We start from the raw sequence: 107,611 nt of genomic DNA on the forward strand, positions 1-107,611 counted from the left end.
GTAAACTTTTCCCCAGGACTCTACCACTATACTGGTAAATATTCCGCAAGAACTATCACACCATACCGGTAGTTTCCGCTCCCAAGAACCCTGCTTCAGCGGGCGCCAGAATTGGGAAGTAATGAAGGAAAAGGGCCTCAGCCCTTCAGAATCTCGACTATCTGCTCCGCGACCTGGACTCCAGCGCGCATCTGGGCCTCCTCTGTCGAGGCTCCGATGTGGGGCGTTAGGACCACGTTGTCGAGCTTAGTTAGTGGGTGGTCCTTCGGGAGAGGCTCCTCCTCGAAGACGTCGAGACCCGCTCCGTAAATCCAGCCCTCCTGAAGGGCCCTGACGAGGGCGTTGGTGTCAACGACGGCCCCGCGGGCGGCGTTTATGAGTATCGCGGTTTTCTTCATGAGCTTAAGGCGCTCCTCGTTTATGAGGTGGTAGGTGGCATCGATGAGCGGGACGTGGAGCGTTACGACGTCGCTCTCCCTGAGGAGCTCTTCAAGCTCGACGAACTTTCCGCCTACTTCCCTCGCGCGCTCCTCGTTTGGCTTGGGGTCGTAGAGGAGGACGTTCATTCCGAAGGCGTTCGCGATTTTCGCGACCTCGTAGCCTATCCTTCCGAAGCCGATTATACCTATCGTCTTGCCCTCGAGCTCGATTCCCATGCACTGCTTCTTGGCCCAAACGCCTTCCCTCATCTTCCTGTCGGCGAAGGCCACCTTTCTGGCAACTGCAAAGAGCAGGCCGAAGACGAGCTCGGCGACGCTCCTTGAGCTCGCTCCGGGGCTGTTAACGACCTTAACCCCCCTCTCCTTCGCGGCCTCAAGGTCTATGTTGTCCAGGCCGACGCCGGCCCTTCCGATGACCTTGAGTTTGGGAGCGTTTTCGATGACCTTTCTCGTCACCTTCGGCTTGCTCCTAACGATAATCGCGTCAACATCGCGGACGAGCTCTACTAACCTCTCCTCGTCCGGATACTCCTCGTAAAGAACCTCAAAACCGGCGTTCTTCAAAACCTCCAAGGCTTTCTCGTGCAGTGGCGCCGCAACGAGAACCTTCATGCTTTCACCCCCTCCTTTTTATAGCCATCAGCATTACCTGGTCGGAAGCGTCTTCCGCGCGGTCGGCTATGTCGCCGACCTTCGTGATTGCCTGGTTCCATATTAGCTTTGCGTATGTTGTTATCGTCTCGCTCTCAAACACCATCGCCTTGAGCTTGTACTCGACCTTGTCAGCGTTCTCCTCGAGGTCTTCTGTCTCCTTTGCGAGCTCCAAAGCCCTGTCAACGTCCTCGTTAAGGGCCTTTACCGCTTCCATGAGCTTCTCGTAGGTTTTTACCGCCTCCCTCACGAGGGCCATTATCTCCTCTCTGAGCTCCTCTGGAACCTTCGGCTTTGCCAGAATAAGGGTGTGGGCCGCGCTCTCTGCCGCGTCCGCCACCTGGTCTATTAGCTCGCTCAGCCTCACGTAGTCTCCCCTGCTGGCGGGCAGAAAGGCCCCTTCGTAGAGCATGAGCTCGATGCTCCTCCTCAGCTTGTCGGCCTCGCTCTCGAGCAGGGTTACCCTCTCCTCAAGCTCCTTTGCGCCCTCAAAATCACCGTTCAGGTACGCCTCGATGAGCTTCTCAAAGGCCTTGACGGTTTCGTAAACGACGTTGAGGTGCCTGTCTATGGCGTCAAAAACGTTGCTCTCCTTACCCCCAAAGAGCGGCATCTTCACACCCCGCTCAACGATTGGTTGAACCCCTATTTAGGTTTTCCTTCCCCTTGATGAGTGCCCACAGAAGTTCGTTCCTCGGGGCTTCGAGGCCGACGGAGTGGGCATATTCCACGATTTTGCCGTGAATATAGTCCACCTCCGTCCTTCTTCCGCGCATTATGTCCTGGAGCGTCGAGTTGTAGTTCTCCCGCGTTCTCTCTATCGTGTCCCAGAGCAGTTCGAGGGGATGAATTTCGAACTCGATGCCGAGCTGCTGTGCAACCATACAGCCCTCCCGCGCTATCTCCACCGAGATTCCCTCCAGCTCTGGGATGTCACGCAGGGCCCCGTTCTTGACCTCCAGAACCGTTCCAAGCCCGTTTATGACTGAGTTCACTATGGCTTTTGCCCACTTCCAGCCGACTGCGTTTTCAGTGACCCTCGTCTCTATCCCGGCCTCGTTGAAGACCTTCGCGACCTCCTCGACGAACTCAGCCCTTCCCGTTGGATACTTCCCGATGACGGTTATCCCCTTTCCCGTCCACCTGACGACGCCCCAGTCAACGAGCATTGCGCCGTTTGTGGTTATTCCCCCGATGACGTTGGGCGTCAGCTTCAAGGCTAACTCCTCGTTTCCGAGGCCGTTCTGGACGCTCAGAACCCACGTCTCCGGCCCTATGCAGTTCCTCGCGCACTCTAAGGCGGTCTTCGTTGAGTAGGACTTCGTTGTCAGGAGGAGCAGGTCCGGAGGCTCGTCCGGCGCGTGGAGGGAAGCCTTGACCTTCACCTTGAACTCCTCTATTCCGGTAATCTTCAGTCCGTTCTCGTTTACCGCCTTAACCTGCTCCTCTCGCCCTATGAGCAGGACGTCGTTTCCGGCCCTCGCCAGGAGCGCGCCGAGAAGGGAGCCTATGCTTCCAGCTCCGAGCACGTAAATCCTCATCCTCTCACCTCAGGAGCTTTCTAAGGTGGTTGAGCGAGTAAACGTAAACCAGCGCGAAGAGGGCCAGCTTAACCCTCTCGGGAACCTGGTAAGCCCCGATTAGGTAGAGCGCCGACGCCGGGAGGAGCCCGAAGGAAGAGAGAACCCGGTTCCTCAGTAGGAGGAACGGAACGGCAACCCCGAGAACTGCCCCTGTGCTCCCGAGGTTGTAGAGGCCGAGCGCTATGGCAAGACCAGTCCCCCCGATTACCGCGTTGATGAAGCGCTCCCAGAACTTCACCGGCTGTTTCTCGTAGGGATAGCCAAGGGCAAGAATGAGGGCCGAGAGAGCTATTAGCGCGTACCTCGCCTCTTCCCCGAGCGGGTAGGTCAGCGCGAAGGCGAGAACTGCGCCGGCCGAGAAGGGTCTGGCCTTTTTCTTCACCGCCGGAACGATGAGCGGGATATATAGGTAAGGAATCCACTCCATGCTCCCACCGCAAGCGTTTAAAGAGTCCTCCTTAAATGCATACCGATGCTCTCGGTCGTTCTCGTTGAACCTGAGGGGCCGGCGAACATAGGCATGGTTGCGCGGACGATGAAGAACTTCGGCTTCTCGCGGTTAGTCCTCGTGAACCCGAACCTGACCGAGGAGAGCTACAGCTACGCGGTCCACGCTACCGACGTCCTTGAAAACGCGGTCATAGTGGATACCTTTGACGAAGCCTTAGAGCTGTTCGATTTGACCGTCGGAACCACTGGAAAGCCGGGAAAGAGGTTCATACCCTACCGCGCACCGCTCTATCCCTGGGAGCTGAGGGAAACCCTGAAGGACTACCCCGGTGAGGCCGGTCTGTTCTTCGGTCGGGAGAGCATAGGGCTTAAGAACGATGAGCTTGAGAGGCTCGACCTAATCGTCACTATTCCGACGAGCGACGCTTACCCGGTTATGAACTTAGCTCAGGCGGTCGCGGTTATACTCTACGAGCTCTCGAAGGCTAAACCGGAACCTTCCGTCGAAGCCCTAAAACCTGCGACGATGGAGGAGAAGGAGGCGCTAGTAAGAGTATGGGCCGAACTTTTAAACGTCCTCAACTACCCCAAGGACGAGGAGAGGCGGGCTGTCTTCGTCAAGGTCTTCAGGAAGGCAATCGGTAAGGCCTTCCTCTATGGTCGAGAAGTGCACACCCTCATAGGTCCGCTGAGAAGGGCCGTTAAGAGGCTGGAGGAATGCTGAATGCTCGCGGTGGAGAGGTTTAGGGTCAGCGGCCGGGACGTATGGATTGGGGTAATCTTTCACGGCAGGATTCAGGGAATCAGCTTCGCCTTCACGAGGGGCGAGCTTTTGGGGAGAATCAGAAACCTCGCCGAGTTCCTGCGGGGGAGAAACGTTGCCGTTTCCCTCGACGTCCAGCCGAGCAATTACACAGAGCTCGTTTATCGCGTTATGGTTGGGGAGCTTGACAACGGGAAAGCCCTTTCCGAGCTCTCCTTCGAGGGTGTAACGCCCTTTGAGAGGCGCGTTTACGAGTGGCTCACGAAAAACGTTAAAAGAGGCACCGTTATAACCTACGGTAGCCTTGCGAAAGCCCTTGGAACGTCGCCGAGAGCCATCGGCGGGGCGATGAAGAGGAACCCGTATCCGATAATCGTCCCCTGCCACAGGGTCGTGGCGAGCGACGGCATAGGCTACTACAGCTCCGGGATTGAAGAAAAGAAGTTCCTGCTCGAACTTGAGGGGGTGAAAGAATGGACAAGCTGAAGGCATATATAATCGGCTTCCTCGTTGTCCTCCTTGCGGTGGCCGGTTTCATAGTCTACAACTGGGGCTTCTGGAAGCTGGTGCAGGTAATCCTTGCGATAGGCTTCGTCGGATTCACGCTCGCACTGCTGTTCTTCACGGCTCTGACACTCTACGCCGAGAGCTGGAAGTACGGGGCAGTTCTGGCGGTTCTGACGGCGATAGCGGGCTATGGCTCCTACCTCGTGCTCACCTGGCAGAAGCTGGAAATCGTTGGAGGAATCATAGCGTTCTTCGTCTTCCTGCTGGCCTTTGGAATATGGTACATAAGCGAGCCCGATTTGAGCATAGCGGACCGCTTCCGCTCGGCTGAAAAGCTTGAGAGGATGGGACGCTACAAGCAGGCCGCGAGGAAGTACGAGAAGGCCGGAAACTATGAGAAGGCGGCTGAGATGTACCTGAAGCTCGGCTGGCTTGAGAGCGCGGCGTGGGCCTACGAGAAGGCCGGGAAGTATGAGAAAGCTGCCGAGCTCTACGAAAAGCTCTACGAGAAGGAGAAGGACACCTACTACCTGAAGGAGGCCCACGAGTACTGGAAGAAAGCTGGAAACATGGAGAGGGCCGCTAAGGCGCTTGAAAAGTACGCCGAGGAGGAGCCTTGGTTCTGGGAAGATGTTGCCAAGCTCTACGAGGAGCTCGGAAACGAGGAGAAGGCCAGGGAAGCCTGGGAGAAGGCCCTTGAGTACTACACCAAGGAGGCTCAGGAGGAGGGCGTCTTCTGGGAGGACGTTGGCAACATAGCGAGGAAGCTCGGTAGAGAGGAGCTGGCCCGCGAGGCTTACCAGAAGTTCCTCGAGTACTGCCTCAAGGAGGCGGAGGAGGACCCGATGTGGTGGAAGCACGTTGCAGAGGCCTACGAGTACCTGGGCGAGGCGGAGAAGGCTGAAGAAGCCAGGAAGAAGTACGAGGAGTACAGGCAGAGAATCCTTAAGGCCAACGAGGAGACCTCGCACTTCCCTGAGAATTAACCTTTTAAGCTCTCCCTCCCTACCTTTTCTTCGGGGATTGCCTTGGACGAGGAAAAGCCGAAGCTGAACGTTATCAAGCTCTCCAAGATGCCGATAAGGCTCGCGATGGAGGAGAAGTTCCTCCGCCTGAGCCCGGACGACAGGGTCGAGGACCTAATCAAGGGCCTCGAGCACAGAACCTGCGCCGTCGTAACCGACGAGTCCGGAAAACTGCTCGGCTTCATCTCCGTTGACGAGATAATAAACCTCCTCCTTCCGCCGTCCGATTACGTTCTCGTTGGCCTCGACGCCCTCAGGGAGGCCCATTTCGACTGGGACAGGCCGGTAAAGGAGATAATGAACCCCCGGCCGATAACGCTCTCCCCGGACGATAAGCTCGGCTACGCACTCAGCATGATGCTCGAAACCGGCGTGAGGCAGTTCCCGGTGGTCGAGAAGAAGAAAGTCGTCGGAACCTTCTCGGCTCAGAGCGTCATACGCTTGCTCAGGGTCTTCGCGCGGTGAGGGAAGTTGATTGAGCTAATCCTCTACCTCGCGCTCATGCTCTTAACGGCAGAAACCTTCGGCTGGCTGTTCTCGAGGATTGGACAGCCCGTGGTTCTCGGCCAGATAGTCAGTGGAATCCTCCTCGGGTTGGCGTTCCCGCCGACTGAGGAAGTGAAGGACATATCCATGATAGGCGTCCTCATGCTCCTCTTTCTGGCGGGCCTTGAGAGTAGCGTTGAAGAGCTCAAGAGCGCCGGCAAGAGCGGTTTTTCCGTCGCTTTCGTCGGTGTCGTTGTGGCCTTCGCAATGGGCTTTGGGATAGCCTACCCCTTCAAGGGCTTCGACCAGGCCCTCCTCTACGGCGCGCTGACCACTCCGACGAGCGTCAGCTTAACCGTCAGGGTTCTAATGGAGATGGACCGGCTGAAGAGCCGTGAGGGGACTACAATCCTCACCGCGGCGATAGTTGACGACATACTCGGTATAATCGTCCTGACGGTCGTCATATCGTCTCTCGTCTCCGGGGGCGTCAGCGTCGTCAGTCTCGTTGAAATCCTCGCCAAGGTTGGCATCTTCATAGCCCTGATGCTCTTCGCGATGCCGAGGGTTCTCGACTACGCCCTCAGGAAGGTCGTGAGGATAGGATTCGCCGATTCGACGGTTACCCTTTCAATGGCCGCCCTCTTCGCTTTCGCATACCTTGCCGAGCACATGAACCTTGCCTCTATCCTGGGTGCCTACCTGCTCGGCCTCGCGCTGAGCGAAACCGAGTTCAGGAAGCCGATTTTCGAGCACTCAAGGATAATAGCTCATTCGGTCTTCGTCCCACTGTTCTTCGTCGACGTCGGTATGAACATACCTGTTAAAGACCTCAAGAGTGCTGGACTCTTCGCGGTGCTCTTCAGCCTCGTGGCGATAGTGAGCAAGGTAATCGGCTGTGGAATCGGGGCGCTAATCGGCGGTATGAGCCCGAGGGAAGCCCTCCGCGTCGGCGTTGGAATGGTTCCGAGAATGGGCGTCGAGCTCGCGATGCTGGCGATAGCGATGAAGGCCGGCATAGTCGGGAGCGACGCCTACCTCGTGATAGTCCTGATGATATTCCTGAGCACCCTCGTTACCCCACCGCTCCTCAAGCTTGCCTTCAAGGGTCAGTAGACGTCTCCAGAGTCTTCGAGCTCCCTCAATTCCTCCTCAATTTCCCTCTCTTTCCGTTCGGCGTAGCGCTTGAGGTAGTCCGCGAGAACGTAGAGCGCAACTCCGCCAAGGGCCGTGAGAAGAAACGCCGCCGCGAGGGTTCCGAGGGTTACGTCGCCTCCGGACGGCAGGGGCATCGTCACCACCGGAGACCTTTCGAAGAAGGCCGTTAAAATCTTCCGCCAACCTTTTAAGAGCCCCGGCGAACCTTAGCCGGTGGTTGAGATGATGGGAATGAACCCAAGGCAGATGAAGAAGCTCATGCGCCAGCTCGGCATAAAGATGGAGGAGATGGAAGGCGTTAAGGAGGTCGTTCTTAAGCTTGAGGGCAAGGAAATAGTCCTCAAGAACCCCGTTGTCACTGTTATGGTCGTCCAGGGCGAGAAGACCTACCAGATTGTCCCCGGGAGCGAGGAGGTGAGGGAGGTCATAGAGATTCCCGAAGAGGACATCGAGCTCGTCATGGAGCAGGCCGGCGTTGACAGGGAAACCGCGCTCAAGGCCTTGAAAGAAACGAAAGGGGACATAGCGGAGGCAATCCTCAAGCTCAGCGGGGAGTAATCACTCCTTCTTGAACTTCTCTATTGCCTTCATGAGCGGTATGAGGTGCATTAACGCCGGGCCTCCGGCCATAAGAACTGCGACCAAACCGGCCTCTATGAGCTCCTCCGGCTTCGCTCCCGCCTCCAAAGCTTTCTGGGTGTGGAGGTAGATGCACCACTCACAGCCCTGGGCAATGCCGAGGGCGAGCGCTATAAGCTCCTTCTCCCTGGTTGTAAGGGCCTTGTTGTCGAGGGTCTCGCGGAGGAACCTTGAGAACGCGGCAATCTCCTTCGGGTGCTCCTTCCCGAGCCTGTCAAGGAGCTCCTCAATCTCCTTAAGCTTGACCTCAACCTCGGCGTACTCCATAGAAACCACCGAGGTAAGTTGGGAAAAAAGAATCTTAAGGCTTTCCTGAACGAAACGTTCTCAACCACTCGTTGGAACTATTCCCTGCCTGCGCATCTTCAGGATGTCGTCTATAACGTCTACCAGCCCCGCTATTATCTGGTCGTACTTGCCCCCGTCCTTTCCGTAGATTTCCTTCAGCTTGTCCTCAAGTGCGAAGAGGTCTTCGGTGTCGAGGTCAAGGAGCTTCTGGGCTTCCCTTGCAATCACGCGGAGCGTGACCCCCCTGGTTCTGTCGTCGTCGAGCAGTTTCAGAACGAGCTTGAGCATGCCTGAGAGCATTTCCCTTGAAGGAAGCCTGTCCGAGAGCCGGGCCATGAGCTCAAGGGCTCCTTCAACGTCCCTCTCCTTACCGGACTTGAGGAGCGTGTCTAGTAAACTGCTGAAGAACTTGGAGGTTCCCGGGTAGAGGGCGTAGATATCAGCTAAAACCCTCGCGGCGGTTTCCCTTGCCCAGGGGTTCTTGCTCTTCAGGAAGTCCCCGAGAACCGGGAGAATTCTGTAGGCGTCGCTCGGGGTTAGATGACTCGTCAGCCTCGCCACAATCCAGAGCGCGTCCATTCTCCTGCTGTAGTCGTCGCTCTCCAGCATGCCGAGAACCCTGTCCATGACCTCCGGGTCGAGCTTTGCCATCTCCGCCACTATCTCCGTTTTTCCGGCGTCCAAGAGCCTCTCGATGTCGTCTATGCTGTACTGGCTTATTTCGAGCCTCTTCTTGGCTTCGGTCTCGCTCACGAGCTCTTCGCTCGTTACCGCGCTTTTCTCGAGCTTCTCAAGAACCTGCGACGCCTTGACACCGAGCTTGACGTCTCCCTTGAGCTCCTTTATCCTCGTTATCGCCTTCAGCTTGTTCCTCGTGCTTATATCCTTCTCGCGGGAGAGCATCCTCTCGATAGAGTACAGTGCCCTCTCAACGACGTAGGGGTCGGGATGGGCAAGTAAATCGGCTATCCCGTCGAAAACTTCGTTCAGGACCTTTCTATCGTCGGTCTTCATCGCCATCTCTGTAAGGGCCGTTATAGCCGCGCTCTGAACTTCCCTCTTCTTGCTCGACCCTATGAGCGAGAACAGCCAGCGGATAATCTTGTACGCTATCTTCGCGACCTTTGCGCCGAGCTTTCCAAGTCCCTCTGCCGCGTACTCGCCGAGGACAGGCATTCCGGACTTCACCACGTCCTTCAGGGCCTCGGTGACCCTCTCGTACTCCTCGTCGGTGAGCTCGCCGGTTTCGAGGAGTGCGTTTATGAACTCCAGCGCCTTCAGCGCCACCCGCTCATCGTCGTCCTTCACGAGCCCAAGAACCGCGTCCAGCGCGAGCTTCTTCCTCTCACCGTCAAGCTTTCCCTCGGAGAGCATGTCTATAAGCACTTGAACCACGTTGGCACGCACGTGGGGGTTCTCGTCGTTCAACAGTTCGAGCAGAACCTTGAAGACCTTGTCGTACTCCTCGGCCAGCGCCCGAACCTCCTTGAGGCGCCAGGCGAGCAAATCTTTTCTAAGGCCCTCCTTGTCAACTATGATATCGCCACCTTTTAGCACGGCGAGAAGCGTCAAACCCAGCATAGTCTCCCCCCACTATATTACGGTGCGTTAGGATTTAAGCTTAGCCCAAAGGTTATTAAGGGCCCCTCCGATGGGTGGACGATGAGGGCAGTAGGCGTCATAAGGTACTCGCGAAGGGAGAGGCTCAGCAGGGAGGAGTTCGAGGAGCTCTTGAGGAGCGCCGGTTACGAGGTTCTGGCCGTTCTTGAGCAGAACAGGGAGGAGCATCCGCGCTACAACATCGGAAAGGGGAAGCTGGAGGAGCTTAAGGAACTCGTCAGGGAGCTTAAACCGGACAAGGTGGTTTTTGCGAACCGGTTAACGCCTTCCCAGGCCTACAACCTCTGGAAGGAGCTTCGCGTTGAGGTCATCGACCGCTGGCAGCTCGTCCTTGAGATTTTCGAAAAGCGGGCCCACTCAAAGGAGGCCAAACTTCAGGTGGAACTCGCGAGCCTCCAGTACGAGGTTCCGCTCGTGAAGGAAGCGATAAGGCGGATAAAGCTCGGCGACAGGGCCGGTTTCAAGGGAATGGGTGAGTACCAGACCCAGCAGTACCTCAAGCACATCAGGTACAGAATGGGCAAGATAAGGAAGGAACTTGAGAGGGTCAAGGCCGAGCGGGAAATCAGGAGGAAGAAGCGCGAGGAAGTCGGCTTTATCCTCGTCTCCCTTGCTGGATACACGAACGCCGGCAAATCAACGCTCCTCAACGCCTTAGCTGGAGAGAGCGTCGAGGCAAGGAACCAGATGTTCACGACCCTCGACACAACTACCAGGCGCTTCAAGCTCGGGAGCAAGAGGGTTCTCGTCACAGACACTGTCGGCTTCATAGATGGACTGCCACCTTTCATAGTTGAAGCCTTTCACTCGACGCTTGAGGAGATTGTCAAGGCCGACATAGTTCTCCTCGTCCTCGATTCGAGCGAGCCCTGGCGCGAGATAGCGAGGAAGTTCCGGGCGTCGGTAAACGTTCTCCGCGAGCTCAAGGCCCTCGACAAACCATTGGTCGTTGTCCTCAACAAGGTTGACCTGATTGAGAGAGAAGATGCCGAGGAGAAGGCGAGGCTTTTGACTGAGCTGAGCGAGAACCTCGGGGTCTCGATTGAGGGAGTGGCGAAAGTTTCGGCCAAGGAGAGGCAGCTTGACGAGCTCTACTCGCTCCTCGAACGGGTTCTCCTCAAGCTTCCCAAGTACGGGGCCTTTGAGATAGTTGTTGAAGACCCCTCAAGGGTTCCGGCGGTGATGGCCTTCCTGAGCTCGGTTGGTGAGGTTCTGTCGGTTGAGTATGGCGACGTAACGAGGATTAGGGCCTACGTCCAGACCGGTATGCTGAAGGAACTCACGAGAATGGGGGTAAAGATAGAGAGGCTAAAGCATCCCGGCGATGCTGAAGAGCTTGACGAGGACGAAGGAAATCACGATGGCCGTTAAAGGCGTCGCGACCCAGCCGAAGAGTATGTCCCTGATTACCCTCCTGTCAACGCCCTGACCGACGACGAGGCCGACCCCGACGACGCCTCCGACGATTGACTGGCTTGAGCTGACGGGCAGTCCGAGGAAGTTGGCGAGGCTGACCGATATCGCCGAGCCGAACTGGGCCGCGAAGGCTGAAATCGGGCCGAGGGCGGTTATCTTCTTTCCAACGGTGTGCATCACCGCGTAGCTGAAGGTAAGAGAACCGATGGCTAGGCTTATCGCGACGAGAACGCCCGCCGTCTTGGGCTCCATGAATCCCGCCCCGACTATCGGGCCCGAAGCGTTCGCGACCTCGTTGGTTCCGAAGTTGAAAGCCATGTACGAGCCACCGAGAATCGCGAGGGCCTTGTAGAGGGCTTCAATCGTCGAGACGCTCTTGATTTCTGAAATCACCCGGGAGTAGAACTTGTAGAGAATCATCGCAAGGATTCCCGAGAGTATCGGTGAGATAACCCACGCGGCCGCTATTTTCCCGAGGGTGGACCAGTTCACTGGGGCGTTCATCGCCAGACCAACGCCTATAACGCCGCCGACTATGGCCTGGGTGGTTGATACCGGAAGGCCTTTGACAGTTGCCACCGTGACCCAGATTCCGGCGGCGAGGAGAGCTATCAGGGCCATCTCCATCGTGAGAAAGCCCTCCGGGACTATGCCCTCTCCGACGGTCTTCATGACCTTGTAACCCTTCAGGTAAGCCCCGAGAACGACGAATATCGCTATCGTGAGAGTCGCCTGCCGAAAGCTCAGTATTCCCGAACCGACGGCGGTTCCCATAGCGTTCGCCGAATCATTTGAGCCTATGTTCCAGGCTATGTAGAAGGCCACTGCGATTATAGCAACCGCAAGTCCCTCCATCGCTCACCACTGGCTATATAGTCTATATAGTCAATTAAAAAAGTTTTCGAGAAACGATGAGCGGAAAAAACCATCGGAGGAATTTAAAGTTCACCCTTACCCAGAAAATCCCGTTTAGGGTTCCTTAACACGATACCGAAACCTAAATAAATGTTTCGGACTAACTACCGGTGAAAAACCCACAGGAGGCAGGGAAGATGATTGAGATACGTTTTCACGGTAGGGGTGGACAGGGTGCCGTTACGGCCGCCAACATCTTAGCCTCTGCAGCGTTCAAGCAGGGAAAGTACGTCCAGGCGTTCCCCTTCTTCGGTGTTGAGAGGCGTGGAGCACCGGTTACCGCATTCACCAGAATTGACGACAAGCCGATAAGGATTAAGACCCAGATTTACGAGCCCGACATCGTCGTCGTCCTCGACCCGAGCCTTCTCGACACCGTTGACGTTACTGCCGGTCTCAAGGACGGCGGAATCGTTATCGTCAACACCGAGAAGAGCAAGGAGGAGGTTCTTGAGAAGCTCAAGAAGAAGCCGGCCAAGCTGGCCCTCGTCGACGCCACCACCATCGCCCTCGACATACTCGGCCTTCCGATTACCAACACGGCCATCCTCGGTGCCGTTGCCAAGGCCACCGGCGTCGTCGAGCTCAAGTACGTCCAGGAGGCCATCAAGGAGACCTTCTCAGGAACCCTCGGCGAGAAGAACGCCAAGGCCGCTGAAGAGGCCTTCAACAAGACCGTTGTCTACGAGCTCTAATCTTCTCTTCCCTTCCTTAACCGAGGCGGGTGGTGGTAAAGTTGAACACCTTGTTTGGAGAAAAGAAAGCCCAGGCTGAGAAACTCGTCTTCACGTCAGTGGAGCAGTACCCCGAGGCGCCGATAACCCTTGGAACGACCCTCAGCAACTTCACGGGTGACTGGAGAACCTTCATACCCGTTGTGGACGACGACAAGTGCGTCAAGTGCTACATCTGCTGGAAGTTCTGCCCCGAGCCTGCAATCTACATCCGCGAGGACGGTTACGTCGGGATAGACTACGACTACTGTAAGGGTTGTGGAATCTGCGCGAACGAGTGCCCGACCAACGCCATAACGATGGAGAAGGAGGAGAAGTGATATGGCGGAGTACAAGCCGATTAGGAAGGTTGTGAGCGGTAACTATGCAGCTGCCTACGCGGCCAAGCACGCCCGCGTCCAGGTCGTTGCCGCTTACCCAATCACCCCGCAGACGAGCATCATCGAGAAAATAGCCGAGTTCATAGCCAACGGAGAGGCAGACATCCAGTACGTCCCCGTCGAGAGCGAGCACTCTGCCATGGCGGCCTGCATAGGTGCTTCCGCCGCTGGAGCGAGAGCTTTCACCGCAACCTCCGCCCAGGGTCTCGCTCTCATGCATGAGATGCTCCACTGGGCGAGCGGTGCGAGGCTCCCGGTTGTGATGGTCGACGTCAACAGGGCCATGGCTCCCCCGTGGAGCGTCTGGGACGACCAGACCGACAGTCTCGCTCAGCGCGACACCGGCTGGATGCAGTTCTACGCCGAGAACAACCAAGAAGTCTACGACGGCGTGCTCATGGCCTTCAAGATAGCCGAGACCGTCAACCTTCCCGCGATGGTGGTCGAGAGCGCCTTCATACTGAGCCACACCTACGACGTCGTCGAGATGATTCCGCAGGAGCTCGTTGACGAGTTCCTTCCGCCAAGGAAGCCCCTCTACGACTTAGCGGACTTCAGCCAGCCGTTCTCGGTTGGAGCCCTCGGTGGGCCGAACGACTACTACGAGTTCAGGTACAAGATAGCCAAGGCCATGGAGGACGCAGTCAAGGTCATCAAGGACGTCGGTAAGGAGTTCGGCGAGCGCTTCGGCAGGGACTACAGCGAGATGATTGAGAAGGGCTACGTTGACGATGCCGACTTCGTCTTCATGGGTATGGGCTCGCTCATGGGAACCGTCAAGGAAGCGGTGGACCTGCTCAGGAAGGAGGGCTACAAGGTCGGCTACGCGAAGGTTAGATGGTTCAGGCCGTTCCCGAAGGAAGAGCTAAGGGAGATAGCCGAGAGCGTCAAGGGCATAGCCGTCCTCGACAGGAACTACTCCTTCGGCCAGGAGGGCATACTCTTCAACGAGTCCAAGGGCGTTCTCTACAACACCGACGCCAGGCCGATAATCAAGAACTACATCGTCGGACTCGGTGGCAGGGACTTCACGGTTGGAGACGTCAGGGCCATAGCGGAGAACATGAAGAAGGTTATCGAGGCAGGAAAGCTCGATAGAGAGGTTGAGTGGTACCACCTCAAGAGGTGAGAACGATGGAGATTCCCGAGAACGTTAGAAAAAGGCTGAGCATTCCCGCTGAGGAGCACTTCTTTGCCGGCCACACGGCCTGCCAGGGCTGTGGCGCCTCGCTCGGAATAAGGTACGTCCTCAAGGCCTACGGCAGGAAAACCATCTTCGTCATCCCCGCGTGCTGTTCGACCATCATAGCCGGTCCCTGGCCCTACACCGCGCTTGACGCTAACCTCTTCCACACCGCCTTCGAGACCACCGGTGCTGTCATAAGCGGTATCGAGGCGGCACTCAAGGCGAGGGGAATAAAGGTCAAGGGCGACGACGGGGTTATGGTCGTCGGCTGGGCCGGCGACGGTGGTACAGCGGACATAGGCCTTCAGGCCTTGAGCGGCTTCCTCGAGAGAGGCCACGACGCTGTTTACATAATGTACGACAACGAGGCTTACATGAACACCGGAATCCAGAGGAGTTCCTCAACCCCCTACGGAGCCTGGACCACCAACACACCGGGAGGAAAGAGGCACTTCCTTGAGAAGAGGCACAAGAAGAAGGTCATTGACATTGTCATCGCCCATGAGGTTCCCTACGCGGCCACGGCAAGCGTCGCCTTCCCGGAGGACTTCATAAGGAAGCTCAAGAAGGCCAGGAAGGTTGAGGGTCCGGCTTTCATACAGCTCTTCGCCCCCTGTCCGACGGGCTGGCGCTCACCAACCGATAAGAGCATCGAGCTCGCCCGCCTGGCAGTTCAGACCGCCTACTTCCCGCTCTTTGAGTACGAGAACGGAAAGTACAAGATAAACATGCCCTCGCCCAAGAAGGAGCCGAAGCCGATAGAGGAGTACCTCAAGCTCCAGGGCAGGTTCAAGTACATGACCAAGGAGGACATTGAGTACCTCCAGAGCTGGGTGCTTCGCGAGTGGGAGAAGCTCAAGAAGCTCGCCGAGGTCTTCGGCTGACCTTTCCTTTTCCAACTTTGGGTTTCCATAAGGTTTAAGTTTCCATCTGACAACTCACCAGGGGTGATACATATGGCTGAGAGCCCGTTTAAGGCCGACATAGAGAGGGTTCAGAAGGAGTATAGCGAAAAGATGACGCCGGGAGCGATTGCCTACATCCCGGGGAGTAGCGTAATAAACAAGACCGGTTCCTGGCGTGTCTTCATGCCGGAGTTCAACAGGGACAAGTGCGTTAGGTGCTACCTCTGCTACATCTACTGCCCGGAGCCGGCCATCTACCTCGACGAGGAGAACTACCCGGTCTTCGACTACGACTACTGTAAGGGTTGTGGAATCTGTGCGAACGAGTGCCCGACCGACGCGATAATAATGGTTAGGGAGACCAAGTGAGGTGGTGAAAGATGCCGATTAGGACGGTTATGAAAGCCAACGAGGCGGCCGCCTGGGCCGCGAAGCTTGCCAAGCCGAAGGTCATAGCGGCCTTCCCGATTACGCCGTCAACCCTCGTTCCCGAGAAAATCAGCGAGTTCGTCGCCAACGGCGAGCTCGATGCGGAGTTCATCAAGGTCGAGAGCGAGCACTCGGCCATTTCAGCCTGTGTCGGTGCCTCAGCGGCCGGTGTTAGGACCTTCACCGCGACCGCTTCTCAGGGTCTCGCTTTGATGCACGAGATACTCTTCATCGCCGCTGGAATGCGCCTTCCGATAGTCATAGCCGTTGGAAACAGGGCTCTCTCAGCTCCGATTAACATCTGGAACGACTGGCAGGACACCATCAGCGAGCGCGACACCGGCTGGCTCCAGTTCTACGCCGAGAACAACCAAGAAGCTTTAGACCTTATCCTGATAGCCTACAAGGTCGCCGAGGACGAGCGCGTTCTCCTCCCGGCGATGGTCGGCTTCGACGCGTTCATCCTCACCCACACCGTCGAGCCCGTTGAGATACCTGACCAGGAGCTCGTTGACGAGTTCCTCGGCGAGTACGAGCCGAAGCACGCTTACCTTGACCCGAAGAGGCCGATAACCCAGGGTACCCTTGCCTTCCCGGCCCACTACATGGAGGCCCGCTACAAGGTCTGGGAGGCCAACGAGAACGCGAGGAAGGTCATCGACGAGGTCTTTGCCGAGTTCGAGAAGAAGTTCGGCAGGAAGTACCAGAAGATTGAGGAGTACAGGACTGATGACGCCGAGATAATCTTCGTCACCATGGGTTCACTCGCCGGAACCGTCAAGGAATACGTTGACCACCTCCGCGAGAAGGGCATCAAGGTCGGAGCCGCGAAGATGACCGTTTACAGGCCGTTCCCGATTGAAGAGGTTCGCGAGCTGGCCAAGAAGGCTAAGGTTCTCGCTCTCCTTGAGAAGAACGTCACCTTCAGCGTCGGCGGAGCCCTCTTCCAGGACTTCAGCAGGACCCTCGTGAACGAGAAGGAGAAGCCGGTCATAGTTGACTTCATCCTCGGACTCGGTGGCAGGGACGTCACCTTCAAGGACCTTGACGAGGCCCTCGCGATTGCGCAGAAGGCCCTCAACGGAGAGGAGTTTGACGAGGTCAACTGGATAGGCCTTAGGAAGGAGATTCTGTGAGGTGATGAAGATGGCCGTTAGGAAGCCCCCCGTTACCACTCGCGAGTACTGGGCACCGGGCCACGCCGCCTGTGCCGGCTGTGGCTGTGCCACCGCTCTCAGGCTTGCCACCAAGGCCTTTAGCGAGGCTATGGAGGAGAAGTACGGCGACCCCGATGCCTTCGCCATAGCCCAGGCCACCGGATGTATGGAAGTTGTTAGCGCCGTCTTCCCGTACACCGCCTGGAAGGCCCCGTGGGTCCACGTGGCTTTTGAGAACGCCGCGGCAGTGGCGAGCGGTGTCGAGGCTGCCTGGAAGAAGCTCGGAAGGAAGGGCAAGATTCTTGCCATAGGCGGTGACGGTGGAACTGCCGATATCGGTATGCAAGCTTTGAGCGGTATGCTCGAGCGCTGGCACAACGTCGTTTACCTGATGTACGACAACGAGGCTTACATGAACACTGGAATTCAGCGCTCAAGCTCAACCCCCTACGGAGCTTGGACGACCACCTCACCGCCCGGCAAGTACTCCATCGGTGAGGACAAGCCCAAGAAGTGGGTCGCTCTCATAGCTGCAGCCCACCAGATACCCTACGTCGCCACCGCGAGCATAGGCAACCCCTTCGACTTCGTCAGGAAGATGAAGAAGGCCGCCAAGGTTGACGGCCCGGCATTCGTCCAGGTCCACTGTACCTGTCCGACCGGCTGGAAGAGCCCGCTCGAGAAGGGCGTCGAGATAGCGAGGCTCGCCATCGAGACCGGCGTCTGGCCACTCTTCGAGATTGAGAACGGCGACTTCCACAACATCAAGATACAGAGCCCAGGAGGAGGCGCGAAGGTCAAGCGCGAGGGAGGCAGAGTAGTTGCCATCGAGTTCAAGAAGCCCATCGAGGAGTACCTCAAGCTCCAGGGCAGGTTCAAGCACCTCTTCAAGCAGCCAGAGGCAATTGACCAGCTCCGCGAGCAGATAAAGGCCATGTGGAAGGTCCTCGGCGTCGAGGTCACCCTCCCGAAGCCGGAGGAGTGAGCCTTCTTCCCCTTTCCTTCTAACGTCTTTTTGAGTGAAACTTCTGGGTACTTCTATGGGCTCTGAGAGTACCCGCGCTCCTGACTTTTAGTACCCACTTCTGACCAATCTTACCCTTTTTGGGACAAAGGTTTTTAAGTTCACCGAACTATTCTCGTCGGTGGTGTAAGATGACGATTAAGGCTCCGACCCTCAACATAGGCGGTCTGGGCGCTGACCCACTCACGGAGAGGATAAAGGAGAAGCAGAAGAAGTGGAAGTACAAGATAGCGGTTCTCAGCGGTAAGGGTGGCGTTGGAAAGAGCACCGTTGCGGTGAACCTCGCGGCCGCGCTTGCGAAGAAGGGCTACTACGTCGGCCTGCTCGACGCGGACATACACGGGCCGAACGTTGCAAAGATGCTCGGCGTTGACAAAGCCGACGTTCTGGCGGAGAGGCTGGAAGACGGTCGCTTCGAGATGCTCCCGCCGATGGCCGACTTCATGGGTCAGATAACGCCCATCAAGGTCATGAGCATGGGCTTCCTCGTTCCGGAGGACCAGCCGATAATCTGGCGCGGTGCCCTCGTCACCAAGGCCATCAAACAGCTCCTCGGCGACGTCAAGTGGGGCGAGCTCGACTTCATGATAATCGACTTCCCGCCCGGAACGGGCGACGAAATCCTGACGGTGGTTCAGAACGTCCAGCTCGACGCCGCTGTCATCGTCACGACCCCCCAGGAGGTTGCCCTTCTCGACACCGGCAAGGCCGTCAACATGATGAAGAAGATGGAGGTTCCCTACATAGCCGTCGTTGAGAACATGAGCTACCTCATCTGCCCGCACTGTGGCAACGAGATTGACCTCTTCGGCAAGGGTGGGGGCAAGAAGCTGGCCGAGAAGGAGGGCGTTGACTTCCTCGGTGAGGTTCCGATAGACCTCAAGGCGAGGGAGGCAAGCGACGCCGGCATTCCAATAGTCCTCTATGGAGATACCCCCGCCGCGAGGGCCTTCATGGAGCTCGCCGATAAGCTCGTGAAGAAGCTCGAGGAGCTCAAGGGTGAGGAGAGCAAAGAGAAAACCGAGTGATTTTTAACTCCTTCTACTCATTCTTTCCCGGGCGCGGCTCAGGCCGGCGGGAGCCGCTGCGATGGGGCCGCGCTGGACCAGGCTACGTTAAGCTTTTTAACCCCTTCCCCTACCTATCCCGGGGAGAGGATGAGAAGGGCTTTGGCTTTGATTTTGCTCCTCCTGCTCGTTTCACCGCTCGTTTCGGCCGGTGGGGTTAGCTATTATCCGGATAAAGAAAGCTTCGAGCACTTTTTGCACTCCAGCACCACTTATCGCGTCGTTCCGGGCAGGGATTACTGGGCAAAGGGCTGGGCCCGCTACGTTGACGCCAAACTCGGTGAAGTCCTTGAGCACGGGAACGGCACGCTAGTTCTCGTCGGAAACGTCTACGAGAACCCCGAGATGAAGAGGCTTTGGAACCTAACGGGCCTTCCCGAGAGTGCCTCTCTTTCCCCCATGGTAATCGTCGTCAACAACACCCTCTTCGTCACCGGAAGCGAGGACAACATTTACCTCACCCACGACGCCTTCTCGGAGATTTGGGTTCCCTCCCGAAGTGCCCTCGGTGTCTTTGCGGTTCTGGCGTTTGTTATAGTTCTCCTGTTTGGATTGAGTTTAAGGAAGGACCGGAGCTACTCCGCTAGGTTCTTCCTTCTCGGTGCGTCCCTCATCTTCGTCTGGTTCACCCTCTCGGAAACGCCCGTTCTGCCAAGCAACTTCCTTGAGTTCTTCTCACGGGCCCTGTCCGTTTCCGCGGGTGCAGTTCCATCCTCCCCGTTACTGGCCCTCGTTGGGCACCTCCTCTCCATAGTCTCCCCCACGGACGAGAACCTTTGGCTGGCCCACTGGCTTTTCCTTCTAACCCTGGCTGGACTCTTCTTCTACGTCGCCCCCAGGCGTGAGAGGGCGCTCGGCTTCATAGCCTTCGGGCTCGTTTTCTCGGCACCGCTCTTCCGCTCCCAGGTTGCTACGGTTGGAACTGCCCTGCCCGGACTCGTTTTGACGTTACTCTCGATTGCGATAGCCACAAACTCCTCTTTCGTCCCCGGTTCGCGGAGAACCCTGGGGATACTGGCCCTGGCCGGCGCCACGCTCCTCGCGTCCATCTTCAACCCGTACCTTCTGCTCTTCCCTCTGTTCTTCGCCCTGACGTACCCCGGCAGGAAGCTCAGGAACTCCTCCTACCTCGTCCTCGTGTGGGCAGGCTTCTGGGCCCTGTGCAGGGTTTACGGCTTCGACTGGCTGTCGAAGTGGACGAGCTTTCAGCCCCATCCCGGCTTCGTCGAGAACTTCATCCTTCAGTCTCTCCTGGGGCTCGTCATAGTGGTCTACGCCCTGTTAACAGGGCTGAGAAGAATAAGGTGGAGGGGCCCGACGGCTTTCATAACCCTGTCGACGCTGGCGTTCCTTCTGATTGCCCCCTTCGTGGGCGGTTTCTTCCCCTACGTGCTGACTCTCGTTTCGATACTCGCCGTCAGGCTCGTTCATTCGGTCATTCAAACTTGATTGCGCCGAAGACGGCCCCCTTAAGGTGCGGGCCGATTGCCTTGATGATTCCCGGGGCCTGGGTTCCCTTCTTGAGGACGAGTAGGGTTTCCATTAAGCCGAGCTCCTCCATTCTCCTGACGTCCCTGCCGTGGCCCGTCTTGATAAGCGCCTCCTCGACCTTCTCGCTTATCGTTCCCGCTATGAATAGCTTGTCGTAACCGTCGCTCAGCCACTCCTTAATCCTCTTCAGCTGGGCGTCGCTGAAGGCCAACTCAACTTCCCTGGCGCCGAACTCGACGTCCGTCACTTCAACCTCGACGGGCAGGTTGTCCACCCAGCCGAACTCCCGAATCATCTGCCTTACCGGCATGTCCCCGAAGGTTTTCTTGAGGTAGTAGAGCGGAATCAGCGCGTCCTTGGGCTTCGGCTTGAAGATTCCAATGTCAACGTAGGCGCCGTAGCCGACTTTGCCGAGGTCTATGAAGCGTCCCCTATAGGTCTTTCCGACTTCGACGTTCTTGAGGCTGTAGGGAACCTCACCGAACTCTTCTCTAACGAGGTTCGCGCTGATTTCCTCGTCCTCACCGCTGAGGCTGACCTTGACCCAGTTCTTGGTCGTTGCTGAGAGCTTCCACTCGACCTCCAAATCCCCCAGAAGGGAGCGGAGCTTCCTGTGGAGTTTGTCAAAACCGCTCCTGTCCCCGTAAACCTTCTCAAGAATAACCACTTCTTCCATCTTCACCATCCCCGAAGTTCATTAAGAGGCCATTCCGTTTATTTAACCGCTCTTTTTCTTCCTCGGCTTCTTCCTGAGGCCGAGCTCGATTTCGAGTTCCTCTATGCGCTTCTTGAGCTCCTCGACAATTCGACTGTTGTCGTACTGCATGAGCATCTTACCGCATATCGGGCACTGGAACTCGTACTCCATCGCTTCGTCGAAGGTGAGCCTCGGATGGCCCTCCTCGCCGCACCAGTAGTAAATCTCGCTGGTTTCTTCCTCAAGCATCTCCTTGAGCCTCTTCAGCTCGGCCATCTTTCGGGCCTTTATTATCTCGGGCAGTCTCTTGGTCTCAAGGCGCCAGTAGTAGTAATACCATCCCGTCTCGGGGTCGCGGATTCTCTTGAAATCTGCCAGTCCCTGGTCGTTGAGCTGGTAAAGGATTCTCCTGACGGTATTAACTCTTATCCCCGTTTTCTCGGCGAGTTCCTCATCTGTGGCTTCCTTCATCTTTTCGAGGGCTTTGACTACCTCAACGGCCTCCTCACCGCCTATGTCCATTGCGATTTCGATGAGCTCCTTGTTCTTCCGTCTTGCCACTGGGACGACCTCCACACGATTTGATTAACGGTCACCTAAACGGATAGACCCCAATAGAAATATTGGGTGCGGGGATATATATAAGTTTCCTGTCAAAACGACAACTATAATGAACAGAAAAGGACGTCAGTCGTTGAAGTACTCGTTGAGGAGTTCCTTCGCGGACGGCTTGTAGAGTTCGAGAACCTCAATATCCTCGATGACGTTTCCCTCACGGAGCTTGAGCTTCACCTTACCCCCGTAAACCTGAAGGTCGTCGAGCATGCCGTAGATGGCGTCTTCCGCCTCAAGGGGGCTCTTGAACTTCATTATGTACTCCTCTCCCTCGGGAAGGATGAGCTTGACCCAGTACTCGTTCTTCCTCTTGAAGGGCCTTGTTATCTTTGGCTTGAAGTTGTCAATCACTATTTCCAAAGGGCTCACCTCCGCTCTTCCGGCTCCCTAACCTTTTTTGAAACCCGAATTTTTAAGGTTTTCCAACTCGAGAACTTTCGTTACCAAGGCAAATCGAGGCCCAGCTCCTTTGACAGTTTGATGACTTCATCGAGCGGAACTATTGCACTCCTCGCGCCTACCTTCTGGACGGTGAGATACGCCAGGAGCATGCCGAGCTTTGCCGAATCCCTGAGCGACCATCCCTTCAGGATTCCGTAGATTACGCCCGCGTCGAAGGAGTCTCCAGCCCCAGTGCTGTCAACAACCTTCGCGCTCAGCCCGCGAACCTCAAAGGTTTCATCCCCCTCGCGAACTATCGCCCCGCCCCCGTTGAGCGTTATTATCAGGTTCTTGGCGTTGCTGAGGGAGGTGTCGAGCGAGCCGTACTTCCTCCTGTACTCGTCCTCGTTCATGAGGAGGTAGTCAACCATGCCCTCCACTTCCCTTGGTAGAGTGGCCTCTCCGATATCGACCGAGATGGGAATTCCGCTGGCGTTGGCGAAGCGGACTGCTTCCTCGATGAGCTCTGGGGGATTTGAGGAGAGGTGCAGGAATCTGGCTTTCTTTGCGTACTCGGGCTTGAACTTCCTGAGCGAGTTGGCTCCAAGGTGCTTGACTATCCTCTTGTCGTCGCCGTGAACCATCGCAACGGCAACTCCTGATGGAACGTCAACGACGTCTATTCCCGAGGTGTCGACGCCGAGCCTTTCGAAGTACTTCAGGTGGGCTTCTCCTATCTCGTCCCTTCCAACAGCCCCGATGAAGCCTGCCTTCAGTCCAAAGGTTGCGAGCCAGCTTATCGTGTTCCCGGCCGCACCGCCGAGGCCGAAGTGAGCCTCCCTGGAGACGACCTTCTCGTGGAATTCGGGAAAGCGGTCGAGCAGGAAGATTATGTCGTAGTTGAGGTTCCCCATGCCGATTACGTCGAGCATTCCACCACCTCCGGAATCCCCAATACGGTGTTGGACGTTATAACCTTTGTCCGGGGAAAGATTTAAATATCCATTTCTACCCAGGTATGAGTAAGAGGTGAACAAAGATGATGCTCATACTTGAGGCCTACTTCAAGAACTATCCCGCCAGGAGGAAGGTCGCCGAGTTCCTCTTCGAGAACGGCCTGAGCGTGCGGAACGGTAAAATCTACCTCAAGAACGTTGAGGTCCCGATAAGCGAGCTCGCCAGGGCAATAGGCGTCAACAGGAAGATAATCTACCACACAATCGAGTACATCGAGAAGACCTACCCGCTGAAACTCATCTTCGAGCGTCTCAACCCACTCCCCAGCTTGATAGACGTCGCCCCGCTGATGGGCTGGGAAGTGCTCGAGATTGACGTTGAAAAGGGGGACTACCAGGGGGCCTTTGCCGAAGTTATGAGGATTCTCGCGGAGAGCAACGTCCCGGTTATGGAGGTCTTCGGCAGGAACCTGAGGGAGGAAACGAGCAAGATATTCATCGTCATCGACGGAACGCTTCCTGTCGAGACCTTCGCGAGAATAAAGGACATCCACGGCTTCCAGAGGCTCATACTCCACACGCCGGAGAAGGAGAAGGAAAAACTGGTCTGCAACTACTGTGAGGTCAAGTACTGCCCCAAGAGGGTTCTCCTTGAGGCAATCAACCAACGACCTTGAAGCCCTCCAGCCCCTCCGGTTCTTCCCATTTAACCTCGACGCGCGTTACCCTCGCCAGCGGCGGTCCCTGGTGGGCCCATCCAATCAGCGCCTCGACCCTCTCTTCCTCGCCCTCGACGACTGCCTCAACGCTACCGTCCGGCAGGTTCCTGACCCAGCCGGAAACCCCGAGCTTCTTCGCTTCCCTCTGCATGCTCCAGCGGAAGCCGACCCCCTGAACGCGCCCGTATATCCTAAGGTGCGCCCTAACCTTCCTCATACACCATCCCGTTTCGATTTCTCCACAAGGGATTTAAGCTTTACTTGCCCTACTCTCCTTGGGGTGCCCTATGGAGGCGATATTCGTTTACACGACCTTCCCGGACTGGGAGAGCGCCAGGAAAGTCGTCAGAGAGCTCCTTGAGAGGAAGCTCATAGTCTGCGCCAACATGCGGGAGCACGAGGCGATGTACTGGTGGGAGGGCAAGATAGAGGAGGGCAAAGAGATTGGAGTGCTCCTAAAGACCGAGGTGAGCAGGTGGAAGGCTTTGAGGGACGCGCTGAGGGAGCTCCACCCCTACGAGGTCCCGCTGATAGCGAGAATTGACCTCGACAAACTCAACAGGGAGTACTCGGAGTGGATGGCAAGGGTGCTGTTCGGATGATTCGCAAGGTGAAGCCCGAGATAAGGGTCGTTGGCTTCGACGACGGGACGTTCTCCTTTTCTTCCAAGCTCGAAAGGAGAAAGACGGTTCTCTTCGGTGTCGTCATGAAGGGCTCGAAGGAGGTTGTTGGTGCGGTATCGAGGTGGATAACCGTCGACGGAACCGACGCCACCGAGAAGCTGATTGATGCCGTAAACCGGTCCCGCTTCAGGGATTTGAGGGTTGTTATGCTCAAGGGGATAACCTACGGGGGCTTCAACGTCGTTGACATTGAGAGGCTTCACCACAAGACCGGCCTCCCGGTAATCGTCGTCGTGAGGAAGAGGCCCGATTTAAACGCCATGGAGCTCGCGCTTAAGAAGCACTTCCCGGACTGGAGGGAGAGGGTTGAGCTCCTGAGGAGGGCTCCCCCGCTCTTGGAGATGATTCCCGGAAAGCTCTACGTCCAGGCACTCGGCATTTCTCCGGAGGTCGCCTTTGAGGTCGTCAGGGTAACCACGAAGACCGGCCTGATTCCGGAACCGCTGAGGCTCGCCCACATAATGGCGAGCGCCTTCATGACAGGAGAAAGCACGAAGGAGTAGCTTTATAAGGCCGGAAAAATAGGGAAGGACAGCCGATGATGGCAACAGGGTAGCTACCGAGTTGATGAGGAAGCCGTTCCAGTCTGAGGCTATTCGCACGGGACGAGGAGGACCGGGAGCTTCGAGTCCCGCATGACCCTCTCCGCCGTGCTACCGAGTATCAAATCCTTGAGAATGCTCCTGCCCTTCTTGCCGATGACTATGAGCGTTGCATTTTTCGCCAGTGCCGTCCCTATTATCGCCTGGCTGGCGGTTCCGACCATGACCTCAAGCTCGAAGTCGGCTTTGACCCCCTTGGCCGTCTTCTCGAGGTTCGCCTTCGCCACCTCAATGTTGTGCTCCAGCTCGTCAACCTTGCCGTAGTCAACCGAGTGCAGAAGTATTCCCCGCTCTATGAGCTCCTCGAACTTCCGGACGGTCTTTACTATCTTGATTGAGCACTTTGAGAAGTCCACTGCAACCAGAGGCTTCTTGAAGAGCTCGGAGCAGTCAACGGCCAGCTCGTAGGAGTCGTCCTTCTTGACGTACTTGAGCAGGAGGACCGGCCTCTTGGTGGCCCTCGCGAGGTTTGAGGCGGTGCTCCCCATGAACATCTGCCTCCATATGTTCTCGCCGACGCTCGGAGTCACGACGAGGTCAACCCCGGCTTCCTCGCTCGCCTCCGCTATCTCGAGCGATGGGATTCCCACCCTCACGTCGGCCTTGGCGTTGATTCCCCTCTCTCGCATCTCCTCGGCGAGCTTCTCAAGCTTCTCGCGGTAGATTTCTTCAAGCTCGAACGCCTCAAGCTCCGCAACGGTTATGTCGATGACGTGGAGGAGGTGGAGCTCCCTGGCACCGAGCTCGAAGAGTTTGGGGATGCAGTGCCTGAGGGCGTGGAGCGATACGTCTGAGAAGTCGGTCGGGTAGAGGATTCTCTCAAACATTTTGGTTCACCCAAGTATAATTCTGTTCGTCAATGTTTATTATCGTTGCGATGGGCCCTTTGGAAAGTGTTATAACGTTCAGGTCCAAGTTTGAGCGGTGATTGCCATGGTCAAAAGGGTGCACCTCTTCGACTGGCATAAGGAGCACGCCAAGAAAATCGAGGAGTTCGCGGGCTGGGAGATGCCAATCTGGTACTCGAGCATAAAGGATGAACACCTCGCCGTCAGGAACGCGGTCGGCGTTTTTGACACCTCCCACATGGGCGAGATAGTCTTCCGCGGGAAGGATGCCCTCAAGTTCCTCCAGTACGTCACGACCAACGACATAAGCAAGCCTCCTGCCATAAGCGGAACCTACACGCTCGTCCTCAACGAGAGGGGAGCCATTAAAGACGAGACCCTCGTCTTCAACATGGGGAACGACGAGTACCTGATGATATGCGACAGCGACGCCTTCGAGAAGCTCTACGCATGGTTCACCTACCTCAAGGGCACGGTTGAGCAGTTTACCAAGCTCGACCTTGAGATTGAGCTCAAAACGTACGATATAGCCATGTTCGCCGTCCAGGGGCCGAAGGCGAGGGATTTAGCGAAGGACCTCTTTGGGGTAGACATCAACGAGATGTGGTGGTTCCAGGCCAGGTGGGTCGAGCTCGACGGAATCAAGATGCTCCTCTCAAGGAGCGGCTACACCGGCGAGAACGGATTCGAGGTCTACATCGAAGATGCGAACCCCTACCACCCCGACCCCGAGAAGAGGGGTAAACCGGAGAAGGCCCTTCACGTCTGGGAGAGAATCCTTGAGGAGGGCGAGAAGTACGGCATAAGGCCGGCCGGACTCGGAGCAAGGGACACGCTCAGGCTTGAGGCCGGCTACACGCTCTACGGCAACGAGACGAAAGAGTTACAGCTCCTCAGCACGGACATCGACGAAGTCACCCCGCTCCAGGCCAACCTCGACTTCGCGATATTCTGGGACAAGGAGTTCATAGGTAAAGACGCCCTCCTCAAGCAGAAGGAGCGCGGTTTGGGAAGGAAGCTCGTCCACTTCAAGATGGTCGAAAAGGGAATCCCGAGGGAGGGCTACAGGGTTCTGGCCAACGGCGAGGTCATCGGCGAGGTCACGAGCGGAACGCTCTCGCCGCTCCTTGGCATAGGAATCGGAATAGCCTTCGTGAAGGAGGAGTACGCCAAACCCGGCCTCGAAATCGAGGTGGAAATCAGGGGCAAGCCCAAGAAGGCCGTAACAGTTGCACCGCCGTTCTACGACCCCAAGAAGTACGGCCTCTTCAGGGAGGAGTGATTCTTTCCTTTTTCTCCAAACCCTTATTAGGTAACGGTACCGTTACCTGGTCCTGGGGGCAGAACCAAATTTTATTAGGGGACTAAAATCGCTGAATTTATATTCCCCAAATAATGAGTTAATGCCATGTCCAAAAAACACGCCGTCGGTGCCGTTCTCCTCTGGTCAACGGTTGCAAGTGCTTTCAAGCTCTCACTCCGCTACATGAGCCCGCTCCAGCTCCTCTTCTGGGCCTTTCTGACGTCGCTCGTTCTCTACGGTGCCCTCTACTTCCGGAGCTTCAGGCCCTCCAGAGAAAACCTGCGCTCCGCTTACCTTGGCCTCGTACTCCTCCTCTACTACACCGTCCTCTTCTCAGCCTATGACCTTCTTCCCGCCCAGGAGGCGCAGGCGCTCAACTACACTTGGCCCCTGGCGCTCGTTCTGCTTTCCGTCCCCCTGCTTAAGAGAAAACTTGCCCTGAAGACATTATTTGGCCTCTTTCTTGGCTTTCTCGGTGCCCTCATTGTTGCAACCAGGGGCAACGTCCTATCCCTCGGCTTCTCGAATCCAATCGGGGATGCCCTCGGTCTCGGAAGCGCCCTAATCTGGGCCGCCTACTGGCTCCTGAACGTTCGGGACGGCAGGAGGCTTGAGGAGAAGATGTTCTGGAACTTCGCCTTTGCCCTCTTCTACGCCTCCCTGCTGATGCCCTTCGCGGGCTTTTCACCCCCTCCCCTGAAGGGCATTGCCGGCGCGGTTTACGTTGGCCTGTTCGAGATGGGCGTTACTTACCTCCTCTGGTACCGCGCGGTTGAGAGCGACGTTGCCTTTGCCTCGAACCTGGCTTACTTAGTGCCGTTTCTTAGTCTGCTCTTCATCTCCCTCATCCTTGGTGAGAGGATAGAACCGACAACCGTTCTGGGCTTGATTCTGATAGTGGTGGGAATCCTCCTTGGAAGGGAGGAGTAGGCGCTTAACTGGCTTTATCTTTCGCTATCAGTCGGGGACGTTTGAACGAGTGAGAACGGCCTGAAGCTTTTGGCAGCCTTTAAGAAAGGCTGGCGAAGAAGCTTTTGGAAAAAGCTTGACCAAGGAAACTTTGCTTTCGCAAAGTTTCATCAAAGTTTGTGATTCCTCTAACAGGGTGTTTTGAGGGGTTTGCACTTTTAACGGCTTTTGTAGATTGTGAATTCCCTAATTTTGGAAGCTCTCTCGTGCGGGTTTACCTTTTCTCGCGCTCCAAAGGGGCGCTTTTAGAGAAAACCCCCTCTTGAGGGCCTTTTAAAGGGAGTTCTCTCAAGAAAATGGCCGTTTAAAAGCGCAAACCTCTTAGAATTTATTTTGAATGAAGAATCACGAACCTTGGTCAAACTCTGCGGGACTGTCGTCCCTTGCGTCGAGCAGAGCTCGACGTCGCGCAGGCGAGCAAGCTTTAAGAAAGCTTGACCAAAAAAGTGCCCTATCTCGCCAACGGGCAAAAAGACAGTTGTGCACTAATTAAGGCGCGATTTTAAAACGAGTTTAACTTCAAAGATACCTTGAGGATTAGTTTCAACTTAGTTTTGGCGTCCGAAGGACGCCGTTTGGAGAGTGAAACACTCAACAAAGGGCAAGTTAATAAGAAACTCCACTTTACAATTGTTAAATCTTAGAACATGCACTCGCTCTTCCGCCAGCGCTGAAGCTTTTGGAAAAAGCTTCACCCAAAGCTCGTGATTCCTATTTTGGACTCCTCTGAAATGGAATTTCAAAATCGAGACAGCAGTTGAAAGTTTGAATTCACACTCCAAGGACTCCTTCACGCGGGTTCCATCTACTCGCGCTCCGAAGGAGCGCAAAAGACGTGAACCCCTTATCAGAAGGGCCTTTTAAAGAAATTCACCTCTCCAAAAGAGCAACTCGATAGAGAAATCCACCCGAAGAATGGCCCCTTCAAAAGGGAATCACAAACTTTGATGAAACTTTGCCCAGCAAAGTTTCAATGGTGGGGGCGCGGGGATTTGAACCCCGGTCCGCGGGTTTCTCCGGGTCAGAGCTCCAAAGGCTCATCCCCAATCAGCAAACCCGCAAGTCCTCATACCTCTGGAGCCCGCGATGATGGACCAGGCTACACCACGCCCCCGTCCGTCTCAACCTTAGCGATGGGAGGTTTATAAACTTTGCTCCCGGAAGTTTTATTAACCTTGACACACAAAAATCTACCGAGGTGGTGGCGATGGAGGAGCCTATAGTCATCGGAAAGGACAAGTTCAGGATTGGGGAGGACGAGACTGCTAGGAGGGAGCTCAGGGTTGTCAAAGTCCACGACGACGTTATACAGCTCCAGGAGGAGGTTCACGGCATCATTGCCCTCGTCGGCGCGAGCTCGAGCGTCAACATCAAGAAGGACGAGCTCAAGAACCTCATCAAGGTCGTCAAGGAGCAGTTCGGCTGGACCGACATCTGCGAGTGACCTTTCTCCTTTTAGGCCCACCGTATCATTTATGGTGATATTAACGTTTTATAAGTATAAAACTCTCTATTCTCGTCGGGTGGTTTGCCATGGCCGTTGGAGAAAAGATAACGATTAGCGTAATCAAGGCAGACATAGGTGGCTGGCCGGGGCACTCCAGGGTGCACCCACAGCTGATAGAAACCGCGGAGGAAGTCCTTGCCAAGGCCAAGGAGGAAGGCACGATAATCGACTTCTACGTGGCCTACGCGGGCGACGACCTCCAGCTGATAATGACCCACAAGAAGGGCGTTGACAGCCCCGACGTTCACGGGCTCGCCTGGAAGGCCTTCGAGGAGGCAACCAAGGTCGCCAAGGAGCTCGGCCTCTACGGCGCCGGACAGGACCTTCTCAAGGACGCCTTCAGCGGAAACGTCCGCGGAATGGGCCCGGGCGTTGCCGAGATGGAGATTACCCTCAGGAAGAGCGAGCCGATAGTGACCTTCCACATGGACAAGACCGAGCCTGGCGCGTTTAACCTGCCGATATTCAGGATGTTCGCTGACCCGTTCAACACCGCGGGCCTCGTCATCGACCCCAAGATGCACATGGGCTTCCGCTTCGAGGTCTGGGACATCCTCAAGCACAAGAGGGTAATACTCAACACCCCTGAGGAGGTCTACGACCTTCTCGCCCTCATCGGCGCCAAGAGCCGCTACGTCATCAAGCGCGTTTACCCGAAGGAGGGTCACCCGATTCCGAAGGACGAGCCGGTAGCTGTTGTCAGCACCGAGAAGCTCTACGAGATTGCCGGAGAATACGTCGGTAAGGACGACCCGGTCGCTATAGTCAGGGCCCAGAGCGGACTTCCGGCCCTTGGAGAGGTCCTCGAGCCCTTCGCCTTCCCGCACCTCGTGAGCGGATGGATGAGGGGAAGCCACAACGGCCCGATAATGCCCGTTCCGATGAACTACGCCAACCCGACCAGGTTCGACGGCCCACCGAGGGTTGTCGCGCTCGGCTGGCAGATAAGCCCCGAAGGAAAGCTCGTCGGCCCGGTTGACCTCTTCGACGACCCGGCTTACGACTACGCCAGGCAGAAGGCCCTTGAGATTACCGAGTACATGCGCAGGCACGGCCCGTTCGAACCCCACAGGCTCCCGCTCGAGGACATGGAGTACACCACCCTGCCGGGCGTGCTGAAGAGGCTTGAGGAGCGCTTCGAGGACATCGAGTGATTCCTCCCTTTTCTATTAACATTTCCGTTTAACTTTTCTCGATTGGGTTAGTTCTTATGTTTTTGGAAAACCTTATTAACTTTTGGCGAGACCTAACACTTAGAGTGATACAAAGGGGTGGTGGCCGTGAAGTTCACTGTCATACATATAAAGCTCAACGAGAACAAAGTTGAAAGCGAGGAAATCGAGAAAGATGGCATTTACGGCGTCATAGATTACGGTCTTGAGCTCCACGAGACCCTTGAGACTCATAGCATTGACCCGTACGACCCGAGGAACGTCGTTATAATGGGAATGGGTCCCTTCGCCGGCTCGGTTCTTCCTGGAGCACACAGGCTCATGTTCTTCTTCCGCTCACCCCTCTACGGCACGCTGTTCCCCTCGGCGATGGGCGGTGCCGCCTACGCCTTCAAGAACGTCGGCGTTGACTTCGTGACCTTCGAGGGCAAGGCCGAGAAGCCCGTCGTGGTTCTCCTCTACAACGACGGCGAGAACGTTAGGGTCGAGCTCCACGAGATTGAGCTTGAAAAAGTCATCGAGATATGGAGGGGCTACAAGGGTGAGGAGGGTGTCTATGCCCTCACCCAGTACCTAATAGACACGTTCGGGGGGCGCTTTGACTTCGAGTACCGCATAGCTGTCGTCGGTCCTTCTGCCCTCAACACCAACTACGGCGCTATATTCTCCCAGGCATTGAGGAAGGGCCAGCGCCTCGTCGGTAGCGAGGACTGGGCCGCTAGAGGTGGCTCTGGAAGCGTTCTGCTGAAGGCTCACAATGTCATCGGAATAATCTTCGGCGGAAAGCCGAGGAAGAGGAAATTCCCGGGCGAGGACATCTCGAACTTCAGGACGGCGAAGGAGATAGTTGAGGGCGTGCACAAAAAGCCCTACAACGAGATTATTGCTGAGAAAACCACCAAGTACCGCTTCAACCCCAAGCTCAACACCGGCGGAACCTTCGGCGGAAACTATCCGGCTGAGGGAGACTTCGTTCCGATACTCAACTGGCAGATGCCTTACATTCCGAAGGAGGAGCGCATAAAAATCCACGAGAACATAATGAAGCACTACTGGGAGCCCTTCAACGAGGAAGCAATAAAGCCCAAGAACTGGACGACCTGTGGCGAGCCCTGTCCTGTGGTCTGTAAGAAGTACCGCAACGGCCACCACGTCGAGTACGAGCCCTACGAGGCCAACGGTCCGCTCAGCGGAAGCATAAGCCTCCGCGCCAGCGACATAAGCGTGAAAGCCGTTGACTCCATGGGCTTCGACGCGATAGAGTTCGGAGGAACCGCCGCCTGGGTTCTTGAGCTTATCCACCGCGGGCTCCTCAAGCCGGAGGAGGTCGGCCTAAGCGGAAAGCCGGAGTTCACGAAGGAGGCCTTAATCGAGCGTCCTGTCGAGGCGAGCGAAATCAACGCCAGGCTCGTTGCTGAACTGGCCCACCGCGTAGCCTTCGGCGAGAACGAGATAGCGAGGATAATCGGCCTCGGCAAGAGGAAAGCGAGCGTAATCTTTGACGAGCGCTTCAAGGACAGGCTCAAGTACGGCGAGAGCTTCAAGGACTACGCGGTCTTCACTCCGCTCGGCGAGGACGGCGAGATGACACCCACGATGTACTGGGCGATAGGCAACTACATACCGCTCCCGATTCAGGGTCGCTACTGGACCTTCTACCAGTTCGGCGTCTTCCTTGAGCCCGAGGAGCTCGCCCAAAAGATAATCGCCTCGGCTCTCTGGGAGTTCTGGTACGACAACGTCGGCTGGTGTCGCTTCCACAGGGGCTGGATGAAGCCCGTGCTTAAGGCGCTCTTCATGGACGCCTACGGCCAGAACATCGACATGGAGGAGCACGCGAAAAAGCAAATCAGGAGGCTCATCGAGTACGCAAGGAAGGCCGGCTACACCCCGGTCTTCTGGGACAGCATGCGCGTCATAGACCTCGTTTCGGCTGGCAGTGAGGAGTTCGGAAACGAAAAGTGGGCCGAGAAGTTCAAGGCCGACAAGGTCGGCACTGCGAAGGAGTACCTGAGCAAAGTGCTGGAAGCCTACAGCGAGATTCTTGGGGTTGAGTGGAGGCTCTGACGACACCCTTTTATATTCCCCCTCTCTTCTCTTCCCGGTGGTAGAATGAGGGCTGTGGTAATAGGCTCGGGCATCGGCGGACTTTTAACCGCTTCATTTCTCGCCAAGAACGGCTATGAGGTTACCGTTCTCGAAAAGTCCCCGAGAATCGGCGGCAGGTTCGCGAACCTTCCGTACAGGGGCTTTGGCCTCTCCACCGGTGCCTTCCACATGCTCCCCCACGGCGAGGACGGGCCTCTGGCTCATCTCCTGAAACTGCTCGGCGCGAAAGTCCAGATAGTCAACTCCAACCCGAAGGGCATGATTTTCTACGAAGGTAGAACCTTCCACTACCGCGAGGGCTGGAGGTATTTGAGCTTCACTGAGAAAGCCAAAGCGACGAAGTTGCTCCTCGACGTGAAGAGGAACAAACTCCCAGAGGGAGAAGAGGCCGAGATGAGCGGGCGCGAGTGGATTCGGGAAAAGATAGGCGACAACGAGTTCGTTGACCTCTTCATCAAGAGCTTCCTCGGCTGGGCCGACAGCGTCTTGGACGTTCCCGCGGGAGAGCTGGCGAGGGAAATTAAAGCGGCACTTAAGTGGGGCGGACCCGGACTTATCAAGGACGGTTGCAGTGCAGTAACCGATGAACTCGCGGGAATCGTCGAGCGGAACGGGGGCAGAGTGCTCACGAGAAAGCGGGTCGTTGAAGTTGATGTTGAGGAAAAGAAGGTCATCACCGCCGAAGGCGAGGAGTTTCCCTACGACGTCCTCATCTCAAACGCAGGAATCAAAGAAACTGTTGAGTTGATAGGCCGTGACAGTTTTGACCGCGATTACCTGAAGCGCGTTGATTCGCTGAAGCCGAGCGAGGGCATTAAATACAACGTGGCTTTGAAGGGGAAGCCGAGGATAGGCAACACCGTCATGTTTACCCTTGACACAGAGAGGATAAACGGCTACAACGAGCCCTCCTCGCTCAGCCCGGAGCTGGCTAAAGAGGGCTACACCCTGATAATGCTCCACCACGCTTTGCAGAGTAAAAACGTCAAGGCCGAGCGGAGAAAGGGCATCGAGGACGTTTACAAAATCTTCCCGAACCTCGATAGCGAGGGCGAAATCCTTCTGATACAGACATACCTTGACGGAAACCCCGTGAACAGAGTCGCCAGCGGTCAGGTCGTGGAAGACTTTCCTATAAAAGACGTCTACGTCGTCGGCGACGCCTACAAGCCCCCCGGTGGGATAGAGGTCGAGGGGATAGCGCTGGGCGTGATGAGGACGCTTGAGAGGCTCGGTCTCGGAAGCTTTTCGGAATGGTATTTGTGAAGGAAAGGCCTTCCGCGATTTTTCTTTACGTTTGAAAATTAAGTTCACCGCTCACCGAACCTTTTTCAAATGAACACCGTTGGGGCCTAACGAACGTTTTTATGCCCAGGCACAGAATCCTTCATCCCAGGAGGTGATGCTCATGAAGAGAGTCGTCATAGCCCTTGGCGGTAACGCAATCCTCCAGCGAGGTCAGAAGGGAACCTACGAGGAGCAGATGGAGAACGTGAGAAAAACCGCCAGACAGATAGCGGATATAATTGAAAAGGGCTACGAGGTCGTTATAACACACGGAAACGGCCCGCAGGTCGGTGCTCTGCTCCTCCACATGGACGCGGGCCAGCAGGTTTACGGCATACCGGCACAGCCGATGGACGTGGCTGGCGCGATGACGCAGGGGCAGATTGGCTACATGATACAGCAGGCCCTAATCAACGAGCTCCGCGCGCGCGGTATAGACAGGCCAGTCGCGACGATAGTGACCCAGACGCTTGTGGATAAAAACGACCCTGCCTTCCAGAACCCGAGCAAGCCCGTCGGGCCCTTCTACGACGAGGAGACGGCAAAGAAGCTCGCGAAGGAGAAGGGCTGGGTTGTCGTTGAGGACGCTGGAAGGGGCTGGAGAAGGGTAGTGCCGAGCCCTGACCCCAAGGGGCACGTCGAGGCCCCCGTAATCCAGGACCTGGTGGAAAAGGGCTTCATAGTCATCGCGAGCGGCGGCGGTGGCGTCCCCGTTGTGGAGGAGGACGGAAGGCTGAAGGGCGTCGAGGCGGTTATAGACAAGGATTTGGCCGGGGAGAAGCTGGCGGAGGAAGTCAAGGCTGATATCTTCATGATTCTCACCGACGTCAACGGCGCGGCAATAAACTTCGGAAAGCCGAACGAGAAGTGGCTTGAGAGGGTTACCGTCGGGGAGCTGAGGAAGTACTACGAGGAAGGCCACTTCAAGAAGGGAAGCATGGGGCCGAAGGTTTTAGCCGTTATCAGGTTCGTCGAGTGGGGCGGCGAGAGGGGAATCATAGCCTCGCTCGATAGGGCCGTCGAGGCTCTCGAGGGGAAGACCGGAACCCAGGTTGTAAAGGGCTGAACCAAAGCCTATAAATACCTCTCCATCTTTTTCTATTGGGTGATTGCATGACGGATGCCGCAGGCGCCGCGAGCGGGTTCTTTGGCTCGCTTATATGGTGGTTGTTCTTCCTGTACCTGCTCCTCTGGCCTCAGATGCAGTACAGGAGCCTTCAAATGGCCAGAGCGAAGATACTTCAGCAACTCTCTCGCAAGAGGGGCTCGACGGTAATAACGATGATTCACAGGCAGGAGAGCATAGGGCTCTTCGGCATACCCTTCTACCGCTTCATCAGCATGGAAGACAGTGAGGAAATCCTCAGGGCTATCAGAATGGCCCCCAAGGACAAGCCCATTGACCTGATAATCCACACTCCAGGGGGACTCGTCCTCGCGGCGACCCAGATAGCCAAGGCCCTCAAGGACCACCCTGCCGAGACTCGCGTAATAGTCCCGCACTATGCCATGAGTGGTGGAACGCTTATAGCCCTCGCGGCGGACAAGATAATAATGGACCCCCACGCGGTTCTCGGCCCTGTTGACCCACAGCTCGGCCAGTACCCGGGACCGAGCATAGTCAGGGCCGTTGAGAAGAAGGGCGTTGAAAAGGTCGACGACCAGACGCTAATCCTTGCCGACGTGGCTGAGAAGGCCATAAAGCAGGTTCGCGACTTCGTCTACAACCTCCTCAGGGACAGGTACGGCGAGGAGAAGGCAAGGGAGCTTGCCCAGATTCTGACGGAGGGCAGGTGGACGCACGACTACCCGATTACCTACGAGCACGCCAAGGAGCTCGGCCTCCACGTGAGCACCGACGTTCCCGAGGAAGTTTACGCCCTCATGGAGCTCTACAAGCAACCGATGAGGCAGAGGGGAACGGTGGAGTTCATGCCCTATCCCCAGAAGGCCGAGAACTCGAAGTGAGTTACTTCCCTTTTACTCCTTTTCGATTTCGGCCAAAAAGTTTTTATTTGCTTTCTCATTTTTCAGTCCAGATGTTTGGAGTGAACAGAGCTGTTCTAAAAATGGGAGAGGGGTAAGAGAGATGCCAACGGTTAAAGTGGACCCAGAGGAGATTAAGAGAATCAAGAGAGAATTGGAGGCCCTTGAAAAGGAGAGAAACGAGATAAGGGCCAAACTTGATGAGCTCGAGAAGGAGCTCCAGACCTGGATTCAGAAGAGGGACGAGAAGAACAAGGAAGTCCAGCAGTTGAGGCAGAAGGGCAGGGAGTACAAGGCGAAGAGGGACGAGATAAACCAGAAGATAAAGGAGCTCAAGAAGAACAGGGAGGAAATCAACGCCAAGCTCGACCTCCTCTACCAGGAAATCCTGGAGTACAGGACGAAGAGGGACGAGTACAACCAGCTCAGAAGGCTCAAGATGAGTCCCGAGAAGATACAGGAGAGGATAGAGAAGCTCGAGTGGGAGCTCCAGACCAACCCGAACATCACCCCCGAGAGGGAGAAGCAGATAGTCGACCAGATACAGGTTCTCGCGACCGAGCTTGAGATAATCCAGCAGGCCGACAGGTTCCACAAGAAGCTCGTCGAGACGAGGAAGAAGGTTGACCAGCTCAAGAAGGCCAGAAAGGCCATAAGCCTCGAGATACAGAAGCTCGCCAACCAGAGCCAGCAGTACCACGAGCAGATGATTCAGGCCTTCAACAAGGCCGACGAGGTCAAGAAGGAGGCCGACGAGTACCACGCCAAGGTCGTCGAGCTCCGCGAGAAGGTCAGGGAAGTCAGAAGGGAGCTCAGGGAAATCGAGAGGAAGATTCGCGAGTACGACGAGAAGCACAAGGAGCTCATAGCTTACAGGCTCGTCGCGAGAATGCGCGCCAAGAAGGACGCCAGCTTCGAGAGGGCAGTTGAGGCCCTTGAGAAGTTCAAGCGCGGTGAGAAGCTCACCCTCGACGAGCTGCTGCTCCTCCAGCGCTACAACCTCGTGTGATGCCCATGGAAGTCATCAAACACGAAGGGCCTGGAAGGTTGGGGTTAGTTCGCTTAGGAGACTACTCCTTCAGGACCCCCGCCTTGGCAGGGGTAGACTTCACGCTCTCCCCCTTCAATTCCTTCTTCCACCCCAGCGAGCCCGGCGACTACGACTTCAACTTAGCTCCTTCAATCCCGCTCGGCTTCTACACACCGGCGGAAGTCATTGAGAAGGCTCTTGGAAGGCTGTGGAGCGTTAACTATGACGGCTTCAACGCCTTCTATTTGCCAGCCCTGAGGAGAACCGAGTACCTCGAGGAGTTCTTCAAGATAATCGAGCGCTACAACTTTGAGGCAGTTTACCTCGGCAACTCCAAAATCCTCGTCAAGGAGTACCGTTACTTCGTTAAAATCCTCCGCGAACTACGCGAGAGGTTCCCCAACCTGATGATTATAGCGGATTTGGAGCCGTTCTTTTATCCGCTCGCCGTTTACCTCGGCGTTGATGCCTTCGACACGCGCTCGCTCAAGCTCTACGACTTCGAGGGCAAGGGTTTCACCCAGTACAGCCCGTTCCTCTGGGGAAAGGAGCCGAACTCCCTCGACTTCGCGAGAGAAACTATCCTTCTCGTGAGGAATGCCCTTGAGAGCGGTAAGCTCCGCTACCTCGTGGAGAACCTGTTCTACACCCAGTACCACGCGGGAATTCTCCGCATAGCGGATTTGGAGCACGCCGATTACCTTGAGAAGTACACGCCGATTCAGAAGGAGACGGTTTACTTCATCAGCGACGCCTCCATCAGGAGGCCTGAAGTTAAGCGCTGGCACTCTCGCGTCCTCGAGCGCTTCACCCCCCCAAAGAACACCGAGCTGGTCCTCCTCTTCCCCTGTTCGGCCAAGAAGCCCTACTCCTTCTCCCGCTCGCACACCCTCTACAGGCGTGCCGTGAAGGAAGCTTTAGGCTCCGGAACGGCCAGGGTTCACGAGCTAATCCTCACTTCCCCCTTCGGTGTCGTTCCGAGGGAGTGGGAGTGGCTGGCGAAGTACGACATAGTCGTCACCGGCCACTGGAGCGAGGAGGAAATCAAACCTGCGGCAGAGCTACTCGCGAAGACCCTCGAGAAGTACCCGAAGGACGTTCCGATAGTAGCGCACCTCGACGAGGCCTACGTCGAGATAGCGAGGCTCGCGGGCGAGCTCTCGGGCAGGGAGATAATCTTCACCCGCGTTGAGAACGGAACGACGAGCAAGGAAAGCCTGAACTCTCTCACCGAGACTCTGAGGGAGTTCCACCTTGAGGGAACTAAGGAGGACAGAACCTACCGCTACTTCGAGAACATAAGGAAGGTCTTCGACTTCTACTTTGGCATCGGTGCCGGAGAGGCCGTCCTTCCCGATAACGGCCACGTCAAGGGCTCAAAGATGCTCCGCCTCTTCGTTGAAAACCAGCAGACGGGAACCTTCAGGGATGGCGTCATAAGCGTCACGCCCTTCGGAATGCAGAGGATTTACGACTCTCTCAAAGCCTACTGGGTGAAGATTGACTTCGACCTGCGCGGTGACGTCTTCGCGGTCGGCGTCAACGAGGCCGACGAGAGAATTCGTCCTGACGACATAGTCGGCGTCGTGAGGGACGAGACGGTCGTCGGCGTCGGCAAGGCCGTTCTCGCTGGAGAGGAGATGATTAGGGCGAAGAAGGGCGTCGCCGTCAAGGTGAGGAAGCGGGCATAACTTCTTCAAGTCTTTTCACGGGGGAGTAGAAGCCCGTTTCAATCATTTTCTCCAGCAATTCATTGCCTTCTTCCAACGTTAAAATGCCTTTCTTGACTCCAAGCACGAGAAGGCCTGTCGTCCCCGATACTTTGACCCCGAGCAGTCTCGCCTTCTTTCGCGCGTCGTAGTCATCGCTGAGCAAAATTAACCCCCTGTGTTTTGCGACGGCTATGCAAGATGATTCTCCCTTTCCCAGCTTCGCGCGAAGGAGTCTGTACAATCTTTCTTCCTCGGGAGTTAGCTCCGTAATGGGCATGGGGATTTTAACTGGAGGATACCTGCCTCTATTAACTCCCACCATAAATTCCTCAATAACGTGGGGAGTTGTTAGCGCTGTTCACCGAGAATTTTCCCGAGAACGTCCATCGAATTCGTCTTTGCAAAGTTGGACAACACCGTTGTGTCAACTACAAACACGTTATAACCTCCACCTCTGAGAGAACGTCTTCTCTGTCGGAGGTTCTGATGGGGATTCCCCGTTTTTTAAACTCCTCCATAAGCTCCTCTCTCGTTACCCCGAGGACTTCTGCGGCTTTCCCGAGACTTATGATTTCATCAAGATACGCTGAGATTACTATCTCCTTTAAAAGGTCGGGGTCTTTCTTTATAAGGCTGAGGGCTTTCTCTGGCATTAACTCCGCTACTTTTTCAAACTCTTTAACAATCCACAGGTCCTCCATTCTCCCACCGATTTAGTTTGACATCGAGGATAACTTAAGCCTTGCGCAAGAGCTAAAAGTCCCGGGTTGAATCTATGCCCATGCCCAAGTACTTCCGCAAAGGCGTCAAGAGGGAGCACCACTTCCTCAAGGGCCTTGAGAAACCTCTCGAGGAGATAGCCTCGATTCCCGGCGTCAAGAAGGTAATCCCGGGCAGGATTTACGCAAGCGATTCCCGGGGATTTGAGATTAAGGTGACGCGGGAAACGCAGACCGGCCTTAAGCTCGTCGCCAAGAGCGACGGGAGCGTTCAGGAGGTGTTTCTCGTCGTTGACAAGGCCGACCGGGCCAGGGTTCGCGAAGAGATAAAGCATCTTGCTGATGAGTGGGCGAAATAATTTTAAGTTCGGTTTTTAACTATTCATGATGGTGAACCTCAAATTTAAAACCCGGTTATCAGCTTACGACATTACTGCGGTTCTCATAGCCCTATTCTATTCGCTCGTTATGATTCATCTTAGCCTCCTTAAGTTCAAATACTTCCGCTACACCAGCTTTGACCTTGGAATCTTTACGCAGTCCTTCGCGGGCTTCCTCCACGGTCGTCCGTGGTTCAACACTGTGGAGTGGCAGGTTCACGGCGTTACCAGCCACTTCGGTGTTCACTTCCAGCCGATAATGTACGCCCTTATTCCCCTTTTCAAGCTATTCCCATCCGCGAAGACCTTTCTCGTGGTTCAGAGTCTTGCACTCGGCACGTCAGTTTTTCTCGCTTACCTCCTCGCCAAGAAGGTTCTGAACGAGAGGCTAGCGCTCGCGCTGACGGGGCTCTACGCCTTCAACTCCTCCCTCATTGGAATCAACCTCTTTGAGTTTCACCCCGTTTCCCTCGCGGTTCCGCTCTTCCTTCTCGCGGCAGTTCTCCTCGTTGACGGCAGGGAACGTGAGTTTTTCGCAACCTCGGCCATCTTGCTCTCAGTGAAGGAAGACACGTTTCTCGGCGTGGCTTCGCTTTCGCTGTGGTGGGCCTTTCGCGATGGCTTTTCCATCGAGGAACTGAAGAAAAACCGCCGCTTTCTTGTTTTTGCGGCCCTATCCGTGCTCTACGGCGTAATCGTCATCAAGCTTATAATCCCCCACTTCGGGAAGGGCTACATCTACGGTAGTCTTTACAAACACGTCCATCTAACCGGCAGAAAGCTTGCCTACTTCTTACTCTTTAATCTAAGCTTTGGTCTCCTTCCACTCTTCCTCCCGAGAAACTGGGCCCTTCTTACCCTTCCTTGGCTTGAGAACCTCCTTGCCTCAAGGGCCAGTCAGTACTCCTTCGGCTTCCATTATCCTTACATGCTCGTCCCGCTTTCCTTCCTGGGCACAGTCTACGCCCTGAAAGAGCTTGAATTCAGGCATCTCAAAAGGATTCTATCAGTGCTCCTCGTGCTTGGGTTTATAACATCGTGGGCTACTATGCCTATCGCGGAGACTCCACCCAAAGAGCCGTTCTCTCTTGTCTACTATTCAATTCTTGAGCCGCTCCCCGGATACAAAACTGCTTGGGAAGTTATAGACGTTCTTCTGAAGACAAACCTCTCAATTTACACCCAGCCTGCTTTTTATCCAGCCCTGGCGGTTAAGGAGAATGTCTATGTTTATCCAGCAGGGATTAAGCCGGATTTGGTGTTCGTGGACGTGAGGACGTATCACGGGAGGCTCTACCTGAAGAGACTTAGGGAGATGGTGAGGAATAACTACGTTCTCGTTTATTCAAAAAATGGAATTGAACTGTACGCAAGGTCGGGTTTAAAGCTCCCGCTTCCCCTCAAAGAACTCAATTAGCTCCTCATCGCTTATTTCCTCGTCCGCTTCGGTGTAGCCGAGCTCCCTCTTCTGCAACTCAATGAGGCCCGGCGTGAGCAAAAGCCTCCCGTCCAGCTTCGGAACCGCGTAGTGGAGCGTTATCTCGCTGAACTCGTCGAGCCTTATCGTCGGGTTCTCCTCGTACTCAATCTCCTCCAGCCTCTTGCCGTCCGCGATTAGCCTGGCCACTATGCTTGCCCCGTCAATCGAGAACTGGGGTTTTCCGATGTGCCTGACCTTAACGCCTTCCATCTTCGACGTTATGAACTCCCTGGTTCTTCCCCTCGGAACGGCATCGCCGAGGATTCCGCCGACGACTATTATCGTATCATCATTGATGTCCTCCGGCTTCAGCTCTTCCTCGGCCTGGAGGTCGAGGACTATGATTTTTGAGCGGTCAAAGGGGAACTTCGTGACACTTTCATCTATGACGCTCCCGAGCTTCGCGAGTTTTTCCCTCTCCTCCGGCAGGACGTTGGTGAAAATCAGCTTATCCTTCCACCACTCGCTCGCGTGCTTGTACTCCAGCCACAGCCAGTCGCTTATCTCCTCGAGGTGCTCTATGACGAGGTACGGCATGCTCTCACCGCCCGGCTTTGGGTTCAACTTTTTAAAAGCTCTTCCCAAGTTAGGCCATGTCGTTCAGGGAGAAGTACTCGCGCATTGCCCGGCACTACGAGACCCTTGAGAAACCCCTCGACAGGTTTTTCTGTCCGCTGAGGAAGAAGGCGGTTTCCTTTGCCGAGGGGAGAACCCTGGAAGTCGGTGTTGGCGTCGGGAAAACGTTGCGCCATTACCCGAAGGACGTTGAGCTCTGCGCCGTCGATGCCGTTCCCGAGGCCATTGAAATCGCCCGGGAAAAGGCCAGAAGGCTTAACCTGAACGCCTGTTTCGAGGTTGCCGACGTTGAGAAACTTCCTTTCCCGGATAACAGTTTTGACACCGTTCTGAGCTCCTTCATCTTCTGCACCGTTCCGAACCCCGAGAGGGGAATGAGGGAAATCCTCCGCGTTTTAAAGCCTGGGGGAAGGGCGATTTTCCTCGAGCACACGAAGAGCGACTCGATTTTGCTCGACTACCTCTTTCTCCTTCCCCTGAAGTTGCCGTTGAGGCTGCTCCTCGATGACGACCCGCTCAGGGAGACGCATAAACTGGTCTCGAAGCACTTTGAAATCGAGCGCGAGGAGCGCTATTACCGCGGAATCGTCCGTTTAATCGTCGCGCGGAAGCCCGCTGAGAGTAAAACTTTTAAAGCTCCCTCCCCTTAAGAATAACGGGCGTGCGGTGGTAGTCTAGCCTGGTCCAGGACACCGGCCTCCCAAGCCGGTGACCCGGGTTCAAATCCCGGCCACCGCACCACACAAACTTCGCCTGTGCGAAGTTTGACCAAGGCTCGTAGCTCCTGTTGGAGGGCTAAATTTCGAGTCATTTCTTATCAACTGGCCCTTTTTGAGTTGGAGAACCTATCGAATTGCTCTTTTACCGTGGGTTTACCTTTAAATCAACGCCCGAAGGGCGTCAAGGGAGAGTAAACCCCTTTGAGAGGCTTTCTGAGAGAGTTCTCCTTTTGAAAGTGCGATTTATGAGCAAAATCTGCTCTACTTGAGCCCTCGATCAGGAGCTACTAACTTTTGGTGAAGCTTTTTTCAAAAGCTTCCTGCGCAAGCGCTGGCGGGAGATGAGGTGCCTTTTTAAGAGTGCAGGTTTTAGAGTGGGTTTCTACTAGAGTTGCTCCTTTTGTGAGTGTTTCTCCCTTTGAAGGCGCCCAAAGGGCGCCGATATGAAGTTGAAACTATCCCCAAGGAGTTTTGTTGTAGTGTTAAACCTGTATGAACTTGCTTTTTCATTAGTGCTCGACTGTTTTTCTGCTCTTTGGCGAGAAGGGCACTCATTTCGCCAGCCTTTCTCAAAGGCTGTGGGCAAAGTTTCTTTGGCGAAGCTTGCCTAAAAACCAGAACGGGGTTTCAGCAATTGCCGAAAGGCTTATAATCTATTACGAGTAGTAACGGGCATGCTGGAGAAAGAGAAGGAAGCGCTCGCTAAGAGGATTGCAGGTGAGATAACGCTCTCCTCTGACCCCGGGAAAACAATGAGAAAATGGCGTGAAATCTTTGGAATCAGCCAGACCGAGCTTGCTGAATACCTCGGCGTCTCTTCCTCGGTCATCAGCGATTACGAGGGCGGAAGGAGAAAGAGTCCCGGCGCCTCAACTATAAGGAAGTTTGTGGAAGCCCTTCTTGAAATCGACGAGAGGCGCGGTGGCAACGTCATAAGGGCCTTCAGCAAGACCATCGAAGGGGAGCTCCCCACGAGTGCGATACTCGACATAAGGGAGTTCGCGGTTCCGGTGAAGATTTCTGACGTCGTTGAGGCCGTCCGCGGCGAGGTTGTGGCGAATCCACACCTCATCGAGCGGAGAATCTACGGCTACACCGTCGTTGACAGCATAAGGGCGATACTTGAGATGAGCAGTGAGGAGTTCCTCAAGCTCTACGGCTGGACTACCGAGAGGGCCCTAGTTTTCACGAAGGTGACCACAGGGAGGAGCCCCATGATAGCCGTCCGCGTCCAGGGGTTGAAGCCGGCCGTCATAGTCCTTCACGGGGTCAAGAGGCTCGATGAGCTCGCTGTTAAACTGGCCGAGCGCGAAAGGGTTCCCCTGGTAGTTTCGAAGGCATCGAGTGAGATGGAGCTCATAACCAACCTCAGAAAACTCGTTGAAAAAACGGAGAAGGAACTTTAAAGCTCCTTCCTTCTCCAGATTCCTTCTTCGGCGAGCTCAGTTAGTCTGTTCCTTATGTGCACCAGAACGTCGCTCAGCGTTTTCCCGTTGTCGTAGGACTCAACTATCTTCTTGAGCTCTTCCCTTGGAAGGTTCTGCATTTCCTTTGCCAGCTCAACCATTCTCGGGTATGCACGGACTATGTTGTCAACTATCGTTATATCAGCCATCCTCGCGCTCCTTGAGAGGGGGTTCAGGTCAACGGTAACCACGAACTTGCCCATCTTCACGAGCGCCTCCGTCCTGTCGCCGTCCTCAAGCGGGACGAGAACGACGTCTGCCCTCCAGATGCCGTTTTCGTCAACCTTCCCGCGCTCGTGCTCAAGGCCCGGAATCCTCTTCGTCGGGTTTATGCCGAGTATCTCCATCTCCGGGTCGTACTTCCGGAGCTCCCGCTCTATGGCTCTAACGCGCTCTTCCGTCCGGTAGAAGAGGTTTATCTCGAGCTTCGCGCCGAGGGCCTTCGCCAGTTCAATCGTCTCCTTCGGAACGAGCGCCGCGACGTTGCCGTTCACCGAGATTACGGGCCATTCCGCGAGCAGAAACTTGGCAACCGCTGCCCTCATGGCTCTTTCGGCGGGTTCTATCGTTTTCTCACCGATGAGGTAGTCAAAAGCCTCCCCGCGCCCGTGGGCGATTAGACCGGCTTTGGCCGTCATTCCCTTCTCCATACCCGCGATAATTTTCTCGCGGTAGTAGAGGCTCCAGTAGCGCGGATGGCTCTTTGGAATCTTCACCATTCCAACCACCGGAGACTTTTCTCCCCATCCCTAATAAACCTGTCTTAGTGGTCCCCTTCGAAAAAGCAAGCTCGTTCCTTCTTTTGGCTGAAAAAGGGTTCTAAACCTTTGGTTCAAGAAAATCGTATAAACTCAAGGTTCAGAACTTTTGGTGAACAAAAATGTTCCCGTGAGCGGGGGTGTTCATCGTGGGATACAAGATTACCGCAAAGGAGGATTTGAGTCCAATTGACTATTTTGTAGAAGTGGAGGCACCGCACGTTGCAAAGGCCTGGAAACCCGGACAGTTCGTCGTCTTCATCCTCCACGAGAGGGGAGAGAGAATACCCATGTCTGTCTACAAAGCCGAAGATGGAAAGGTTGGGATGTTTATCAGGAAGCTCGGAAAGACAAGCCTTCAGCTCTACCACGAGTACAAGCCTGGTGACGAGCTCTGGAGCTTCGTCGGGCCCCTCGGAAAGCCGATTAAGGTCAAGAACTACGGTAGAGTCGCCTTCGTCTCCGATGCCGTCTGCGGCCACGCCGAGAACCGGGCAACACTTAAAGTCATGCGTGAGGCCGGCAATTACACGATTTCCGTTCAGACCTTCGAGGACAGGGAGAAGGTTTACCCAACCCGCTTTTTGGCTAGGGAAGTCGCTGACGAGTACTACCTAACGACCCTTGACGGGTCGGTCGGCATAAAGGGCCACTACCTCGACGTTGTGCGAGAGCTCATCGAGAAAGACCGGGTTGATGTCATATTCGCGGGAGGAAGTCTAAGAAACCTCGCAAAACTCGCCGAGCTCACGAGGCCCTACGGAATCCCAACCTACGCAACGGTGAGGCAGATTATGGTGGATGGAACCGGCATGTGCGGTTCGTGCAGGGTTCTATACGACGGGGAAGTAAAGTTCGCCTGCAGGGACGGGCCGGTCTTTGACGCCCACAAGATTGACTGGGAGGACGCGATAAGGAGAAACTACGAGCGCTTCTCGGAACAGGAGAGGCTTGCCAAGGAGCGCTATCTTGAATATCTCCGCGCCAAGGGGGTGATTTGAATGCCGAAGCTCATCAAGGAGAGGGTTCCAACCCCTGAGAGACCCGTTGAGGAGAGGGTTAAGGACTTCGGTGAGGTCAACCTCGGCTACACCTTCGAGCTTGCCGTTAAGGAAGCTGAGCGCTGCCTCCAGTGTCCGGCAAACTACGCGCCCTGTATAAAGGGCTGTCCCGTCCACATCAACATTCCTGCCTTCATAGCCAAGATTAAGGAGGGCGACATCAAGGGCGCCCTGAGGATAATCTGGAACGACAACACGCTCCCTGCCATAACAGGCCGTGTCTGCCCGCAGGAGGACCAGTGTGAGGGTGCATGTGTCGTCGGAAAAGTCGGCCAGGCTGTAAACATCGGCAAGCTTGAGCGCTTCGTTGCCGACTACGCGAGGAAGCACGGCATAGAGGAGGAGCTCCTCTGCGAGTTCGAGGAGAAATGCACCGGAGAGCTTGGAAAGGTGGCCGTCGTGGGAGCTGGTCCAGCGGGCCTGACCTGCGCCGGTGAGCTCGCGAAGATGGGCTACAAGGTGACCGTCTTCGAGGCCCTTCACAAGCCCGGTGGAGTTCTCATCTATGGAATCCCCGAGTTCAGGCTTCCCAAGGAGATACTCGACCACGAGCTGGCCAAGCTCAAGCGCCTTGGAGTCGAGATAAAGACAGACCACGTCGTTGGAAAGACGGTCACCCTTGAAGAGCTTCTCCAGGAGTACGACGCCGTCTTCATAGGAACCGGGGCAGGAACGCCGAAGCTCCTCAACATCCCGGGAATCCTGCTCGACAGGATTTACTCAGCCAACGAGTTCCTCACGAGGATTAACCTGATGAAGGCCTACGAGTTCCCCGAGTACGACACGCCGATAGCCGTCGGGAAGAAGGTAATCGTCATCGGAGCCGGAAACACGGCAATGGACGCGGCGCGCTCCGCGCTGAGGCTTGGTTGCGACGTGACGATAGCCTACAGGCGTGGTGAGGAGGACGTGACGGCGAGGATTGAGGAGGTCGAGCACGCGAAGGAGGAGGGCGTGAAGTTCCTCTACTTCGTCCAGCCGGTTGAGTTCATCGGCGACGAGAAGGGCAAGGTCAAGGCGGTGAAGTTTGAGAAGATGGAGCCGTTGGAGGAGAGGGACTCAAGGGGGAAGAGGAAGATACGGCCAACCGGCGAGTATGTCACCGTCGAGGCTGACACGGTGATAATAGCAATCGGCCTTGAGCCCAACAGGATTATCAGCGAGGAAGCCGGGATAAAGACCAACCCCAACGGGACGCTCGTCGTCGATGAGAACCTTATGACGAGCGTTCCCGGAGTCTTCGCAGGTGGAGACGCGATAAGGGGCGAGGCAACGGTTATCCTCGCAATGGGCGACGGAAAGAAGGCGGCGAAGGCGATAGACGAGTACATCAGGGCGAAGAAGGCCAGCGCATGAGTTCCCTTTACCATTCCCTTTTTCTGGAACCCAAGAACAGGCCCTTTCTCAGATAGTCCATGAACTCGCTGTTGAGAAACGTCTTTGTGAACTCAAGGGTCTCCTCCGGCGAGAGCCACTCGACCTCCTCGGGAACTCCCTCGACCCAGAGGTAGACGAGCTCGTTCTCCTTCCTCGCTATGAGAAGGGTGAAGATTTTAACGCCGAGCTCCTGCGCGAGCTTAACTTCCCTCCCGACGAGGGACGTGAACTTCCCGAGGGGAGCAACCGCGACGAGGTACTCGGCTTCCTTAATCCTGTCGCTCGTGTCCCTCATGCCGTACTTCGAGGGCACGAGGATGTTGTTGGAGTTCAGTTTTTCTTCGATAATCTCAACGATTGCCCTCTCGGTTCGGGTGTGGTAGAGGAAGGTGGGCTCCGTCAGGTAAACGAAGGGCCCGTAGGTTTTCTTCCTCCTCAAAAAGCCCAGCATTGGACCACCTCAGGTGGGGATAATGTCATCATCTTGGCATCAGGAGGGATGACACTCCTCATCGGTTCGCAACCTAAATCTTCCCTCTCAAGCCTCCTTTCGGCCAAAGGAGTATTTTCAGCGGAGCGGGCGTCATCGGTTAAAGAGGCCCTGTCATCCAACCCCGTGAGAGTTGTGAAGGAAAATAGTGTTAATTAAGCTTTTGTTTTTGAATGGGTAAGGTTCCCACCTCATGACAACTGGATGGGGGAATCCTCGTGAAAATCTCGTAATCCGATGGTGCTTTAAACTCTTATTCAACATCCCGTGGGGGAGAAAACGTGACTCAAGTGTTCGTGGACGAGAGCGGGGACCTCGGTGGCAGTAGGAGTAACAAGCGATACTTTGTAATTGCAGCTGTGCTCTGCGAGGAGGCTGCAATAAAAACCACGATACAAGACATATCTAAGAAATTTGGACTACCGGAACTTAAGTTCAGCGAGCTATCTTACGACGAGAAGGTTGAAGCCGTGAAAATGCTCTCCCCTTTGGAATTCAAAGTTGCATACGTGGTCCTTTCAAAGAACGATAGGAAACTGAGGGATTGGCTGGACAAGAGCAAACGCAACAAGAGCTTAGCGGCCATGAAGCTACACGGGGCGTTGGTTCAAGGTCTGCAATCATATGGTGCTCCGCAAATTATCGTTGTGGATAGGAGTCAATACTCAAAGGATATCTCGGGATTTCTCTCAAGAAGGTACTCCCTAGCTGTTGCCCCGGGCGATTCTCAGAAAAGGGCTGGTCTCCAGCTCGCCGATGCAATGGCTAATGTCATCTACCTCCACTATCAGTACAAAAACGGTGAGCTAATCGATGAAATACGGGATAAAATCATCTTCGGAAGGTTCATCAACGAGAGAGAACTCAGAAGGTTATGAGGAGTCGGGTGGCTAGTCCCCTTCCGGGCGACCCCCACCCTCATACCTCTGAGAGACACTTTGATGGCAGATTTTATTAAACTTTCGGCAGATTTTTGAGTGGTAGGTGATATCCATGCGACTCATTCCGCTCGCCTCTGAAAGCCTCGGCGTTAGGAGCCTGGCGACGTTCGTGGAAGCTGCTGGCTTAAAAATCCTCATCGACCCCGGCGTCGCCCTCGGGCCGAAGCGCTACGGTCTCCCGCCGGCAAAAATCGAGCTCGAGACCCTTCAAAAGATGAGGGGGAAGGTACAGGGCTACGCGAGGAAAGCGGACCTCGTGACGATTTCCCACTACCACTACGACCACCACACTCCTTTCTTCGAGGGTCTCTACGAGAGCTCCAGCGAAGCCTTTGCGAGGGAAATCTACGAAGGAAAGCTGATATTCACCAAACACCCCACCGAGAACATCAACTTCAGCCAGAGGAAACGGGCCTGGGCCTTCCTCAAGAAGGCGGAGCCAATAGCTAAGAGGGTGGAGTTCTCGGACGGGAGGAGCTTCGACCTCGGTGGCGTTACACTGGAGTTCTCGCCGGCGGTTCCGCACGGTAGCGAGGGCTCAAGGCTTGGCTTCGTGGTCATGGCCCTCATAGACGACGGAACCAGGCTAATCCACGCCAGCGACATCCAGCTCCTCAACAGGAAGGCCGTCGAGTGGATAATCGAGAAGAACCCCGACGTCCTCATAACGGGTGGACCGCCAACTTACCTTGGAAAGCGCGCCGAGGGGAGCTGGGAAACGGGAATTAAAAACCTCAACGAGATAATCCGCGAAACGAACGCCCAAATAATCCTCGACCACCACATCGTCAGGGACAGGAACTACCCGCGCTTCTTCGACGAGCTTGAGAAGAGACCGAAGACCTTCGCTGGATTTCTGAAGGTCGAGGACAGACCGCTGGAGGCCTACAGGAGGGAGCTCCACAAAATCGAGAGGGGCGAGAAAGCGAAGGTCCCGTTCAGGTTAGGTTGAGAGGAAGCCGCCGTCGACTGGAATCACCGCCCCGTTCACGTAGCTTGCCAAATCACTAGCCAGGAAGAGAATAACCCTCGCCACCTCGTCAGGCTCGCCGAAGCGCCCCATGGGAAGCCGGGCGTTGAAGTGGAAGGATATTCCTATCTTTTCCATGTCGAACTTCATTATCGCCTCCTTCTTAAGTTTCTTCACGCCCTCGGTCTCTATCCCGCCGGGAACTATGACGTTCGCCCGTATTCTCTTCCCGTACTCCCTCGCGATGGCCCTCGTGAGGGCTACCACGCCGAGCTTCGCGGTGTCGTAGTGGGCCAGGCCCCTCGCAAAGGGGAGGAACGCCTCTATGGAGCTCACGTTGATTATCACGCCGCCCCGTTCTTTCCTCGTCCTGACGAAGTGCTGGCACATCCAGAACACCGAGTGGAGGTTTATCGCCATGACCCTCTCGTAGAACCCCTCGTCCACCTCCTCGAAGTCCCTGAACCAGTAAACTCCCGCGTTGTTCACCAGTATATCCGGCTCCCTGCCCTTCAGGGCCTCCCACAGCGCGTCTATCTCCACCTTCCGCGAAAGGTCCACACGGTGGACGTTCACCTCGACGCCGAACTCCCCGGCGAGTTCCCCCGTCGCCTTCAGGCCGAACTCGTCAACGTCCACAAGCTCGAGGTCCGCCCCGGCCTCGGCGAAGCGAAGCGCCGTTGCGCGGCCTATTCCCGAAGCGGCGCCCGTAATCAGGGCCCTCCTTCCCGAGAGGGAAATCAGCTCAGATAGAGGAGCGGCCATTGGAATCCCCTAATGTAATACGGCACAGGGGCTCTAAACACTATCGGCACAGCACCATCCTGAGGGTCTCCCTCTTCGCCTCCTCCACGGAGACGTTTCCGTCGAGGAAAAGGTAGTCGAAGGCGAAGCCGTCTATGAGTGAGACGAGAAGGAAGGCCCTTACCCGCGGGTTTTCTACGCCGGCATCGCGGAGGAGGCCTTCAATCATCTCAAGGTACCTCTCGGCCATCTCGCGCCACTCCTCCTCCCACTCGCCCCGCTTCAGGCTCTCCTCGTAGAACTCAAGGAAGAACCGGTAGAGCTTCTGGTTCTGGCTCACGAAGTCGAACATCGCTCCGACCAGCACCCGGAGCCTCTCCTCGGGGCCATCGGCTTTTTCCATGACCTCCCCGAGCTCCCGCTCCCACTGGGTGAGGTAGTGGAAGAAAACGGCCTTAGCGAGCTCGTACTTGCTCGGGAAGTGGTGGAAGAGCCCTCCCTTTGAGACGCCGGCTTTTCTGGCTATCTCCTCGACCGATACCTCATGGTATGAGCGTTCGCTGAAGAGCTCAAGGGCAGCTTCGATTATCCTCGTCCGCGTGTCCCTCGCCATGCCATCCCCCGGCCTTCCTTGGTGGGCCACCTAAAAATACTTTGTGAAAAAATGAAATCACCGGAGGAGCCTCACCATGGCCGGCAGGAGAACCACGGCCCCGAGGAAGCTGTAGACGAGGCCGAACAGCACGGTCGCCGCGAACTGGGTCACTACAGGTATGGGGATTGTGACGAGGACTCCAAAGGCTATCAGCGTCGTCAGCGCCGAGTAGAGCACCTCCCTGCCCGCGGTTGAGACCGCAGTCGAGTAGGCCTCCCGGAACCCTTTTCCTGTCCTTCTCTCGATGACCCAGCGGTTGGCGACGTGGATTGGGTAGTCTATGCCTATTCCGACTATTATCGCACCTACCATGGCCGTCATCGCGTTGAGCGGGATGTTGAGGAGCTTCATCGTGGCGAAGAGCCAGCCGAGGACCGCGAGGGGGACGAGCGCCGCGAGGAGCCCTTCCAGGGGGGCGCGGTGCGCAACGGCGAACGAAACGGGCAGTACGGTTAGGGTAAAGGCCAGACACAGGAGGATTGAGAGAATCATGGCGTTCCTCATGTCGTCGAGCCCCTTGGCCCATATTATCGGGTCGCCGGTTATCGTGGCGTTCAGCCCCCTGAAGTCCTCCCTCAGCTCCCTCAGGAGCTCCTTCCCGTGGTAGCCGAAGTCCGTCCTTGAGGGGACGACGAGGAGAAGGCCGTCAAAGTGTCCGTTGCTCTCGTGAAGGTAAAAGCGCCCTGTTCTTGTCTCGTATGCCTCCTTCAGAAACTCCTCGAGCTCGCGGGGTGTCACGTTTGAGTCAATCCAGCCGTCCCCGTTCCTATCAACGAGGGCGTAGGCTTTACTGACCCCCGGGTTCTCGGCGGCAATTATGGGTAGCGCACTCAGGAGCCACTCAACGGCCGGTTTTCCGCCGGATTTGACCACGTACCTGTCGTCGGCCATTCTCTGCACGGCAATCTGGAGCCTCCTCCAGAGGGCTGGGTCCGTCAGGTTCCCATCAACGCGGACGTAGACCCTCTCGGTCCCGATGTCGAATTTGCTGTTCAGGAGCTCGTAGGCCTTTGTAACGCGCAGGTCCTTCGCGAGCTCACCTGTGGGGTTGTACGAGGCCTTCATTCCGAGGCCGAGGGACCAGCCAACCGCCGCCACAAGGAAAGCAGAGATGACGAGCAGGCCCGCGAACCGTTTGTCCGAGAGCGCCCCGATGGCAAGGCGGGCCCGTCCCTTCCTTCGCGCGGGGGGAGCGGAAGGGCGGAGGACCTTAAGGGCCGGAACGAACGTCACGTTGAGAACGAAGACCGAGAGGATTGCAAAGGCCGAGAGGAACCCGAAGCGCCTCATGCTCGGGAGGCTTGAGATGGCGTTTGAGGAGAAGCCGACGACGGTCGTGACCATAGCAAGGAGGAGAGCCACGCCGACGGTCGAGAGCACGGCCTTCATGGCATCCTTCGGTCCGAGGTTCAGCTTCTCGCGGTAGCCCATGAGGACGTGGAAGGAGAAGTCTATGCCGAGGCCGAGGACGAGAATCGGCACCATGCCTGCCATGAGGTCCAGCTTCCAGCCGAGCGCGCCCGCGAGGCCGAACGTCCACACCACCGCGAGGAACAGCGTGATGAGCGATATGGCAACGTCCCCGAGGCTCCTGAAGTTCAGGTACATGAGGGCGAGGATTAGGACAAGGGCGAGCAGGAAGGCGGGCGCGAGGCGCTCCTCGGTCTTGACGTAGTAGTAGTTCATCAGGTGGAACCCGTAGGTGAGGGAGTCGTTGTCAACCGAGAGGGCGTCGCCCTCTATCTCGAGCTCGGCCTTTTCAAGCTCGTCCTCCGGGTAGCTCGCGTTGAGGAGGACGTAGATTGCCATTGAGGGGCTCTCCATCCTTTCCCGGTTGAAGTCCCTGGGGAGGAGCGAGAGGGCGTAATCCTTCATCTGCTCCGGGACAGAGGGGTCGCTCAGGAACTCCCTCAGCGTCTCGCGGATTTCGGCGGCCGTTTTGAAGGAGCGCATCTCCTCGAGAACCCGGTCCGGGGTGGGGCTTACTCCCTCCTTCGCGAGCCTGTAAGATGCGAGAACCGCGGGAAGGGACGTCACGGCGTTTTCCTTCGGCTCAATGAGGAATTCCCCCGCACTGCCGTCCATTATTTTCTCCGTCAGTTCGGCCGTTTTGGAGAAGTACTCAGGTGTCAGCACGTTGCTCCCCCTGAAAACGACCACAACTGGCTCCACATTGCCGAAGTCCCTTTGAATCTTCTCAAGGGCCTTCACCTCCGGGTAGTTGGGAAATAAAGCGTTCAGGCTCGTTTCCTCCTTGAGCTGCGAGGCGAAGGCCATGAAGACCAGCGTGACGAGCAGAATTACTGCAATCGTTCTCTTCGGCTTCTCAACCACGAGGTCTGCAAAGCCCATCCGGTTCACCCCCTTTACCTACCGACCGGTCGGTTTGCAACCTTATAAGCTTTTCTCTGGAAACCCTTAAATCGGTTCGTGAGAAGTCCATTTCAGGTGAGACCGATGAGGAACTTCTACATCGCCCACGAGGAGGATATAAAGGCTGGAAAGACGACGGACGTTTACTTCATTCGAACGAAGAAGATACTGACCGAGAAGGGAATCCACAGGAAGGTTTTCGCCGACGTCACCACGACTTCCCTCCCCAAGGGATGGAAGTGGGGCGTTCTCGCGGGAATTGAGGAGGTCGCGAAGCTCCTCGAAGGTCTGCCGGTGAACGTCTACGCGATGAGAGAGGGCACTATATTCCACCCCTACGAGCCGGTTCTCCAAATTGAAGGCTACTACGAGGAGTTCGGAGTCTATGAAACGGCCCTACTCGGAATGCTCAGCCAGGCGAGCGGGATAGCGACGGCCGCCCTGAGAATCAAGATAGCGGCCAACTTCAAGCCGGTTTACTCATTCGGAATAAGGCACATGCACCCGGCCATAGCGCCGATGATTGACAGAGCGGCCTTCATAGGCGGCTGCGACGGCGTTAGCGGCGTCCTAGGAGCGGAGATGATAGGGGAGAAGCCCGTTGGAACTATGCCCCACGCGTTAATACTCACAGTCGGTGACCAGGTGAAGGCCTGGAAGTACTTCGACGAGGTCGTCGAGCCCGAAGTACCGAGGACAGCCCTCGTTGACACGCTCTGCGACGAGAAGTTCGAGGCGCTGATGGCGGCCGAGGCTCTGGGCGAGAGATTAACTGCGGTTAGGCTTGACACTCCGGGCTCGAGGAGGGGCAACTTCAGAAAGATAATCGAGGAGGTCCGCTGGGAGCTCAACTTAAGGGGCTACGACTGGGTGAAGATTTTCGTGAGCGGTGGGCTGAACGAGGAGAGCATAAAGGAAATTGTTGACGTGGCAGACGCCTTCGGCGTCGGTTCTGCCATAGCGAGCGCAAAGCCGGTAGACTTCTCGCTCGACATCGTTGAGGTTGAAGGGAAGCCGATAACGAAGCGCGGGAAGCTGAGCGGGAGGAAACAGGTCTATCGCTGTGAGAACGGCCACTACCACCGCGTTCCGGCCGATAAAAAGCTCGAACGCTGTCCAGTCTGCGGCGCCAAGGTTGAGCCGCTTCTCCAGCCCCTCATCGAGAACGGTGAGATAGTGGCCGAGCTCCCGAAGGCAAGGGAGATAAGGGAGTACGTCCTCGAGCAGGCCGAGAAGTTCAAACTGAGCCTTGAATGAGCTCCTCTCCAATATCTTGTTTTTCAGATAGCTCGCAGAAAAGTCCGACAAGGAATAGGAAAGAGAGGCCTTCAGGCCTCCTCAATGCTGATAGCGCTAACAGGGCAGGCCTCCATGGCCTCCTTGGCGCAGTTGTAGAGGTTCTCGTCCTCGATAACCTCGACAACCGGAACAGCCTTGCCCTCGTCGTTCATCTCGAAAACGTCCGGGCAGAGGCTGGCACAGATGGCGTCACCAATGCAGGTGTCCTGGTCGACGGTAACCTTCCACGCCATGGCACATCACCGGGCTTAAGTGCGCTCGGACGAATATAAACTTTTCGTTCCTAAAACCGACGGTTTGAAACGATAGTCTGTGGAAAGGGAAGCGAAAGAAAGCGACGATGAACAGGAAAAGGCAGGATGGGTCAGTAAAGGCCCAGCCTCTTCTTGTACTCCGGGCTGATTCTGTCCGGCGTCCACGGCGGGTCGAAGGTAAGTTCAATCTCGGCATCCTTAACGCCCGGAATCTCAAGGATTTTGTCCTCAACTGCCCTGAGAATCCACATTGTCAGCGGACAGCCGGGGGTCGTCATCGTCATTTTGACGTAAACGGTGTTGTCGGGGTTAACCTTCACCTCGTAGATGAGGCCGAGGTTGACGACGTCTATTCCAATCTCGGGGTCTATGACCTCCTTGAGCTTCTCAAGTATCATCTCCTCGGTTATCTTGACGTCGCCCGCTTCCTTCACTTCCCTCTCGCGGTTGATGGTTATCAAGCCGACCCCCTCGAGCTTTCCGAGCTCGGAGTGGAGCTTTATGAGAACGTTGTCTATATCGGGGGTGTCCTTTGCAAGAGTAACCGTGACGTTGCCCTTATCGTCAACTTCGATTGAGCGGATGAACTTCTCGTCAACGACCGATTTCACGACCTTCTCAACCTCTTCCTTCGTGACCATACTCACCACCGCTCCAACTTAAGAACTACACATTTAAACCTTTTGGGCCAAAGTTGTGAACTAACGGAGGAGGACGTCCCTCATCAGCTCGACGGCCATTTCGGGGCTCAACGCCCTCGCCCGCGTCTCCCTCAGAATCCTCTGGATGGCCAAACGCTTGGTCGAAGGCGCCCTCCTAAACAGCTCCCAGAGAAGGGGACAGCCGAAGCTCAGCCTGTAAGGCCCGATTATCTCGATAATCTCTCCCTTGTCGAGGGCGAGAAAGGCGGGAAAGTTAAGGATAACGATGCCGTTCTTTTCGTAAATCGAAATCAAACCTGAACTCAGCATGTCGCCCGTCGCAAGGATTCTCACGCCAAGCTCCCTCGCCTTCCGCTCAACCGCTTCCATGACCATTGAGTGACAGCGGCCGCAGATTGGTGCCCCTTTCTCAATCAGCTCCCGCATCGTCTCCTCGTAACCCGGCACCTCGACGAGTACTGCGTTCTCGGAACGAACCTTTTGGAGGGTTTTTTCGCCCATCTGGGGCAGTTTCGCGGTTACTGGAACGACGTCAAAGCCTGCCCAGCGGAGGATTTTCAGCGTTGCCGTGCTGTCGGAGCCAGCGGAGAAGGCCACAGCGACCTTGGCATCAGTGGGAGTCCTTTCGAAGTCTCTTCCTTCGAGGCGGAAGAGGACGAGCTCCCTCAGCCTGGAATACGCGCTCTCGCCTATCGCTTCCCTCACGCGCTCGAGGGCTTCAAGGTTGTAGCAGAGGCGGTAGCGCTTGACAGGGTCTTGGGTGGGGGTGAGCATTTAAACCTCCTCCAGCCGTATTTTCCCGAGCAGTTCTTCGTAGGTGTAAGTTGCTTCTCTCGTGATATTCCCAAACCCGTAACTCCAGAATTTGATATCGGGCTCTTCCTCGATGTTCTTCTTGAAGGATTTGACAATCAGCACTCCCCCCACAGTCTCGGGGCCGCTTTCCTTTATGTACGCCTTCAGCTGTTTCAAGTCTTCTTTTCCGGCGCTTCCGAGCTTTACTTCCACAAGAATCCTCGGAGCCCTGCCGAGGGGGTGTTTGGGCTTTATCAGGAGGTCCACATGCCCGGAGGGGAGAGCCTTTTCGCCGAGAACCTCAAAATCCTCCGGGTTCCCGTCTATTTTAAACGTCTCCAAAAGCCCATCCAGAAAATTCCGCTCAATGGCCTTTCGAAGGAGGGACTGGAGGAGGACTTCCCTCATCGGGAAAACCCTCGGTGGGTCTATGAGTTCCCGTGAAAAGGTGATTTTTGGCATGAACGCTTTCCATTTTGAGGTTTCATGTTGAAATTCTTCGCTCACTGGGATTCCCATTCCCGAAACGTTGTAGAGTGTTACCTCATCGGCCTGGAAATGAGTCTTTCTATACCCTCCTCTCAACAGAAGGTTTTCAGCTACGTAAGAAAACTCCGGTCTTATCATTGACTCGGAAAGCTCACGGAGGGGCGTCAGCAGGAGCCTGAAGGGGAAAGAATACACCCTCCCAGAGGGCAGTTTTATCGGCTCCCAGGGGCCGACTTCGTCGGGGTTCTCAATTGCGACTTTCTTTTTCACGCGATAGAGGTTGTAAACCTTCGCTCCGTGCAGGAACGAGACGTAGTCCCCAACATCAATATCGACAAAGGCCCAGTACCCGTTTACGCTACTTGTGAACCCTGCAACGTTCATCTGAGTGCATTTTTCAAGGTTCTCCATCGTCGCGACCGAGATGAGGAAGTATGACATCCTCTCACCAAACATGAAGGCGAGGGTATTGGTTAAAACTTTCACGTTCACGGGAAAACCTTAAAAGAGGCCCTTACTAACCCCGTTCACGAACCAAAAATCCTTCTGGAGGGATTCAAAATGAGGGAGATAGTTGAGAGGGTTAAGGCCAGAACGAGCATCCCCGTTTACGAGAGGACGATAGAGAACGTCCTTTCGGCGATTCAGGCCAGCAGTGACGTGTGGCGCATCGTGGACCTCAGCGAGGAACCGCTCCCGCTCGTCGTGGCGGTTCTTGAGGCGCTCCACGAGCTCGGCCACATAGCCTTTGACGGCCCGAACGTCATTCTCACCGAGAGCGGTAAACAGCTTGTCGAGAAGTACGGAATCGGGCCGAGGAGGGACTACACCTGCTCCCACTGCGAGGGCAAGACCGTCGAGCTTTCAGCGTTCAGCGACCTGCTCGAGCAGTTCAAGGAGATAGTCAAGGACAGGCCCCAGCCGAAGCACGACTTCGACCAGGCCTACGTCACCCCGGAGACGACCGTCGCGAGAGTCGCTCTGATGCACAGCAGGGGTGACCTTGAGAACAAGGAGGTCTTTGTTCTGGGCGACGACGACCTCACGAGCGTTGCTCTGATGCTCTCGGGCCTCCCCAAGAGGATAGCGGTCCTCGACATTGACGAGAGGCTCATGAAGTTCATCGAGAAGACTGCTGACGAGCTCGGCTATTCCGACATCGAAATATTCACCTTCGACCTTCGCGAGCCACTTCCCGACTACGCGCTCCACAAGTTCGACACCTTCATCACCGACCCGCCCGAAACCGTTGACGCAATAAGGGCCTTCGTCGGAAGGGGAATCGCGACCCTCAAGGGCCCCGGTTGCGCCGGCTACTTCGGCATAACGAGGCGCGAGAGCTCCCTCGACAAGTGGCGCGAGATTCAGCGCTTGCTCCTCAACGAGTTCAACGTCGTCATAACTGACATCATCAGGAACTTCAACGAGTACGTCAACTGGGGCTACGAGGAGGAAACGCGCGCCTGGAAGCTCCTCCCCGTCAAGGTCAAGCCGTCCTACAACTGGTACAAGAGCTACATGTTCAGGATTCAGACCCTTGAGGGCTCGAAGGGCTTCGAGGAGAGGATTACCGTCGGCGACGAGCTCTACAACGACGAAGAGGCTTCTACAACCTGATTTTCCTTTAATTCTCTTTTCTGGAAGTTGCTTTTATGCAGAATCAACAAATTGGAAACGAAAGGCAAAAACTCAGCGCTTCTTCCAGACCGCTATCGCGACCAGGAGGAGTGCACCTGCGAGGGCAATGTAAACGTAGTTAATGCTTCTCCCGTTTTCCCTGGCAACTGCTTTGAAGCCGTTTACCTCCCTGGCCATTACTGTGAGAGGGCTTTTTGAGGGATAAATCACGACGTAGCCGTCCAGACCGTTTGTGCATACCCTTCCCGTGGTGTTGCCGAGGTAGGTCGAGTTCTTAATGAGCAGGAACGTTGCGTTCGCAAGAACGACCGCCGTTCCGTTGGTTTCGGGCTCTGGAATATCGGCGTAGAGAAGCGACCTTAGGAACGCGGTGCCCCTCTCGTATATCTCAGTTTCGGTTAGGTCTGCCTCCTGGAGGGCCCAGAGAACCTTGGCCGTGGAGGTTATACCTGCTATCGAGCCCTGGGTGTATGGAAAGGCCCCGTTGGGATACTGTCTATCCTTCAGGATTTTGAGGGTCTCGTTCAGCTCTCTTTCCATTCCGAACTCTTTGAAGACAATCACCGCGTAGGCGAAGTAGTAGGTGGGCACGTTGTAGTAAACCGGGTTCCCGGTCTTCGCCTCGGTGGTTTCGAGCATCCATGTAAGGTTCTCGCTGAGGTAGCGGAGCGAGGAGCTGTAGTTGTAGCTCACGTTTAACCCTTTGAAAACCCAGACGACGTACTCGGTGTTGTAGAAGTCCCTCCACACCCCGTCTCTCTCGGTTGAGAGGAGGTAGCTGACCTCTTCACTGTAATCCTCGCCGAGAAGGGATTTGACCCTCGCGAGCTCGGCCACCTGCCAGGGAAGCAGACCGGAGAGGTTTGAGGGCAGTGAAGGAGTTCTGTTGCAGGTTAAGTAGTAGTCCGCGAGTACAACCTCCTCCCAGTTGCTTCCGGGCGTGATTTTCTGAAGGTAGGGGCACGCGATTGTTCTCATCTCCGAAAAACCGTTGACCTTTGAAACGCTCAGGAGGTCGAGAACGCGGTAGTGCAGGGTTCCCCAGAAGCCAAAGTGCTCCCTTTCGATGAGCTCCTTCCGGTATTTCTCGTTTCCAGTTGCGTAGAGGGCCATTGCAATTGAGAGCGTGTCGTTGAAGTCGTCATCCAGTTCCACCCTTTTACCCAAGTAGGCCAGAGCAAAGGCCCGATAGGCTTTCAGCCTTCCCTCGACCTTCATCTTTTCGAGGTCCTCCGTGTCCCCTAGGGCGAGGTAACCAAAAATCCTTTCAACGTCGTTCTCTGGCTTTGCCGAGAGGAGGTAGCCCTCGCCCCTGCTTATCGCTTCCTGTACCTGCTTCTTGAAACCGATGAGTTTGTCGTTGATGTAGTTTCCCTTCAGGAACTCCTTGAGGGCCAGAACCGCCAGTGACGTTCCTAGGTAGTCCTCCCATGAGCCGTCGGGGTTCTGCTTGTAGATAAGCCAGTAGGCGGCGCTGTTTATCGTTGAGTTGTACCTGCCCCTCGCTATCCTCTCTCCCCTCATCAGCGCCATCATGGCCATGGCCGTGTACTTGGCCTCGTGCTCTTCCCCGTACTTGTATCCCCAGGAGTCAAAGGGAGTTCTCAGCGCCATGAGCCACTCGCATCCCTCAAGAACGCGCGCATAATCGGCGGTTTCATAGAGGGCCAGAACGGCAAAGGCGGTCTCGGGAACCGTTGGGGTGTAAACGTAGGGCTGGATTTTAGCGCTCGCGGGAACGGATGACGCCATGAGCGCGAGGATGAAAACCACTGCCAGAACCTTCTTCCTCATGGAACCACCCCAGAAAAAGAGGGAGAATGGAGTTAAAAATCAACCGTAGTAGACCTTAACGTCGAGCTGGTAGCTGGCGGTCCAGTAGTAGGTGTTGTAGGCATAGACGAGGAAGTACCAGGTTCCCGGAGCGGGGTTGCTGTACTCAACGTGCTCGCTTGAGCCGTAGTTCTCGGAGCGGTCAACGAGGTTCTTGTTCGGGTCGTAGAGATAGAGGTCGAGGTCGTCGTAGCTGCTTCCGCTGAGGTCGCCGGTTATCTTGGTGGCACCGCTGTTAACGGTCATCTGGTGGACGTTGTAGTCGTGGTAGCTGACGCTTCCGGTGAAGGTCTTCTCATCGACGGTTGGCTGCGGCTCGGGCTGTGGCGCGGGCTCGGTTCCTCCGTTGTCACCGCTGCTCGGCTGGCCAAGGCTACCGTCGCTGACGACGTCAACCTGGTAGTTGGCGCTTCCGGAGTAGCTGACGACCTTGAGCGTCCAGGTTCCAGCGCTCGGGTTGTAGTAGCCGACCTTTTCGAAGCCGTAGTAGGCGGTGTAGGAGTAGTCCACCTGGTTGCCGTTCGGGTCGTAGAGATAGAGGTCGAGGTCGCTCTTGGAGTTGTCCCAGTAGAGGGTCGCGGTGACGAAGGAGGCTCCGCTTATGGTGAACTGGTGGGTTGCGCTTCCCTTGTCTGCAACGTAGCCGGTGAAGGTGAGCTTGGCGTAGCTGTCGTAGTGGGCAGCCTTGTAGGCGTTGACCCTACCGGCACCGTATGCGATGTCGGCAATCTCGTCGGGCTTGACTATGTCTGCGGTCTCAATGAGGGCCTTCTTGACTTGGTCAGGAGTCCAGCTCGGGTGGGCCTGGAGGATGAGGGCGGAGATTCCAGCGACGTGCGGGGTGGCCATCGAAGTTCCCGGAGCGGCAACGTAGTAGTCGCCTATGGTGACGTCGGTGAGCTGGGTTCCGCTGGCACGCGCGGCGATAATCCAGTTGCCCGGAGCGACGACCTCGGGCTTGAGCCTTCCATCGGCGGTGGGACCCCTGCTGGAGAAGTCGGTTATAACGTCGTTCTTGTCAACGGCGCCGACTGTGATAACCTTGCTGGCCGCGGCAGGGGAACCAACGGTGTACTTGTCAGGCCCGCTGTTTCCGGCGGCAACACAGACGACTATTCCCGCATCCCAGGCGTTGTTGACGGCCTGGCTGAGGGAGTCGGTACCGTCGGAACTCTGGCTTGAGCCGAGTGAGAGGTTGATGACCTTGATTCCGTACTTGTCCTTGTTCTCGACGGCCCAGTCAACACCTGCTATTATGTCGGATATGCTTCCCGAGCCGTCGGCACCGAGAACCTTAATGCCGACGAGCTTCGCTCCAGGGGCCATTCCCTTGTACTTTCCGTTGCTTGCGGCACCGGTTCCGGCCGCTATGCTGGCGACGTGGGTTCCGTGGCCCTGGTCGTCATAGGGGGTAGTTTTTCCGTTGACGAAGTCCTTCCAGCCGATGACCTTGCCCTGAAGGTCGGGGTGGGAGGCGTCGATACCGGTGTCTATGATGGCTATGGTTATTCCTGAGCCATCGTAGCCGAGGTTCCACATGTTGGTGGCCATAACCTGGGCGGCGGATTCGTCAAGACCCTCTGTATCAACGGCTACCTGAACCTTGTAGTCCTCCTGGATGAACTTGATTCCAGACATCTGGCTGTTGCCGAAGAAGCCCGTATCAATCATGCCCGCGATGAGAAGAAGGTCATGAACCTTGAGCTTGACCGCTACTGCGGGTATGACGTTGTACTTGTACTTTATTTTAGTGCCCATAAGCTTGAGAACCTGAACCGCCTTCCTCTGGTCGTAGCTGTTGTCGAACATTATGACTACGTTGACCTCCTTGTTCCAGTCCATGTTCTGAACCTTCTTAAAGAGGCCAGGTGTGAGGAGACCGTAGTTCTTCTCCTGATAGGTGTTCCTAACTGGTACCGGCTTGGAAGGCGCGGCAAAGACGCTACCCGCCATTAAACCAACAAGTAGCAGTGCAACCACTACCATACCCCACTTCTTCATGGTGGCACCTCCTTGTACAGTATGCCCATTATATGGGCATCCTAGACGTTGAATGGTCTTTAGTTAAAAACTTTGCGCAACAATATACTTTTCGTATCAGTACATTGGCTCAATGTACATGTATTGGTCACACTATTGCAAAAATCCGTAACTAAATGCACGGTATAACCGATGAATATTCTACAAAATCGACTCAGATTCAAGCCAAAAGAAACAACATGCCCTCGTGCGGAGTAATCAAAGCAAAAAAGAATATGTAACAAATTGGAAAAATTACAACTCGTCCAGGCCGAGCTCCTTGAGCTTCTCCTCAGGTATCTTGCCGTCCTCGGTCCAGCCGCGGAACTTGTAGTACTTCGGAAGCATCAGGTGGAGCCTGACGACGTGGCCCTTGTTCGGTCCGTTCTTGACGGGCTCCTCGAGGAGCCTCTTCGGCAGGGTGTCCTCCTTGAGCGGGTCAAGGCCCGCTTTCAGGTTGAACAGCCTCTCGGCGTTCCAGATGCGCTCGCCTATCTTGAGGTACTCCTCGGTCGAGAGGTCCCAGCCGAGGGCCGCGTTGAGCATGTCGCGGTAGTCGTCGGCACCGAGACCGAAGGTGGTGAAGACACACAGACCGGCGGCGTCGATGAGCGCTGTAAGGTCCTGGAAGAGTATGACCATCTTGACCTTCTCGTCGCTTATGTCGTGCGGGTCCATCTTGTACGGGTAGCCGAGAATCTCGGGGCTAATCATGTACTGCTTGATGTGACAGCCACCGCGGTTGTTGGTGGCGTAACCGAGACCGTGGCCCTCGGCTCCACGCGGGTCGTAAGCCGGAAGCTCCTGCTTCTTGACACCCATGAAGTACTCGACGCCGTTGTACATCTCGGCGAGCCTGTAGCCACCCTCGGCCAGCTTGTCACCGAAGCCCTCTCTCTTGGCAATCTTCTCGATGTAGTAGTGGAGCACCTCCGTGTTGCCCCACCTGAAGGGCGGAGCGTCCTCGCCGAGGTCCTCCTGCTTGAGCAGGCCCTTCTCGTAGAGCTCCATGGCAGTTGCCAAAGTTCCACCGAGGCTTATGGTGTCCATACCGTACTCATCGGCAAGGTGGTTGGCCTCGATGATGCTCGCGAGGTCGTTTATGCCGTTGTGAGCTCCCAAAGCCCAGATGCTCTCGTACTCCGGTCCCTCGGTGATGCCGAGCGTTGGAAGCCTGTTAACCCTTCCACAGCCGATTGGACAGGCGTAACAGGGCTTGTTTCTGACGAGGTACTTGGCGGCCATAGCTTCACCGCTCTGCTCCTCCGCGTACTCGAACTGGCTGTACTGGAAGTTCCTCGTCGGGTAAAGGCCGTTCTGGTTGATTATGTTGACGAGAACTGCTGTTCCGTACTTGGGCAGTCCACCGCCGGCAGTTGGGTCGTTCCTGAGCTTGTCGGTCTTCTCCTTGACGACGCTCGTGAACTTCGCCCTGTCGGCAACTTCAACGCGCTTGTGACCGCGGACGACTATCGCTTTAAGCTTCTTGCTTCCCATGACCGCTCCAACGCCACCCCTACCGGCGGCACGGTGCTCGTCGTTCATCACAGCGGCAAAGCGGACGAGGTTTTCGCCGGCAGGTCCTATGAGGGCCGCACGTATGCGCTTGTCGCCTATCTCCTCCTTGAGGGCCGCCTCTGTCTCGCTTGAGGTCTTGCCCCAGAGGTGGCTAGCGTCGCGAATCTCTACGCTCTCGTCGTTGATGTAGATGTAAACCGGGTGGTCGGAAGCGCCTTCAACTATTATCGCGTCCCAGCCCGCGAACTTGAGCTCCGCTCCGAAGAAGCCGCCGGAGTTGGCCATTGCAATGTATCCCGTCAGCGGGCTCTTGGTTATCACCATGTACCTTCCGCCCGTTGGAGCGGTGGTTCCGGTCAACGGACCGGTGGCAAAAATCATCTTGTTATCTGGACTGAACGGGTCAACGGTCGGGTCCATCTCCTTGAGGAGGTAGTATATGCCGAATCCCCTCGTGCCGAGCCACTTCTTGGCGAACTTCTCATCGAAGTGCTCTTCCTTTATGGTTCCATCGGTCAGGTTCACCCTCAGAATCTTACCCCAGTAGGCGTACATACTTCGATGCCTCCAAACGCTTTGTGAATCATTTTTGTACATTGATGCTAATAAACTTGACGAAAGCAAAAAAAGGGAACAAGAATGGACATCGAAAGCACATCTGTTTAACTACCAGAAGCCCTTCATACCCTTCTCCGGAATCGGGCAGAGCACTATTCTCCTTGCCCAAAGACAGTCCGCACAGCTCGGCGTGTTGCCCCAGCAGTCGTAGTTGGTGTCCTGCACGAAGGAGCAGGACTCGTTCAGCGGGCAGTCGGTGCAGCTCGGATAGAGGGCGTTTTTGACAACGTAGCGGAACCAGCTGTATTCCCTGCTCGTCCATATCTCCGCCAGGCTCTTCTCGCGGACGTTGCCGAAGGAGTGAGCGTAGACCTTCTTCTCCCTGCCGAAGACTATCTCGGGATAGGTGTGGAGGAAGCGGTAGCAGGGAGCAACTTCGCCATCCCAGCGGACGACGGCCACCTTTTTGTCAACGAACTCGCACTTTCTCTCTGTCCTCAGGGAGAACTCGGCTATCTTGTGGAGGTAGCCGTGATATATCGCTTCCAGCTTGTCAACGATGGGCTTCATGTCAACGGAACCGTCGTAGACTATCAGCTCCGCGTGCTCCTTGGTGATTGGAATCAGGTTTGAGATGAGCAAAGTGTCAACGCCGAGGGAACCGACGTAGTGAGCTATCTCGGGCAGTTCCTTGTAGTTCTCCTTGGTCGCAACCACCTCGACGCCGATGTGGGGAACGTCGCTTCCGAGCTTCTTCTTTACCTCCTGAATCTTCCTTATGCGCGAGCTGGTGTAGTCTGGCTTTATGTGGCCGATGTCAACCGGCTGAGTCGGCACGGAGTCAATGGAGAAGTATATGAGGTCGAGGCCGAGCTTCACCAGCTCTTCGATGCGCTTGTCGGTGAGGAGGAAGCCGTTGGTGCTTATTCCAAGGGCGAAACCGCGCTTTTTGACCTCTCGCGCCATGTCCATGAAGCGCGGATGAACGGTCGGCTCTCCGATTCCGCCGAAGTAAATCATTTCGAGCTCGGGAAGCTCTTCGGCGTCGTCGAGAATCTTGAGGAACAGCTCCCAGTCCATGTCGCCCTCGGGGTCGTCCCAGTACTGCTTGAAGCACATCTCACAGCGAAGGTTACAGCGGTTGGTTATCTCTATGTAGAGGTAGTGGATGTCCGGCTTCTTGGGGATTAGAACCTTGTAGTCCGACAAATCGAAAAGGTGGTAGTTCTCCATATTCGACACCTAAGGGAGGGGTTAAGCGGAACCGCTTATAACGGTTGGTGGGCAGAAGTGGGTAAGGAGCAAAGCTTATAAGGGCTCCCCCAGTTATCCCGTCGGGATGGGCCGGTAGCTCAGCCTGGTTAGAGCGCGGGGCTTTTAACCCCGTGGCCGCGGGTTCGAATCCCGCCCGGCCCGCCATCGAAACTTTTGCCAAGCAAAAGTTTCATCAAAGTTTGTGATTCTCTCTTTGAGTTGCTGTTCTTTGAGTGGATTTCTTTTTGAGTTTGCTTCTTTGGAGAGTGAATTCATTTGAGTGCGCCTTTGTAGATGGGTTCAAGCCTTTTTTGCGCTCCTTTGGAGCGCGGTTCAAGCAGAACCCGGGTGAAAATGCCTTAGTCCAGTGGATTCAATATCTCAAATACCCGTCGATTTTAAAATCCCCTGCAAAGAAACCTTAAAGAGGAATCACGAACCTTGGTCAAACTTCGCGTAGGCGAACAAGCTTTAAGAAAGCTTGACCAAACAAGTGCCCTTCTCCCCAAAGAGCAAGAAGTCACTCGTGCACTCTCGAATTGGGAAATTCAACACGAGTTTAGCATTAAAGGAGCCCCTTGAACTAGTTTCAACTCATTTTTGGCGTCCTTCGGACGCCTTCTCAGAGTGAAACACTCACCAAAGAGCAAATCAAAAGAAACTCCCCCACAATTGTTGAATTTCAAAAAGGCACATCAACTTCCGCCAGCGCTTTCGTCAGAAAGGGCTGCAATGGTGGGGCCGCCGAGATTTGAACTCGGGTCTCCGGCTCCCGAAGCCGGAAGGATAGACCAAGCTACCCCACGGCCCCATGCCCGCTCTTAAGGACTTCGCAGGGCTTATAAAGTTTACGGACTACTACGGCGGGGTGTGTGGAGTGAAGGTCAGCGTCATCGTCCCAACGTACAACGAGCGCGATAACCTTCCCGAGCTCTTCGAGAGGATTTCAAAGGCGCTAAAAGGCTACGATTACGAGATAATCGTAGTTGACGACGACTCTCCCGACGAAACCTGGAAGCTCGCCGAGGAGCTCTCGAAGGATTATCCCGTTAAGGTAATCAGGAGAACCGACGAGAAGGGCCTCTCATCCGCTGTAATAAGGGGGTTTAAGGAAGCAACAGGCGACGTTTTCGTCGTGATGGATGCGGATTTACAGCACCCTCCTGAAGTCATCCCCGAGCTTCTGAAGGCGATAGAGGAAGGTGCTGACATCGCGATAGCCAGCAGATACGTTCCAGGGGGCGGTGTTAAGAACTGGTACTGGTACAGAAAGCTCATCTCGAAGGGCGCCATAATGCTCGGCCGCCTCGCCCTCCCCAAAATCCGGGACGTTAAAGACCCCGTGAGCGGTTTCTTTGCCCTCAGGCGGGAGGTTGTAGAGGGCGTTGAGCTGAACCCGGTTGGCTTCAAAATCCTCATGGAGATTCTAATCAAGGGCAACTACCGGAAGGTTGTGGAGGTTCCCTTCGTCTTCGGCCTGAGGAAGGCCGGCGAGAGCAAGCTGAGCGGGAAGACGATGCTGAACTACCTCAGACACCTCTACCGGCTCATGCGCTGGGAGGGCGAGCTCGACAGGCTGATAAAGTTCTCGCTCGTGGGTCTCTCCGGAGTCCTCGTCAACGAGGGCTTCCTCTGGCTCTTCGTTCACCTCGGCCTCAACCGCTACGTTGCCAACATCCCTGCAACGGAGCTCGCGATACTCAACAACTTCCTGTGGAACGACCTGTGGACATTCAAAGACCTCAAGAGAAAGCCCCTCTGGAAGAGACTTGTCAGCTTCCACGTCGCGGCCTTGACCGGCGCCGTTGTCCAGTGGGCGATATACGTGCCCCTCGTGTGGCTCGGCCTGCACTACCTCATAGCCAACCTGATAGGCATCGGTGCCTCCTTCGTCGTCCGCTTCGCCGTCAACAGGCACGTCACGTGGGGTTGAACGTTCCACGATGGTTAACCTTTAATACTGGCTTTTCTCTAATTTTACGGGGGTGCGCGGAAAATGTACGTAGGCGAGCTACTCAAGGGACTCGACAGACTGCCAACGGGCGTCCCGGGGCTCGACAACTTAATCGGCGGCGGCTTCCTGCCGGGCAGGGTTTACCTGATTACAGGGCCACCGGGTAGCGGTAAGACTACCCTTGGAATACAGTTCCTCGTCGAGGGTGCCAACAACGACGAGAAGGGTCTCTTCATATCGCTCTTTGAGACCCAGGACGTTATCCTGCGCGACATGCTTCGCTACAACTTCGGAATCCTTGAGCACTTCCAGTCCAAGAGGATAGCCTTCTACGACCTCGGCGAGATTCTGCTGAGCACGAACCGCGAGCTCACCTGGGACGAGCTTTTCAAGCTCCTCATCGAGATTATCAAGCGTGAGAAGGCCAAGCGCGTTGTTATTGACTCATTCAGCCTCTTCGAGTCATTCGTCAGCGACCCTGCGGGAAAGAAAAAGGCCCTCGGAAGGTTCGTCAGGCTCCTCCGCTCCCTTGAGGTCACGACCCTTCTCCTCGCCGAGATGCTCAGCTCTGAAAAGTACACAGACGAGTACTACCTTGCCGATGGGGTGATAGTGCTCCACCACTTCATGCGCAACTACCAGATGGTCAGGGCGCTCCAGATACTCAAGATGCGCGGCGTTCCGCACGACAGCAACCTGAAGAGGCTTCGCTTCACGACAGACGGAATAAGGGTCTATCCGGAGGCCCCGCTATGACCGAGGAGAAAAAGAACCTCCTGAAGGAGGCATATCAGTTCGGCTACTTCGTTGGCTTCAGGGGCCACAGCGAGTGGGCGGAGTGGGTGAGGCAGAAGAGGGAGGAGCTCTATCAGAGGGCTGAAGAACTCGGCATCTACGAGCTCGTCAAAGACGCCTACAGGAGAGGGAAGGAGCTCGGGAAGCGGGACAGGGAGGAGAAGCTTTACGAAAGCCTCGTGGCAAAGGTCGAACGGGAGGAGGCAAAACCCCGGCCAAAGCGCGCCGTTTCTGTAGTGGCCAGCGCCCGACCGGAGGAATCCTCCGAACTCGAGCGCGAGTACGTTGAGTTCCTTCAGAGCACGAAGCTCACGATGCCTCCGGAGCTTTTGGATACCCTTAAGCACCTCGAGCCACCGAAGATGCTCCGGCTCGGGGATTAGCCTTTTATAGTTTCTTCTCCACGTTAATACGGTGGTCTTCATGAAGTTGCCCGACGTCCGGCTCAGCCCGGAGCGCGTTCTGAAGGAGATTTCTGAGATAGCGGAGTTCCACAGGATTCAGGGCTCGCGGGAGCTCGTTGAGAGCGTCGAGATGATTAAAGAGAGGCTCGATGAGCTCGGCGTTGAGAACAGGCTTTTACGTTCCGCCTACGACGGAAAAACCTGGCACGGGACGCTGGCCTCACCAATAGCTTGGAACCCCGTTCGCGGGGAGCTGTCCTACGGCGAGAGGAAGCTGACGACGGAGGAAAGCCCGCTCCTTATAATGGCCCACTCACCCGATGGAGAGGCCAAGGCCGAACTCCTGCCGGTTTTCCGCGACGAGGACTGGGAGAAGGCCGAGGGGAAAATCGTCCTTGTTGGGAGGAACTGGAGAGACGCCTATAAAAGGGCCAACGAGGCCGGCGCCAAGGCCTTCATAGCCTACCGCGAGGGAACCGGCGAGTTCTATCCCTACATCGGCCTGTTCCTGACGAGGGACGACCTTGAGTGGGCGAAGATTCCCGCGCTGGCAGTTCCTGAGAGCGTGGCAAAGGATATGATTTCAAAATCCCTTAAAGGTGGCGTTGAGGTAAGCGTTTCCGTCCAGGTGGAAACTCCTGAAAGAGAATACCTCCCGATGCTCTACGCTACAATCGGAGAAGCCCCTTACATCGTCTTCTCGGCCCACATCTGCCACCCCAAGCCCGGGGCCAACGACAACGCGAGCGGGAGCGCGATGCTCATAGAACTCGCGAGGAAGCTCAGCGAGGCCTATAATGACTCCTTCCGCTTCGGCTTCGCCTTCCTCTGGATTCCCGAGTACCACGGCACGCAGGCCTTCTTTGAAAGGGTGAACCCTGAGGAATTCTACGCCAACGTAAACCTCGACATGGTTGCGGGAAGTTCCGACAGGAGCGGCTCAACGCTGATGCTCGTCAGAACGCCATTCTCACGCTTCTCCATTGTTTCCGGCCTGCTCGAACACTTCATCGGGCTGACCAACAGGAGGGGGAAGAGCTTCTCGGGAAGCGAGCTTCCGGCGATGGCCTTCAAAGCTTATCCCTACGAGATGGGGAGCGACCACGACATCTTTAACTTCTTCGGTGTTCCCGGAACGATGCCGATAACTTGGCCTGACAGGGTTTATCACTCGAGCGGGGACACCGTTGAGAAGGTGGGCCTTGAGACAATCGCGATAATCGGAAACGCGGTTCTGGCGGCGGCTCTTACTCTGGCAAAGGAGGACAGGGAGAAGCTGAGGCGCTTCGCGAGGGGCTACGCCATGAAGGTCCTCGGAGAGGTTTCAATGAACACCGAGACGGAGGAGAGCGAGAGACTCGTAATGAGGGGCCTCGCGAGGGATTCAAAGTTCCTCGGCTTTGAGCTCGGTTATGAGTTTGAGAGCGAACCTTGGCTCGAGTGGAAGCTCAGGGGAATCCTCAACGAGAGGCTGATTAGGCGGAACGGTGGCAACGCCGAGGAGTTCAAGAAGCTCACAGAGGACAGGAAGGTCTACGCCCAGCTTCACGAACTGCTCATGCTCTCGGAGCTGCTGCCGAAGGAGAGGGCCTTCAAAGCCCTTGAGGAGGAGTACGGCAGAGCGGATAAAGAAAAGCTTGAAAGACTCGTCAGTGTCCTTGAGGGAGCGAAAATCGTCACTCTTTCCTGAGCTCCTTCTCTATTTCGTTTATCCTCTCAAGGATGTGCCTCTTGAGGTTCTCAAGGAGCTCGCTCGGGGAAACGGCGGTGTAGGTGTAGCCGAGCCAGCCCTGCTGTATTAGCTCCCTCCTGAGCATTCCCCTGCGGTAAAGGCTGAGGACGTGCTCCCGAACGGAGCGCTCGCTTATGCCGAGCTCCTTGACTATCTCAGTAACGCGCATCGGTCTCTTCTTCTCCAGGAGCAGGCGGTAGATTCTGAGCTCGGTTTTCTTGACTCCCAGGGAGCGGAGCAGGGTTTCGAGCCTCTCGTAGACGTCGCTCATCTCTCTCACCACTAATGTTCTCACCTATGAAGTTCTTTGTGCATAGGTCTTAATAAGGGTTTTCCTAAAGTTCTAGCCTCCCGAGGTAGAGGCCCTCAGGGAGGAAGAGCTCAATCTCCCTCGCTTTCCTGAGGAACGGGACGAGTTTAATTCCTTCCCTCACGTCGAAGCCCTCAATGTAAGGATTGACCGTCGGGAGGACGAGGAATTCATTAACCCTCGCGAAGACCTTCACCTTCCTCGCAACACCGCCGGACTTCAGGGTGTAAGCAGGATGCGCGTGGCCGAGGAAGGCCTCCTCGAACTCTATCTTTGGCAGTCTCGTGTGGCCGTGGAGGAAGAGCTTCCCGTCGAGCAGTAAGTGCTCCCGAACCTCGACGTTGGGGAACTTCCCGGTTACCTCCTCGATTCTTCCGTCGTGGTTGCCCCTGGTCACAATTATCCTAACGTCCTTCAGCGCCGAGAAGAAGCGCAGGAGCATTTCCTTCAGGCGGAAGCTCAGGCCGAGTGGTTCTTTCACGTCGCCGAGGATTATCAAAGCGTCGGCACCGCTTTCCACGATGAACCGAGCCAGACTTTCCTCGAAGCCCGTTTTAATCCTTAATCCCCGGGAAAGCTCGAAGCCTATATGCGGGTCAGCTATCAGAAGGGTTCTTCCGAGGGAGGTGTCGAGCAAAAGGGATAAACTCTCAAAGTCGGAAAAAGGAGACATAGAATCACCGGGCTTCAGATGAGCCCGCGCTCCTTCCTGCGCTGCCTCTTGAGGCGCCTAATCCTCTTCTTAATCCACTTCCACCTCATCCTTCCCTTCTTCTTCCATTTCCTTGGGCGTCTCTTCATGAGCATCACCCCTGAGTTTCTCTCCGGGGTTAGCTCCGGGAGTCCCTTTTTAAGCTTTTCCCATCGGGTCGAGAAGCCCTCTCGGCCCTCCAATCGGGGCGTGAGCGGTTCAGAAACTCCTCTTGGTTCGCGGTATTTTTCTCACATCTATCATGTTTGTTTGAATTTTTGACTTCGTTCCACCGTGTGTTCTATCTTTGCGTTGTTGAAGCTATCGCATTCATTGAATAGGCTGTTTTTGCATGGATTATAAAAAGTTTGGCCCATAAACGTCTCGGACACGCTTCGTTTCCGCCTCCGCTAAGCTTATCTATTCCGGGGCGAACTTTATGGGGTGGTATCATGAAGGTCGCCTACGTCCAGATGGAGCCGGCTTTCCTCGACCCCGAAAAGAACTACTCTAAGGCCGAGAAGCTCATCGGCGAGGCTGTTAAGGAGGGGGCAAAGCTCGTCGTTCTGCCCGAGCTCTTCGACACCGGCTACAACTTCGAGAGTAAAAGCGAGGTATCTGAAGTTGCCGGCGAGATTCCCGACGGGCCGACGACCGAGTTCCTCGTCGAGCTCGCAAGGGAGAATGAAGTCTTCATAGTTGCAGGAACGGCCGAAAAGGACGAGCGCGGGAACCTCTACAACTCGGCGGTTGTGGTTGGTCCCGTCGGCTGGGGCTACATCGGGAAATACCGGAAGGTTCACCTCTTCAACCGCGAGAAGCTCTTCTTCAGGCCCGGGAACCTCGGCTTCCACGTCTTCAACATCGGGGTCGCGAAGGTTGGTATTATGATATGCTTCGACTGGTTCTTCCCGGAGAGCGCGAGGACTTTAGCTTTGAAGGGAGCTGAGATAATAGCGCACCCGAGCAACCTCGTCATGCCCTACGCCCCGAGGGCAATGCCGATTAGGGCCTTGGAGAACCGCGTTTACACGATAACGGCCAACAGAATCGGTGAGGAGCGGGGCTTGAAGTTCATCGGCAAGAGCACGATAGCCTCGCCGAAGGCCGAGGTCCTGGCGATGGGAAGCGAGGATAGGGAAGAAGTGGGAGTCGTTGAGATAGACCTTGAGCTGGCGAGGGACAAGAGGCTGAACGAGCTCAACGATATCTTCAAGGACAGACGGCCGCAGTATTACGTCCTGTAAGGCTTCCCGAGGTAGATTATATCGCCGACGTTCACAACGCCGTGCTCGCTTTTCCTTATTATCCTCGCCTCCTCGAAGAGGGCCTTACCGATGCCGGCTAAGCCAGCTAAATCCCAGTAGCGCGTCTCGATTTCTCCAATCCTCTCCCAGCCTGGCAACTTGTAGTAGCCCCTCTTGATGACTCCCCTCACAGGATTATAGCCTTCATCAAGCGAGATTACCGTATAGTCCTCGCCCCGAACTTCCGGCACAATCTCGCGGTAGGCTCTCCTGTAGAAGAACGTCCCAAAGCGGTCCATCTCTTCAAGCAGGAAGACCCCGTCGCCTTCGAGAACCCTCGCGACGTTCCTGAAGAGTTCGGCCGTTTGAAACGGGTCGAAGTGGGGCATCGTGTATCCAAAGATTAGGGCTATATCGAACTTCCCGAGCCTTCTCAAATCGTCGAGGCAGTCCATAACGGCTCCGTAAACCTCCCCGCTCACCCACTCCTCGACGAGGAGCAAATCTTCTTTCCTCTTGTCGACAACGGTCAGGGAAGCCCCGTAGCCCCACTCTCGGAGCGTCTCATAGAGTGCTCCACCGGCTATACCCGTTCCGGCGCAGAGGTCGAGGATTCTAAGCTTCCTCCTCTCTGGGAACAGGCCCTCCTTGACGGCCCAGTTGAAGAAGGAGCGCAGTCCGATGAAGCGGTTTTGAGCGGCCTCGCTCTTGGGGTCCATGAAGGTTCTCAAATAGCGGTAGAGCTCCTCCATCGTCCCACCGTTGAACGTTCTCGCGGATTGGTTTTAAACCCATCGAAAGGCTTAAGAGCTTTGTCAACTTACATAAGTTGACAAGGTGGTGGTATGAAGCTCGACTGCTTTCCATTTCCATCGACCGGAAAACCTCTGGTTCTGAGAGTGGTCGGGTGGCTCCTGATAGTGGTTTCCCTCCTGTCGAAATCTGGAAGTGCGTTCCTCGCTGGGGTTGCCCTTGTAATAGCCTCCACAGGGAGGGACGTCGTAATCGACGGGGGTCTGGTTCTGAGGTATGCCCTCTTCAAAGTCCGGGTCTCTGACGTTGACGAAATCCTCTGCCTGAGCGAGCTTGAGCGGGGGAGGCTGGTTAAGTGGGCGGCTCCCCTGATTCTGGAGCCCTTCTTCCTCGTCCTGAGTCTGCTGATTCTTTTGAGGAGGGGGACTGAAGCTTCCATCCTTCTTCCCGCTCTCCTCTACTGGATAGCCATGTACTCCGAGATTATACTCCTCCCGCTGAAGGTGCTGAAGGAAAGGCCTGGCCCCTCGGTTCTCGTTCCCCTCCTGGTGTCGCTTCCACTTGTTCTCGTTAACAGAGAAGCCCTGCCCGCGATGTTCTTCGTCTGGGGTACTGGAACACTCTCGCTCATGAACCTGCTTCTGAGGGATGGCGTTGTGATACGGGCGGGAAGAAGGAGCTATCTGCTCCTCTGTGGGGATTCCAGAAAGTTGATGGGGGTGCTGGTCAATGCCCCTCATGATGATTGACCATCCCCTTCTGCTCCTTCCATTTATCCTGCTTGCGGTCTCCTTCCTCTTGGGTGATAACGTCGGCTGGGCACTCATGGCCCTCGCCTTCTGGCTCGTGGTTTACACCTCCCTGACCACCGACACCAGAATCGAGCGTGGCCGGATAGTTGTGAGGATTAGCCGGCCTGTTCCGCTTTCGAGGAAGGAAGTCCCTCTCGATGAGGTTGACGAGGTGATTATATGGTTCGCTTCGGCGGGCATTGGAGTGAGTGGCTACTCACGGGAACCATAGGAGGGTTGTACCTCTGCTCACTGCTGACCGGGATTGAAACTCTCGCAACCATAGCGGGAGCTCTCTTCTGGCTCAGCCTGCCGACCCTGCTTTTCGGTAGACGGGTGAAGGTCGATGGAAAGAGGCTGGTTCTTGAAATCGGGTGGCCCGTTACTTTGTTCCGGGTTGAAATAGCCCCGGAGGAGATTATAGAAGTCGTTGACCTTGAAAGGGCTGAGGGCGTTCTCCCACTGAGATACTCCAAGCCCGCTATTCCCCTAACGCTCCTCTGGATTGGTGTGGGAACACTCGGATTTATTATCGACCCCCGCTGGTCTTTCGTGTGGTTCGGGTGGGTGTACTGGGGGCTCATGACACTCCTACCGTTTCTGTTCCCCAAGAAAGCCAAGAGGTGGTGCGTGCTTACAATCTTCGCCCTTGGTATCGTAATGTCTGGCTTGGCTCGGTGGATTGGGGTTGAGGATTACCCCCTCTACGTTCTCATGACCATCGTGATAGGGTTCTTCTACCTCACGGACTTCAGGGAAAGGACTGTCGTCATTGTAACGGAAACTGGCACTTACTTTGTCGCCTCCCTCTACGAAAGCGAAATAGAAGAGTTCATGGAAAGCCTGAAACGGCTCATGAGCGGTGATGGGAATGTTCCGGCTCCCTGAGGCGATGGAGCGAGTCTGGCTCATGAAAGCTCGTGGTATGCGCGAGGTGGATATAGCGAGGGAACTCGGGGTTTCAAGGCAGGCAGTCAACAAGGCCCTGAAGGACGCCCGGGTGAAGCTCTTCGAGGCCTTCTTTGGCCTGGCTGAGGTCTTCTCATGGGAGATAGTTAGAGTCAACGCTGAGAAGGGTTTCATGGTCGCGAGGGGCCGGTGCGCCGGGAAGAACGTACGCGTTTACGCCTTCTACCTTCCGGGAAAGGGGGTCAGGGCTTTCTTTGGGGAAGATTTCCCGGACTACATTCTGAAGCACGCGGTCGAGCTGGGAATCGTTGACGAACCCGAGCCGAAGAAGCTAATCAATGCCCTTGAGAGCTAATAGTAACCCTCCTCGTAGGCGCTCGTCAAAGCTATGAAGGCCGCGTAGAATACCGCGCCCAGGGAGACGAGGAGCATGAGGATTAGGAGGAGTGGGCTCGCTCCGGGCTTTAACACAACAACCACCAGCTGAAGCGCTACCATCGCCGATACCACCGTCATCGCCCTCGCGAAGCCGAGCGCCATCTTCCCCTTGAACTTGGGAGCGAGCTGGAAGACGAGGGGCCGGGAAACGAGAACAGTAAGCGCAAGGAGGAAGAGCTGGATGCTGGCGACCAGGAGAATCCCCGGGTCCCTCGGGACTTCCCCTGTGAGAATGAGCGTGAAGGAAACGCCGGCGAACATGAGCTGAAGGATGAGGTACTTTCCGACCCTCGGGGGTTCTATCCTCCTCCCGGGTTTCTCCGATGCCTCTTTGGAGAGCTCCTCAAGTTCGTACTCGCGCTTTGCCACGAGGTAAGCGAGCAGGACGGTTACGCCGAGGCCGAGGGCTACAACGGCCATGAGCCAGGGCATCGGCAGGAAAGACGAGAGGACGATGAGTGCTATCCCCGTTAGAACAATCCCAATCCCTGAAACTCGGTTGGCTTTTCTCCGCGCCCTCTCCGAGAGGTAGGTGTAGCCTATCCTGAAGCCTATCCCTGGCTCGCCCTTGGACGTGAAAGTCAGGACTCCCGCGATTATAAGGAAAATGCCAAGGAACAGCCCATAGAGGATTCTTAGGAGCTCATATCCGTTCATCCGGCCTCACCGTAAGGAGTCTGTAAACCGCGAAGAGAATGACGCCGAGGAAGAGGATTGCCCCGTAGGTTATTGCGTTGCTCGGGAGGAGTCCCGCGTTGTAGAGAAGGGCGAGCGTGAAAACGAAGACCATTCCGCCGCTCAGGAGCGTCGTGAATCCGCACCACGCCCTCAGGCTCTTCGGGTAGAAGGTGACCCTCGCGAAAAATCCCGGTTCCTTAGCCGGAATCGTGAGAACTAACGGAAGAAGCCATGCCAGTATCGGAACGCCAACCATCCCCCAGAACCTGCTCGAATAGCTGTCCGGTTCTCCTCTCGCGTTGAAGTGGCTGGCAACCCTCTCCGGAAGTCTGTCCCACAGGAGGGCAACTAGTAGAAGGTAGAAGGTCAAAAAGCCGAGCTGAAGGAGGAGGTAAGACTTTACACTCGTTTCTCCCAACTCGTTCTTCACTTCACTTTCACCTGCCGTAGGGGGCTTTTCGGGGGCCTCCTTGGAGAGCTCTTCGAGCTCGTACTCGCGCCTCGCCATCCAAAAGCCGAGGAGAACTTCAGACACAACGAAAGCTACCATTATGAGGATAAACACGTTCATCGAAATGCCGTAGAGCGCCAGAACGAACAGGATTAGCGAATACGCTATTGAAAAAACTCCCGCGAAGGTGTTCACCTTCTCCCAGACCCTCTCCGAGTGCCAGGTGTAGCCTATCCTAAATCCTATCAGAACGTTGCGCCTTCTTCGAAAGACAAGGGTCAGCAGTCCACCGAGGAGCAAACTCAGAGAAACAAACACCTCAAAGGCCTTCTCGTTCATTCCAACCCCTCCAGCCTCTCAAGGGTTCGTTTAATCCTCGTTACCTCCTCCCTCAGCTCCAGCAGAACTTCTCCCCCGAGGTCTGTGAGGCGGTAGTACTTTCTCGGCCTTCCGCCCACCTCCACCCAGAAGTCCTCAACGAGCTTGTACTTCTTCAGGCTCTTCAAAATGTCGTACAGAGCCCCTTCGCTCGGGACGAGTTTGCCGTCGCTCAGCTCGCCGAGCTTTTTCCTTATAGCGTAGCCGTGAAGCTCGCCCTCCTTCTCAAGGAGCGAGAGGACTAGGTAGGAGTAAAGTCCGGAGCGCAGGTCCTTTTTGAGCTTCCGCAGGGCCTTTTCCTTACCGCCGCCGAGCAACTTACTGCCCCCTCGGGAGATGGGAGGAAAAATAAAAAGGTTCACCACCTTACTTCTGGCTCCTCGCTTTCAGTCCTTGCCAGCGGGAGGAGTTTCGGGAGTATCGCCAGGGCCGTGAGGAGCATCACCGCGTATCCTGCAACAAGGACAGCGGTCGAGGGATTAACGTGCCAGTAGGCCGCTATGCTGTCCGTTAGCCAGTGGACGAGCACCATCGCGAGCAGGGCCTTTCCACCCCAGCCGTTTCTGTAGGAGTATGCGAAGAGGGCCGTCGTGGAGGCATGGAAGAGGAGCGTGAGGGCCCTTTCGAGGAGGCCCAGAAGAGAGCCGCCGAAGAGGGCTGAGATTGTTGCCACGTAGATGGCTTCACCGAGACCAAAGCCGGCCCCGATGTAAACTGCCCTTCCGAGGGTCTTGTCGCGGGAGAAGTAGTACTTGAGCTGTTCCTGAACCAGACCCGCAATCAGGCCGCTCCAGAGGACGGCAAGCACTGCGTTGCTTATCCCCGCGTATCCGGGAAGCATTTGCAGAGGGGGCTGGACGACCAGCACCGGGAGTATAAGGACGGCTCCAAGGATGAGCTCCCCAGCATGGAATTTCCTTAGGTAGGCCCAGAGGAGCAGTAAACCGAGCAGTCCGCCGAGAAGCGGGTAGAGGGCCTTCTCAGGGTTGAATTTGGGGGCAAAGTGGAAGCCTTCAACTTTTCCATCCTTTACCGTCACGCTCACCGTGTAGTTGCCTTTCTCGGCTATGACGCGGTAGTAGTAGATTTGATAACCGCCCTTTTCCTCAGTTTTCTCAAGCTCGTAGCCTTTAACCGGTCCGTATTCCTTCACCATTCCTTCCCGGATTGTACTGAACGTCTTTTCGGTGAAGGCCTTCCTCATGTCCCCGCTGAGGTACGGCTCAACCAGGGAGTAGTTCCCAGTCTTCCAGGCTTCCATCATGGCCTCCTGCGGCGTCAGCGCCGAGACGTAGCCAAGGAAAAGCAGAAAAACGAGAACCGCCAGAAGGCGCTTCATAAGCATCACTCCGGCTCTATCACAACGGCCGTTCCAAAGGCGTAGATCTCGGCCATCCTTTGACCGACGTTAGAGGTCATGAAGCGCATCCCAACTATCGCGTTCGCGCCCATTTCCTCCGCGCTCTGAATGAGTCTCTGCAGGGCTATCTCTCTTGCCTGGGCCATCATCTCGGTGTATTCCTTGACTTCGCCCCCAACGAGGTTTCTCAGCCCCGCCAGGATGTCCCTGCCCAGGTGGGTGGCCATAACTACGCCGCCCCTCGCTATTCCCTTGACCTCCACAATCCGATATCCTGGAACGGTTTCGGTAGTTACAACAATCATACCCATCACCTCGATGCATCGAACTTCGAGGTATAGTTGAGCTCAAGAACATAAAAACCTTGCGCCGGAAGAAAAAGAAGGGAATGGCCATTCAGGCCTCGTCGTAGTAGATGGTGTAGGTCATGGGGTCGTCGTAAACCTCCTGGGGGGCGACGGCGTAGAAGTACTTCCAGCTCCAGGCCCCGTCGTTCTCGTCGAGGTTGACCTGGAAGTTGCTGGCGACGAGATAAGCCGCCCAGACGAGCTGGGAGCAGTAGTATTTGTCGTCGTAGACCTTCGGCTTGCTGAAGTAGTCGTAGTTGTAGGGCTTTCCAAGCTGCTGGTAGGCAAAGGCGACCGCCTTCTCCCTTATAGAGTCGTCAACCCTGACCCTCTGGAGGGCAACGGTTTGGTACCTGCTGAGGAAAACCCTGAGGGGAGTTATTATGACTCCCTTTCCGATTTTAGCCTCGATAACCATCCAGTCGTTTATGCTCTCGTTGTACCATGCCACTATAGCAACATGAACCCAGTAGCCGGGAATCAGGGCGTTGAAAAGGTCCGGGTTGTGGCCGTACACGAGGTCTCCGGGCTTCACGTCCGTTGGGTACGGGTGCTCGTAGGTCTTGGTGTTCCATATGTAGTTCACAAGGTCTCCGGCACTGGCCGCTGGCAGGCTGGCGAAGAGAACCAGAACCGCCAGGGCCATTATTCCAGCCCTCTTCATTCGACCACCTCCTGATTGTTGCGTCTGTACTGGGTACCGAGGTTTTAATAAAATTATGTCGTCGTTTCGTACGGTTTTCCAGTTCCGGGCCTCAAAAACGTTGGGAAGAAACTGAAAAGTTGAAAGAAGATGTTTCGTCAGTCTGAGTGATAGTAAACGACATAGGTGTCTGAATCATCGTAGACCTCCTGGGGAGCCACACCGTTGAGGTACGTCCATGTCCAGCCCGGATTGGCGTCAATGTCGGGCCCTCCTGCAGCTATGTAGGCTGCCCAGACCAGTTCGGAGCAGTAGTAGCTGTCCCCGTAAACCTCCTTCGTCCACCAGCCCCAGTCGTAGGGCTTTCCAAGCTGCTGAAGCGCGAAGTACACCGCGTTCTGCCTCACGTAGTCCGAGGTTGCCACGCGGAGGACGGCAACGGTATCGTACCTTCTGAGGAAGTCCGAGAGGTAGACAAGCCTAACGGCGCTCGGGTCGTCCCAGGCCTCAACAACGACCCAGTCATTGGCGCTGTAGTCGAAGTATGCTATCATTCCCGTGTGGGTCCAGTACCCGGGGATGAACGGGTCGCTGTTGGGGTTGTGGCCGATAACTATGTCGCCGGGGATAACGTTCCCCGGGTATGGATGCCAGTAGTCGGCGTCGCCCTTGCTTCCCGAAGCCGCTACCGGGTTCAACATCGCAGTCAAAAACAGGAGCCCCAGTATTGCACCTATCTTCCTCATTTGACCACCACCTCGAGATTGTGAGAAAAACTTGGACATTAATGACTAATAAAGATTTTGGTTGCCCACTGTTGTTATACAATGCATGAACTTGTTCACCAAGAGGTTGCACTCTTACGTCCACGGGGTGGATGTCCATTCGTGGGGAGCGAATCATTGCGATGCCCATTTAAACCCCCTTCGAGTATTACCCCAAGGTGGTCGAATGCACGAGGTTCCGCACGGCGAGATACTGAAGGAGCTGAGAAAACTCGGTGCGAGATGCGTTCTCATACAGTCCCCCGAAGGGCTGAGACGGGAAACCGAAGAGCTCGCTCGCTTCCTTGAGGAGAACGGTTTAGCCGTCATCCTGCACGGCGAGATAAACTACGGGGCCTGCGACCCCGCCGATTCCGATGCCAAAAGGCTCGGCTGCGACGCCTTAATCCACCTCGGGCACAGCTACATGCGCCTGAACCTTGAGGTGCCGACAATCTTTGTCCCCGCCTTCGCGAAGGTCGAACTCGTTCCCGCCCTTGAAAAGAACATTGAGGAGATTCGGAAGCTTGGAAGGAGGATAGCGCTCGTAACCACCGCCCAGCACGTTCACAGACTCGACGAGGCGCGGGAATTCCTCGAGGAAAACGGATTCGAGGTGCTCATCGGGAAAGGCGACTCGAGGGTAAGCTGGCCCGGCCAGGTGCTCGGGTGCAACTTCTCCAGCGCGAAGGTCGAGGCCGACGGCGTTCTCTTCATCGGGGCCGGCTACTTCCACCCGCTCGGCGTTGCGCTGGCGGTCAAGAAGCCGACCCTGGCGATAAACCCCTACTCCGGCGACGCGCTCTGGATGGACGAAGAGGCGGAGCGCCTGGTAAGAAAGCGGTGGGCCCAGATAGCCAAGGCTATGGATGCGAAGAGCTTTGGAGTCGTGGTTAGCACCAAGAAGGGCCAGCTGAGGCTTGCCGAGGCCAGGCGGGTAGTTGAGCTCCTTCGAGAGCACGGTAGAGAAGCGAGGCTCATAGCGATGGACCACATAAGCTATCCGAAACTTGAGGGCTTTCCCTTTGATGCGTACGTCGTCGTTGCCTGTCCGAGGGTTCCGATAGACGACTACGAGAACTGGCGCAAGCCTGTTCTGACGCCGAGGGAAGTGGAGCTCCTCCTCGGTCTTCGCGAGGACTACGAGTTCGATGAGATACCTGGAGTTGAGCGGAGGGAGGACGAGCCCCTCGGCATAGCGGTTCACGGGGTGAGGGGATGAAGAAGAAGCACCTCGCAATGCTCCTCTCAAAGCTTGAGGGCTTTCCTGAACCGAAACCAGAGCTGGAGCAGTACAGAACTCCCGGAAACGTCGCGGCGGAACTGCTGTGGCTGGCCTACTCAGCTGGAGACATCGCTGGAAAGGTCGTTGCCGACCTCGGCACCGGGACCGGCGTTCTCGCGATAGGGGCAAAGCTTCTCGGCGCGGAGAAGGTCTACGCCGTCGAGGTTGACGAGAAAGCCCTCGAAGTCGCGAGGAGAAACGCCGAACGGGCCGGTGTCGAGGTCGAGTTCATAAACGCCGACGTCTCTGAGTTCGGGGAGAAGGTTGACACCGTTGTGATGAACCCTCCCTTCGGGAGCCAGAGGAAGGGCGCGGACCGGCCGTTCCTGCTCAAGGCCTTTGAGGTCGCCGATAGGGTTTACTCAATCCACCTCGCGAAGCCTGAGGTAAGGAACTTCATCGAAAAGTTCTCTGCCGACAGTGGATTTACCTCGATTCGGCTGGCGACCGTTCCCTTCGAGATTCCGGCTCAGTTCTTTTTCCACCGGAAGAGACTGGAGAGGATTCTCGTTGACTTGTACCTCTTCGAAAGGTATTCCCCTTAAACCCAAGACTTTCGCCGAAAAAAATATATTTGGTTCAGACCATAATCTAAGTGATATAATCAAGGTCGGTGACGTGAATGCCCCGGGGTAAGCTGGATTCCCTGCTCAAAAAATGGGAGATGAGGGATTTAATCAGGCTCGCGAGGGAGAGCGACGAGGCTCTGATTGAGATTCTGCGGGCCGTTGAGTCAGATGACCCTGACGTTAAGCTCGCATCACTTTCAGCCCTTCTGGAACTCGTTCAGACCTCCAACTGGCGCGAGAGGAAGAGGATTCTTGAGTTTGGTTTTGATGCCCTCGTTGATGCTCTCTCAACGGATGACCCGCGCGTTCTCTGGAGGACGCTCGCCATACTCTCAGCGCTCCTCAAGAACAATCCGCTCAACGGTGCCAGGTTGCTCAAGCTCGTGAGGGCAATAACGGGTCTGGCTGAGACGAAGAACGCCGTCGTGTGGGACGAACTCCTCAACGTTGTTGACAACGTCATGGCGCCGTACATAGATGACGGGATTGCCGGCGAGTTAAGGGCCCTCCTCAAGTCTGGGACGGCGGGAGAAGCGATAATAGTGGCAATGGTTCTCCTTGAGACCGGTGCCATAGACAAGGACTGCTGGGTCACCCTCGTTGAAAGGGTTGCTGGGGCACTGCTGAGCGGGGAGCCGAGGCTCGTCGACGCCGGCCTGGTTGCATCAATGAAGATTTCGAAGCTCCCGCCGGTGTACTCGATGGACGTCCTCATAAAGGAGCTCCTCCCTGCGCTCAGGAAGACTATAGTTGACTGCGACGACCAGATTAGGAAGGCCAGGGCCGTTGAGGTCTTCGACAGGCTCAGGGAAACCCTGGTTCGCTACTACCGCGTCAGGCCGAGGGAGGCCCAGAGGGTCGTCGAGGAGCTCATGCGCCTTGGGCTCGTGGATGAGGCCTACATGATTTCCTCCGCTATAGGGACAATCCCAACTGCACCCTGGGAGGCCTACGGAAACAGGGGTAGGCTCTGATGCCAAAGCTCAAGCTCTCGGACAGACAGCTCTACGCACTTATTGAAGCGGTGAAGCTCGGCGAGGTAATTAAACCGAGCCAGAGCGCCAAGAGGAAGGCCTTCTCGCGCTACAAAATCGAGGGCTGGGAGAACTCCAAGCTGACCGGAATCTTCTACTCGATTCAGAGGAGGCTCGGGTTGATAGACGAGGTAATCGAGGAGCTCGTAGGAGTTTCTCCCCTAATTCTCGACCCCTGGCTGAGGGCGGCGCTCAGGGTTGCGGTTGAGGTCGCGGTCTTCAGGAACCCTAACGAGAAAACCCTTCAGCACCTCAGGGGCCTCGCCAAGTTCCTCTCGGGCAAGACGCACCCGTATGTGGGCTATTACTACTACGAGCTACTGCCGAGAATCATAAACTACGTTCCTAAGCTCGACTCCGAGGAGAAGAGGCTTAAGTGGGAGTACCTCTTCCCCGAGTGGTTCATAGCGAGGATGAGGGAGCTTTTGGGAGAAGAAGCCGAGGAACTGCTGAAGGCCCTCAACGAGACCCTTCCCGTCAGCCTTCGCGTCAATCGCCTTAAGGCGAGCGTCAAAGACGTTGAGGACTACCTGAGGAGGAAAAACCTCCGCTTCGAGAGGAGCGAGCGCGTTGAAACGGTAATCCGCGTTCTGGACCCCTTCAACCCCGGAAAGCTGATGGAGAAGGGTCTCGCGTTACCCCAGGAAGAGGCATCTGCCGTCGCTTCCCTGATACTCTCCCCCGAACCAGGGGAGACGGTTGTTGATTTGGCCGCGGCCCCCGGCGGAAAGACCGCCCACATGGCCGAGCTTATGGGAAACGAGGGAAAAATCTACGCCTTCGACGTCGATTCCGAGAGGATTAAGCGCATGAGGCAAATCCTGAAGTGGGCCGGCGTTGAGATTGCGGAAGTTAGGAAGCTCGACGGAAGGAAGGCCCCGGAAGTTTTGGGCGAGGGAATCGCCGATAGGGTTCTCCTGGATGCACCGTGCACGAGCGATGGAACCATCGCTAAGAACCCCGAGCTGAGGTGGCGCCTTCGCGAGAAGAACATACCGAAGGTCGTCGCGCTCCAGAAGGAGTTGCTTGAAAGCGCGTGGAGGCTTTTGAAGGCCGGCGGGAGGTTGCTCTACTCAACCTGCTCTATGCTCCCGGAGGAGAACGAGGAGGTCGTGAGGTGGTTCCTTTCGAGGCACGACGACGCGAGGCTCGTTCCGCTCGGCGGGCCCTATGATGAGGGCTTCCTGCCCGGCACGATGAGGGCCTGGCCCCACAGGCATAAAACCATAGGCTTCTTCTACGCGCTGATTGAGAAAGCCTAATATAGGGGTTCGTCGTAAGGACTACCATGATGGACTACCGCGATGTTTTGCGCGAGATGCTTCTCGCGTGGAGAACCTCAAACGTGGTGGAGCTGGCGGTCTCGAACGAGGGGGCATTTTCTTCGCTCATGGTTCTCCTGCGCGATGGTGACGACCGCGTCAGGAGGCGTGCGCTCATAGCGCTAAGGGAAATCCTCCGGCGCAAGCCGGAACCGAGGTACACCCTTTCCGTCCTCAGGAACCTCAGAACCGTTCTTAGTCTTTTGAAGGACACCGATGAAGTTGCCATCGAGGCGCTTCGGCTTCTCGCGGTTCTGTTCTCGCTGGTTCATCCAGAGGAAAGGGACTACGTTGAAGTCGTTGATGCCCTTGTTTCCCTAGTACGCTCCAAAAGAAACGAGGTGGTTTTACTGGAAATTCCCCCGGTTCTTGAACGGCTGAGGCCCGCGAAGGCATCTTCTCTGGCCCGCTCAAGGGCAATGGCCCTGCTCTCCTCCGGCAACCCGAGGCTCCGGGCAATGGGTCTCAGACTGCTCGCCAACATGAGCGTTGGGGACTCGCGGGTTCTCTCGCTCCTGCTGGATGAGATTGATGAGGCCCTGCTCGGGGAGGACGTCCCCCTCCAGGATTTCACCCTCAACCTCCTCTCGGAGGTTCTTGTCCCCCCGAGTGAGGAGAACGTTGGCAAGTACTGGGAGCTCCTCCGGGCCCTTGAGGTTGTTTCCCACCGCTCACCTGTTCCCGGGGTCAGGAGCAAGGCGAGGGACCTGGCGTTTCGGGTTAAGAAGCTCCTCACCCTGTATTACTCTTCAAGACCCGGCGAGGCCATGAGAACCATAGCTGAGCTCCTGGCTGAGGGTAAGGTTGATGAGGCGATGGAGCTCGCCCTTGAGGTTGGGGAGGACGTTCCAAGGGGATTTTCAAAACTACCTTCCCGCGGGGGCTCCGTTGTTCTGGGGCCTAAGTATGTAGAGCACCCGAGGGGTTCAGGGCCGGGCGGTGGTTCGTCCTCGTGGGGAACCGTGCGGAAAAAGAAGCCGGAACCGCCGGAGAAGCAAGAAACCCGCGTTCCCTTTGAGCGCGTGGCCGAGCTCGTGGATGCCCTCTCCGGGAGCATCGAGGAGAAGATGGACGCCCTGTGGGAGCTCCACAGGCTCGCGAAGGAGCTCCCTGAGAAGGGGCTCGTGGCATTAGAGCCCGCGGTTGAACCCCTGCTTGGCGTCCTCGCCTCCGAAAACAGGTGGGCAAGGGACAGGTCCGCGAGAATCCTTGCGAGGCTGGCGCTGAGGGCTCCCTACGGTGCCAAAATAGTGAGTTCCATCATTGGACTGCTCGAGAGGCGGAAGGCGGTTCCGGGAGCGCTAACATTCCTCAGCTACTACTTCTCCAAGCGCTGGGATGGGGAACTCGCCGGAAGAGTGCTCCCGCTCCTGAGGGCCCTGCTCAAGGAGTATCCATTCGAGGTTCTTCTAACCCTTGAGGCCATGACGAGAACGGTTCCGAGGGAAGACGCGGTTCTCTTCGCGCAGTTCGTTCCCCTCCTGAAGGAGATAAAGAGAACAGAACTCGCGCCAATTGCGCTCAGGGTTCTGGAAAACATAGCGGAAAAGGAGCGCTCACTTGTCCTCTAACTTCACCCTGAGTTCGTTGGCAAACCAGTTGACCCTCTGCGGGAACGGTATCTCTATTCCCTCCCTGTCAAGGGCCTCCTTGATTCTTCTCACGACCTCTGTCCTGACGTCGAACCACCTCTCGCTCGGCGCCCACGCCCAGACCCTCAAAACCACCGAGCTGTCGCCGAGGCTCTCGACGTAAACCTTTGGCTCCGGCTCAGCAAGGACGAGGGGCATCTCATCGAGGGTCTTAAGTATGACCTCTATGGCCCTTCCCGCGTCCTCGGCGTACGCTATGCCGACGCTTACATCTACTCTCCTCACGGGATACCTCTGGAGGTTGACTATATTGCTGTTGAAGAGGGCCTCGTTTGGAATCCTGACGAGTGTTCCGTCCCACGTTCTTATTCTCGTCGAGAGAATTCTTATGTCCTCGACAACACCCTGGACGTCGCCGACCTGAACTGCATCCCCTATCTGGAGGGGCTTGTCAAAGTACATGAATATTCCCGAGACGAAGTTCGCGACCACGGTTCTCGATGAGAAACCGAGGACTATGCCCGTTATTCCAGCCGCCGCGAGCAGCGCCCCGAGCTCCCCCATGACGCCTGCGAAGCTAAGGGAGAGGAAGAACGCAACAGTAATGAAGAGGTAGTAGAAGAGCTTGGCCTTTATTATATCCTCTGGGCCCCTCTTCGTCTGGAGCAGGTAGTCCTTGGACTTCTTGGCTATCAGGTAGGAGATGTAGAAGAAACCAACGGCAAAGGTCAGGTTTCCTATCGTTGTGGGGCCGAGGGTGTATTTCATAACTCCAAGGGCGTAGAGGGCTCCGATTATTCCCCCAAGAACGAAGAGCCTGAAGATGAGCTCGGCGGTGTCCTCGTTGAGTATCCAAGTCAAGTCTGTCTCCTTGGAAGCGCGGATTATGGCCTTCTTCGTGACTTCCCCCAGGAACGTAAGAACCACGAGGGTTACAACTGCCTTGAGCAGGCTCTCGAGTGTGATTCCCGGGACGAACGGAATCGGCAGAGTCGCCGTTGTGTTCATGGCCACCACCTCATCCTGAAGTTAGGTAGGGGCTCGGCCCGGTGGGTGGCCTTTAGCCTTCCGTCCGGTGGATTCCCCGTGTTGTTGACCTCGTAGGGTTCCTTCGTCGTGAGTATGATGAGGGGGTAGTATGCTTTCTCGTCCGAGTAGAACATGACGCTGTTCCTTATCGGGATTACAACCCTCTCGACAAGCTTCCACTCCTTCGTGGGGTTTCTAACGGCGAGCTTGATTACACCGAGGGAATCAGGTTCCTTCTCGTGGAAACAGCTGACGTGGTACCTCGCGATTATTCCAATGGAATGCTCGCCGTAGAGCGCGTACTTCTCCCTTCCGACGATGAAGCGGTCTATGGGTGCGTTTCCGGCTTTTACAACAACGTCCACGGGAGCGCTCAGGTAGCCGTGAACGGTTTCCCCAGGGGGCACCGCTAGTCTCTCCCTCAACTTCACCATGAGGAACTTGACACCGTAACCCTCGGCTGGGGCGGGGAGAACCGAGAGGTACTTTCCACCGAGGATTTTAACCCTGAGGTCGTCCCGCCGGTACGTGAACGTCCCGTCCGGGTTCTCAACGACGTGAATCTTCCGCTCGCCGACGTGGATGAACTGCGTTCTGAGCTCGTGCTCGCCGAAGGTTTTCATGCTGAAAAATAGGGGGCCCAAAAATTTAAAGTTTCCTAAGAGGCCTTCGCGAGGTCGAGCTCCTCAACCTTGAAGTAGCCGTAGATTGTTAGGGGGTTCCCGTTTTCGTCTATGGAGGTGAAGTGGCCGTCAACTTCCAGAGGAATGAATATCTTCGGTGCGACCCTGGCTTTGCCCGTCATTGAAACCCCTTCGACCCCAGTATAGCTCCAGGTGCCCTCGACGACCCTGAACTTAATGCCGGAGAACTCAACGGTTCCGTCCGGTTTGGTGTCCCAGCTCCAAGCGTGGCCGAAGAAATCGCTCCAAGTTCCGCTCTGGGGCACGAGAAGATTTCTGCCGCTCCAGTCAGCCCATATTCCCACGTGGAGAACCGCGAACCAGCCGTAGTAGAGGTTCATCAGGTCGGTGTTCAGCTCGTCCATTATGTTCTGGTCGCCGCCCATATAGGGAATCGCGGACTTCCCAACGGCCATGGGGTTAGTGTAGAGGAGCTGTCTTCCCTGGTAGTCCATTTCAAAGCCAACAACCTGGTTCTCTCCGTAGTTGGCCGAAGCCCAGCCCATATCCCAGGGGTATATGAACGCGTCGCTTGCCCTCGTTGTGTACCACACCTTTATCGTGAGTGGCTCCTCCATCGCCGCCGCCTTTACCGGCGTTATGACGGTCTCGTACTCGTACACCTCAAAGGTTCCCACCTCGACCTTTGAGCCCGAGAAGTCCATTCCGTAAACTGTGATGTTCGCCTTCCTTTCCGTCTTCTCAATCCTGTACTCGTAGAGCGGGCTCGTCTCGTTGGGCCTGACCTTGTAGAGGACGACGTAGTGTGTTATGACGTATTTTTCCCCGTTCACGTCTATCGGTGAGTACTCCCAGGGGTTCGTCCAGTACAGTTCCTCACTGGGGGTTGGGGTGGTAGATGTGGGGGTTTCCGTCTGGCTTGGAGTGGGGGAAGAGGTTGAGTGTGTCTCAGAGGGCGTTTCCGTCGTTCCCTGCGATGAGGTGGGCGTTTGAGATGTTGAACTCTCCCATCCCTGTGAGTGTGAAGTCGTTTCGGGCGTTTCCGAAGAGGAGGTTCCGCCCGAGCCCGTGCATCCGCTCGCGAGCAGGACAACCGCCACGAGCAACAGGGCGAGTGCAAACTTTTTCATACTAAACATCTCCTAACTCTTTGATTTAGGCCCAGAAAAGCAAAGGGCATCTTTATATACTCCGCGCTCATTCTATTAAAACTTTTTTAGGGATTCAAGCAAACTTGAAGTTTTTAAAATATCGTGAAGCGGGACAGGTCCGGCACCTGCCAATCTTCCCGCAAACTCCGCGAGGTCGAAGACATGCCCAGCTTTCTCAATAACCCCAACGTCGGCAGTCGCCACTGTTTCGAACGCCTTGAGCTCGTGGTCTGGACTTTTGACGAGCCTGACCTCTCCGGGAACCCCAAACTCGTCAAGGAGTTCCTCAGTGAGCTTCCTAACGACCCCGCTCCCCGGGTTGTTCTTCCCGTAGAAGAAGACCGCCCTCCCGGGTGAAAGCTCCGCCAGGGCCGAGACAATGAGCCTCAAGTTGTTCCCGGTCTCCCCGTGCGGTCTGTACTTTCCCCTATAAGCCAAGTCCCTAATGAGGCCGTCCTCGCACAGGATAGCCCTCCCCGCGAGGAGCGATTCAAGGGTTATGAGAACGTTGAAGCCATCAACCCCGAGAACCCGGCCCCTAATCTCATCCGGCCGAAGGAGTTTTCGCTTAACTTCCTCAATCCAGGAATCCGGGAAGGCGCACCTTGCAAGAAGATGCCTCTCCTCCTTCCTCAGCCTGTAGTGGTTGGCCACGAAGTCCAACGCAACGCTCTTCCTGTAGCCCCTGTTGAGGAGGTACTTAAGGTCTCTGTACGCCTCAGCCAGCATGGTTAAAAATTGAGAAGGGTTCAGATAACCTTTTCGAGGGTCTCGCCGTCCTTGCCGGTGTGAATCCTTAGCCTGACCTTGCCCGCCAGCAGGGAGCTCTTGACCTTCTTCGTCAGAATCTCGTCCACCTGGAAGATTCCTGCCGGGTGCTTCATCCATATCTCGATGAGTATCGGCTGTCTCTCGTCGCCCTCCCTTATCTCCACGCGCTCTATTGCCAAGGCCGAGACGGCATGTATGTCAACGCGGTCCTTCTTGTGGACGAGCCTGCTCCTTCCCGCCTCCATGTCGCAGCCGTCCGCTATCGTGACGAGCGAGCCCTCTATCGTCGTGCACGGCACGTGCTCGTCGTGGGTGTATATCGCGTTGAGCGTCAGGGCCTTGAGGAGTAGCGGGTCGCGCCTTTCAAACTCCCCCACGAGCTTCTCAACTATCGGCTCGGCTAAGAAAACGCTGAACTCGTAGTGGTTTATCCTGTGTATCATGTTGCCGATGTCGTGCAGGAGCGCTCCGAAGGCGACGATGAACTTGCTCCACCAGAAAGGTTTACCGAGCTTCTCGGCCGTCGTCTGGATTCCGAACTTCCTGAGGATTCTCAGCAGTTCCAAGGCTCTCCTCGTCGTCAGGAGGACGTGGACCGGCCCGTGGTCGTTGAACTGGTAGACGTTGAGCACTATGTAGTTGGTGGTGTCGAAGTAGTAGTGGTACTCCCTGAAGGTTCTCTCGTAGGTCTCGAAAAGCCTGTCGTCGTCGAGGAGTTCTCTAATCTCCTTCAGAAGTTCCTCCTCGGTGTACATTCTCCCACCCAAGGGCCAAACGGCGGGGAGAATTTAAGGGTTTTGAACGGGATTCGGTGAAAAAGGCTGGCGTTTGCAGGGAGGTTTTGACGTATCTGCTCAAACTCAATGTTTGAGAAGTTTTTATAACCCCCCACGTTGAAACCTCACTGGGGTGTGTAGGGTGAAGCTGAAAGTTGTGCTTGAACCCCAGCCTGAAGGTGGATACGTCGCGTACGTTCCCGCGTTGCCCGGTTGCGTGAGTCAGGGTGAGACAGTAGAGGAGGCTCTCAAAAACATTAGGGAGGCAATAGAGCTGTACCTTGAGGTAGCTGAAGAGATGAAGCTTCAAGAGACCCTGCGCGAGATAAAGCGCAAGAATAACGTCCAAATTGCGGAGGTTTCGGTGTGAAACTTCCACGTGATGTTTCGGGGCTTGAGCTTATAAAAGCCCTCCAGAAACTGGACTACAAACCCGTAAGACAAAAGGGCTCTCACGTCGTTCTCGTCAACGATTCGGGCAAGATGGTCGTTGTTCCTCTCCACAAGCGTCTTAAAACTGGCCTCTTGAAGGCCATAATGCGCGAGGTTGGTATAACAACGGCCGAGCTGTTGGAACTGCTTGATGACCCGTAATCACTCAAGCATGCCTTCGAGCTCAAGTATCTTTTTCGAGCGGAGGTAAACCACTGGGATACCCCTCTCGCGGAGGCGCTTCTTCAGGCCCTTATCGTTGGTGCAGACTATTACCCTCTCGTTCTTGACGGCGAAGTCGTAAATCTGGTCGTCTATCGGCCTCTTCCCGAACTCCCCGATTTCAACGGTCTCGAAGCGCTCAGCTAATTTCTTCGCCATCCTGACCGCGAGCAAATCTCTTCCTCGCGTCTTCCGCTCTATGACGTCGAGTTCTTCGAGAACCACGTTTGGAACGACGATTTTGAACTTCACGTCGAGGATTCTGTTGAGCTCGGAAACTATGTCGACCCCGAACTGGCCGGGAACGAGGAGGAAGTTGGTGTCTGGAAGAACGAGCCATTCTCTCCTATGGGCCATCGCGACCACCGGGAAGAAAAGGGAAGAAGGGTCACTCCTTTATGAAGCCGTAGCCGATGAGGCGCCACCTTGAGCCAACCTGCCTGCTGATGGCAACCCTGTCTCCAACTTCAGCGCAGACCGGAATCTGGAGCTTGAGCTCGACCTCGTCCTTGCCGAGCCCGGTGACGAGGCCCATCGTTCTGGCGGTGCCAACGTTGAGGAGGAGCACTTCCTTCCTCTTGATGGGCTCGACCTTGAGCTCGTCCTCGGTTCCAACGACGCGCTCGAGCAGGTGGACTTCGAGGCGGAGCTCGTCCCACACCGGGGGTAACTTCCCGGGCTTTCCGACGACGTTTCCGGCCATGAGGTCGCCCTTGGTGAGGTAGGGGTCGAGTTTGGTTCCGACGCCGACGAGTCCACCTGGGTAGGCCTCCTCGACGAACCTTCCTCCAGCCTGGAGCGAGACAATCTCGGTCGTTATCGGCTCGTACTTGATTCTGCCGTGCTCCTCGTAGGGAACGCCCGGGCGAATCTCTATCTCGTCTCCGACCCTGAGCTTGCCTTGGACTATCGAACCGCCGATGACACCACCGATGAGCTTCTCCGGCGGAGTTCCGGGCTTGTTGACGTCGAAGCTCCTAAGGACGAGCATCTTGGGCGGCTTGTTCGGGTCGCGCTCGGGAGTGGGTATGAACTTCTCTATTGCAGCGAGCAGAACGTCAACGTTCGCGCCGTGAAGTGCCGAAATCGGGATTATCGGGGCGTTCTCGGCGACGGTTCCAGCTACGAACTCCTTAATCTCCTGGTAGCGCTTCATAACGGTCTCCCTATCCACGAGCTCAATCTTGTTGAGCGCTATAACTATGTTCCTGTTGCCGACTATCTGCAAAGCCATCAGGTGCTCCCTGGTCTGGGGCATGACTCCCTCGTTCGCCGCAACGACGAGAACGGCACCGTCCATGAGCGAGGCGCCAGCGAGCATCGTCGTCATCAGCGCCTCGTGACCGGGAGCGTCTATGAAGGAAACGCGCCTCTCAAACTCGGTCTCGGCGCCACAGTACGGGCAGACCGGAGAGGTTGAATACCTGCCACACTTCGGGCACTTTCTTATCTCCGCGTCCGCGAAGCCTATCTTTATCGTGATACCCCTTCTCAGCTCCTCGCTGTGCGTGTCGGTCCATATTCCGGTTAGAGCCTTGGTGAGCGTCGTCTTTCCGTGGTCAACGTGACCTACCATACCAATGTTAACCTCGGCCTGCCTAAACTTCTTGGCCATCTCTCTCACCCCTAAGCTTAGAAAGCGGGGACGTTTATTAAGGTTACCGAGGGGAGAAGAGGAAAATCGAAGGAGTTCAAAGAACTATCTTCAGGTTGACCTGGACGATGTTCGGGCTTATGGTGTTGCCGTGGACGGTCTTCTTCCTCCTCTCACCCTTCTCCCTGGGCCTAAAGCCCGGTCCCTTTGAGAGGAGTATCTTGACCCTCCTCGGGCCGTGGACGTCGGGCCTCATGGGGAAGCCGTCCTTGTCGGTTCCGCCGGTTATCTTGAGCTTGGCATCCTCCGGAATGCTCTCGTCGCCGAATATCTCCCTGAGGTTGAGTCCGAGTTCCTTCGCTGAGATTTCCTCGCCTATGCGCTTTCCTACGAGCTTCTCTGCCTCTCCACGGGTTATCTCAACCTGCTTCGCTATACCGGTCTTCGGGTTCGATATAACGAGCTTGAAAGTGGCCATTCCTCCCACCTCCATTCATCAGCGGGATTCATTGGGCAGAGCCCTTTCCCGAGCGGTCTTGAACGGAGCGTTTAAAAACCTTACCGTGAAGCTTAAATATCATGGAGAAAACTCAAGGGCAGGTGATAGCATGGCGAAGGAAAAGACCACACTTCCGCCGACCGGAGCGGGGCTGATGAGGTTCTTCGACGAGGACACGAGGGCCATAAAGGTCAGCCCGAAGGGCGTCATAGCGATGACCCTCATACTGGTTGCGATAGAGTTTCTGCTTCACGCCTTCGGTCCGAGCATCTTTGGCTAAAGGAAGCTCGTTTTCTTCAATCCCCTCGCGTTTAATTCCTCGTCTATTATCCCCCTGACAACTTCCTCAAGCTGTCTCTGGATGAGGGCTTCAACGTCGGCCTTAATCTTGTCTATGTCGCCCCTGAGACCCTCGAGGAGCCTTATGTACTCCCTCGCCATCTCGAGCTGGCCTTCCTGCCTCACCAGCTGTTCCTTGAGGTGCTCGAAGTCGTCTTTCATGACCTGGAACTTTCTGAGCTCGCGCTGTAGCTCGTCGAGCTCTCTCTTGAGGCGGTAGTTTTCTTCCTTGAGCTGTTCTATGAGCTTCTCCTTGGCCTCAAGCTCGGCCATCAGGTTGTTGTACTCCTCCGCTATCTGGTGGAGCCTCTCGATTTCCCTCAGCGGAGGCACCTTTCCGTCGCCGAGAATTATGACGTCCGGCCCAACGTTCACGATGTCGTTGGGGGTTATCTTGAGCTTTTTCTCGCTCGTGAATATGCTCTGACCCTTTCCAAGGTTCTCGACTTCCTTCATCTTCAGGATGAAGTAGAACTGGTCGCCCTCAACCTCGACGTTTATATCGGTGACGTAGCCGAGTATCTTGCCATCTGTAAGGGAAATCACGAACTTGTTTATCAGCTGGTTGGCCCGCGCTTCCTCAGACATATTCACCACCGCTGGATTTTGTCTCCCGGCATACTTAACCTTTCCGCCAAACCTTTTAAAGGCCCGAAAGAACTTCAGCCCGGTGAGGAGAGATGATAATATTCGCCGGGCGCTCCAACGTGGGGAAGAGCACCCTCATATTCAGGCTGACCGGGAAGAAAGTTAGGCGAGGTAAGAGGCCCGGCGTGACGAGGAAGCCCGTCGAAATCGAGTGGCGGGGGAAGAAAATCGTCGATTTACCGGGTTTCGGTTTCATGAGCGGGCTTCCGAAGCACGTCCAGGAGCGGATAAAGGACGAGATAGTGCACTTCATCGAGGACAACGCCGATGAGATAGAGCTCGCCGTCCTCGTCGTTGACGGCAAGGCCGCTCCCGAGATTATAGAGCGCTGGGAGAAGAGGGGCGAAATCCCGATAGATGTGGAGTTCTACCAGTTCCTCAGGGAGCTGGAGATACCTGTTGTAGTGGCAGTCAACAAGGTTGACAAGGTCAAGAACGTCGAGCGGGTCGTCCACTTCCTCGCCGAGAAGTTCGGCGTCCCCTACTCCGAGATTCCCGAGACCTTCGTTCCAATCTCTGCCAAGTTCGGGAAGAACCTCGACGAGCTCAGAAGGTTGATGGAAAAGAAAATCCGCTCATAGAATCTCCAGAACGAGGTGGGTGTTGGTCTCCTTCACCCCGTCGAGGGAAGCTATCTCCTCAAGGATTTCGTCGAGCTTGGTCTTGTCGGCCTCGATTATTAAATCAACGTCGCCGGTGACGCGGTAGATTTTCTTTATCTTGAGCCTCCTTATCGCATCGTAGACTTGCCTCCTCTTGGTCGGCTCTATCTTGACGAAGACGAAGACGTCGCCCTTCTTCTCGCCGAGCAGTTCAAGGGCCTTGTCCGTCAAATCGATAAAGCCCCTGCCGGTCCTTATGTAGCCAAGCTCCTTGAGAACCTTGAGGTGGTTGCTCAGAGCCTGTCTCGTTATTCCGAGTTCCCTCGCAAGCTCGTCCTGGGTCTTCTCGACGGTGTGAACTTCTATGGTCTTTCCGTCCTCGTAGAGCTTCCTGAGAAGCTTAACCTGCCTCGGGGTGAGGGTGTTCCTCTCAACCATGAGCCTTCACCTTACCGTTTTTCCAATTTGAGCGCGATAAACGTCAAACCTAACTTTTCATTTTCTCACTGGGAGTGATGCATCTTATAAGTTTTTCTAAGTTTCCCGGACTCAAGGTTTTTAACTCCCGGCGGAAACCTTAAACCATGAACAAGGCCATCTACACCCGCGATGTTCCACCGGACAGGCTTGAACTCCTCGCCGAACTCTCGTCCCGCGACGCGGTTAAGGTCATGGTCATAGGGGGCCTCGACGCCGGAAAGAGCACCCTTGTAACGTTTCTGGCCAACGAGCTCCTCAGCCTTGGGAGGAGCGTCGCGGTGGTTGATTCCGATGTGGGTCAGAAGGGCATCCTGCCACCTGCCACGATAAGCCTCGCCCTTCCGGATGAGAACTTCTCCAGCCTTTCTGAGCTTGAGGGGGTTGCCCACTACTTCATAGGCACCGTATCCCCTTCCCAGTTCACAGGTGAGATGGCCGTTGGGGTGAAGAGGCTCGTTGAGCTCGCCGAGAGGAGCGCCGAAATCGTTCTGATAGACACAACCGGCTTTGTAACAGGGCCTGGCTTCGAGATGAAGCGCCTCAAGGCGGAGCTCGTGAGGCCAGACCTGATAGTCCTCCTCGAGCGGAACGGCGAGCTGGACTCCCTGGCGAGGGCTTTGAGCCCCTACGGCGAGGTCGTCAGGCTGACCGTTAGCGAGAACGCGAAAGCCGTTGCGCGGGAGGAGAGGCGGGAGATAAGGTTCGAGAAGTGGAGGACATACTTCTCCAATGCCAGGCTCGCCGAGTTCAGCCTTTCTGAGGTCACTTTAACTGGAACTTCGCTCTTCACCGGCCGTCCCCTCGATGAGAGGGAAAAGACCCTCCTCTCGCGGGCCTTCAGGTGGCTCGTTTTAGCGGGCTGGGAAAACGAGGGGCGCTACACGGTCGTCAAGGCCGACGAGGAGAGCTTCCCAAGGGGCTACCGCTCGATTCACGCCGTTGACTTCGAAAGGCTAAGCAACCTGCTCGTGGGTCTCCTCGACGGGGACGGGCTGTGTCTCGGCCTTGGAATCCTCAAGTGGGTGAACTTCAGCGCCGAAACGCTTCAACTGCTCACCCCGCTCGACGAGGTGGCACTTGGAGAGGTTAGGGAACTCCGCTTCGGCAGGATGAGGGTCCTTGAGACCGGCGAGGAACTTGGTCTCATGAGGAGAGACGAACTTTGAACCCATAAGGTTTTAAAGACTAACCATAACGGTTGGACGGTGGTAGCTTGGAGGCGAGGGCTTTCATCGAAATAACGAGGCCGCACAACTGCGTCCTGGCTGGGGTAGTCGGCCTGCTGGGTTCGATAGTGGCGGTGGGCCACTTCCCGGAGCCGGTAAAGGCGTTGCTCGTCTTCTTAGTGGTCACTCTCGGTTGCTCCGCCGGCAACACGATAAACGACTACTTTGACTACGAAATAGACAGGATAAACCGGCCCGAGAGGCCCCTGCCGAGGGGTGCGATGAGCAGAAAAACGGCCTTCTGGTACGCGATGGCGCTCTTCGCCATTGGCCTAATCCTCGCCTCCCTGATAAACGTCTACGCCTTCCTGCTTGCTGTTGTCGCCTACACCACGATGTTCCTCTACGCCTGGAAGCTCAAGCCACTCCCCTTCGTCGGCAACCTCGTCGTCGCTGGCCTTACAGGGGCCACACCGCTCTACGGCGCGATAGCGGTCGGGAAGATAGGCCTTGCCGGTTATCTGGCCCTGTGTGCGTTCCTCGTTAACGTCGCGAGGGAGGTAATAAAGGACATAGAGGATGTGGAAGGCGACCTCGCCAAGGGCGCGAGAACTCTCCCGATAGTCATCGGGAAGAAGAAATCCGCCTACGTGGGGGCGTTCTTCGCTGTTCTGACGGTTATCGCGTCCTTCCTGCCGATTAAGGCCGGCGTCGGTCTCAGCTACCTTGCAATGGTTCCCGTCGATGCCATAATCCTATACTCGGCATTCCTAATCCTCCGCTCGCAGGACAGGGAAACCGCCCACCGCTCGCAAAAACTGCTCAAAATAAGCATATTCCTTGCCGTTATGGCCTTCATGATAGCTTCGCTCGTGAGGTGATGGATATGGAGTTTAAGGACGAGATAGTTAAAGAGCTTGAAAACGATGAGCTCTGGACGGTGCTCACCTTCAAGACCCCGCACGGCCCGTCTAAAACGCTAAACGAGCTCGCTAAGGTCGTTGAAGAAGCGGGCTGGAAGGTGACCTTCAAGGCCAACTGGTGGACAGCTGATATACCCTACGGCCTCATAAGGCTCGACCTCCAGAAGGACGGGAGGGAGAAGATTCTCCTCGGGAAGTGGATACTCGGGAAGGACTGCGAGCTGATTAGGGTTGAGAGCCTTGACCTCGAGCGCGGAAAGGACGAGTTCTTCCGCATGGTGGACAGCATAACGTCGACGCTGATACACGACCCCGTGATAAGGACGATGCGCGAGCAGTACTGACGATGGGTTTTTATCCTTGCAACCCTTTATCCCCTTTGGGTGGTCCTGTGGGAATTGACCCGGATTTAGTTCTCCGTCGCCTGGAAGAGCTTGAAGATGCACTCACGGAGCTGGAGGAGATAGCCTTAATGGACTTAGAGAAGTTTTTGAGCGAAAAGTACGTCAAAGACGCCGCAAAATACCGTCTTATAACGGCCATCGAGGCCGCGATTTCGGTCTGCAATCATATCGTTGCCAAACTCGGAAAACCCGCTAATACGTATTCCGAATGCTTTCTCAGGCTTTCTGAGCTGGGTGTAATAAGTGAAGACCTGGCACACAGGCTCTCGATGATGGCAAAGTTCAGGAACATGCTCGTCCATATTTACTGGAGAATACGTGACGAGCGAGTCTATTCGATATTGAGAAACGACATTGGTGACCTCCGTCAGTTTGTGGACGAGGTGCTTGCGTATGTCGAGAGTACATCTAAACAAGGATGAGGTCATCAAAGCCCTCATCGAATTCCTTATGGAGAAGGAGGAGATAATATTCGCCTACCTTCACGGTAGTTTCCTTGAGGGTGAGTTCTATCGGGACATCGACGTTGCCGTGTACGTTGACCCGGAGAAGGTCAAGGACTTTCTCAGCTACGAGCTCAAGCTCGCGGTGGAGCTTGAGTTGCTCCTCAAATACCCGGTTGATGTCAGGGTTTTGAACGACGCACCGCCGGCTTTCAGGTACCGGGTCCTCCACGGAAAGCTACTCTTCACCAGGGACGAGGAGAAATGGCTTGAGTTCTACGACCTGACGGTTAGAGAGTACCTCGACTTCAGGCACTTTGAAAGGGAAATGAGAAGGGAGCTCCTTCACAGGGGCTCGTAGAAGCCTATCTCCGGCTCGTAGATTTCTCCATCGGCTAAGAGCTGGCTTATGGCTTCTTCAATGATTTCCTCGTCGAACTCCTTGGAGAGCTTCTTGACTATGAACTTGTGCGACAGGGCTTTGCCCTTCTCGCGGAGGAGGTTCATGACGGCTTCCTTCGCCTTCTCAAGCTCCGGGCTGACCGGTGTCTCTTCAGTCTCCTCGGTCGTTTCCTCCTCGATTAGCTCTTCCTCAAGGGCCCTCTGCTCAAGCATCATCGTGTACAGCTCGTCTATCGTCTGGAGTAGCTCCTCGTCAACGCCCTTGTTCTTGGCTATGACCTTGGCCTTTGCCGTTATGCCGTAGCGGTCGTAGATTTCGAAGGCTATCTTCGCCTTCTCGGCGTGCTCGACCTTGTCGCGGAGCGTTTCAAAGCGGTGGAGTATCCAGAAGTTCGGGCTCACCTTCGCAACTCCCTCGACGAGTATCTGCTTGTCATCGCGCCATTCAGCAACTTTTCCGATTATCTGGACTATGTCTCCTTTCTTCACGAGCCTTATGAAGCGCGTGTCGTCTCTAAAGCCGAGAACCCAGATGGTTCCGGTTCCGTCGTCAATCTGGAACTTGCCGTAGGTCTCGTCGTCGCTTATCACCGGCTCCCTGACGACCGTAGCGACGACCTTGACGCGGTAGACCTTTCTGGCGTCGCGCGTTATGAGGTAGTTCGGCTCGAAATCACCTTCGCTCCTGACGTAGTAGCCGTCGAGGATGTCTTTGATGTAGACCCTGCTCGCTGGAAGGCGCTTCTTCATAGCTCCTCACCTCCGAAGAAGCTGATGACGTTCTCAACCTTCGGGAGCACTTTCCTCTCGAGCTCCCTTATCTCCTCCAGGGCCTCCAAATCGGCGTCGCTGAAGTCCTGTATGACCTCGCCGAAGATGTGAACGCTCTCCTCGCTCCTTATGACCCTGCCGATGACCCTGACGACCTGGCCGTTCTCGGGGAGGACGTTCTCCTCGCTCTCGACGAGTATAACTCCCGTCCCGTCGTCGAGCCAGAAGGTGTAGTCGAGCTTGTCAACCTTGAAGGCCTTACCGATTAGGGAAACTCTGGTGTCGTCTTCCCTAATCTCGGCAATCTTCCTCTCGACGGCGGGCTTTCTGCGCCTAAACCTCATCTCCTCCATTTCACTCACCACCGAAGGCCCTCAAAACTTCCCTCAGCTCTCTCCTCGCGAGCTCTATCTCGCGCCTCTCATCAACGTCTTCCCATGTTCTGGCCTTGAGGAGCGTTCCGAGGAACTTATCCTCGGTGACGTTGCCCCTGACGATTATCTCCCTGCCGAGGAGCGGGTAGTAGGTCTCCTCCGCGAGCTTTCTGCCGGCTTCCCTCATCGTCAGGCCCTCTTCGATGAGCTTCTTGAGTCTCTCATCTATTTCCTCGGGGTTCTCGCCGAGCAACTCGCTGGCATCGTCGCCGAAGAGCGTGACCCTGATGTAACCTGTTGAGTCGTCCAGGCCAAAGTCGAGGACGACCATCTTCACGGGCTTGACCGGACCGTGCTCCGGGCAGACCCAGCTCTCGCTCGCTGGGTCGTAGTCAACCTTCCTCCTGCACTCCGGGCAGGAATCGTAGGTTATGACGCGGTAAAGCCTCGCTATGGTTCCCCTGAGCTCGACGAAGCGCTCGCTTCCTTCGAGGTCCTTAATCTTCATCCTCCTGTAGTTGTAAGTTCTGACCTCCTCGATGGGCGGTATCTCCTCGACGCGCGGGTCTTCGGGGTCCTTGATGATTCTCGTCCTGTAGTTGGCGTGGAGCTCAACCCCGCGGAGTCCCTCCTTGACGAGGGGGTCTATGACCTTGATGACGTCGCCGGGGCTGAGCTCGTCGTAGTACTTGCTCACGAAGTTGTCCCAGAGGACGAGCCTCGCCTGGCCGGTGGAGTCGTAAATGATGAGGTTGGCAACCCTTCCGGTCGAGCCGTCCCTCTTCTTGTACTCCCTCGGCGGGAACTTCCTGAGAACCCTCGCGACGATGTTGACGTTGCTCATTCCCGGAACGAGGTCGGCTATGTGGAGGAGCTCCTCTCCCTCCTCGAGCTTGACGCCGAGCTCTTCGGCCAGCATTACGGCCGCGGCGTGCTCGGAAATTCCATGGGTTTTAGCCAGCTCGGCAATCCTCTCCTCGATTTCCTCTTTTGAGAGGCCCCGATGCCGGATGATTCGATTGATTATCTGCTCCTTTGTAAGGCCTACCATAGCACTCACCTTGATGGTAATTGGGACTCGGGGTATTTAAACTTTTTGTTCTCCGAACTCCTTTTGGCGAGAAGGGGCATTATTTCTGCGCTATCGAAGAAAAGAGATAACTGGGAGCTCAAGAAGTTCCATCGCTTTCTGAACGGTCTCCCTCAGTTTCGGCACCCTCGTCCCCTGCCTTGCCCTCGAGCTTCGCTATGAGGTCGCTGTACTCCGCGTGGACAACCTTCTTAAAGGCCTCCTTGATTATCGCAGGGTCGTTCTCTGGGAAGCCGTAGAGCTCCGCAAACTTCTGGGTCGTTCCGAGGAGCTTCGTCCTCTCGTAGGGCTCGGCGTAGATTAGACCCATCTCGATGAGCTTCTTTATGTGCTCGTAGGCCTGGCTTCCGCGGAGCTTTATGATTTTGCTCTGCTCTATCGGCTGGAGGTAAGCTATAAGCGCGAGGGTCTTCAGCTCGCCGGTCCTCAGGTCGGGTCTCGGCATGAGGTGGATAACCCTCTGGCTGTACTCCTGCTTGACCTGCATGACGTATTTGTCGCCCAGAACTTTGACGACCTCTATGGCGCTCTTTCTCTCCGCGTACTCAGCCGCTATGAGCTCGATGAGCTTTTCGAGGTAGTCTAGGGATTTTATCCCGAGGGCCTTCGACAGTTCTTTGACGCTGAGCGGTCTTCCCGAAACGAAGAGGGCCGCCTCAACGAGGGCCTTGTCCTCCAGCAGTCCCATGGTTCACACCTGTTGGGTGGTCTCGTTGAGGTTGGTTATTAAACTTCCGTCATTCGCTCGCGAAAATCCTCCTCAGCATGGACAGTTCCTTGGGGTTCCAGGCTCCTTCCTCTATGAAAACGAGGAGGAGAGCTCTGTTCACAAGCGCCATGTCCCGGAGCGTCGCGAGGAACTTGAGAACCGGTTGGAGGCCGTTGTAGGTCACTAGGAACTCCACGCCGTCAATGACAACAACGCCCGTAACGCCCTGAGCAGAGGCCTCGCGTAGGTATCTGCTCACTATCTCGCTAATCCTGGCAAGGTTCGTGGGGTGAATCTTCATCTCACCGCTTACTGCAGTCAGCATGTAGCCGGTCCAAGCTGGATACGGTGCCGGTTCCCTCAGAAACGCAAGGACAGGGTAGTCCTTCAGTCCGTCCACGACGCTACCATAATTCTCACGTGTTAGCAGCTGGACGCCGGGCTTAACTTCAACGGTCGGTTTCCTCCCGATGAACCTCTCCGAGAGCACCATTCTTGCCATTAGATAAGCGGAGAGCAGTGTTAGGAACGCACCTACGGTAAAACCGATTGGCGCAAACCAAGAGACGTCTCTAAGGATTGGGTAGTCCATTTCATGAAGGCCAAAGAGCGCCAAGGCGATTCCAGCCCTTCTTGCCGTGGGGAAGTCGGCCTCGGCTGAGGCTATGGTAACTCCGGCGAGGAAGACGTAAAAGGCCGAAACTCCGTAGGATATCCCCACGCGGGAGTCCCAGCCGCTGCCAAGGAGAAGGCCGTAAACAGTCCCAACGATTGGAGGAAGGGCCCACATCCAGGGGCGTTTAAGTGAAACCTGGCCTTCTTCAATGAGAAAGAGAAGGGAACCGTAAAAGAGCACCGCAGAAAAAAGAGCGTAGAAAATAACCACAAACGTTTCCTGTCCAAGCGCATCCATGAGAACGACTACAGCGGACACCAGCCAAGCGATGCCTAGGTGAAGGGATGAGAACCTCTCCGAAATTCGATACGCCCTCAGCAGGAAAACTGCAACAACAATTTTGGCCGTTAAGCTGAGCATCTGGCCGAGGAGTAGCAAGCTCTCCATTCCAACCACTTACAATCCCTAGCCCAGTTGGGATTATAACCTTTTTCCTCATTGTTACACATTATTGTCCATTGATGTTATGAACACGAATGCTACATGCTTTGGTGTATGTTGTTATGCATTGAGTCCCATGTATAATGACTCCTCAAAACAGGATATGCCGAAAAATTCACCGCAAAATTTATAAACCCGCCACGACAGGTATGAATCGGCACGGCGGCCATAGCGGCGGGGTTACACCCGGTCTCGTTTCGACCCCGGAAGTTAAGCCCGCCTGCGTTCCCGGGTGTACTGCCCTCCGAGAGGGGGCGGGAAACCGGGAACGCCGCCGGCCACTATCAAGCGCCCGGGTGGTGTAGCCCGGCCCATCATACGGGACTGTCACTCCCGTGACCCGGGTTCAAATCCCGGCCCGGGCGCCAAAGAACCTTTTCCCGGAAACGTTTCACCCAAGTGAGCATGCTTTTTTGAAGGACAGTTTTTGAGTGGATTCCTCTGTGAGTTGCTCTTTGGTGGGGGATTCCTCTAAGAACCCCCTCCAAAAGGGTTCGAGTCTTTCACGCCCCTCCAGAGCGTGGGAAAATGGGAAAAAGCTCAGTCCACGAAGGCCAAGCCGTTCCACAGCTCCCTTATCTCGCGCGTCGCGTCGGGGTAGAGCCTCTTGAAGGTTATCCTCCAGTAGCCGTTCCCCAAGTCCTCTATGTCCTCGATGTGGATTTTGAGGCCGAGCCTCTCGAAGTGGTTCACCATTCTGTGGGCGGTGCTCACGTTCTTCACCCTCACCCTGAAGGTCTCCTCAACGTCGTGGCCCTGCGATACTTCTTCGATGCTCTCAACGAGGGGCTTTAGGAGGGCCTCTCCGAGTGCCTTCGCGTAGTTCTCGAAGTCCTCGCCCCTAATCCTCCGCTCGGCTATGTGGAAGGCGAGCCGGCTTATCCTCCCCATGAAGTAGCCGCCGGGCAAGTCGAAGAAAATCCTGGAGCCTATCCTTATGTCGTTGATGTTCGCGTAGGGCGTCACGTACTTCGCTATTCTCTTCATGTCCGGCGTCTTCATGACGACGCCTTCTCGCTTCTCCTCGCTGAGCTTATCAACAAGCTCCCTCAGCTCGTCAATCCTTGACCTATCGTAGAGGCCGAAGACTTCAACCTGCGGAATCCCGTACTCCTCGGCGAGTTTATACCTCTCCTCAGCCGGAATGCTCCTGCCGGTTCCCTTCTCCTGAATGTCGAACAGGAAGAACTGGATATCCTCCTTAACGTAGGGTGGCCCCTCGACGAGATAGGGGCTCTCCGGCCCGGCCATCTCGCCGACGAGGACGAGGTTGGGGTAATCCCTGAAGAACTCCTCGTTGATGAAGTCAAGAATCCTCTCGGTCGTGAAGGGGCAGACGAAACCGCCCCTGGTGAGCGCTAAAATCCTGCCCTTAACTTTGACGACGCGGACGTTGTAGCCGTCAACCTTCTCCTCGACGTAGAAGGGTTTGCCCTTGAATATCCTCTTTACACCGTTCTTGAGCTGGACGATTCGCTTTATGTGCGGAAATCCTAAAACGACCGTCCCGTCCTCAAAAACGGCCGTTCCTCTCCTGAAGCCCCTCGCCGAATCGCGGAAGCGGACGTAGCGAATTCCCTCGAAGGTATCTTCCTCTATCCCTCCTTTCCCCTCGAGTACCTCAAGTCTCCCCTCCGGCAGGCCGAGCTTCAGGAGAAGGTTTCGAAACCCCGAGCTGACCATCCTCTCACCGTAGTACATTGGGCGCTGGGGTTAAATAACGTTGTCATCCCGCCGTGACGTTCAGCTCGACCCATGCACGCCAGCCCTGGTCAGAGACCGCGACGACGTAAAGGTGGAACGTCCCGCTCTTCCGCGGGGTGATGCTCACGCTGATGTTCTCCTCTCCGTTCGGCTGAAGGTAGAACTCCTTGGGCAGGATGCTGACGGCTATCCCTTCCGGCGCGGTGAGATGAGGCTCAAGGGCTATCCACTGAGGAGTGTCCCTGGCAGGTCCCCCGTAGACTATCAGCGAGACCCGGCCGTAGTAGGGGTATTCCTCCCCGTTGATTCTGTAGTGCCCGCCCGCGAGTTCGCCTTTGACCGTGAGCGACTGGCCGACCTTGAGGTGAACGCTGGTGGCGTTCAGGTGAATAAGTTTGGCGTTGAAGTTCCCGAAGCCCGGTGGAACTGGCTGAGTCCGGGGCTGGGAGTTGTACGTCATGGCGTAGCCGAGAACCGACAGCGCCAGCAGTCCTACCACAACGAGGAGCGCCTCAATTCGCTCCATAGCAATCACTGATGGTACATAGAACGAAGTGCGTAAAAACGTGTTGGAATGAAAGAAAAGGGTCAGCGCTTCATAGTGGAGAGAACCTTGGTGGTGACGTCGTTGCCGTCCTTGTCGTAAATCCTGTAGTAGGCGCTGTAGGGGAGCTTCATCTTGGCCCTCTTCATGGCCTCGAGGGCGAACTTGAGGTGGTTCTCGTTGACCCAGACGGTGAGTATCTTCTGGTCCTTCCTGACGCGGGCCGCTAATCCAATCGGCTTTCCGAAGGGCCTGCGCATACCGTTTCCGTAACGGTCGGCCTTCCTTCCGGTAGCCATCGGGTTCTCGCGGAGCACCTGGAACGGGTAAACACGAATCTTGAAGTGGTAGTTGCTCCTACCGACGTTCTTCTGGAGGTACCTGTTGACCTGAATACGAATGGCCTCAAGGGCGTTCTGCCTTATCTGCATCGCCTGCTCGGCGTGGAGGCTGACCTCGTACTGGAACTCGGCCGAGAGGTTGCCCATGTCGAATATCGTTATCTTCGGTCCGGGAGCACCGCGTATGTATTCCCTCCTCGTGTAAGCGGGCTTGTCAACGTCCCTATCAATCTTCGCTGGTCTAAGTCCCATAATCTCACCTCCAAATGAGCGTAACCGGTCTGAACTTAAGCCGTTTGAGCCCCTTATAAAAGTTTTGGACTTTCACCCATCTTTCACCCTCGTTCCCTCGATTATCAGCCCCAGCGAAAACGGCAGGAAAGTCAGGAGCGCAAGGTTCAGGGTCAGTCCAAAGTGGACCTCCCCGAGCGAATAGGCCAGGCCAAAGAGCATTCCGCCGATGAAGGTCGAGAGGTTCTGAACCGCGTTCACACCGCCTATCGCGAGCGAGGAGCGGTGGTAGCTCGCTAAAACCTTCCGCGAAATCGGTCTGAAGCTCTGGAAGGCGAAGAGCGCGAGGAATATCCCGAGGAAAACTGTCGGCGCGGTCTTTATCGAAGCTAAAATCGGCGATATTCCCGCGAGCAACGCTGTGAGCTTCACCATCCTTGCCTCGCTCCTCACGTCTGCGAGCCACGAGACGAAGTAGCTGAGCAACGCCGAGAGGAACCCGGTCCAGCCGAGCAGAACGGCGGTTCTCTCCTTGCTCAGTCCCAAAGCCTCCGAGACGTAAACGTAGGTTATCTCGCCCGAGGTGAAGGCCACTATAACCGCCATCAGCGAGGCAATCGTTAGAACCCTCTTCGGGTTCAGGCTCGGGCTCTCGCCGTCCGGCGTTTTCTTCTTCCTCGGCGTTATCAGGTCGAAGAGGAGGTAGTAGCTGAGGAGCATTATAAGGCCGGTCAGGACGAAGAACGCTGAGGAAATCCACATCTGGCCGGCCAAACCGAGCCCAACCGTGTAGGCATAGACGTAGTTGCCGAGGAGAGACGCTATGCTTCCGAAGAAGAAGTAGATGGCAGTAACGCGCGCCCTTATCTCCTTTGGAGTCGTTACAGCTAAAACGAACTGGGCCATCGGCCAGCTTATCCCGTTGAGGAAGCCGTTGAGGAGCTTTATTCCAACGACCTGAAGCCAGCTCGACGTGAGCGGGTAGAGCTGAACAGCTACCGCGTTCCCCATCATCGCTATCGCTCCGAGGTAGACGAGTTTCTTGCCCCTCTCAAGGACGAGACCGCCGAGAACGGACGAGAAGGCCCTCGCGAGGACGAATGACATCGAGACGAGAGAAACAGCGAACATGCTCGCCCTGAGTATGTCGCGCGTGTAGAACGCTATCGCAGGAGTGGCCAAGCGGAAGGCTATCGTTCCGGTGAAGGCCGAGATGATGAGGAGCAGAATCCCGGCGAGTCTTCTGCGCTCCATCAGACCACCTTCTGAGCGTTATGCACTTGACTTAAAAGGGTTTGGCCCCTGAAAGTTTTTCGAAAACCGAACCGATGGATGCGTCTAGTTTCAGGTTTTCCATCTACCTGTCGAGCGAAGACTTTTTACAGGGATGGGTTAACACGCTTCGAGGTGATTGGAATGGAGCTCCGCTTCGACATGCAGTATGAGGACGCTTACAGGGAAGTTTACGAGATGGTGAAGCCGAAGTACAAGCTCTTTACGGCCGGACCGGTTGCGTGCTTCCCAGAGGTTCTCGCGATAATGAGCGTGCAGATGTTCAGCCACCGCTCGGCCGAGGCGAAGGCCGTTCACGTTGACACCCTCGAGAGGCTCAAGAAGTTCCTTGAGGCCGACAAGGGCGAGATAATTCTCTTCCCGAGCTCGGGAACCGGCTTCATGGAGTCCGCCGTCAGAAACACCGTCCCGCGCGGTGGAAAGGTTCTCGTCACAATCATCGGCGCCTTTGGAAAGCGCTTCGCAGACGTCGTCGAGGCCAACGGAAGGAAGGCCGTAATCCTTGAGAAGGAGCCAGGACAGGCTATAAAACCCGAGGAACTGGACG

Annotated in this window: 122 protein-coding genes, 5 tRNA genes and 1 rRNA gene (1 of these 128 running past the window's edge); 67 read left to right on the forward strand and 61 right to left on the reverse strand. The window is 55.8% G+C overall.

From position 1 onward, the window contains the following. Positions 1-137: 137 nt before the first annotated feature. The 4 genes from BD01_RS09265 to BD01_RS09280 are packed head-to-tail and all read right to left on the reverse strand — an operon-like array spanning position 138 to position 3,101. Positions 138-1,052, reverse strand: coding sequence for a D-2-hydroxyacid dehydrogenase (locus tag BD01_RS09265; RefSeq protein ID WP_042692292.1), 915 nt, complete (start codon positions 1,050-1,052; stop codon positions 138-140). Positions 1,053-1,056: 4 nt separating this feature from the next. Then, on the reverse strand, positions 1,057-1,704 hold the full coding sequence (locus BD01_RS09270; RefSeq protein WP_042692295.1) for a TIGR00153 family protein: 648 nt from the start codon (positions 1,702-1,704) through the stop codon (positions 1,057-1,059). A gap of 13 nt (positions 1,705-1,717) precedes the next feature. Next, entirely contained in the window at positions 1,718-2,632 is a 915-nt protein-coding gene (locus tag BD01_RS09275; protein WP_042692297.1) for a 2-dehydropantoate 2-reductase, read from the reverse strand. A 4-nt stretch (positions 2,633-2,636) separates the two neighbouring features. Beyond that, a complete protein-coding gene (locus tag BD01_RS09280) occupies positions 2,637-3,101 on the reverse strand; it encodes a hypothetical protein (RefSeq protein WP_042692299.1) in 465 nt (154 codons plus the stop codon). A gap of 45 nt (positions 3,102-3,146) precedes the next feature. Here BD01_RS09280 and BD01_RS09285 point away from each other — a divergent pair, with 45 nt between their 5' ends. Genes BD01_RS09285 through BD01_RS09305 form a run of 5 tightly spaced genes read left to right on the forward strand, consistent with a single transcriptional unit; the run spans position 3,147 to position 7,021 of the window. Then, entirely contained in the window at positions 3,147-3,848 is a 702-nt protein-coding gene (locus BD01_RS09285; RefSeq protein WP_042692302.1) for an RNA methyltransferase, read from the forward strand. After that, positions 3,849-4,373, forward strand: a complete 525-nt coding sequence (gene otg, locus BD01_RS09290; protein WP_042692305.1) for a methylated-DNA--protein-cysteine methyltransferase — start codon at positions 3,849-3,851, stop codon at positions 4,371-4,373. After that, positions 4,361-5,380 carry a tetratricopeptide repeat protein gene (locus BD01_RS09295; protein ID WP_042692308.1) on the forward strand — a complete coding sequence of 340 codons (1,020 nt, stop codon included), beginning with the start codon at positions 4,361-4,363 and terminating at the stop codon, positions 5,378-5,380. The genes otg and BD01_RS09295 overlap by 13 nt, the downstream gene beginning before the upstream one ends. A gap of 42 nt (positions 5,381-5,422) precedes the next feature. Further along, positions 5,423-5,884: a CBS domain-containing protein gene (locus BD01_RS09300; RefSeq protein ID WP_042692311.1), complete on the forward strand. Its 462-nt coding sequence runs from the start codon at positions 5,423-5,425 to the stop codon at positions 5,882-5,884. A gap of 6 nt (positions 5,885-5,890) precedes the next feature. Beyond that, entirely contained in the window at positions 5,891-7,021 is a 1,131-nt protein-coding gene (locus BD01_RS09305; RefSeq protein WP_394296083.1) for a cation:proton antiporter, read from the forward strand. Here the strand turns inward: BD01_RS09305 and BD01_RS09310 are convergent. Beyond that, entirely contained in the window at positions 7,015-7,197 is a 183-nt protein-coding gene (locus BD01_RS09310) for a hypothetical protein (protein ID WP_042692314.1), read from the reverse strand. The two genes, BD01_RS09305 and BD01_RS09310, sit on opposite strands and share 7 nt — an antisense overlap. A gap of 88 nt (positions 7,198-7,285) precedes the next feature. On the opposite strand from BD01_RS09310, the gene BD01_RS09315 reads away from it, so the two are divergent. Then, positions 7,286-7,621 (forward strand): nascent polypeptide-associated complex protein, encoded by a 336-nt coding sequence (locus tag BD01_RS09315; protein ID WP_042692318.1) that lies wholly within the window; start codon positions 7,286-7,288, stop codon positions 7,619-7,621. On the opposite strand, the gene BD01_RS09320 is transcribed toward BD01_RS09315, so the two are convergent. Together BD01_RS09320 and BD01_RS09325 are read right to left on the reverse strand one after the other, a co-directional pair. Continuing rightward, entirely contained in the window at positions 7,622-7,969 is a 348-nt protein-coding gene (locus BD01_RS09320; RefSeq protein WP_042692320.1) for a carboxymuconolactone decarboxylase family protein, read from the reverse strand. A gap of 60 nt (positions 7,970-8,029) precedes the next feature. Next, complete coding sequence (locus tag BD01_RS09325; RefSeq protein WP_042692323.1) at positions 8,030-9,571, reverse strand: hypothetical protein; 1,542 nt, start codon at positions 9,569-9,571, stop codon at positions 8,030-8,032. Positions 9,572-9,652: 81 nt separating this feature from the next. Here BD01_RS09325 and hflX point away from each other — a divergent pair, with 81 nt between their 5' ends. Then, entirely contained in the window at positions 9,653-10,981 is a 1,329-nt protein-coding gene (hflX, locus tag BD01_RS09330) for a GTPase HflX (RefSeq protein ID WP_042692326.1), read from the forward strand. On the opposite strand, the gene BD01_RS09335 is transcribed toward hflX, so the two are convergent. Beyond that, positions 10,919-11,881, reverse strand: coding sequence for an inorganic phosphate transporter (locus BD01_RS09335; protein ID WP_042692328.1), 963 nt, complete (start codon positions 11,879-11,881; stop codon positions 10,919-10,921). The two genes, hflX and BD01_RS09335, sit on opposite strands and share 63 nt — an antisense overlap. A 197-nt stretch (positions 11,882-12,078) precedes the next feature. On the opposite strand from BD01_RS09335, the gene BD01_RS09340 reads away from it, so the two are divergent. From BD01_RS09340 to BD01_RS09380, 9 genes are all read left to right on the forward strand, one after another. Continuing rightward, the gene (locus BD01_RS09340; protein WP_042692331.1) at positions 12,079-12,636 is read left to right on the forward strand and encodes a pyruvate/ketoisovalerate ferredoxin oxidoreductase subunit gamma; all 558 of its coding nucleotides are present in this window, start codon (positions 12,079-12,081) and stop codon (positions 12,634-12,636) included. A gap of 41 nt (positions 12,637-12,677) precedes the next feature. Beyond that, a complete protein-coding gene (locus tag BD01_RS09345; RefSeq protein ID WP_042692334.1) occupies positions 12,678-12,995 on the forward strand; it encodes a 3-methyl-2-oxobutanoate dehydrogenase subunit delta in 318 nt (105 codons plus the stop codon). A 1-nt stretch (position 12,996) separates the two neighbouring features. Next, entirely contained in the window at positions 12,997-14,184 is a 1,188-nt protein-coding gene (gene porA / locus BD01_RS09350; RefSeq protein ID WP_042692336.1) for a pyruvate ferredoxin oxidoreductase, read from the forward strand. Positions 14,185-14,189: 5 nt separating this feature from the next. Continuing rightward, positions 14,190-15,125, forward strand: a complete 936-nt coding sequence (locus tag BD01_RS09355; protein ID WP_042692338.1) for a 3-methyl-2-oxobutanoate dehydrogenase subunit beta — start codon at positions 14,190-14,192, stop codon at positions 15,123-15,125. Positions 15,126-15,197: 72 nt separating this feature from the next. Continuing rightward, the gene (gene porD, locus BD01_RS09360) at positions 15,198-15,515 is read left to right on the forward strand and encodes a pyruvate synthase subunit PorD (RefSeq protein ID WP_014122958.1); all 318 of its coding nucleotides are present in this window, start codon (positions 15,198-15,200) and stop codon (positions 15,513-15,515) included. An 11-nt stretch (positions 15,516-15,526) separates the two neighbouring features. After that, entirely contained in the window at positions 15,527-16,711 is a 1,185-nt protein-coding gene (gene porA, locus BD01_RS09365; protein ID WP_042692342.1) for a pyruvate synthase subunit PorA, read from the forward strand. Positions 16,712-16,721: 10 nt separating this feature from the next. Continuing rightward, positions 16,722-17,717 carry a pyruvate synthase subunit PorB gene (gene porB / locus BD01_RS09370; protein ID WP_042692344.1) on the forward strand — a complete coding sequence of 332 codons (996 nt, stop codon included), beginning with the start codon at positions 16,722-16,724 and terminating at the stop codon, positions 17,715-17,717. 170 nt (positions 17,718-17,887) lie between these two features. Then, positions 17,888-18,784, forward strand: a complete 897-nt coding sequence (locus BD01_RS09375) for an Mrp/NBP35 family ATP-binding protein (RefSeq protein WP_042692346.1) — start codon at positions 17,888-17,890, stop codon at positions 18,782-18,784. A 129-nt stretch (positions 18,785-18,913) separates the two neighbouring features. Next, positions 18,914-20,272 carry a hypothetical protein gene (locus tag BD01_RS09380; RefSeq protein WP_042692348.1) on the forward strand — a complete coding sequence of 453 codons (1,359 nt, stop codon included), beginning with the start codon at positions 18,914-18,916 and terminating at the stop codon, positions 20,270-20,272. On the opposite strand, the gene BD01_RS09385 is transcribed toward BD01_RS09380, so the two are convergent. The 4 genes from BD01_RS09385 to BD01_RS09400 all read right to left on the reverse strand — a co-directional run bounded on the left by BD01_RS09385 (position 20,259) and on the right by BD01_RS09400 (position 22,939). Next, positions 20,259-20,990 carry a DUF2110 family protein gene (locus BD01_RS09385; protein ID WP_042692352.1) on the reverse strand — a complete coding sequence of 244 codons (732 nt, stop codon included), beginning with the start codon at positions 20,988-20,990 and terminating at the stop codon, positions 20,259-20,261. The genes BD01_RS09380 and BD01_RS09385 overlap by 14 nt on opposite strands. A gap of 42 nt (positions 20,991-21,032) precedes the next feature. After that, complete coding sequence (gene tfe / locus BD01_RS09390) at positions 21,033-21,572, reverse strand: transcription factor E (RefSeq protein ID WP_042692355.1); 540 nt, start codon at positions 21,570-21,572, stop codon at positions 21,033-21,035. A 126-nt stretch (positions 21,573-21,698) separates the two neighbouring features. Then, positions 21,699-21,986: a hypothetical protein gene (locus BD01_RS09395; RefSeq protein ID WP_042692357.1), complete on the reverse strand. Its 288-nt coding sequence runs from the start codon at positions 21,984-21,986 to the stop codon at positions 21,699-21,701. Between the two features lie 80 nt (positions 21,987-22,066). Continuing rightward, positions 22,067-22,939: an ADP-dependent ribose-1-phosphate kinase gene (locus tag BD01_RS09400; RefSeq protein ID WP_042692359.1), complete on the reverse strand. Its 873-nt coding sequence runs from the start codon at positions 22,937-22,939 to the stop codon at positions 22,067-22,069. A gap of 107 nt (positions 22,940-23,046) precedes the next feature. Here BD01_RS09400 and BD01_RS09405 point away from each other — a divergent pair, with 107 nt between their 5' ends. Then, positions 23,047-23,640 carry a regulator of amino acid metabolism, contains ACT domain protein gene (locus BD01_RS09405; protein WP_042692362.1) on the forward strand — a complete coding sequence of 198 codons (594 nt, stop codon included), beginning with the start codon at positions 23,047-23,049 and terminating at the stop codon, positions 23,638-23,640. Here BD01_RS09405 and BD01_RS09410 read toward each other — a convergent pair. Beyond that, positions 23,624-23,899, reverse strand: a complete 276-nt coding sequence (locus BD01_RS09410) for an acylphosphatase (RefSeq protein WP_042692365.1) — start codon at positions 23,897-23,899, stop codon at positions 23,624-23,626. The genes BD01_RS09405 and BD01_RS09410 overlap by 17 nt on opposite strands. A gap of 70 nt (positions 23,900-23,969) precedes the next feature. Here BD01_RS09410 and cutA point away from each other — a divergent pair, with 70 nt between their 5' ends. Together cutA and BD01_RS09420 are read left to right on the forward strand one after the other, a co-directional pair. Beyond that, positions 23,970-24,284 (forward strand): divalent-cation tolerance protein CutA, encoded by a 315-nt coding sequence (gene cutA / locus BD01_RS09415; RefSeq protein ID WP_042692367.1) that lies wholly within the window; start codon positions 23,970-23,972, stop codon positions 24,282-24,284. Next, complete coding sequence (locus BD01_RS09420; RefSeq protein WP_042692368.1) at positions 24,281-24,868, forward strand: endonuclease dU; 588 nt, start codon at positions 24,281-24,283, stop codon at positions 24,866-24,868. The genes cutA and BD01_RS09420 overlap by 4 nt, the downstream gene beginning before the upstream one ends. An 89-nt stretch (positions 24,869-24,957) precedes the next feature. Here BD01_RS09420 and BD01_RS09425 read toward each other — a convergent pair whose 3' ends face one another. Beyond that, entirely contained in the window at positions 24,958-25,794 is an 837-nt protein-coding gene (locus tag BD01_RS09425; RefSeq protein ID WP_042692370.1) for a universal stress protein, read from the reverse strand. A gap of 106 nt (positions 25,795-25,900) precedes the next feature. Here BD01_RS09425 and gcvT point away from each other — a divergent pair, with 106 nt between their 5' ends. Beyond that, positions 25,901-27,097 carry a glycine cleavage system aminomethyltransferase GcvT gene (gene gcvT, locus BD01_RS09430; RefSeq protein ID WP_042692373.1) on the forward strand — a complete coding sequence of 399 codons (1,197 nt, stop codon included), beginning with the start codon at positions 25,901-25,903 and terminating at the stop codon, positions 27,095-27,097. Between the two features lie 126 nt (positions 27,098-27,223). After that, complete coding sequence (locus tag BD01_RS09435) at positions 27,224-28,048, forward strand: DMT family transporter (RefSeq protein ID WP_042692376.1); 825 nt, start codon at positions 27,224-27,226, stop codon at positions 28,046-28,048. 1,013 nt (positions 28,049-29,061) lie between these two features. On the opposite strand, the gene BD01_RS09440 is transcribed toward BD01_RS09435, so the two are convergent. Continuing rightward, positions 29,062-29,201: transfer RNA gene (locus BD01_RS09440), tRNA-Trp, on the reverse strand. Positions 29,202-29,294: 93 nt separating this feature from the next. Here BD01_RS09440 and BD01_RS09445 point away from each other — a divergent pair. The 8 genes from BD01_RS09445 (at position 29,295) to arcS (ending at position 38,869) form a co-directional block, all read left to right on the forward strand. Beyond that, on the forward strand, positions 29,295-29,531 hold the full coding sequence (locus tag BD01_RS09445; protein ID WP_042692379.1) for a hypothetical protein: 237 nt from the start codon (positions 29,295-29,297) through the stop codon (positions 29,529-29,531). Positions 29,532-29,620: 89 nt separating this feature from the next. Beyond that, positions 29,621-30,748: a fructose-1,6-bisphosphate aldolase/phosphatase gene (gene fbp, locus BD01_RS09450; RefSeq protein WP_042692382.1), complete on the forward strand. Its 1,128-nt coding sequence runs from the start codon at positions 29,621-29,623 to the stop codon at positions 30,746-30,748. 126 nt (positions 30,749-30,874) lie between these two features. Continuing rightward, positions 30,875-32,833, forward strand: coding sequence for a glyceraldehyde-3-phosphate:ferredoxin oxidoreductase (gene gor, locus BD01_RS09455; RefSeq protein WP_042692385.1), 1,959 nt, complete (start codon positions 30,875-30,877; stop codon positions 32,831-32,833). Positions 32,834-32,878: 45 nt separating this feature from the next. Next, on the forward strand, positions 32,879-34,141 hold the full coding sequence (locus tag BD01_RS09460) for a phytoene desaturase family protein (RefSeq protein ID WP_042692388.1): 1,263 nt from the start codon (positions 32,879-32,881) through the stop codon (positions 34,139-34,141). 142 nt (positions 34,142-34,283) lie between these two features. Continuing rightward, complete coding sequence (arcC, locus tag BD01_RS09465; protein ID WP_042692391.1) at positions 34,284-35,228, forward strand: carbamate kinase; 945 nt, start codon at positions 34,284-34,286, stop codon at positions 35,226-35,228. 47 nt (positions 35,229-35,275) lie between these two features. After that, positions 35,276-36,130, forward strand: a complete 855-nt coding sequence (locus tag BD01_RS09470; protein ID WP_042692395.1) for an SDH family Clp fold serine proteinase — start codon at positions 35,276-35,278, stop codon at positions 36,128-36,130. A 121-nt stretch (positions 36,131-36,251) separates the two neighbouring features. Beyond that, a complete protein-coding gene (locus tag BD01_RS09475) occupies positions 36,252-37,157 on the forward strand; it encodes a coiled-coil protein (RefSeq protein ID WP_042692397.1) in 906 nt (301 codons plus the stop codon). Between the two features lie 5 nt (positions 37,158-37,162). Further along, a complete protein-coding gene (arcS, locus tag BD01_RS09480; RefSeq protein ID WP_042692399.1) occupies positions 37,163-38,869 on the forward strand; it encodes an archaeosine synthase subunit alpha in 1,707 nt (568 codons plus the stop codon). Here the strand turns inward: arcS and BD01_RS09485 are convergent. Together BD01_RS09485 and BD01_RS09490 are read right to left on the reverse strand one after the other, a co-directional pair. Next, positions 38,847-39,209: a DUF3368 domain-containing protein gene (locus BD01_RS09485; RefSeq protein WP_245599231.1), complete on the reverse strand. Its 363-nt coding sequence runs from the start codon at positions 39,207-39,209 to the stop codon at positions 38,847-38,849. The two genes, arcS and BD01_RS09485, sit on opposite strands and share 23 nt — an antisense overlap. A gap of 109 nt (positions 39,210-39,318) precedes the next feature. Next, the gene (locus BD01_RS09490; protein WP_042692402.1) at positions 39,319-39,591 is read right to left on the reverse strand and encodes a UPF0175 family protein; all 273 of its coding nucleotides are present in this window, start codon (positions 39,589-39,591) and stop codon (positions 39,319-39,321) included. An 80-nt stretch (positions 39,592-39,671) separates the two neighbouring features. Here BD01_RS09490 and BD01_RS09495 point away from each other — a divergent pair, with 80 nt between their 5' ends. Together BD01_RS09495 and BD01_RS09500 are read left to right on the forward strand one after the other, a co-directional pair. Then, positions 39,672-39,968 carry a DUF2103 domain-containing protein gene (locus tag BD01_RS09495; protein ID WP_042693335.1) on the forward strand — a complete coding sequence of 99 codons (297 nt, stop codon included), beginning with the start codon at positions 39,672-39,674 and terminating at the stop codon, positions 39,966-39,968. A 109-nt stretch (positions 39,969-40,077) separates the two neighbouring features. Next, positions 40,078-41,406 carry a DUF2079 domain-containing protein gene (locus BD01_RS09500; protein ID WP_245599232.1) on the forward strand — a complete coding sequence of 443 codons (1,329 nt, stop codon included), beginning with the start codon at positions 40,078-40,080 and terminating at the stop codon, positions 41,404-41,406. On the opposite strand, the gene BD01_RS09505 is transcribed toward BD01_RS09500, so the two are convergent. Continuing rightward, a complete protein-coding gene (locus BD01_RS09505) occupies positions 41,371-42,006 on the reverse strand; it encodes a hypothetical protein (protein ID WP_042692405.1) in 636 nt (211 codons plus the stop codon). The genes BD01_RS09500 and BD01_RS09505 overlap by 36 nt on opposite strands. Positions 42,007-42,062: 56 nt before the next feature. On the opposite strand from BD01_RS09505, the gene BD01_RS09510 reads away from it, so the two are divergent. From BD01_RS09510 to BD01_RS09520, 3 genes are all read left to right on the forward strand, one after another. Next, the gene (locus BD01_RS09510) at positions 42,063-42,695 is read left to right on the forward strand and encodes a class I SAM-dependent methyltransferase (RefSeq protein ID WP_051482207.1); all 633 of its coding nucleotides are present in this window, start codon (positions 42,063-42,065) and stop codon (positions 42,693-42,695) included. A gap of 13 nt (positions 42,696-42,708) precedes the next feature. Then, positions 42,709-42,786 (forward strand) — tRNA-Gly (locus BD01_RS09515). Between the two features lie 652 nt (positions 42,787-43,438). Continuing rightward, positions 43,439-44,170, forward strand: coding sequence for a helix-turn-helix domain-containing protein (locus tag BD01_RS09520; RefSeq protein WP_042692408.1), 732 nt, complete (start codon positions 43,439-43,441; stop codon positions 44,168-44,170). Here the strand turns inward: BD01_RS09520 and BD01_RS09525 are convergent. Further along, complete coding sequence (locus BD01_RS09525) at positions 44,167-44,949, reverse strand: 4-phosphopantoate--beta-alanine ligase (protein WP_042692411.1); 783 nt, start codon at positions 44,947-44,949, stop codon at positions 44,167-44,169. The genes BD01_RS09520 and BD01_RS09525 overlap by 4 nt on opposite strands. A 188-nt stretch (positions 44,950-45,137) precedes the next feature. Between BD01_RS09525 and BD01_RS09530 the strand changes: the two genes are divergently transcribed. After that, positions 45,138-45,989 (forward strand): sulfide/dihydroorotate dehydrogenase-like FAD/NAD-binding protein, encoded by an 852-nt coding sequence (locus BD01_RS09530; RefSeq protein WP_042692414.1) that lies wholly within the window; start codon positions 45,138-45,140, stop codon positions 45,987-45,989. Then, positions 45,990-47,405: an NADPH-dependent glutamate synthase gene (gene gltA / locus BD01_RS09535; protein WP_042692417.1), complete on the forward strand. Its 1,416-nt coding sequence runs from the start codon at positions 45,990-45,992 to the stop codon at positions 47,403-47,405. Between the two features lie 7 nt (positions 47,406-47,412). Here gltA and BD01_RS09540 read toward each other — a convergent pair whose 3' ends face one another. Continuing rightward, on the reverse strand, positions 47,413-47,877 hold the full coding sequence (locus BD01_RS09540) for a hypothetical protein (RefSeq protein WP_042692420.1): 465 nt from the start codon (positions 47,875-47,877) through the stop codon (positions 47,413-47,415). 329 nt (positions 47,878-48,206) lie between these two features. Here BD01_RS09540 and BD01_RS09545 point away from each other — a divergent pair, with 329 nt between their 5' ends. Together BD01_RS09545 and BD01_RS09550 are read left to right on the forward strand one after the other, a co-directional pair. Then, positions 48,207-48,794 (forward strand): DUF3800 domain-containing protein, encoded by a 588-nt coding sequence (locus tag BD01_RS09545; protein ID WP_169730292.1) that lies wholly within the window; start codon positions 48,207-48,209, stop codon positions 48,792-48,794. Between the two features lie 115 nt (positions 48,795-48,909). Then, positions 48,910-49,809, forward strand: coding sequence for an MBL fold metallo-hydrolase (locus BD01_RS09550; protein WP_042692425.1), 900 nt, complete (start codon positions 48,910-48,912; stop codon positions 49,807-49,809). Here the strand turns inward: BD01_RS09550 and BD01_RS09555 are convergent. Genes BD01_RS09555 through BD01_RS09565 form a run of 3 tightly spaced genes read right to left on the reverse strand, consistent with a single transcriptional unit; the run spans position 49,801 to position 53,578 of the window. Further along, positions 49,801-50,592, reverse strand: coding sequence for an SDR family NAD(P)-dependent oxidoreductase (locus BD01_RS09555; protein ID WP_042692427.1), 792 nt, complete (start codon positions 50,590-50,592; stop codon positions 49,801-49,803). The two genes, BD01_RS09550 and BD01_RS09555, sit on opposite strands and share 9 nt — an antisense overlap. A 40-nt stretch (positions 50,593-50,632) precedes the next feature. Next, positions 50,633-51,184: a TetR/AcrR family transcriptional regulator gene (locus BD01_RS09560; RefSeq protein WP_042692429.1), complete on the reverse strand. Its 552-nt coding sequence runs from the start codon at positions 51,182-51,184 to the stop codon at positions 50,633-50,635. Between the two features lie 57 nt (positions 51,185-51,241). Then, complete coding sequence (locus BD01_RS09565) at positions 51,242-53,578, reverse strand: efflux RND transporter permease subunit (RefSeq protein ID WP_042692430.1); 2,337 nt, start codon at positions 53,576-53,578, stop codon at positions 51,242-51,244. 105 nt (positions 53,579-53,683) lie between these two features. On the opposite strand from BD01_RS09565, the gene BD01_RS09570 reads away from it, so the two are divergent. Beyond that, complete coding sequence (locus tag BD01_RS09570) at positions 53,684-54,856, forward strand: nicotinate phosphoribosyltransferase (protein ID WP_042692433.1); 1,173 nt, start codon at positions 53,684-53,686, stop codon at positions 54,854-54,856. Positions 54,857-54,927: 71 nt separating this feature from the next. On the opposite strand, the gene BD01_RS09575 is transcribed toward BD01_RS09570, so the two are convergent. The 4 genes from BD01_RS09575 to BD01_RS09590 all read right to left on the reverse strand — a co-directional run bounded on the left by BD01_RS09575 (position 54,928) and on the right by BD01_RS09590 (position 57,509). Next, entirely contained in the window at positions 54,928-55,131 is a 204-nt protein-coding gene (locus BD01_RS09575; protein ID WP_042692436.1) for a ferredoxin, read from the reverse strand. A gap of 131 nt (positions 55,132-55,262) precedes the next feature. Next, positions 55,263-55,793, reverse strand: a complete 531-nt coding sequence (locus tag BD01_RS09580) for a metal-sulfur cluster assembly factor (protein ID WP_042692438.1) — start codon at positions 55,791-55,793, stop codon at positions 55,263-55,265. 60 nt (positions 55,794-55,853) lie between these two features. Then, the gene (locus BD01_RS09585; RefSeq protein WP_042692440.1) at positions 55,854-56,588 is read right to left on the reverse strand and encodes an ATPase; all 735 of its coding nucleotides are present in this window, start codon (positions 56,586-56,588) and stop codon (positions 55,854-55,856) included. Beyond that, a complete protein-coding gene (locus BD01_RS09590) occupies positions 56,589-57,509 on the reverse strand; it encodes a PDDEXK family nuclease (RefSeq protein WP_245599233.1) in 921 nt (306 codons plus the stop codon). Between the two features lie 150 nt (positions 57,510-57,659). Between BD01_RS09590 and bpsA the strand changes: the two genes are divergently transcribed. Further along, on the forward strand, positions 57,660-58,715 hold the full coding sequence (bpsA, locus tag BD01_RS09595; RefSeq protein WP_042692442.1) for a N(4)-bis(aminopropyl)spermidine synthase: 1,056 nt from the start codon (positions 57,660-57,662) through the stop codon (positions 58,713-58,715). A gap of 72 nt (positions 58,716-58,787) precedes the next feature. On the opposite strand, the gene BD01_RS09600 is transcribed toward bpsA, so the two are convergent. From BD01_RS09600 to BD01_RS09615, 4 genes are all read right to left on the reverse strand, one after another. Further along, positions 58,788-60,530, reverse strand: coding sequence for a prenyltransferase/squalene oxidase repeat-containing protein (locus tag BD01_RS09600; RefSeq protein ID WP_042692445.1), 1,743 nt, complete (start codon positions 60,528-60,530; stop codon positions 58,788-58,790). 39 nt (positions 60,531-60,569) lie between these two features. Further along, the gene (locus BD01_RS09605) at positions 60,570-62,570 is read right to left on the reverse strand and encodes a S8 family serine peptidase (RefSeq protein WP_042692448.1); all 2,001 of its coding nucleotides are present in this window, start codon (positions 62,568-62,570) and stop codon (positions 60,570-60,572) included. A 273-nt stretch (positions 62,571-62,843) separates the two neighbouring features. Further along, a complete protein-coding gene (locus tag BD01_RS09610; RefSeq protein ID WP_042692450.1) occupies positions 62,844-64,661 on the reverse strand; it encodes an aldehyde ferredoxin oxidoreductase family protein in 1,818 nt (605 codons plus the stop codon). A gap of 111 nt (positions 64,662-64,772) precedes the next feature. After that, positions 64,773-65,897, reverse strand: coding sequence for a tungsten cofactor oxidoreductase radical SAM maturase (locus BD01_RS09615; protein ID WP_042692451.1), 1,125 nt, complete (start codon positions 65,895-65,897; stop codon positions 64,773-64,775). Between the two features lie 108 nt (positions 65,898-66,005). Here BD01_RS09615 and BD01_RS09620 point away from each other — a divergent pair. Beyond that, positions 66,006-66,083, forward strand: a tRNA-Lys gene (locus BD01_RS09620). 568 nt (positions 66,084-66,651) lie between these two features. Here the strand turns inward: BD01_RS09620 and BD01_RS09625 are convergent. Further along, a tRNA-Pro gene (locus tag BD01_RS09625) sits at positions 66,652-66,729 on the reverse strand. A gap of 66 nt (positions 66,730-66,795) precedes the next feature. On the opposite strand from BD01_RS09625, the gene BD01_RS09630 reads away from it, so the two are divergent. From BD01_RS09630 to BD01_RS09645, 4 genes are all read left to right on the forward strand, one after another. Further along, complete coding sequence (locus BD01_RS09630) at positions 66,796-67,851, forward strand: glycosyltransferase (protein ID WP_042693341.1); 1,056 nt, start codon at positions 66,796-66,798, stop codon at positions 67,849-67,851. A 63-nt stretch (positions 67,852-67,914) separates the two neighbouring features. Further along, the gene (locus BD01_RS09635; RefSeq protein ID WP_042692453.1) at positions 67,915-68,628 is read left to right on the forward strand and encodes an RAD55 family ATPase; all 714 of its coding nucleotides are present in this window, start codon (positions 67,915-67,917) and stop codon (positions 68,626-68,628) included. Next, a complete protein-coding gene (locus BD01_RS09640; RefSeq protein WP_042692457.1) occupies positions 68,625-69,050 on the forward strand; it encodes a hypothetical protein in 426 nt (141 codons plus the stop codon). The genes BD01_RS09635 and BD01_RS09640 overlap by 4 nt, the downstream gene beginning before the upstream one ends. A 40-nt stretch (positions 69,051-69,090) precedes the next feature. After that, on the forward strand, positions 69,091-70,761 hold the full coding sequence (locus BD01_RS09645; protein WP_042692459.1) for a DUF4910 domain-containing protein: 1,671 nt from the start codon (positions 69,091-69,093) through the stop codon (positions 70,759-70,761). On the opposite strand, the gene BD01_RS09650 is transcribed toward BD01_RS09645, so the two are convergent. Both BD01_RS09650 and BD01_RS09655 read right to left on the reverse strand, forming a co-directional pair. Next, positions 70,748-71,074 carry a transcriptional regulator gene (locus BD01_RS09650; RefSeq protein WP_042692462.1) on the reverse strand — a complete coding sequence of 109 codons (327 nt, stop codon included), beginning with the start codon at positions 71,072-71,074 and terminating at the stop codon, positions 70,748-70,750. The genes BD01_RS09645 and BD01_RS09650 overlap by 14 nt on opposite strands. Before the next feature lie 64 nt (positions 71,075-71,138). Beyond that, entirely contained in the window at positions 71,139-71,786 is a 648-nt protein-coding gene (locus BD01_RS09655) for a metallophosphoesterase (protein WP_042692465.1), read from the reverse strand. Between the two features lie 470 nt (positions 71,787-72,256). On the opposite strand from BD01_RS09655, the gene BD01_RS09665 reads away from it, so the two are divergent. After that, complete coding sequence (locus tag BD01_RS09665) at positions 72,257-73,051, forward strand: nitrilase (RefSeq protein WP_042692473.1); 795 nt, start codon at positions 72,257-72,259, stop codon at positions 73,049-73,051. Here BD01_RS09665 and BD01_RS09670 read toward each other — a convergent pair. Further along, the gene (locus tag BD01_RS09670; protein ID WP_042692476.1) at positions 73,039-73,803 is read right to left on the reverse strand and encodes a class I SAM-dependent methyltransferase; all 765 of its coding nucleotides are present in this window, start codon (positions 73,801-73,803) and stop codon (positions 73,039-73,041) included. The two genes, BD01_RS09665 and BD01_RS09670, sit on opposite strands and share 13 nt — an antisense overlap. A 93-nt stretch (positions 73,804-73,896) precedes the next feature. Between BD01_RS09670 and BD01_RS09675 the strand changes: the two genes are divergently transcribed. From BD01_RS09675 to BD01_RS09690, 4 genes are read left to right on the forward strand one after another with little or no spacing between them, the layout of a single operon-like run. Further along, a complete protein-coding gene (locus BD01_RS09675; RefSeq protein WP_042692479.1) occupies positions 73,897-74,553 on the forward strand; it encodes a hypothetical protein in 657 nt (218 codons plus the stop codon). After that, a complete protein-coding gene (locus BD01_RS09680; RefSeq protein WP_042692481.1) occupies positions 74,534-74,827 on the forward strand; it encodes a hypothetical protein in 294 nt (97 codons plus the stop codon). Before BD01_RS09675 ends, BD01_RS09680 begins: the two co-directional genes overlap by 20 nt. Further along, a complete protein-coding gene (locus BD01_RS09685; RefSeq protein ID WP_042692484.1) occupies positions 74,776-75,483 on the forward strand; it encodes a hypothetical protein in 708 nt (235 codons plus the stop codon). The genes BD01_RS09680 and BD01_RS09685 overlap by 52 nt, the downstream gene beginning before the upstream one ends. Further along, positions 75,467-75,859 (forward strand): RNA polymerase sigma factor sigma-70 region 4 domain-containing protein, encoded by a 393-nt coding sequence (locus BD01_RS09690; protein WP_042692486.1) that lies wholly within the window; start codon positions 75,467-75,469, stop codon positions 75,857-75,859. The genes BD01_RS09685 and BD01_RS09690 overlap by 17 nt, the downstream gene beginning before the upstream one ends. Here BD01_RS09690 and BD01_RS09695 read toward each other — a convergent pair. From BD01_RS09695 to BD01_RS09725, 7 genes are all read right to left on the reverse strand, one after another. Next, a complete protein-coding gene (locus tag BD01_RS09695) occupies positions 75,856-76,599 on the reverse strand; it encodes an SdpI family protein (RefSeq protein ID WP_042692488.1) in 744 nt (247 codons plus the stop codon). The genes BD01_RS09690 and BD01_RS09695 overlap by 4 nt on opposite strands. After that, the gene (locus BD01_RS09700) at positions 76,586-77,410 is read right to left on the reverse strand and encodes an SdpI family protein (RefSeq protein ID WP_042692491.1); all 825 of its coding nucleotides are present in this window, start codon (positions 77,408-77,410) and stop codon (positions 76,586-76,588) included. The genes BD01_RS09695 and BD01_RS09700 overlap by 14 nt, the downstream gene beginning before the upstream one ends. After that, entirely contained in the window at positions 77,407-77,766 is a 360-nt protein-coding gene (locus BD01_RS09705) for a PadR family transcriptional regulator (RefSeq protein ID WP_042692493.1), read from the reverse strand. The genes BD01_RS09700 and BD01_RS09705 overlap by 4 nt, the downstream gene beginning before the upstream one ends. A 41-nt stretch (positions 77,767-77,807) precedes the next feature. After that, positions 77,808-78,794 carry a DUF3887 domain-containing protein gene (locus BD01_RS09710; RefSeq protein WP_084606337.1) on the reverse strand — a complete coding sequence of 329 codons (987 nt, stop codon included), beginning with the start codon at positions 78,792-78,794 and terminating at the stop codon, positions 77,808-77,810. Continuing rightward, positions 78,794-79,114: a heavy metal-binding domain-containing protein gene (locus BD01_RS09715; RefSeq protein WP_042692499.1), complete on the reverse strand. Its 321-nt coding sequence runs from the start codon at positions 79,112-79,114 to the stop codon at positions 78,794-78,796. Before BD01_RS09715 ends, BD01_RS09710 begins: the two co-directional genes overlap by 1 nt. 91 nt (positions 79,115-79,205) lie before the next feature. Beyond that, on the reverse strand, positions 79,206-79,820 hold the full coding sequence (locus BD01_RS09720) for a YiiX/YebB-like N1pC/P60 family cysteine hydrolase (protein ID WP_042692501.1): 615 nt from the start codon (positions 79,818-79,820) through the stop codon (positions 79,206-79,208). Positions 79,821-79,957: 137 nt separating this feature from the next. Continuing rightward, positions 79,958-80,545, reverse strand: a complete 588-nt coding sequence (locus BD01_RS09725; RefSeq protein WP_042692504.1) for a YiiX/YebB-like N1pC/P60 family cysteine hydrolase — start codon at positions 80,543-80,545, stop codon at positions 79,958-79,960. A 205-nt stretch (positions 80,546-80,750) separates the two neighbouring features. Between BD01_RS09725 and dph2 the strand changes: the two genes are divergently transcribed. From dph2 to BD01_RS09750, 5 genes are all read left to right on the forward strand, one after another. After that, the gene (gene dph2 / locus BD01_RS09730) at positions 80,751-81,785 is read left to right on the forward strand and encodes a diphthamide biosynthesis enzyme Dph2 (protein ID WP_042692505.1); all 1,035 of its coding nucleotides are present in this window, start codon (positions 80,751-80,753) and stop codon (positions 81,783-81,785) included. Then, positions 81,782-82,393: an METTL5 family protein gene (locus tag BD01_RS09735; RefSeq protein ID WP_042692508.1), complete on the forward strand. Its 612-nt coding sequence runs from the start codon at positions 81,782-81,784 to the stop codon at positions 82,391-82,393. Before dph2 ends, BD01_RS09735 begins: the two co-directional genes overlap by 4 nt. A gap of 77 nt (positions 82,394-82,470) precedes the next feature. Beyond that, complete coding sequence (locus BD01_RS09740; RefSeq protein ID WP_042692511.1) at positions 82,471-83,391, forward strand: hypothetical protein; 921 nt, start codon at positions 82,471-82,473, stop codon at positions 83,389-83,391. Next, positions 83,391-84,713, forward strand: a complete 1,323-nt coding sequence (locus BD01_RS09745) for an RsmB/NOP family class I SAM-dependent RNA methyltransferase (RefSeq protein ID WP_042692513.1) — start codon at positions 83,391-83,393, stop codon at positions 84,711-84,713. Before BD01_RS09740 ends, BD01_RS09745 begins: the two co-directional genes overlap by 1 nt. A 29-nt stretch (positions 84,714-84,742) precedes the next feature. Next, positions 84,743-86,344 (forward strand): hypothetical protein, encoded by a 1,602-nt coding sequence (locus BD01_RS09750; RefSeq protein WP_042692516.1) that lies wholly within the window; start codon positions 84,743-84,745, stop codon positions 86,342-86,344. Here BD01_RS09750 and BD01_RS09755 read toward each other — a convergent pair. From BD01_RS09755 to BD01_RS09775, 5 genes are all read right to left on the reverse strand, one after another. Further along, the gene (locus tag BD01_RS09755) at positions 86,330-87,373 is read right to left on the reverse strand and encodes a mechanosensitive ion channel family protein (RefSeq protein ID WP_042692520.1); all 1,044 of its coding nucleotides are present in this window, start codon (positions 87,371-87,373) and stop codon (positions 86,330-86,332) included. The two genes, BD01_RS09750 and BD01_RS09755, sit on opposite strands and share 15 nt — an antisense overlap. Next, positions 87,370-88,017, reverse strand: a complete 648-nt coding sequence (locus BD01_RS09760; protein WP_042692523.1) for a DUF432 domain-containing protein — start codon at positions 88,015-88,017, stop codon at positions 87,370-87,372. The genes BD01_RS09755 and BD01_RS09760 overlap by 4 nt, the downstream gene beginning before the upstream one ends. Positions 88,018-88,052: 35 nt before the next feature. Further along, positions 88,053-89,168 carry a hypothetical protein gene (locus BD01_RS09765; protein WP_156927406.1) on the reverse strand — a complete coding sequence of 372 codons (1,116 nt, stop codon included), beginning with the start codon at positions 89,166-89,168 and terminating at the stop codon, positions 88,053-88,055. 75 nt (positions 89,169-89,243) lie between these two features. Further along, a complete protein-coding gene (locus tag BD01_RS09770) occupies positions 89,244-89,918 on the reverse strand; it encodes a DUF434 domain-containing protein (protein WP_042692528.1) in 675 nt (224 codons plus the stop codon). A 20-nt stretch (positions 89,919-89,938) separates the two neighbouring features. Next, a complete protein-coding gene (locus tag BD01_RS09775) occupies positions 89,939-90,715 on the reverse strand; it encodes an HD domain-containing protein (RefSeq protein ID WP_042692531.1) in 777 nt (258 codons plus the stop codon). 163 nt (positions 90,716-90,878) lie between these two features. On the opposite strand from BD01_RS09775, the gene BD01_RS09780 reads away from it, so the two are divergent. Both BD01_RS09780 and BD01_RS09785 read left to right on the forward strand, forming a co-directional pair. Then, entirely contained in the window at positions 90,879-91,106 is a 228-nt protein-coding gene (locus BD01_RS09780; protein ID WP_042692534.1) for a type II toxin-antitoxin system HicB family antitoxin, read from the forward strand. Then, on the forward strand, positions 91,103-91,330 hold the full coding sequence (locus BD01_RS09785) for a type II toxin-antitoxin system HicA family toxin (RefSeq protein WP_042692538.1): 228 nt from the start codon (positions 91,103-91,105) through the stop codon (positions 91,328-91,330). The genes BD01_RS09780 and BD01_RS09785 overlap by 4 nt, the downstream gene beginning before the upstream one ends. Here the strand turns inward: BD01_RS09785 and BD01_RS09790 are convergent, their stop codons facing one another. The 3 genes from BD01_RS09790 to BD01_RS09800 form a co-directional block, all read right to left on the reverse strand. Continuing rightward, positions 91,331-91,747: a PIN domain-containing protein gene (locus BD01_RS09790; protein ID WP_042692540.1), complete on the reverse strand. Its 417-nt coding sequence runs from the start codon at positions 91,745-91,747 to the stop codon at positions 91,331-91,333. Positions 91,748-91,778: 31 nt separating this feature from the next. Beyond that, positions 91,779-93,005 carry a translation initiation factor IF-2 subunit gamma gene (eif2g, locus tag BD01_RS09795; RefSeq protein WP_042692542.1) on the reverse strand — a complete coding sequence of 409 codons (1,227 nt, stop codon included), beginning with the start codon at positions 93,003-93,005 and terminating at the stop codon, positions 91,779-91,781. A gap of 76 nt (positions 93,006-93,081) precedes the next feature. Then, on the reverse strand, positions 93,082-93,462 hold the full coding sequence (locus tag BD01_RS09800) for a 30S ribosomal protein S6e (protein WP_042692544.1): 381 nt from the start codon (positions 93,460-93,462) through the stop codon (positions 93,082-93,084). Between the two features lie 130 nt (positions 93,463-93,592). Here BD01_RS09800 and BD01_RS09805 point away from each other — a divergent pair, with 130 nt between their 5' ends. Beyond that, positions 93,593-93,763 carry a preprotein translocase subunit Sec61beta gene (locus tag BD01_RS09805; protein ID WP_042692547.1) on the forward strand — a complete coding sequence of 57 codons (171 nt, stop codon included), beginning with the start codon at positions 93,593-93,595 and terminating at the stop codon, positions 93,761-93,763. Here BD01_RS09805 and BD01_RS09810 read toward each other — a convergent pair. Then, entirely contained in the window at positions 93,760-94,410 is a 651-nt protein-coding gene (locus tag BD01_RS09810) for a hypothetical protein (protein WP_042692550.1), read from the reverse strand. The genes BD01_RS09805 and BD01_RS09810 overlap by 4 nt on opposite strands. Before the next feature lie 92 nt (positions 94,411-94,502). Here BD01_RS09810 and engB point away from each other — a divergent pair, with 92 nt between their 5' ends. Beyond that, the gene (gene engB, locus BD01_RS09815; RefSeq protein ID WP_042692552.1) at positions 94,503-95,051 is read left to right on the forward strand and encodes a GTP-binding protein EngB; all 549 of its coding nucleotides are present in this window, start codon (positions 94,503-94,505) and stop codon (positions 95,049-95,051) included. Here the strand turns inward: engB and BD01_RS09820 are convergent. Beyond that, complete coding sequence (locus BD01_RS09820; protein WP_042692557.1) at positions 95,046-95,510, reverse strand: Lrp/AsnC family transcriptional regulator; 465 nt, start codon at positions 95,508-95,510, stop codon at positions 95,046-95,048. The genes engB and BD01_RS09820 overlap by 6 nt on opposite strands. 146 nt (positions 95,511-95,656) lie before the next feature. On the opposite strand from BD01_RS09820, the gene BD01_RS09825 reads away from it, so the two are divergent. The 5 genes from BD01_RS09825 to mntA are packed head-to-tail and all read left to right on the forward strand — an operon-like array spanning position 95,657 to position 98,849. Continuing rightward, the gene (locus tag BD01_RS09825; protein ID WP_042692559.1) at positions 95,657-96,718 is read left to right on the forward strand and encodes a Clp1/GlmU family protein; all 1,062 of its coding nucleotides are present in this window, start codon (positions 95,657-95,659) and stop codon (positions 96,716-96,718) included. 47 nt (positions 96,719-96,765) lie between these two features. Continuing rightward, the gene (locus BD01_RS09830; protein WP_042692562.1) at positions 96,766-97,599 is read left to right on the forward strand and encodes a geranylgeranylglycerol-phosphate geranylgeranyltransferase; all 834 of its coding nucleotides are present in this window, start codon (positions 96,766-96,768) and stop codon (positions 97,597-97,599) included. Positions 97,600-97,604: 5 nt separating this feature from the next. Next, on the forward strand, positions 97,605-97,985 hold the full coding sequence (locus BD01_RS09835; protein WP_042692565.1) for a hypothetical protein: 381 nt from the start codon (positions 97,605-97,607) through the stop codon (positions 97,983-97,985). Between the two features lie 47 nt (positions 97,986-98,032). Further along, positions 98,033-98,467, forward strand: coding sequence for a type VII toxin-antitoxin system HepT family RNase toxin (gene hepT / locus BD01_RS09840; RefSeq protein ID WP_042692567.1), 435 nt, complete (start codon positions 98,033-98,035; stop codon positions 98,465-98,467). Next, a complete protein-coding gene (mntA, locus tag BD01_RS09845; protein WP_042692570.1) occupies positions 98,439-98,849 on the forward strand; it encodes a type VII toxin-antitoxin system MntA family adenylyltransferase antitoxin in 411 nt (136 codons plus the stop codon). The genes hepT and mntA overlap by 29 nt, the downstream gene beginning before the upstream one ends. Here mntA and BD01_RS09850 read toward each other — a convergent pair. From BD01_RS09850 to BD01_RS09870, 5 genes are all read right to left on the reverse strand, one after another. Further along, the gene (locus BD01_RS09850) at positions 98,834-99,640 is read right to left on the reverse strand and encodes an OB-fold nucleic acid binding domain-containing protein (protein WP_042692573.1); all 807 of its coding nucleotides are present in this window, start codon (positions 99,638-99,640) and stop codon (positions 98,834-98,836) included. The two genes, mntA and BD01_RS09850, sit on opposite strands and share 16 nt — an antisense overlap. Continuing rightward, positions 99,637-100,014 (reverse strand): replication protein RepA, encoded by a 378-nt coding sequence (locus BD01_RS09855; protein WP_042692575.1) that lies wholly within the window; start codon positions 100,012-100,014, stop codon positions 99,637-99,639. The genes BD01_RS09850 and BD01_RS09855 overlap by 4 nt, the downstream gene beginning before the upstream one ends. 1 nt (position 100,015) lies before the next feature. After that, a complete protein-coding gene (locus BD01_RS09860; RefSeq protein WP_042692578.1) occupies positions 100,016-101,086 on the reverse strand; it encodes an OB-fold nucleic acid binding domain-containing protein in 1,071 nt (356 codons plus the stop codon). A gap of 118 nt (positions 101,087-101,204) precedes the next feature. After that, entirely contained in the window at positions 101,205-101,813 is a 609-nt protein-coding gene (scpB, locus tag BD01_RS09865; protein ID WP_042692581.1) for an SMC-Scp complex subunit ScpB, read from the reverse strand. A 49-nt stretch (positions 101,814-101,862) separates the two neighbouring features. Next, entirely contained in the window at positions 101,863-102,897 is a 1,035-nt protein-coding gene (locus BD01_RS09870) for a DUF835 domain-containing protein (RefSeq protein ID WP_042692583.1), read from the reverse strand. Positions 102,898-103,109: 212 nt separating this feature from the next. Here BD01_RS09870 and rrf point away from each other — a divergent pair. Together rrf and BD01_RS09880 are read left to right on the forward strand one after the other, a co-directional pair. Then, positions 103,110-103,231: ribosomal RNA gene (gene rrf / locus BD01_RS09875) — 5S ribosomal RNA — on the forward strand. A gap of 10 nt (positions 103,232-103,241) precedes the next feature. Beyond that, positions 103,242-103,319, forward strand: a tRNA-Asp gene (locus tag BD01_RS09880). A gap of 172 nt (positions 103,320-103,491) precedes the next feature. Here BD01_RS09880 and BD01_RS09885 read toward each other — a convergent pair. From BD01_RS09885 to BD01_RS09900, 4 genes are all read right to left on the reverse strand, one after another. After that, the gene (locus BD01_RS09885; RefSeq protein WP_042692586.1) at positions 103,492-104,634 is read right to left on the reverse strand and encodes an RNA ligase; all 1,143 of its coding nucleotides are present in this window, start codon (positions 104,632-104,634) and stop codon (positions 103,492-103,494) included. Positions 104,635-104,677: 43 nt separating this feature from the next. Further along, complete coding sequence (locus tag BD01_RS09890; protein ID WP_042692588.1) at positions 104,678-105,181, reverse strand: hypothetical protein; 504 nt, start codon at positions 105,179-105,181, stop codon at positions 104,678-104,680. A gap of 62 nt (positions 105,182-105,243) precedes the next feature. Continuing rightward, positions 105,244-105,792, reverse strand: a complete 549-nt coding sequence (locus BD01_RS09895) for a 50S ribosomal protein L16 (RefSeq protein WP_042692592.1) — start codon at positions 105,790-105,792, stop codon at positions 105,244-105,246. A gap of 72 nt (positions 105,793-105,864) precedes the next feature. Beyond that, positions 105,865-107,025, reverse strand: a complete 1,161-nt coding sequence (locus BD01_RS09900) for an MFS transporter (RefSeq protein WP_042692594.1) — start codon at positions 107,023-107,025, stop codon at positions 105,865-105,867. 162 nt (positions 107,026-107,187) lie between these two features. Between BD01_RS09900 and BD01_RS09905 the strand changes: the two genes are divergently transcribed. Beyond that, positions 107,188-107,611 carry the start of a pyridoxal-phosphate-dependent aminotransferase family protein gene (locus BD01_RS09905; protein WP_042692597.1) on the forward strand. 731 nt of this gene lie beyond the right edge of the window, so the window shows 424 of its 1,155 coding nt (coding positions 1-424); the start codon lies at positions 107,188-107,190; its stop codon lies off the right edge, out of view.

The sequence above is a fragment of the Thermococcus nautili genome (genome assembly GCF_000585495.1).
In the GTDB taxonomy this organism is placed as follows: Archaea; Methanobacteriota_B; Thermococci; order Thermococcales; family Thermococcaceae; genus Thermococcus; species Thermococcus nautili.

Excerpts from the sequence above, each read along its gene's own strand:
- BD01_RS09265 (WP_042692292.1), bottom strand. The coding sequence starts at position 1,052 with ATGAAGGTTCTCGTTGCGGCGCCACTGCACGAGAAAGCCTTGGAGGTT.
- BD01_RS09270 (WP_042692295.1), bottom strand. The coding sequence starts at position 1,704 with ATGCCGCTCTTTGGGGGTAAGGAGAGCAACGTTTTTGACGCCATAGAC.
- BD01_RS09275 (WP_042692297.1), bottom strand. The coding sequence starts at position 2,632 with ATGAGGATTTACGTGCTCGGAGCTGGAAGCATAGGCTCCCTTCTCGGC.
- BD01_RS09280 (WP_042692299.1), bottom strand. The coding sequence starts at position 3,101 with ATGGAGTGGATTCCTTACCTATATATCCCGCTCATCGTTCCGGCGGTG.
- BD01_RS09285 (WP_042692302.1), top strand. The coding sequence starts at position 3,147 with ATGCTCTCGGTCGTTCTCGTTGAACCTGAGGGGCCGGCGAACATAGGC.
- otg (WP_042692305.1), top strand. The coding sequence starts at position 3,849 with ATGCTCGCGGTGGAGAGGTTTAGGGTCAGCGGCCGGGACGTATGGATT.
- BD01_RS09295 (WP_042692308.1), top strand. The coding sequence starts at position 4,361 with ATGGACAAGCTGAAGGCATATATAATCGGCTTCCTCGTTGTCCTCCTT.
- BD01_RS09310 (WP_042692314.1), bottom strand. The coding sequence starts at position 7,197 with ATGCCCCTGCCGTCCGGAGGCGACGTAACCCTCGGAACCCTCGCGGCG.
- BD01_RS09315 (WP_042692318.1), top strand. The coding sequence starts at position 7,286 with ATGATGGGAATGAACCCAAGGCAGATGAAGAAGCTCATGCGCCAGCTC.
- BD01_RS09320 (WP_042692320.1), bottom strand. The coding sequence starts at position 7,969 with ATGGAGTACGCCGAGGTTGAGGTCAAGCTTAAGGAGATTGAGGAGCTC.
- BD01_RS09325 (WP_042692323.1), bottom strand. The coding sequence starts at position 9,571 with ATGCTGGGTTTGACGCTTCTCGCCGTGCTAAAAGGTGGCGATATCATA.
- hflX (WP_042692326.1), top strand. The coding sequence starts at position 9,653 with ATGAGGGCAGTAGGCGTCATAAGGTACTCGCGAAGGGAGAGGCTCAGC.
- BD01_RS09335 (WP_042692328.1), bottom strand. The coding sequence starts at position 11,881 with ATGGAGGGACTTGCGGTTGCTATAATCGCAGTGGCCTTCTACATAGCC.
- BD01_RS09340 (WP_042692331.1), top strand. The coding sequence starts at position 12,079 with ATGATTGAGATACGTTTTCACGGTAGGGGTGGACAGGGTGCCGTTACG.
- porA (WP_042692336.1), top strand. The coding sequence starts at position 12,997 with ATGGCGGAGTACAAGCCGATTAGGAAGGTTGTGAGCGGTAACTATGCA.
- BD01_RS09355 (WP_042692338.1), top strand. The coding sequence starts at position 14,190 with ATGGAGATTCCCGAGAACGTTAGAAAAAGGCTGAGCATTCCCGCTGAG.
- porD (WP_014122958.1), top strand. The coding sequence starts at position 15,198 with ATGGCTGAGAGCCCGTTTAAGGCCGACATAGAGAGGGTTCAGAAGGAG.
- porA (WP_042692342.1), top strand. The coding sequence starts at position 15,527 with ATGCCGATTAGGACGGTTATGAAAGCCAACGAGGCGGCCGCCTGGGCC.
- porB (WP_042692344.1), top strand. The coding sequence starts at position 16,722 with ATGGCCGTTAGGAAGCCCCCCGTTACCACTCGCGAGTACTGGGCACCG.
- BD01_RS09375 (WP_042692346.1), top strand. The coding sequence starts at position 17,888 with ATGACGATTAAGGCTCCGACCCTCAACATAGGCGGTCTGGGCGCTGAC.
- BD01_RS09380 (WP_042692348.1), top strand. The coding sequence starts at position 18,914 with ATGAGAAGGGCTTTGGCTTTGATTTTGCTCCTCCTGCTCGTTTCACCG.
- BD01_RS09385 (WP_042692352.1), bottom strand. The coding sequence starts at position 20,990 with ATGGAAGAAGTGGTTATTCTTGAGAAGGTTTACGGGGACAGGAGCGGT.
- BD01_RS09400 (WP_042692359.1), bottom strand. The coding sequence starts at position 22,939 with ATGCTCGACGTAATCGGCATGGGGAACCTCAACTACGACATAATCTTC.
- BD01_RS09405 (WP_042692362.1), top strand. The coding sequence starts at position 23,047 with ATGATGCTCATACTTGAGGCCTACTTCAAGAACTATCCCGCCAGGAGG.
- BD01_RS09410 (WP_042692365.1), bottom strand. The coding sequence starts at position 23,899 with ATGAGGAAGGTTAGGGCGCACCTTAGGATATACGGGCGCGTTCAGGGG.
- cutA (WP_042692367.1), top strand. The coding sequence starts at position 23,970 with ATGGAGGCGATATTCGTTTACACGACCTTCCCGGACTGGGAGAGCGCC.
- BD01_RS09420 (WP_042692368.1), top strand. The coding sequence starts at position 24,281 with ATGATTCGCAAGGTGAAGCCCGAGATAAGGGTCGTTGGCTTCGACGAC.
- BD01_RS09425 (WP_042692370.1), bottom strand. The coding sequence starts at position 25,794 with ATGTTTGAGAGAATCCTCTACCCGACCGACTTCTCAGACGTATCGCTC.
- gcvT (WP_042692373.1), top strand. The coding sequence starts at position 25,901 with ATGGTCAAAAGGGTGCACCTCTTCGACTGGCATAAGGAGCACGCCAAG.
- BD01_RS09435 (WP_042692376.1), top strand. The coding sequence starts at position 27,224 with ATGTCCAAAAAACACGCCGTCGGTGCCGTTCTCCTCTGGTCAACGGTT.
- BD01_RS09445 (WP_042692379.1), top strand. The coding sequence starts at position 29,295 with ATGGAGGAGCCTATAGTCATCGGAAAGGACAAGTTCAGGATTGGGGAG.
- fbp (WP_042692382.1), top strand. The coding sequence starts at position 29,621 with ATGGCCGTTGGAGAAAAGATAACGATTAGCGTAATCAAGGCAGACATA.
- BD01_RS09460 (WP_042692388.1), top strand. The coding sequence starts at position 32,879 with ATGAGGGCTGTGGTAATAGGCTCGGGCATCGGCGGACTTTTAACCGCT.
- arcC (WP_042692391.1), top strand. The coding sequence starts at position 34,284 with ATGAAGAGAGTCGTCATAGCCCTTGGCGGTAACGCAATCCTCCAGCGA.
- BD01_RS09470 (WP_042692395.1), top strand. The coding sequence starts at position 35,276 with ATGACGGATGCCGCAGGCGCCGCGAGCGGGTTCTTTGGCTCGCTTATA.
- BD01_RS09475 (WP_042692397.1), top strand. The coding sequence starts at position 36,252 with ATGCCAACGGTTAAAGTGGACCCAGAGGAGATTAAGAGAATCAAGAGA.
- arcS (WP_042692399.1), top strand. The coding sequence starts at position 37,163 with ATGGAAGTCATCAAACACGAAGGGCCTGGAAGGTTGGGGTTAGTTCGC.
- BD01_RS09490 (WP_042692402.1), bottom strand. The coding sequence starts at position 39,591 with ATGGAGGACCTGTGGATTGTTAAAGAGTTTGAAAAAGTAGCGGAGTTA.
- BD01_RS09495 (WP_042693335.1), top strand. The coding sequence starts at position 39,672 with ATGCCCAAGTACTTCCGCAAAGGCGTCAAGAGGGAGCACCACTTCCTC.
- BD01_RS09500 (WP_245599232.1), top strand. The coding sequence starts at position 40,078 with ATGATTCATCTTAGCCTCCTTAAGTTCAAATACTTCCGCTACACCAGC.
- BD01_RS09505 (WP_042692405.1), bottom strand. The coding sequence starts at position 42,006 with ATGCCGTACCTCGTCATAGAGCACCTCGAGGAGATAAGCGACTGGCTG.
- BD01_RS09510 (WP_051482207.1), top strand. The coding sequence starts at position 42,063 with ATGTCGTTCAGGGAGAAGTACTCGCGCATTGCCCGGCACTACGAGACC.
- BD01_RS09520 (WP_042692408.1), top strand. The coding sequence starts at position 43,439 with ATGCTGGAGAAAGAGAAGGAAGCGCTCGCTAAGAGGATTGCAGGTGAG.
- BD01_RS09525 (WP_042692411.1), bottom strand. The coding sequence starts at position 44,949 with ATGGTGAAGATTCCAAAGAGCCATCCGCGCTACTGGAGCCTCTACTAC.
- gltA (WP_042692417.1), top strand. The coding sequence starts at position 45,990 with ATGCCGAAGCTCATCAAGGAGAGGGTTCCAACCCCTGAGAGACCCGTT.
- BD01_RS09540 (WP_042692420.1), bottom strand. The coding sequence starts at position 47,877 with ATGCTGGGCTTTTTGAGGAGGAAGAAAACCTACGGGCCCTTCGTTTAC.
- BD01_RS09550 (WP_042692425.1), top strand. The coding sequence starts at position 48,910 with ATGCGACTCATTCCGCTCGCCTCTGAAAGCCTCGGCGTTAGGAGCCTG.
- BD01_RS09555 (WP_042692427.1), bottom strand. The coding sequence starts at position 50,592 with ATGGCCGCTCCTCTATCTGAGCTGATTTCCCTCTCGGGAAGGAGGGCC.
- BD01_RS09560 (WP_042692429.1), bottom strand. The coding sequence starts at position 51,184 with ATGGCGAGGGACACGCGGACGAGGATAATCGAAGCTGCCCTTGAGCTC.
- BD01_RS09565 (WP_042692430.1), bottom strand. The coding sequence starts at position 53,578 with ATGGGCTTTGCAGACCTCGTGGTTGAGAAGCCGAAGAGAACGATTGCA.
- BD01_RS09570 (WP_042692433.1), top strand. The coding sequence starts at position 53,684 with ATGAGGAACTTCTACATCGCCCACGAGGAGGATATAAAGGCTGGAAAG.
- BD01_RS09575 (WP_042692436.1), bottom strand. The coding sequence starts at position 55,131 with ATGGCGTGGAAGGTTACCGTCGACCAGGACACCTGCATTGGTGACGCC.
- BD01_RS09580 (WP_042692438.1), bottom strand. The coding sequence starts at position 55,793 with ATGGTCACGAAGGAAGAGGTTGAGAAGGTCGTGAAATCGGTCGTTGAC.
- BD01_RS09585 (WP_042692440.1), bottom strand. The coding sequence starts at position 56,588 with ATGCTCACCCCCACCCAAGACCCTGTCAAGCGCTACCGCCTCTGCTAC.
- BD01_RS09590 (WP_245599233.1), bottom strand. The coding sequence starts at position 57,509 with ATGGAGAACCTTGAAAAATGCACTCAGATGAACGTTGCAGGGTTCACA.
- bpsA (WP_042692442.1), top strand. The coding sequence starts at position 57,660 with ATGAGGGAGATAGTTGAGAGGGTTAAGGCCAGAACGAGCATCCCCGTT.
- BD01_RS09600 (WP_042692445.1), bottom strand. The coding sequence starts at position 60,530 with ATGAGGAAGAAGGTTCTGGCAGTGGTTTTCATCCTCGCGCTCATGGCG.
- BD01_RS09605 (WP_042692448.1), bottom strand. The coding sequence starts at position 62,570 with ATGAAGAAGTGGGGTATGGTAGTGGTTGCACTGCTACTTGTTGGTTTA.
- BD01_RS09610 (WP_042692450.1), bottom strand. The coding sequence starts at position 64,661 with ATGTACGCCTACTGGGGTAAGATTCTGAGGGTGAACCTGACCGATGGA.
- BD01_RS09615 (WP_042692451.1), bottom strand. The coding sequence starts at position 65,897 with ATGGAGAACTACCACCTTTTCGATTTGTCGGACTACAAGGTTCTAATC.
- BD01_RS09635 (WP_042692453.1), top strand. The coding sequence starts at position 67,915 with ATGTACGTAGGCGAGCTACTCAAGGGACTCGACAGACTGCCAACGGGC.
- BD01_RS09640 (WP_042692457.1), top strand. The coding sequence starts at position 68,625 with ATGACCGAGGAGAAAAAGAACCTCCTGAAGGAGGCATATCAGTTCGGC.
- BD01_RS09645 (WP_042692459.1), top strand. The coding sequence starts at position 69,091 with ATGAAGTTGCCCGACGTCCGGCTCAGCCCGGAGCGCGTTCTGAAGGAG.
- BD01_RS09650 (WP_042692462.1), bottom strand. The coding sequence starts at position 71,074 with ATGAGCGACGTCTACGAGAGGCTCGAAACCCTGCTCCGCTCCCTGGGA.
- BD01_RS09655 (WP_042692465.1), bottom strand. The coding sequence starts at position 71,786 with ATGTCTCCTTTTTCCGACTTTGAGAGTTTATCCCTTTTGCTCGACACC.
- BD01_RS09665 (WP_042692473.1), top strand. The coding sequence starts at position 72,257 with ATGAAGGTCGCCTACGTCCAGATGGAGCCGGCTTTCCTCGACCCCGAA.
- BD01_RS09670 (WP_042692476.1), bottom strand. The coding sequence starts at position 73,803 with ATGGAGGAGCTCTACCGCTATTTGAGAACCTTCATGGACCCCAAGAGC.
- BD01_RS09675 (WP_042692479.1), top strand. The coding sequence starts at position 73,897 with ATGAAGCTCGACTGCTTTCCATTTCCATCGACCGGAAAACCTCTGGTT.
- BD01_RS09680 (WP_042692481.1), top strand. The coding sequence starts at position 74,534 with ATGCCCCTCATGATGATTGACCATCCCCTTCTGCTCCTTCCATTTATC.
- BD01_RS09685 (WP_042692484.1), top strand. The coding sequence starts at position 74,776 with ATGGTTCGCTTCGGCGGGCATTGGAGTGAGTGGCTACTCACGGGAACC.
- BD01_RS09690 (WP_042692486.1), top strand. The coding sequence starts at position 75,467 with ATGTTCCGGCTCCCTGAGGCGATGGAGCGAGTCTGGCTCATGAAAGCT.
- BD01_RS09695 (WP_042692488.1), bottom strand. The coding sequence starts at position 76,599 with ATGAACGGATATGAGCTCCTAAGAATCCTCTATGGGCTGTTCCTTGGC.
- BD01_RS09700 (WP_042692491.1), bottom strand. The coding sequence starts at position 77,410 with ATGAACGAGAAGGCCTTTGAGGTGTTTGTTTCTCTGAGTTTGCTCCTC.
- BD01_RS09710 (WP_084606337.1), bottom strand. The coding sequence starts at position 78,794 with ATGCTTATGAAGCGCCTTCTGGCGGTTCTCGTTTTTCTGCTTTTCCTT.
- BD01_RS09715 (WP_042692499.1), bottom strand. The coding sequence starts at position 79,114 with ATGATTGTTGTAACTACCGAAACCGTTCCAGGATATCGGATTGTGGAG.
- BD01_RS09720 (WP_042692501.1), bottom strand. The coding sequence starts at position 79,820 with ATGAAGAGGGCTGGAATAATGGCCCTGGCGGTTCTGGTTCTCTTCGCC.
- BD01_RS09725 (WP_042692504.1), bottom strand. The coding sequence starts at position 80,545 with ATGAGGAAGATAGGTGCAATACTGGGGCTCCTGTTTTTGACTGCGATG.
- dph2 (WP_042692505.1), top strand. The coding sequence starts at position 80,751 with ATGCACGAGGTTCCGCACGGCGAGATACTGAAGGAGCTGAGAAAACTC.
- BD01_RS09735 (WP_042692508.1), top strand. The coding sequence starts at position 81,782 with ATGAAGAAGAAGCACCTCGCAATGCTCCTCTCAAAGCTTGAGGGCTTT.
- BD01_RS09740 (WP_042692511.1), top strand. The coding sequence starts at position 82,471 with ATGCCCCGGGGTAAGCTGGATTCCCTGCTCAAAAAATGGGAGATGAGG.
- BD01_RS09745 (WP_042692513.1), top strand. The coding sequence starts at position 83,391 with ATGCCAAAGCTCAAGCTCTCGGACAGACAGCTCTACGCACTTATTGAA.
- BD01_RS09750 (WP_042692516.1), top strand. The coding sequence starts at position 84,743 with ATGGACTACCGCGATGTTTTGCGCGAGATGCTTCTCGCGTGGAGAACC.
- BD01_RS09755 (WP_042692520.1), bottom strand. The coding sequence starts at position 87,373 with ATGAACACAACGGCGACTCTGCCGATTCCGTTCGTCCCGGGAATCACA.
- BD01_RS09760 (WP_042692523.1), bottom strand. The coding sequence starts at position 88,017 with ATGAAAACCTTCGGCGAGCACGAGCTCAGAACGCAGTTCATCCACGTC.
- BD01_RS09765 (WP_156927406.1), bottom strand. The coding sequence starts at position 89,168 with ATGAAAAAGTTTGCACTCGCCCTGTTGCTCGTGGCGGTTGTCCTGCTC.
- BD01_RS09770 (WP_042692528.1), bottom strand. The coding sequence starts at position 89,918 with ATGCTGGCTGAGGCGTACAGAGACCTTAAGTACCTCCTCAACAGGGGC.
- BD01_RS09775 (WP_042692531.1), bottom strand. The coding sequence starts at position 90,715 with ATGTACACCGAGGAGGAACTTCTGAAGGAGATTAGAGAACTCCTCGAC.
- BD01_RS09790 (WP_042692540.1), bottom strand. The coding sequence starts at position 91,747 with ATGGCCCATAGGAGAGAATGGCTCGTTCTTCCAGACACCAACTTCCTC.
- eif2g (WP_042692542.1), bottom strand. The coding sequence starts at position 93,005 with ATGGCCAAGAAGTTTAGGCAGGCCGAGGTTAACATTGGTATGGTAGGT.
- BD01_RS09800 (WP_042692544.1), bottom strand. The coding sequence starts at position 93,462 with ATGGCCACTTTCAAGCTCGTTATATCGAACCCGAAGACCGGTATAGCG.
- BD01_RS09805 (WP_042692547.1), top strand. The coding sequence starts at position 93,593 with ATGGCGAAGGAAAAGACCACACTTCCGCCGACCGGAGCGGGGCTGATG.
- BD01_RS09810 (WP_042692550.1), bottom strand. The coding sequence starts at position 94,410 with ATGTCTGAGGAAGCGCGGGCCAACCAGCTGATAAACAAGTTCGTGATT.
- engB (WP_042692552.1), top strand. The coding sequence starts at position 94,503 with ATGATAATATTCGCCGGGCGCTCCAACGTGGGGAAGAGCACCCTCATA.
- BD01_RS09820 (WP_042692557.1), bottom strand. The coding sequence starts at position 95,510 with ATGGTTGAGAGGAACACCCTCACCCCGAGGCAGGTTAAGCTTCTCAGG.
- BD01_RS09825 (WP_042692559.1), top strand. The coding sequence starts at position 95,657 with ATGAACAAGGCCATCTACACCCGCGATGTTCCACCGGACAGGCTTGAA.
- BD01_RS09835 (WP_042692565.1), top strand. The coding sequence starts at position 97,605 with ATGGAGTTTAAGGACGAGATAGTTAAAGAGCTTGAAAACGATGAGCTC.
- mntA (WP_042692570.1), top strand. The coding sequence starts at position 98,439 with ATGTCGAGAGTACATCTAAACAAGGATGAGGTCATCAAAGCCCTCATC.
- BD01_RS09850 (WP_042692573.1), bottom strand. The coding sequence starts at position 99,640 with ATGAAGAAGCGCCTTCCAGCGAGCAGGGTCTACATCAAAGACATCCTC.
- BD01_RS09855 (WP_042692575.1), bottom strand. The coding sequence starts at position 100,014 with ATGGAGGAGATGAGGTTTAGGCGCAGAAAGCCCGCCGTCGAGAGGAAG.
- BD01_RS09860 (WP_042692578.1), bottom strand. The coding sequence starts at position 101,086 with ATGGTAGGCCTTACAAAGGAGCAGATAATCAATCGAATCATCCGGCAT.
- scpB (WP_042692581.1), bottom strand. The coding sequence starts at position 101,813 with ATGGGACTGCTGGAGGACAAGGCCCTCGTTGAGGCGGCCCTCTTCGTT.
- BD01_RS09870 (WP_042692583.1), bottom strand. The coding sequence starts at position 102,897 with ATGGAGAGCTTGCTACTCCTCGGCCAGATGCTCAGCTTAACGGCCAAA.
- BD01_RS09885 (WP_042692586.1), bottom strand. The coding sequence starts at position 104,634 with ATGGTCAGCTCGGGGTTTCGAAACCTTCTCCTGAAGCTCGGCCTGCCG.
- BD01_RS09890 (WP_042692588.1), bottom strand. The coding sequence starts at position 105,181 with ATGGAGCGAATTGAGGCGCTCCTCGTTGTGGTAGGACTGCTGGCGCTG.
- BD01_RS09895 (WP_042692592.1), bottom strand. The coding sequence starts at position 105,792 with ATGGGACTTAGACCAGCGAAGATTGATAGGGACGTTGACAAGCCCGCT.
- BD01_RS09900 (WP_042692594.1), bottom strand. The coding sequence starts at position 107,025 with ATGGAGCGCAGAAGACTCGCCGGGATTCTGCTCCTCATCATCTCGGCC.